Genomic DNA, 115,343 nt, shown 5'->3' with positions numbered 1-115,343 from the left:
AGTACGATGGACACCTTGACGACAGGCGCTGCTGGCACAGTGCAGGAAGTAATTGATCTCACAATTTAAGTCACGTCCACGTAAGAAACGGTCGACTTCATTGGGAATCATTTCGCGGAGCAAACGATCATCGTCATTGATACCCGCCTCTTCACCTAACAGAATGAGTTTATCCGCGCCGAGTGCAATTGCAGCACTAAGCGCCACGTCTTCGGCTAGTAAGTTAAAAACCTCACCAGTTGCTGAGTAGCCCATTGAACCTAAGATAACAATATGATTGTGCAATAAGTTATTTTTGATAGCATCAACATCGATAGACCGAACGTCACCAGTCATCTGATAATCGACACCATCACGGATACCGTAGGGGCGTGCGGTGACAAAGTTGCCCGAGACCGCATCAATACGTGAACCGTACATTGGTGAGTTGGCCAAACCCATTGATAGTTGAGCTTCGAGCTGTAAACGTATGGCACCAACCGCTTGTAAAATAGAGGGCATGGCTTCACGCGGGGTGACGCGAATATCTTGGTGAAGTGGCGAAGTAATACCCGCTTCTTTTAGGTTCTTCTCAATTTGTGGACGTGCACCGTGTACTAACACCAGCTTAATACCCAAGCTGTGCAATAGGGCAAAGTCATGGATAAGCGTACTAAAATTAGGATGCTTAACCGCCTCGCCACCAAACATAATCACGAAAGTCTTACCGCGATGGGTGTTGATATAAGGGGCAGAGTTACGGAACCAATGAACGTATTCAGGGTTAATTTGGGGCATGGCGCTAGTAGTCATAATGGGAACAGTAGTAGTCGGAATAAGAAAGGGGGCGAGACAAAAATGTCTGTCGCTAAAGATTTACCATAGCAAAAAACACCGTTATGAGCTATCTTTTTATTTTAGTTAAATTAATGCAAATTTATAGTAATTTGACTATATACACAACCGCAACACGGGGTTAGTGTACGAATAAACACTTTTTGCTATGCTAAGCGCTACTGCCTAAAAGTTGATTAATAAAGATAATAGATATTATGTTATATAACGGTATATAGAGATGGTTTGTCCATACTATTTATCTACATGAGTTATTTATATGAGAGTCCGTCTATAGTCTAGCTGCTAATCTAGCACTTATCTAAACAGATATTGTTCTAATACAGTGATGTTCTGCCAAATTTGTTTTACCGATACATTAACTAGGAATAATGAAAATCATGAAAAAAAGTAACCAGTTTGCTAATCCGTTCACCGCATGGAGCGGACATCGCTTGTTTCACGTTGTTGCTGGCACGTTGGTTGGTGTAATGGCAGTCACACAAGCCTCAGCCATGTTACCGACTCCAGAGCCTGCGCTCGATAGCTCATCCACCATGCAGTCGAGTATCAATAACAGTCGCTCAAGTGTGCAAGCGGTCAATAGTAAAATTACTGCTTCGCTTATTAGTGTGGATACAAGTGGTCAAGAGCGGCTAGTACCGGTCGATGCCAATACGCGTTTACAGACTGGTAATGTTCTAGAATATCAAGGCTATTTTACGAACACGAACGTTGATCGGGTTCGTAAAATGACGGTCACTATGAGTATTCCTGACCAAGTTGAATTACTTGGTGATGTCGCTCCTGAATTCCCGTACGGTAGTGCTGACGGCAATACTTTTGCCCGTATGCCATTACGTGGCAAGATTAATAATCAACTTCAAGATATCCCTTTAAAATATTATCAAGCGGTCCGCTGGGATATTGAAGGGGTTGGTCTCAATGATACCGTTATGGTTAAATATCGTGCGCGCGTTAAATAGAACTGCTCTCGTGATTTTTTAGTATATAAAAAGACACCGCAACTTCTAATTGCGGTGTTTTTTTAATAGTAAGTGCCCAGTTGTAAAAATTCATTATAGGAAGCTGGCATCACCAGATATTTCCTAAAGCCCGTTAACAATTACAGTAAGGTGAGAATCACGACAAGTGAATAAAAAGCTATGTGTTAAACCCTGTCTTTCTCACACTGCATTTATGGTGCTTAAAAATAATGACCATAGCTTACTAGAGAATAGCGTATTTGCTGTTAGACTCTTCTTTAACAAGTTGTTTGATAGCATTTATTTGAGGAGCAGTTGCTTGTACCCCAGCATTAATTAAGGCGCGACGCTGACTGGTGTCTAATGAGCTGATATGACTGACGTTCGGAGTAATAAGAATATCAGCTCGCTGACGTTCATTACGCGCTGACGAGCTGCTGCTGTTAGTAAGGTTGTTACTGATGTTAGTCATTAAGTTATACTCAAGTAAGCCCCAAAAGCTACTCAATGAGCTGATAGTGGGCAGTTTACTACTAGTTGCGAATGATGTATTCGTGCTAGTAACGTCAACAGCGATCACAATGTCAGCACCCAAAGCACGGGCACTATCAACAGGCACTAAACTGACTACGCCACCGTCAACGTATTTTTTACCCCCTTTTTCAGGAATGCGCGGGGCAATGAATATATTCGGGACACTACAAGATGCTTGGACCGCCAGACCCGCATTGCCTTTGGTAAAGACTGCTTTTTTTAAAGTATTTTTTTCAGCAGCAATAGCCGCAAAGGCGATAGGAAAAGCTTCTATCGGTCGTCCACCGATATGAGTGTTAATGAAGTTTTTAAGTTTAATGCCTTCAATAAAGCCTTGATTGGACAAGGCGAAATCCGTCAATGCACTGTCGGGCGTGGTTAGTGCTAATTGTTCTAACTGCGCTGGCGTATAACCACTGGCATACAAGCTACCGACTAAGCTACCGACACTCGTACCAACCACCAGTGTTGGGGTAATACCATTTTCTTCTAAAGCTTTAATGACGCCAACATGTGCAAAGCCCTTGGCACCGCCACCTCCTAAGACTAGAGCGACAACAGGAGTATTAGGCATTGGCTTTATGGGCGTAATCTTTGGCGTAATGCTATTACAGGCGCTCACAAATACACTTAACGTGGCCAAAAAGCTGACACGACTGATGGCTATCAATGAAAATCCTAGTTGTGATGTCAAGGTAGGGTTGGCTTGATGCTTATTAGAGTTAGCGAACATAAACAGACCTTATAAGAAAAAAATATAAATCTACCAACGTAACCAAGCCCATATAAATATGCTACATCGCTAACGTATTTTGTTAAATAAATTATTAGTTAATGATCGGTATTCTGGCATAAAAACTCTCTAAAATTGTCTGATATGCAGCGCATACAGTACTGGTAAATCGCTTGGCATAATAAAGACTTTTCTCAGTTATAATGAGTATAGAAGCTTGTTGATAGCTTATTGGTTATTATGATTTTATAGAATAACTCATACCAGAATTTTTTTATTTGAAAATGAATTTAATGAAGTGCGTCTCGTTAGCCAAAACTTACAAGATGTTCAATCTAAAGCTATGTTGTTAGGATGTATCAATGCCAACACCGGTTATTAGTCAGTCATCAGCCCGCCCTATCAATAACGAGCCTGTCTCAGCGCTTGATATGCCTGTGACGGCGCTGGCAGGTGTGGGGCCAAAAGTCGCAGAACAGCTTATGCAATTGGGTATTGCGCGGGTTTTTGATTTGCTGTTACATTTGCCGCGTGCTTATGAAGATCGTAGCCGTTTGGTGTCGATAGGAGAGCTAGCCCATGGTCAGGCAGCGCTAATTACTGGGCGCGTTATGCATGTCGATAATAAGCGCAGCGGTATGACAGTCATAGTAGAGGATGATACTGGCAGCGTATCGTTGCGGTTTTTTAAGGTGTATCCTGGCTTGGCGCAAACCATGGGCTTGGGAACACAGCTACAACTGTTTGGTGAGGTCAAAGTTGGCCGTTATGGTAAGCAGATACATCATCCTGAATATCAAATGCTCACCGATAGCGCAGCGGTTACTAATACAGGCTTACAACCGATTTACCCCTCTGTAAAAGGCTTGCACCAAAACAAGCTACGTACCTTGATAAAAATGGCGCTACAGACTGTGCGTAGTCAGGGCTTACCGATGACCCTGTTTACGATGGATGATTTTGCCACCGTTGCTGACCTACCACTAGTGCCTTTTGAGGCGCCAAAACTGTCAGTCGTGGAGGCTGTAGAGTCTGATGATATTTTTTCAATGCTCGCGCGTAGTGTGCCGGACAATGTGCCAAGTAGTTTATCGAGCAACAGTGATAACCCTCTAAACAAAAAAAGCGAACTAAACAGTATCCAAGTTAATCTACCCGATAGTCCGTTTTCAAACAACTCATCTTCTAACCATCAGCTTTATGACGATAAAGCGAAGGTCAATACAGCGGTTGCCAACTATTCTATCGCAGCTCATAACGTTTATAACTTGACGATATTTGAGGCACTAGTATTATTACATACGCCGCCCACTTATACCGATGCGGGTCAACAATATAAAATGTTAACCCAACTGAGTGCGCGCAGCCACGCTGCTTGTCAGCGCTTGATTATTGAAGAGCTCACTGCGCATCAACTCAGCCTATTATATCGTCGGCAGCAGCTACATCAGCATAAAGCACCAAAATGCGCTATCCACAGTCCGCTTGCTGATCAGTTATTTGCTAACCTGCCGTTTAACTTAACCAAAGCTCAGATAAGAGTCATGAAAGATATCACTGCTGATATGGCAACCTCGATCCCCATGCTTAGATTGGTGCAAGGGGATGTGGGCGCCGGCAAAACTTTGGTCGCAGCGGGCGCGTCTGGTTACGCGCTCGATAGTGGCTGGCAGGTAGCAGTTATGGCACCCACAGAAATTCTAGCGGAACAACACTTATTAAACTTTAAACAGTGGTTTGAGCCGTTAGGCGTTGGCGTGGGCTGGCTTGCTGGTAAGCAAACTGCTAAACAGCGCCGTGAAGCACTAGAAGCTGTTGCCGAAAATACCGTACAAATAGTGGTTGGCACCCACGCGCTATTTCAAGAGCAAGTGCAGTTTGCCAAACTGGGACTGGTTATTATTGATGAGCAGCATCGTTTTGGGGTCGAGCAGCGTATGGCGTTGACCAACAAAGGAGTGGCTGGTAGTACACCACATCAGCTGGTTATGACTGCAACTCCCATTCCACGCACGCTGGCGATGAGTGTTTATGGCGATATGGACAACTCGATCATTGATGAGCTGCCACCGGGGCGTACACCGATTACCACAGTAACTATTGACCGTAATCGCCGTGACGAGGTGATTGAGCGAATTGCAATTAACTGCGAGGCGGGTAGGCAGGCTTATTGGGTCTGCTCATTAGTGGAAGAGTCTAGTGTGCTTGATGCTCAAGCAGCCGAAGCCACTTATGAAGATTTAAATGAACGTTTGGATATTCGTATTGGGTTAGTACATGGCAAAATGAAAGGTATCGATAAGCAGCAAGTGATGCAAGATTTTAAGGCAGGATTGTTGGATTTGCTGATTGCCACGACCGTCATTGAGGTTGGTGTTGACGTGCCCAATGCCTCGTTAATGGTGATTGAAAACGCAGAACGTTTGGGTCTCTCGCAGCTACATCAATTGCGTGGACGAGTAGGGCGTGGTTCAACTAAGAGCTACTGCGTACTACTGTATCAAACTCCATTATCTGAAACGGGCACTGAACGTTTAAATGTACTGCGTGAGAGTACCGATGGTTTTGTCATTGCCCAAAAGGACTTAGAGCTGCGTGGCCCTGGCGAATTATTGGGTAAACGTCAAACGGGTAATGCTGGCTATTATTTGGCAGACCTTATTCGTGATGAGCAGCTATTCGCTATTGCTCAAGGTCTGGCGAAACATTTAATTCAAGATTCTACGCGTAAGGCAGATGTAAGTCAGCTTATCCATCGTTGGATGCCTGAAGCCAGCCGCTATACCAATGCATGACAGACAGCCTCGTTATATTTAATGCTAATAGATAATTATTTTACGCTATTTATTACAGCTGAATATTTATCTGATTTTCTATCTAATCTTTACTGTAGTAGGGCTTGGCGATTGCTTTTATCTTAATGTCACTCAGTAAATATCATTCATCTTAACACCACGCAACTCAATGCCACGCAACTCAATACCTCTTTGAAACCCGGTTATTCAAAATCTTTTTCTCACCATTTATATCCATCATACCCCGCCAAACAGATGCTGCTGCTTGCACAGCTAGCCGTTATTTCTATTGCTTGAGCTGGTTTAAGTTTGAACTCCTCTATCTTATAAACACTGTCAGTGTCCCTTTTATTACTCCTACGTTAGGTTGGTACTTTTGCAAGTAATAATACAGTAAATATAAAATAGACTTTAGTCGTCTAATTATTATTTTAAATGGTTATTAAATCAAATGGTTATACTTAGATATTTAGGAAATGAATCAAGTCACTTACTTCATGAATTGATTGAATTTTTGATAGATTATAATATATGGTAATTCACTTAGATATTAAGTCTCTTTCATTCAGAGCTAATGTTTCCGGCGATAGTAAATGGAGTTGCTATTATATCTTCACAATGGGCTTTGCCTGGCGTCTGTATGCTGATTTGAAAATCAAAGGCACTTTCGATTTTAGGACTAAAATTCAACAATTAATGTCAGCTTAATATTTTAGCTTAATATTAATACTAGGTATTTTACATGGGCTACAGCGTACGGCTTGGATGGGGTAAGGATGTCCAAGGTAAAATAACACTGAGCAATCGAACCACGTTTTTGATAGTTTTTATATAAAAGAGTAGATACTACCAGTTATTTTTATAAGTGACTTGCAGTAATAATTTAGCTTATGATACCGTCATCACACCCTATAGTTAATGACAAAAAGCATGAAGTTTAAAGACAAGATGAGGGCTGAATATATGCTATCCTCAACTGCTTTATATTTTATTATGATAATAAACAGTGCGTTAGAGAGTGGTCAATAGGCACAAAATTTTATAATAAAAACTATCTACTGTTATTGTCTTGTTATTGTCAATAACAACCTTGATGCACAGTGACTGCTAACTGCCTGTTATTTGAACGACCTATAATTTTGCTATTCAATGTTATTTAATCGATATTGTGGTTGCTAAATGAGTTTCAATATACCGTTATTACTGTCACCCACTTTCTAAAATCGTTATCTTAAGCCTTTCACTTTTTAGTATTGTGCCTATCTATAGAGACTGACCATGAGCGACTTCCGAGATCCTAATGCTAAGCAAGAGTCCAATGCTAAATTGCCGCCTGAAGCTGAGCTACCACCCTATCGTCAACCCGATACATCGACTAATAAATCATCGTCGAAGCTTCCTATGTGGCTATTGCCAGTCTTAGTGGCCGTGTTAGTTGTTGGTGTGCTGCTCGGTAAATATTGGGGTGGTAATAATGATTCTAAAGATGAGCAAGCGGTCGCTTCAAGTGTACAGAGTAGCGGTAGTAGTACTGCTGTTGATACAGAACAGGCGGTATTGTCAGTGGAAACGGTGATGCCAAGTCAAGGTAATATCGGTAATACGTTGAGTGCCGACGGTACAATTAGTGCTAAAGATATCGCTAATGTTGGCGCTAAAGTTAATGGCGTGACGATTGAGCGTATATTGGTCGAAGAAGGCCAGCGTGTCAAAGCGGGTCAAGTACTGGCGATATTCGACACTGACGCTATGCAGCAGCAAGTCTTGCAAGCGCAAGCGGATGTGGCAGAAGCGGAAGCGACTCTTGCCAATGCCAGCGCTGATGCTGCCCGTGTGCTACCTTTACTAGATATTGATGCGATCAGTAAACAAGAAGCTGACCGCTATCGCACTTCAGAATTACGTGCCGCGGCTTCATTACAGGCATCCAAAGCGCGACTTAATACTCAGCGCTTAATGGTGGAAAATGCCAAATTGGTCGCTCCAGTTAGTGGCATCATTAGCGAAAAATTAGCTGAGGTTGGGATGGTTGCGGGTAGTGATCCTTTATTTACCATTGTTAAGGGCGGTATCTTAGAATGGCAAGCAGACATTGATCCCAAACTTATCGGTGAAGTACAAGTGGGTACACCTGTTAAGGTCAGCCTACCAAGAAATCAATCAGTCATGGGAGTGGTGCGACGAATCGCGCCAACCGCGGATAACAATCGCCAAATCACTATCCATGCCAGTCTAGCAGCCAATTCAGGTGCGCGTGCAGGCATGTATCAAGCAGGCGAATTCCTATTAGGCAGTGCCAGTACCCAAACCGTACCTAATAGCGCCATTGTTAGTAATGACGGTTATGATTATGTGATGCTTGTGACTGATATTAGTACTCAAAATGGTAAGGCTATCGGTCGTATTCAACGGCAGCGAGTGACCCTTGGCGACCGTTATGGTAACGGCGTGGCAGTCACAGAACCCATACCTGCGGACAGTCGACTGGTTAAACAAGGCGGTAGCTTTTTGAATGATGGTGATTTGGTACGGGTCGTTGATATAGTGCAATCAGCAAACACAACGTCAAATTCAGCAGCACAATCAAAAGCAAATGGCGCTGGTGCACAATCGCAGGGACAGCCATGAATATAAATGTATCAGCCTATTCAATTAGAAATCCGTTAGTTGCCATTTTATTATTTGTCTTATTAACACTCGGTGGCGTGTTTGGTTTTCGGCAAATGAAAGTTCAGCAATTCCCTGATATTGACTTGCCAGCGGTGGTGGTCACGGTAACGTTACCGGGTGCTGCCCCCGCTCAGCTTGAAAATGACGTGGCAAAAAAGATTGAAAACCGGCTGACCAGTATTAATGGCATCAAGCATATTCGCAGTACGCTACAAACGGGTGCGGCTACTATTGTCACTGAGTTTGTCTTAGACAAAGATATTCAAGAAGCAGTCGATGATGTGCGCTCTGCAGTGGGAGAAGTGCGTGGTGATCTACCGGCTGCTGCTAATGACCCTATTATTACCAAAGTCTCAACCTCAGGCTTCCCAGTCGTTACTTATTCTGTGAGCGCTGACAATATGAGTGTTGAAGACTTATCCTGGTTTGTCGACGACACCATCACCAAGCGTTTATCAGATATCCAAGGGGTAGGATCGGTCAGTCGAATTGGTGGTCTTGAGCGTCAGATTACTATTGCTGCTGACCCTATTACGCTAAGCGGTTTACAGTTTTCTATCGCTCAGTTATCACAGCAGGTTGCTGGTATTCAGCAAGACAGCTCCGGCGGTGAAGCTGAAGTGGGTAATACCACTCAGACCATTCGCGTATTAGGAGCAGTCGAACGTGCTCGTGAGCTGAATGATTTACAAATTGCGGTTCCTACTGGCGGCACGCAAGCGCTTGGGCGTATGGCACAAGTAACGGATGGCGCCGCTGATCCGAATTCTATCGCCAAACTGAATGAGCAAACGGTAGTCGCCTTTAATATTACACGCTCGCGCGGTGCTAGTGAAGTTGAAGTCACCAAGCGGGTTGATGCTGCGCTTGAAGAGTTAAGCGTAGATATGAGTAATATTTCCGTTGAAAAAGTCTATGACCGAGCAACACCAGTAGCCGAAGATTATGAAGCATCGATAAAGATGCTGATTGAAGGTGGTATCTTAGCCGTGATTGTCGTGTTCTTATTCCTACGTAATATTCGCGCGACCATTGTCACCGCCGTTGCGTTGCCCCTATCGATTATCCCTACCTTTTTAGGCATGTATTTATTTGATTTTAGTCTCAATATTATTTCGCTACTGGCATTATCGCTGGTTGTGGGTGTGCTGGTTGATGACGCCATTGTTGAAGTCGAAAATATCATGCGCCATCTGCGGATGGGCAAAACGCCTTATCAAGCAGCGATGGAAGCCGCTGATGAAATTGGGCTAGCCGTTATCGCGACTACCTTTACCTTGATTGCGGTATTTTTGCCTACTGCCTTTATGGGTGGTATCGTTGGTCAGTTCTTTCGACAATTTGGTTGGACGGCGGCGCTGGCAATTTTTGCCTCTTTGCTAGTCGCTCGTCTCATTACCCCCATGATGGCGGCCTATATTCTGCGCCCTGAAAAGCACTATGTTGAAAAACAAGGTGCGCTGATGACCTGGTATCTGAAGGTAGTGTCGTGGACGCTGCATCATCGTTGGTTGACGATGGGCGCTACCTTGATATTGTTTGTGGCGTCATTGTCACTAGTCAAACTGCTACCAACCGCATTTATTCCAGATAATGATATTGACCAAACCCGGGTAGCGATTGAGCTGACCCCTGATGTTGAGTTGGCGGACACAGAACGAGTCACGGCGTTGGCAAGCGAGCGTATTTTAGCCTTACCTGATGTGATAAATATTTTTAGTGCCGTTGGTCAAGCGCAAACGTCCACGGGCCCTAATGCCAGCTCCGGAGGTGGTACAGCAAAAAATACTGCCAGTCTCGACATTGTGTTGGCGCCGAGAGCGGAGCGCAGTTCTAAGCAAGACATTGAACGAAAAATCAGTGCCATACTAGCAGGGGTACCCAGCGCCCGCTTTACTGTCGGGCTATCAAGCGGTGGCGAAACCGGCTATAACTTCTCTTTGACCAGTACCAGCCCAGACACACTTGAACAAACTGCCCAACAAATTATGGCGGACATTCGCGCGCTACCAATGGCCGGCGATGTGACTAGTGATCGTAGCTTACCGCGCCAAGAGCTGACCGTAACTCCTGATAGACTGGCGATGGCGGATAAAGGGGTGACCACTCAAGATATTGCCACCACTTTAAGAATTGCAACGGTCGGCGACTATGAGCAACGCCTATCTAAGCTTAATCTTGACACTCGGCAAATACCAATTGTGGTACGACTGCCTGATGTGGCCAAACAAAGTGTGAATCAGTTAGAGGGCCTATATGTTCCTAGTGCGCGACCGGCAGGACAAGGGGTTCGAGTAGGTGAGGTGGCGACTCTAGAGTTCGGTACTGGACCTGCGCGAATAAGCAGACTAGATCGTGAGCGCTCTATTAGCATTACCGTGCAGCCTGCGAACGGCGAGCTTGGCGAGCTGGTAAAGGCGGTCGAAAACTCTCCTACTATGCAGAACCTTCCCGCTTCGATTACGGTGATAAATCAAGGTCAAGCAGAGAATATGTCTGAGCTATTCAGTGGCTTTGTCATCGCCATGTCAGTAGGTGTGATCTGTATTTTAGGGGTGTTGATTCTACTTTTTGGACGACTATTACAGCCTTTCACCATTCTTATGGCTTTACCGTTGTCGATAGGTGGGGCGTTTGCTGGCTTGGTGATCACTAATAGTAGCTTGTCTATGCCATCGATGATTGGTTTTATTATGCTGATGGGTATCGCTACCAAAAATTCTATCTTGCTGGTGGATTATGCGCTGATCGCTCAACGTCGTGGAATGGAAAGATTTGAAGCCATTGTTGATTCGTGCCGTAAACGTGCTCGTCCTATTATTATGACCACTATTGCAATGGGCGCTGGCATGTTACCGCTAGTATTTGGCTGGGGTGACGTTGATCCTACGTTCAGGCGGCCGATGGCAGCAGCGGTGTTGGGCGGTTTGGTGACGTCAACCTTGTTAAGTTTAGTCGTGATACCAGTGGTTTATACCTTGATGGATGATGTCTCGTCATGGTTTGCTAAATGGCTTATTCCGCATGGTAAGGACCATGATGAAGATCGTCCAGTGGCTGATGAGTTACAAAATTAAAAGGCCAGTTGCTGACATAGTTTGGTCGGACTTTTTTTAGCTGGTTTTACCGATTGGTTTTATCAGCTAGGCCAGTTATGGTTAAGACTATAACTGGCCGTTACTTGAATCTTAGATTAACAAATGAAGTGCACAGAGTGAGATCTGTCACTCCGTTCTTAAAGCTCATTTTTTAATACAGACTCAGGTAGGTTTTGTACCGCCAAGCTTGCCGCCTCGATAGCACCAGCAGTATAACCAGAAAACGATTCAGACCATTCGCTAGCTGTGCCAGTCAGGCAATCTTTCCATACGCCTGATAGCGCTTTGGCAATGGGTGCTGACCCATGCTGACCTTCACCATTAGCATCAGCAGCTGTTGCTGTAAATGAATCTCGTGACCAATCTTTGAAATACTCCATTTTAGGTGATTCTGCTTCTGGTCCGAATAAACGGACTAATTGCGCACGACAATGTGCTTTTAACAGGTCTTCAGAAACACTTTGACGAACCTGAGAGGGAACGCCTAAGAAACCAAACAGTGCACCACTGCTATTTGTTATGGAAGCATCATGGATTTCAGTAAGTGGCCCTTGTGAACTTCGAGCTGCTCCCGATAGCCCTTGTTGTCGCCAAAAAGGTGTGTCGTAAATTGCAAAGTACTTAGCATGTGGCGCCATCCAGGTCGGCGTCTCGCGCCATTGTTTGCTTAAGGCTGCTGGCAAAGCAGGCACAAACTCTATACTTTCTTCTGCCAAACGCGGCGGTAACGCGAGTAACACGTGCTTAACTTGCCGAGTCGTCACTTGCCCAGACGAGTCTTCGCTTGCTAACTCAATATAGTCACCAGTGTTATTCAGCCGACGTACTATCTGGCTGGTGAGAACGCGGGTGGCATCTAGGCGACAATACAGGGCATCAATTAATGCTGCCATGCCACCTGTGAGACGCATTGAGGGTGGTGAGCTTTTGTATCCTTGTGTGCGAATAGGAGGTGCATTTGGCGAGCGCTCAACCATCATGTCTCCTTGTTCAAACTGGGCAAAACTTTCCAACTTTAAATCATTGATCAGGCGGCCTAATTGCTGTTGATAATCAGGCCAAAACCAAGAGGGGCCCAAATCGAAACTGTTTGTTACTGCCACTGTTGCGGGGTCAGAAGCAGAATTTGCCGAACGCATATTTTCAACAACATGATGCTCTTGAGATCTGGCCGCGACAATACGACCGCCTAACGTATCGCGCGCTTCTAACAGTATATAATCAATACCTTTTTGCTCTAACAATAACGCTGCATATAAACCACTTAAACCGCCACCCACAATTGCAACCGGTATATTTTTCATATTAATTTTCCACTATAGTTAAAATACCTTAAAAACGCGACGGTACTGTTGGTATAAGCTTCTTGCAGCCTCTTCTGTCTGCGTAGGCACAGCAAGTAAGAAAAACGTATGCCAGCAGTAGGTTATGTATCGATATTACTTTTCATTGACTATAATTAACGGATAGAATATTTTTTAGTACGACTATGCAAATAAACTTAAAGACTAGTAAAATCGATGCTCTCTATTTGAGCAAGATGTCCGGTCTTAAGGTAAACCGTGACGCCTTCTGCGCCTGCGTTTATCTTTGGAAGCTCACCTGTGGGTAGGCGTATCCAGCCACCGCGCTTATAGATTTGACCGGCGTCTATCAACTCACCGGCTATTACTAGCAGTTCTGCACCACCTACTATGTCAGTAGTGAATAGTGCTTCGCCTGCATTTAGTCGCTGCAAGCTAACCTGTTCGTTGTCGTTTGAGAATAAATGACAGACTTGACGTTCTTTCTGCTGTTGCCAATTCTTTGTATCTTGGGTATCGATAGCCACTTGGCGGTCTTCATCTGCCGACATCTGCCAGAGTTTGACGAAGATAATAGCCCCTTCGCGACTATAAGGCTTATGGCCTGACTTTGGCGGACTACGTAGATACCAACCTGCTGGATAATCCTGATCGTCGGCAGAAAAGGTGCCAGACAATACTAAAATCTCTTCGCCACCTGGATGTAAGTGGTGTGGAAAATAAGAATCAGGGGCATAGCGTACAATACTAGTGGCACGAGCCTTTTCTTCGCCCACGCGATCAAGCATTACCCGTTCAACACCATTTTGTGGCGAGTTAACCCATTGGTAATCTTCAGGTGCCAATGCTGCGCTAAGTGAAAAATCTGCATTAAGTAACATAGAGTGTCTTCCAACAATGATGATAGAGTATCTGGCTGACTTTATGTGATCTGACCCATATCAGTTGGTCTGATATCAGCTGCCAGTTCTTTTAGTAGCGTTCAATTATCAACTGATTTACTTCTTTTGACAAACGAGATAATATTCATTACTTTAAAAGAAAATGTTTATCGCTATGAAAAAACCCGTTCATTTAAATGCTTTACGTGCTTTAGAGGCCAGTGCTCGTCATCAAAGCTTTTCAGCCGCCGCGCAAGAACTGAATGTGACGCCAGCTGCCGTTGGCCAACTTGTACGTACGCTGGAGGACTGGGTAGGAACGCCCTTATTTTATAGAAAAACCAGCGGAAAATCTCGTTTGATTGCTACTAAAACAGTTGAATTGGCATTACCTGATATACGAGTTGGCTTGAACAGATTGATGCTTGGGTTAGAACAGTTGCAACAGGAGTCAAATAATGGGGGACTCACCGTAACTGTCAGTCCGGCCTTCGCTGCCAAATGGTTGTTGCCACGTATTGATAGATTCCAAAGTATCTGGTCGGACATTGACGTGCGCCTCGATATTAGCACTAAGTCAGTAGATTTTGCGGTGCAAGACGTTGATATAGGAGTACGCTACGGCTCTGGTAATTGGCCGGGGTTGGTGGTGGAAAAGTTAATGGAAGAAGAGGTTTACCCCGTCTGTTCTCCGCAGCTGTTACAGGATCAGCCGCGGCTAGATTTAACCCGTGAAACGCTTATTCATGACCATTCAATGGATGATTATAGCGGTCTACCATCGTGGGGAACCTGGCTAAAAAAAGCAGGTTTAACAGAGACAGATCTAAGAGAGATCGATACTTCGCGCGGTATGCAAATAAATAATTCTGCCGCAGTACTGCAAGCAGTTATCAATGGGCATGGCGTCGCGCTGGCTCGTAGTGTTATGGCTCGTGATGATTTGGCGGCCGGACGTTTGGTTCGGCTGTTCCCTGAGATTAAGTTCGTTTCTACGCTTGCCTATTATGTCGTCTATCGACCTGAATGTGCCAGCATGTCAAAACTAAAGGCATTTCGTGATTGGTTGTTTGAACAGGCTGCAGCAGATGAGAGTTTTTTTAATTAACCATAGACCTAGGTCTTATACCTCTATGCCTTATACATCTATGCCTTATACCTCCCTATGTCTGGCTCTTTACGAGCCGTAAGCATTATATTCAACCCACTTTATAATGACTAACACTATAATATTTGCGGTTTATTTCAATGTTCAGACGCTTACAGTGTTCAGAAAAAACTTTATTCATTAAATTAGGTCTACGATTCCTTCAGCATATTTCACAATAGTTATTAATTTTTAGGTTTATCCCAATAGGGTTCTTCGCCAAAGCGTTCAGCAATAAAATCAATCAACAATCGGCAGCGCTGAGATAAAAACCTATTTTTTGGGTAGACGGCATAAGCATTCAATGTGGGTAACTGATAGTGCTGAAGCAGTGGTACCAGCTCACCGCGTGCCACTGTTTGGTAAGTGATAAAGGTAGGCAAAAACGCAATGCCGTGACCCTTCACCGCCATATCAAGCAAAAAGTCACCATTGTTGGCTTTGATCTTTGAGTTCATCGATATGTTGTGCTTTTGTCCCTGTTCATCTGTTAACGCCAAGTTGTTGTGACTACCAAGACCGTATTGTAAAAACATATGTTGCGCGAGCTCCCCTAAATTTTTGGGGGTACCCATTTTACTCAGATAGGCAGGACTGGCGCAGAGCGCATAACTAATTTTGGTTAGGCGTTTGGCTTGATAACTGGAATCTTGCAATTTACCGATACGAATTGCCAACTCGTACCCTCCTGCAACCAAATCAACCTGCCGGTCAGAGAAGTCCAGTTCAAAGGTTAAATTAGCATGTTCGTTAGCATAGTCATGAATTACCTCACTGAGATGCATCAAACCGAACGATAGCGGTGCGGTCATTTTTAGCGTGCCTTCAATATGAGATTTTACCCCACTGGTTTGTTCATTTAGGGCATCAACTTCACCTAGAATATTGTTAGCCCGTTGATAATAATGTTCACCAGCTTCTGTTAAGTTGGACCTACGTGTGGTTCGATTCAGCAGCTGGCCGCCCAATCGAGTTTCTAAATCTTTTAAGCGACGGCTTACTGCTGACTTTGCTATATCAAGCTGCTCTGCTGCTTTAGTGATACTACCGGCGTCGACAATGCGCACGAACATCGCCATATCTTCTAGCTGTCCCATTATTGTTCTCCAAATAAGAACTTATATTTGTAATTATTGCTGTTTATCTAGGTCTCGTCAATAATTAAGATGTCACTATCATTAAGATCTGAACTCACAAAGTAACCAAAAATACCTATGAGTAAACCATAACGTTTTAGTACTCTTACCGGCCGGTTCTTTTTAATGACTTTCTTTACACTATCCCGCTCAAATAAAATTGCTGATTGGGTGAGTACTCAAAAAATAAGAAAAATGTGAGGTGCCTGAGGGAATGTTACCATTAGTCATTATTCTCGAAGTGCTCAGAGGAACAGTTATCGTCGTTGGTTTCAAAGCTCAATAGCGCCAGGCAGGAGTATTAATATGAATGTTAGCACGAGTATGAACACCGAAAAAAATAGTAGCGAATCATTATACAGCCGCACTGTGGCACAACAGTTTTCTGGCATCGAAACCGCTGACGGTGATGGTGTGAAACTAACCCGCATCATTGGCTCACCGTATCTCAATATGCTAGATCCTTTTTTACTGCTTGACTGTTTTGAAAGTGATAACGCCGATGATTATATGGGTGGTTTCCCGACTCACCCACACCGAGGCTTTGAGACCGTCACTTATTTACTCAATGGTCGTATGCGTCATAAGGATAATACAGGCCATGAGGGCGTGATTGAACCGGGCGGTGTGCAATGGATGACCGCAGCCAAAGGTATTCTTCATTCTGAGATGCCAGAACAAGAAGATGGCCTATTGAAGGGTTTTCAGCTTTGGGTCAACCTACCGGCTTCAGCAAAAATGAGCGAACCGGCTTATCAAGAATACCCACCAGAGTCGACACCGCTTGAGCGCCGTGATAATGGTACTGAGGTTCGAGTCATCGCAGGGCAAACCAATCAGGGCACTACAGGGCCAGTGGTGAATAATTATACCAATCCAACGTATTTAGATGTTAGCCTGCCGGCCAATACTACTTTTGAGCAGACACTACCAGCGCAACACAATGCCTTTATTTATGTCATAGAAGGTAATGTAAGTATTCTGCATACCGAGGATGACGCAGCTGAAAGACAGACCAATACACTAACCGCAAAAAACCTTGGGGTATTGACTAAGGGCGACCAAATTCTGCTGCATAGTGGCGATAATGGCGCGCGCTTACTACTGATTGCCGGACAACCTCTACATGAACCCGTCGCCCGTGGTGGCCCCTTTGTAATGAATACTAGAGCTGAGGTCTTACAGGCCTTTGAAGATTTTAATGATGGCAGTTTTTAGACTAAAACAGTAATCAAAACTAAAATAAATAGGAGATAAATATGGGCTTATTAGTTGAAGGCCAATGGCAAAATAAATGGTACGACACAAAATCTAGTGGTGGCCGTTTTGAGCGTAAAGACTCCAGTTTCAGAAATTGGATAACCACAGATGGTAGCGCTGGTCCATCGGGCATTAGCGGCTTCAAAGCCGAGCCTAATCGTTACCATTTATATGTCTCTTTGGCGTGTCCTTGGGCACACCGCACCATTATTTATCGCAAATTAAAAGGCTTGGAAGACATGATTACCATGTCTGTGGTCAATGCTTTTATGGGCGATGAAGGCTGGACATTCAATCCTGGCGCTGGTGTTATAGCGGATCCAATTTTCAACGCGACTCACTTGTATAATATTTATACCGCAGCCCAAGCGGATTATACTGGCCGAGTCACTGTACCTATTTTATGGGACAAAACCACCAATACCATTGTCAGTAACGAGTCGTCTGAGATCATTCGCATGTTTAATACGGCATTTGATGAGGTTGGTGCATTAGCAGGTGACTTTTCGCCGTCAGAGCGGTTAGAAGAAATCGATGCGTTAAACGAATTTATTTATCCTGTGGTTAATAACGGGGTGTATCGCGCAGGTTTTGCCACCACACAAGACGCTTATGATGACGCGGTAAGTGAGGTGTTTAATGGGCTAGATACCTTAGAGATACGCTTAAAAAACAGTCGTTATTTAACAGGGAGCACCATAACCGAAGCCGACTGGCGACTATTTACCACGCTAGTGCGCTTTGATTCTGTTTATGTCGGTCATTTTAAATGCAATCTGCATCGTATTGTCGACTACCCCAATCTTTGGGGTTATTTACGAGACTTGTATCAGGTGCCAGGTATTGCAGAGACGGTGAATATGGAGCAGATTAAAACGCATTACTATGCCAGCCACGAAACTATCAATCCAACACGCATCATACCCATGGGTCCTAAAATTGATTTTAATTCGCCGCATAAACGCGACCTAGTATCGGCAAGGGATGAATAAAAAGAATTGTAATTGGGATTAAGATGGCCATAACTGGCTATAAAAAATGACTGTTACAAAGAATGACTGTCACAAAAATTAGAATAAAAATGCCTGCTATTGCAGGCATTTTTGTCTGTAGCAGATGTTGAATCATCGGAGAATGGGTACTTCCACTGTACCTTTAATATTGACCCCCGACACTGATAAGTCGCGCGACAAGCTAGTGAGATATTGCAGGTTGTAACCATAGACCATTAAACCGAGTTGCTCACCGTCAGCTAGCTTTTCAGTAACACCTACCATCGATACCTTATGTTTGCCTAAGCCACGTAACGGCTGCATTTGTTCGTCGAGCTCGCCAATACCAGCCAAAGTAAGTGGACTAATCAGCTCAGGGAGCGGTATAAAGGTTGGTGCCAGTGGGCTAGTTAGTGCTGGAGCTGAGTTCGGTACAGGAATCCTGCTAGTTGGGATTTCAACATTCAAGCCTTTAGTGGTAATCCCATGGTATCAGATTGATTTTCGAGCACTCGACCCAACGACTTTTTTTGATCTAAATCCATTTGTCATAACGTCTGTTATGGGAACACGTTCGGTGCGCTATACAAGTTTCGAAATATCGGCTAATAGAGGTTGAAAACTGGAGGCGTTCGACCATCTATTGTCTGCGATGCTCAAAGCTTTGCCCGCTGAAATTATCTTCGCCGCATAAAAAAGTACGACGTACACAACGGGACATACCATGACAAATTTTTAAGAAATAGATTTGAACAGCTTCAGCTGGCTTCGAAGAAGTGAATAACAGGGATGTTATTCATAAAGTAAGGCGTATCAACCAGGGAAACTCGTGTTGCACAAGATTGCGTTATAATGCGTTCCTAATCATTCAAAATAGTGCCTGAATAAAATAGAGAAACGAATTAATATTGAGTTAATTAGCTGGGTGTCCGGCTATTTTTTGTCCAGCTATTTCCATGATAAATGTATAGTATTTATATTTTAATAAGGTTGGTGGCAATAAACATGTAATATTGTTATTCAGTTTTCATAAAGCAGGATTTCAGGATGAAAAGCAGTATTACCGCCATTGGAACCGCAGTCCCGCAGCATAAATTCACGCAAAGCGAAGCCGCAGTGCTCATTGCAGAACGGTTGCAATTGATTCCCGCAAAAAAAAGACTACTTAGATTTATTTATAATGCGACGGGTATTGAATCGCGGCATAGTGTGCTCAGCGATATGGGGCATCTCTCAAATTCCAGAAGTGACATATCATTACCTGATTTAACCACAGCAGGCCGGATGGTACTTTATAAAGAGCATGCGCTGCCGTTAGCCGTTTCTGCTATCAAGCAATGTATGGAGCAGTCCGATGCCACATTTGCCGATATCACACATGTTATTACAGTCAGTTGTACAGGCATGTATGCGCCCGGCTTAGATATTGAAATTGTGCAGCAATTAAAGTTACGCACCGGTGCCAAACGCACGGCAATCAATTTTATGGGATGTTACGGTGCCTTTAACGCGTTGAAGGTGGCAGATGATGCCTGTCGCGCGAATAAAGACGCTGTTGTTTTAGTTGTGAGTGTTGAACTTTGCAGTCTGCATTTTCAAAATGATGATGATTTGGATCATCTAGTTTCAAATGCAATTTTTGCAGACGGTGCAGCAGCGGCACTGATTCAGCCTATGGCTGAGAACCGGAAGAGCCTATCGATCGAGGCCTTTAATTGTGATTTATTACCACAGACCAGCGAAGATATGGCATGGCATATAAGAGATTCAGGGTTTGATATTGTTTTAAAATCCTATGTTCCAGAAGTGATTGAGTCAGGGATTGCGGAGTTTATGGAGAAACTATTGAGACAGGAAGCGATCACCGATGTCAATCACTATGCAATTCATCCAGGCGGTATGAAAATACTGCAAGCCTGTGAAACAGCGTTGAATATTACAAAAGACGAAAACAAGCATGCTTATCATGTGATGCGTGAGTATGGAAATATGTCATCAGCCACCATCTTGTTTGTTTTGAAAGAATTGATGGCTAATTTGACAGTTAAGAATCATCAAGAAACTATTTTTAGTTGCGCTTTTGGACCTGGATTAACCTTAGAATCAATGTTACTTAAGATAAACCAGCCGAATTAAACATAATCAAGCTTTTTGAGTACAAGGTTTACTAGCTTAGGCGATTGTTTCATTAGAGGAAGAGCCGATTGACCCACCCTTGGTTGCAGTAATGCGGCGTTAAGTACGTTCCCTAATAGTACTTTTGTTTTAATCGACTTCGAATAGTTGATACGATAGAGCTTAGGTTGTTGTTTTAAGTAAAACTGTACAGCCTGAATAGCACTATCAACACTATGCGCAAATCCAGAGCCAATCGCAGGGTAAAGCGACGCTATTGCATCCCCTATCCAGTAGCTGTTAGGCCAGTTAGGCGGGTTTTTTTGAGTAAATGCAGGCGCGCGACCTGACATAATGTCGATAGCACTAAGATCAAGTGGGGTGAATAGCTTTTTAAGCACAGGATGAGATTGTGTCAGATGCTGAAAGTATTCATTCGGCGAAGTTGCAGCATCAACCGCTTCTCGTTTTGCCAAACAGGAACAGTTACTTATTGTCTCGCTGATTGGAACAATTCCTAAATAAGCTTTATCCAGACTGAACATCTTAAGACTATGATCATTTTCGGTATGGGAAAAATGCAATTTGAAACCAAAATAAGGCAGAGCGATTTTTTTATTGTCTGTGTTGTTGCCAAGTTTACCCGTTGCAAAAAAAGCACTTTTAGCCTCAATGATTTCACCCGTGGATAATTTGAAGTAAAATGGCGTTCTCTCAGTGGCAGGTGTTGTGTACTCTAGATAGGTGTTTTCACGTATGCGCCCACCCAGTCTGCGTGCTCGTGCAGCTAACTTTAGCTCAACGTCACTTCTTGATATGCCAGCAGAGGGCTTAGTGAAGTGAATATCTAATTGTTTGCTTCCAGCATAAAATGTGGCATGAGGAATGGGGATAAAAGGATCAATATCCCAAAACTGTAGTTGCTGCGTCGCAATCGGTGCTAAGAATTCGCCACACATTTTAGGTGTGCCGATGGTTGAGCCTTCGATTAAAAGCGCTGCTATACCTTGATCCAGCAATGCATTTAGGCACGATAGTCCCGCAACGCCACCACCGATAATGACTACTTCTTCCAAATGATAATCCTCCAACGAAATGGGAAACACCATTTAACTTGGTAGTGTTTCATTCCTGCTTGTTCTAACAGGGTAATTAATTCTTGACGGATAAAGCCGCGTTTGATAGAGATAAGACCATCATAGGTGATGAGCCTATTGCGAAATAAGATTGGGCTGAAAAGGTAGTAAAACCAATAGGCAATGGGGTTGCGGTGCAAATCATTGATGATGACTTTGTCTTTTGTGGTGCGTAATGCTTGTTTGAAAAAAGCAATAATTTCTTCGTTGCTCATATGGTGGCAAACCATTGTTGCCAAAATGATATCAACACTATTTTCATCAAATGTTAATTCAGGTTCAGCCATTTTCTCAAATTTCACATTTGAGGTATCCGATGTAAATACGGACTTCTCATGATTAGCCATATCAATTGCTTCAGATGAGATATCAATGCCATGGAATGTCATCTTTGGAAAATGACGACTGAGATTAAGAATAAATAAGCCTGCGCCACAACCAACGTCCATCACATGCGCTTTTTTCCCACTTTTCTTTAAAACATTCACTGTCCCGTGAAAGGTTCCAAGAATTTGGTTGATACGAAATAGCATTTTTTGACAATGAGTAAATTCTTCCGCGGTGTAGTTGCCCGGACCTAAATCGAGAATTTCTTTTTCATTTGAGCGATGTGATAGCATAGTTTTTTTCCAGGAATTCATTTAATGCCGCAAATAACAACACATTCACTATAAATACAGAGAGACTAGGGTCTGTTGAACATTCATAATTTCAACCAGATATAAGCGCAAGCGAGAGCGACTGTATTCTCGTAACGTTTCAGAATCATAGCCTTTATCGGCGCATAGAATGTCTGTATCGCTTAAATCTATCTTATCAATTAAGTTTGGTGCAACTTTAACATCGTGGGTTGTACCATTCGATAGAATAGAGGTGATTACCATGAGCATCCACCGCTAAGTGAATCTTAGTAGCACGACCTGCCACACTTTTACTGATAGCTTGTGCCTTTTCATTACCACCACTACTGTGCTGATAAGCTTTGTAGACCGTATTAGGCTTGCCAAAGTAAGCGGGCAAATCACGCCAAGGACAGCCAACACGCATACGATACAGCACACCTTCAACCGTATTCCTAAGATTTCCTTTGTCATAGATATTAAGTTCTAGTAATATAGGTCTTAGTCTTGTCCAATGTTCATCTTTGAGCATTGTGCGAGGCATAGCAAACGAAGTCTTTTTTGTGTGAGAACTTAAAGATTACTCGTTTGCTATTTTTTTTGCCACTAATTTATTACTGTTATTTCACCAATGTTCAACAGACCCTACATGTTTGGGATAGAGGATTGTGGTTTTCACTACACTCTCGATGAGCTGTTCAATCCTTATAGAGCGCAGCAGGCTTTTGAGAAAATGAGCTATTCAACTCTAGGGAGTGCGCAAAATACTAATTATTCAATTACAGTCAGTGATTTGAAAATATTGTAGATAGCATTAACTCCCAAAAGGGGCCACTCGTCTGGATTTGGAGTCTACGGTTTTTATTTTTTCGTGGGAGTTGTGCTAAGCATTAGCGCCTTGTGTGGCTCATTCTTGGCAGGCTGAAGCAGGTATGTAAAGAACACAAATGATTATATGGCAAGGATTCATGAGTTGGTCTAATAAAAATCTTCCCAGAAGAGCTGTAGGCGTGCGTATCCCTGATTCTCGGAATTATTTGGATGGTGCGTCGTTGTAGTGTGGAAGGCTTCAATACGGTCGTTGCCTAAAAGGAAATAATCGTAGGCTATAATCCAGTTTAAACCGATAGAAATTATCGATACTATTACTGCGCGCCCGTAGCGACTATAGGTGGTCATTCTAAAAAAACTTATTACTGAAAGGCTTGGCAAGGTTAACTTAGTGGGGTTTGGAACGTTCGGAACTACAAACAAGCGACAAGGGCGGCGTGTATCCTGAATCTTTCGGAGTAAAAATTCTTGCGCAATCTATGATAACCGTCAAATTCCTTTGTCCAAAACTGGTCGTCCCTTACAATGCAATCCATCTCTTGATGGTGTACGGTCCGCATAAATTGGTACATGTATATTTTATGCGTGTCTATTTTCCCATTTTGTAGCCTTAAAAAGACCTTCATGAGAGTCATGCCCACCTAAGAGTAGGGGTTTAGCCTAAAAACCTGAATTTGGGGGCAAGTTTATCTAATGTAGATACTTACATGTTCCGTTGTCTGTTATAGTATTGATTAAAAAATTGGCTTATCACTATGATCCTAAAGCCTGATAATGATGGCGCCTTTACCATTTCCTTTCTGCTTTTACCTGAATACGCAATGGTCGCCCTGCTGTCTGCCATTGAGCCGATGCGAGTAGCCAACCGCTTTGCCGGCCGTGAGATTTTTCGTTGGCAATTGCTCTCCGAGGACGGCCCACCGGTGGTAGCGAGCAACCTACTGGCATTGCAACAAACGGTTGCTATCTGTGATGCCGCAGTCCCCCTTAATATTTTTGTCTGCTCCAGCTTTAATCCGAAAGACTATATCCGGGATGACACCATTGCTTGGCTTAAAAAACTCAACCGGGGAGGCTCTTTAATAGGTGCCATGGACACCGGCTGCTATCTTCTGGCTGCAGCCGGGCTTCTGAGAAAGCACAAAATAGCCCTGCACTGGGAAGCAGCACCTTCTTTTCAGGAAGATTACCCCGAACTGGAACTCACCAACGAGCTGTTTGAAGTAGATCACAATCTGATCACCTGTGCCGGCGGAACCTCGGCCATCGATCTGATGCTTTATATCATTCAGGCAGAGCTCGGCCACGGTCTCGCAATCAAGGTTTGTGAACAGTTTATAAAAAGTGGCATCCGTCAGAAATCGGACAAGCAACGCATTGACTTATCCGCACGTCTCAAAATATACCATCCACGACTTCTGCGCGTGCTCGAGAAGATGGAAGCAAATCTGGAGTCGCCCTTGTCCACCGAAGAGCTGGCAAAATACGCACACATTTCCGTTCGTCAGATGGAACGCCTGTTTCGCAGTTTTCTGAACGATTCACCTTCTGGCTATTACATGAAGTTGCGGCTGGAACGATCTCGACAGTTGCTGAAAGAGTCCAGCTTGAGCATTTCTGAAATCAGAATCATCTGCGGATTCAATTCAGCTCCCCATTTCACGCGAAGCTACCGCAAACATTTCGCTCGCAGCCCGAGTGAAGACCGTTAGCCTGTATAAAGAAATCTTGAATGCGCCGCATTCGTTCTGACTTACACCTTGGGTTGTACGACAGTCACTCCTTTGAGTCTGGGACGATCCGCTTCCATCTCCAGCAGCGGCGAAATCACGTTCATGCTCGCAGCCGAGCGCCAAGCTAGCGTCTGATATTCTTGGGTATTGAGGCCTTTCCAGTGCAAATCCTGTTCGCTAACCTCACGAATCACTTTGGCAGGCGAACCTACCAACAACTGGCGGGGCGCCCCCTTAAAGCCGGCCTTAACAAAACTGCCAGCGGCAACGATGCTGTCCTCACCAATAATGGCACCGTCCATCACTACCGCATTCATGCCTACCAGTGCATTACGCTTAACCACACAGCCATGAAGAATTGCGCCGTGCCCAATATGACCGTTAGCCTCAACAATGGTGTCGGTGTCGCAATATCCATGCATCACACAACTGTCCTGAAGATTGGAACCATCCTCTAAGATTAAGCGGCCGTAGTCTCCACGCAGAGATGCTAACGGAGCAATGTAAACATTGGGGCCAACAATCACATCACCGATCAGCACTGCTGTGGGGTGAACATAAGCACTGGGATGCACCACCGGAATCAAACCTTCAAACTCATAACAGGGCATAGAATTCATCCTTTGATTAGCGTTGCGGAGACGCGCCTGTCAAGTGTTCACCACCATCCAGGGCGAGACATGTGCCGGTGATAAAACTAGCAGCAGGTGATGCCAAATAAGCTACTGATTGAGCAACTTCTTCGGGTAAGCCCATGCGCTTTATCAGTAGCTTATTGATGCCATCCTGCAGCGCAACTGGGTCATACTGATCCAATGCTTCAGTCTTAATAGTGCCCGGTGCCACGGCATTTACTCGAATACCAAGATTTGACCACTCCCAAGCTAAAGTTCGGGTTAAGTTGACGACACCTTCTCTGGCAGCACCCGCGTGCGCCATACCGGGCAGCCCGTTGGCCTGGCACAAAACAATATTAATGATACATCCGGGTAGTTTGCGGTTCATACAGTGCCGGGCAAAAGCCTGACACATAAGAAAAGTGCCGGTGAGGTTAAGGTCAACAACCGACCGAAAGCCATTGGCAGAGAGCTCTAGGGCAGGCGCAGCAAATTGTCCACCAGCGTTATTAACCAATACATCAATACCAATTCCCTGTAGCTCCAGCTGTTCTATTAGACCTGCCACAGAGTCGCTATCGCGGATATTGACTGCCAGTTCGATCGCATCGACACCAGCCTCACGCAGGCTCTGTTCCGCTTCAATCAATCGCTCCTGGTCTCGAGCCGCAATCACCACCCGAGCCCCCAAAGTGCCGAAATTACGAGCTATTGCCAAGCCAATGCCGCTCCCGCCACCGGTTATCAAAACCGTTTTACCGGCAAACAAATCAGTTCTAAATATATTTTCCATAACCTATCTCCTTTTAACGCCCTTTCCAGATTGGGGGGCGGCCTTCCGCAAAAGCATTGCTGCCTTCTTCGGCATCCTGTGATTGAAGCATGCGTCTGTAAGCCGGCAGCGATCCACTACGCTGAAGTTCAAACGCTTGCTGCACGGAAATTGATTCTCCGGCGGAGACTAGTTCCATGATTGCCTGTTGAGCTAAGGGAGCACTTGCAGCGACTCGTCCGGCCAGCGCCAGTGCCGTCGCTATCAATTCGTCCGGGGCAACAACAGCGTTCACTAGTCCCCACCGCAGAGCCTCCTCTGCACTCAGGCGACTACCCGTTAGTAGCATCTCCATAGCAACTGCTCGAGGCAACCGCTTGGGCAGACGAAACACGCCACCTGAATCGGGAACAATACCAATCTGAGCTTCGGGTAGGAAGAACTGAGCATGGTCAGCTGCCACGATTAAATCGCAGGCCAAAACCAGTTCAAAACCACCACCAACTGCCATGCCGTTAACGGCGGCAATAACAGGCTTGGTCAGACTGAAAAGCTCGGTCAGCCCGGCAAAACCACCAGGGCCGTGGTGAGCATCTACCGCTTCCCCCGCGGCGGCTCCTTTAAGATCCCAGCCCGCTGAAAAGAAGCGTTGGCCAGCTCCAGTAATAATCGCAACCTGAAGAGAAGGGTTCTGCTCAAATTCAGCCAAGGCCTCGTAAAGCTCAAAACTTGTGGCGCAGTCTATCGCATTAGCTTTGGGGCGATTCAAGGTGATTAATAACGCTGAGCCCCTGTGTTCGGTATGTACAGACACTGACATATTGTTCAATCCATCTTTTGTTTTTGTATTGGTGTTCCATTGCCACCACCTTAGCGCAAAGCTCGATATACCCATTGCACAAAATCGTCATAAAAATGCACCAAAACGACAGAACAGATTTTACGCCACAAAACGACACCGCTCATTGTCGTATTTCACGATAAATACGTCGTTTTTAATCAACCAAACCCTTGCACTCCTGCGTAGAGTAAATAATAGTTTAGGCCCGTAAACAAACGGCACGTAATCAGCAACACTAACATTCCCTGGAGACTTTACAATGGATTTTAATCTTTCTAAAGAGCATCTTGAACTGCAGGCAAAAGCCAAAGAGTTTACCGAAACCGTTCTCTTCCCCCATGAAATGGAGTGTGAAGAAAATGACGGCATCAGCCGTGAAACCCACCAAAAGATTATCGATGCCACATTGGCGTGGGGCTTTAACGCACCAAATCATAGCAAGGAAGATGGCGGCCAAGGCTTTAGTATCTTTGAACAGACCATTCTCAACGAGCAACTAGGCAAAGCCACTGGCGCCATCTGGGACGCGCTGTGGTATCCCTCTTATCCCATGCGCTTCGCTACTCAGGCTCAAAAAGAAGAATATTTAATCCCGACTTGTCAGGGCAAACGTCGGGACGCCTACGCCATTACTGAAGCTGATGCAGGCTCTGACCCGACTCAGTGCATGACCCGTGCAGACAAGGTCGAGGGTGGCTGGAAAATCAACGGTGAGAAGTGGTTCGTAACCATCGGAGACATTGCCGATTATATTCTAGTACACGCTCACGTAGATGGCGATTCAACCAAACCCACCGTATTTTTTGTTGAAAAGAACTTGCCTGGTGTAGAGCTCAAACGCACACCGCTTTATACCCACCATTTTGCTTTCAAGCACCCTGAGTACATCTTCAACGACGTGATTGTTGGAGAAGACAAAGTTCTGGGCGAAATCGGCCAAGGCTACGATATGACCAAGGATTGGTTTGTTGAAGCGCGCCTAGGAATAGCAGCCCGTTGTGTTGGTGGCGCCATTCGAGCCGCTGAAGAAGCAAACAAGTTTGCCGCCGAACGTATCCAATTTGGCCAACCGATTCGTGACTTTCAAGCGATTGAATTCATGCTGGCTGATATGGGCGTCGAAATAATGGCCGCCAAGTCTATGCTCTACCGACTGAGCTGGGAAATCGACCAGACCAGCGACCGCAAGCTTAATCACGCCAAAGCGGCAGCATTGAAGCTGTATTGTTCCGAAATGGTGGGCCGAGTTTGCGACAAGGCTGTGCAAATTCTGGGTGGTCGCGGTTACATGCGTGAACAAGCGGTTGAGCGTTTGTGGCGTGACACCCGAGTCGACCGAATCTGGGAAGGCACTTCAGAAATCCAACGTGTCATTATCAGTGGTCAAATTAAGAAGCGTGGCCTCGATATTTACACTGGTTGGTAAGTCCCCTAGGGCCCGCGCGAGCGCGCCCTAACTCTTTTTTTGGGCTTATAAGGTTTTTGATCATGACAAAACAAGAAAATATTCAACGACTGCTTTCACCGCGCAGTATTGTATTGATTGGTGGTTCCAACCTGGCACTCCCTATCCAAAACACTCGAGACATCGGCTTTGATGGTGAAATATGGGTGGTTAATCCCAAGTACGACGAAATCGCTGGTATACCCTGTTTCGCTAGCATTGCTGATTTACCGGGTGCTCCTGACGCGGCGTTCGTATCCATCAATGCTAAGCTAACGGTTCAAGCCGTCGCCGACCTGAACAAAAGGGGATGCGGCGGCGTGGTTTGTTACGCCGCTGGCTTTGCTGAGGTAGGTAACAATGGCGATAAACTGCAAGACTCACTGATAGAAGCGGCCGGAGATATGGCGTTAGTGGGCCCCAACTGCTATGGCTTGCTAAATTTTACCAACGGCGTCGCGTTATGGCCAGACCGCCTTTGTGGTGAGCGTACCGATAAAGGCGTCGCTATCATCAGCCAAAGCGGTAACGTAGCGCTGAATCTGACCATGCACGACCGCTCACTTTCAATCACTCATGTAATCAGCGTTGGCAATCAGGCGGTGTTAGGCGCAGGCGACTATATCGAACCACTGCTCGAAGACGATCGTGTAACTGCCATCGGTTTTTATATCGAGGGGCTAAAAGATATTGAAACGTTCAGCCGCGCTGCCCTGAAGGCTTTGGAGAAAGGCATTCCTTTGGTAGTGCTCAAGGCAGGCACTTCAGAGATCGGCATTCAGCTGACCATGAGTCACACCAGCTCCTTAGCAGGCTCTGATGATATGTATCAGGCGATGTTCGATAGGCTGGGCATCCTTCGTGTGCACTCTTTGTCTGAGCTGCTTGAAACCCTGAAGATTGCCTCTCTGTGCGAAATTCCCAAAGGGGATCGTATCAGTGTGCTGACCTGCTCCGGCGGTGATAGCGCCATGCTAGCCGATAGTCTAGATCACTATAAGCTTCAGCTGCCAAGCTTATCCAAGGTACAGGAACAAAAACTAGGTGAATGGTTGCCCGATTTCGCCAGTCTTTCCAACCCCTTAGACTACAACACCTCGATTTGGGGCAATCTTGAAGCCTGTACCGAGGTATTTGGCATTATGATGGAGGGCGACTGCGACGCTACCGTATTAGCGTTAGACTTCCCCAAACAGGGTATTGGTAACGATCACGAATGGCAAGTGGCGGTTAATTCTTTAATTGCCGCTCACGCCAACCACCCCAAGACCTGCGCCGTGATCTCTAACCTCAGCGAGCTAATGCCAGAGAACGCCCGCCAGCGGTTAGCGAAAGCTGGTATTGCACCATTGCAAAGCCTGAAAGACGGTGTTGCAGCGTTGGCACGGCTTGTGCGTTATGGCGAGCGCCGCCGTCAAGTGGCCGCAATGGATGAACCTGAGCAATTACTTCTACGCGGGCCTTTATTGGTGGAAGGCGAGAGCAAGATGCTAGATGAGTGGGCCTCTAAGCAACTGGTTGGCCGCTATGGCCTGCAACTACCTGGTGGTCGCTGTGTAAACAAAGCAGATGTGGTAGAAGCAGCGGACGAAGTTGGCTACCCGGTGGTGATGAAAGGGGTCAGCGACAGGCTGGCTCACAAGACCGAGGCCGGGGCCGTCATGCTCAATCTTAAAGATGGCAGCGCCGTGGCCAGCGCCGTTGAGGTAATGGCGGGCCGCCTAGCCGAACAGGGGCTCGCCGATGCCCGCTTTCTGATCGAACCTATGATTTCAGACTTTGTTGGTGAGCTGATCATTGGCCTCAAACGAGATGAACAGTTCGGACTGGCACTGATTGTTGGTACCGGCGGCATTCTGGTCAACCTGCTCAACGACAGTGCAATTATGCTGCTGCCAATCACCCGCGAAGCCGCTGGTGCGGCTGTCTTATCGCTGAAGGGAAGCGAGCTGCTGCAAGGTTTTCGGGGCCGTCCGGAGGGCGATTTCGAAGCCGTGGTGGATGCAATCATGGCTGTGGCTGATTTTGCTATGGATCACTGGGATAGTGTTACCGAACTGGATATCAATCCCTTGATGGTGCGTCCTAAAGGTAAAGGTGTAGTCGCTGCCGATGCCTTGGTTCGATTACAACAGTAGCTTTTTTCTACCGGTTCACAGACATTTTTAGTGAACTGATTTTTTGAACATTAGAAGAATACAAGGCATTAATAATTGACAGTGCCGGTAATAATCACCTCAAGCAATAACTAATAAAACTTGAGGTACCCCTCCCTAAAGGACTACGTGCGAGGTAAAGGTAATGGATACCATTCAAAGAAATAATAAATTAACGATCGACCCAGTAATTTTCTGGACTGCACTAATTGCTATTTTGGCTGCAAGTATTCCTCTTGTTTTATATCCGGAGGCGGGAAAAGCCGCTGTTGATGGACTGTTAAGTTCGTTCACCGGCACCTTCGGCTGGCTCTATCTGCTAACCGGAATCGGCAGTTTCCTTTTCATGGTCTGGCTTGCATACGGCCCTCTGGGGCGCATCAAAATGGGCGCACCCGACGAGCAGCCCGAGTTCAAGACCGTTCCCTGGATTTCCATGCTGTTCTGTGCAGGCATCGGCATCTCAATCTGTAACTGGGCCTTTGTAGAACCGCTCTACTTCCTATCAGGCCCACCTTTAGGCATTGAGGCAGGCACCACCGAGGCAACTGAATGGGCCGCCATGTATCCGATGTTTCATTGGGGTGTGGTGCCTTGGGCGCTGTACTTGATGCCTGCCCTGCCTATGGCGTATGTTCTGTACGTACGCAAGGTCAATGTATTACGCCTCAGTGAAGCCTGCCGCGGCATCCTCGGCAAAGCGGTGGACGGCCCTATCGGTAAGCTGATCGACGTCATTGTGATCTTCTCAATTGTCGGTGGTGTAGGAACCTCTCTGGGACTTTCCGTACCGTTGGTTTCCGCTCTTTTTCAGGAGATGTTCGGACTGGCAGATTCGTTTGGATTGCAGATGGGGATTCTGGCCGCCTGGACCGCGATGATAGCCTGGAGTGTTTATAACGGTCTGAACAAGGGAATTCAGACGCTATCAAATATCAATGCGGTGCTAGGTTTTCTGCTGCTGTTTTTCGTCTTGATTGTGGGGCCAACTATCTTTCTGTTGAACCTCTGGACTAACAGTGTAGGATTATTCTTAGATAATTTTTTCCGCATTAATTTCTGGACCGATCCGGTGACAAAGGGTGGCTTCCCCGAGAGCTGGACCATCTTCTACTGGGCCTGGTGGATCGCTTACGCGCCTATGATGGGATTGTTTGTAGCCCGTATCTCGCGCGGTCGAACCATTAAGGAAATCATCGTCAACGGTGTAGTCTGGGGCACCATCGGCTGCTGGGCCTTCTTCGCAATCTGGGGCGGTTATGCTATTGACCTGCAGCTTAGTGGTGCAGTCGATCTGCAGGCGATTCTGAACAGCGATGGCATACCGGCAACAGTCGTAGCGATCTTGAAAACCTTGCCGGTAGCCTGGCTGGTCATCCCGTTGTTCACATTGCTGTGCTTTGTGTTTCTAGCTACAACCGTAGATTCTTCTGCCTACATGCTGGCATCGATCTGCACCAAGGAAATCACCGGTTATCAGGAGCCTGCTAGATGGAATCGTATCTTGTGGACCCTTATACTTGCCTTGGTTGGTATAGGCCTGCTATCCGTTGGCGGCCTCAAAGCGGTTCAGAGCTCTACTATCCTGGTAGCGCTACCGATGATACCAGTGCTCATTATCATGTCTGCATCCTTGATTCGCTCGGCCTACCGTGACTTTGGCGCCGAACTCTCTCCACGCGCTCTCGCCAAAGAAGTAGTGGTACACCAATACGACGACGGCAAAGAATAGGTATTCAACTCCAATCCGGATTACCTCGCCAACGCCGAGCCAGAGCTGAAGCCTTAAACTCAGTGCAACAAGGCTGACAGTTCAGACGGCCTTTTAAATCCTTACTGAGTTCAGATACCCCCAACCGGAGCCTCTGAATTCTTTGCGCCCGATTTTTATGAGGGTCTTCTGAGCGCAATAAATAGGAATGCGTTATGAGCATTATCAACATCGGCGTGATCGGCGCCGGACAAATAAGCCTTGGCATTGCCCAGGCCTTCGCTACTTCCGGTTTTCAGGTCATTTTGAACGAGATCGACGCTTTGACTCTTGATCGGGGTCTGCAAAGCATCTCTTCCAGTTCGGCCCGACTTAACACCAAAGGCAGCCTGACCAGTAATCCCACCTAAAAACCAGAGTGGCATTCCAGTGATGGCGGCCTTCGCCGTAAGCATCGCGCTCAATCATGGTGGTCTTGGCGTTGTCGAACAGAGAAATGGACCCTGGAAACCGGACAGGTTGCTAAGTGTCTTCCACGGTTAAACAGCCAGTTTGTCCGCGTATGAATAATGAACATCATCAGGCGTTCTGTCATCCAGAGCCTGATGCTTTCGCTCTGTGTTGTAGAACGTGAAATAACGACCTAGTGTCCCGTTTGGTTAATTAGCTTATTTATTATCAATAACACTAAGCTTTGCCCGCGTCACCAATGTCATAATGGATAGCGTATGAGCTTGGGGTTGTGACCTCATACAGTATACCTAGGGTAAGTAACGATAATCCGTTTGCAGAGTCGTTGTTTAAAACCTGTAAGTATCGCCCTAGTTGGCCCACTGAAGGTTTTAAAAGCTTAGAGGAAGCAAGAGTATGGGTACTGAGCTTCACGCGCTGGTACAATTATGAGCATAAGCATAGCCGACTTAACTTTGTGACGCCCCATCAACGCCATACGGGTGAGGATAGACAAGTACTGGCAAAGCGTAAACAGACGATGCAACAAGCTAAAGAGGCAAACCCGATACGTTGGGGGTGTCAAGATATTAGAAACTGTGAGCCTGTAGGACCGACGACACTCAACCCTGTAAAAGTGCCACAAGAGACGAGATTACAAGTGGCTTAATTGGGCTTGACGGTGAAAACCACCTTGACAGACTCCGATTATTACTATTATCAATATCGATATATTTAGAAAGGACTGGATAAGCAGAAAAAGGTATCATTCGATTTATATTAAGCACGTAAAATCAGTCAGCTAGAGACCATCCCAGATTCTGTGTAACTGTTATTGAGCTTATACTGACACTTACACAGAATTTAGGAAAGGCTCAGCTTTTCTATAGTTCGAATGTCATCTAAATCTTTTGAGTATTTAGCTTGTAATGCGAACTGACTATAATTTTTATTAGAACTAACTACATAGAAGTCTGAGGTCATTATGTGGATATCACCTCTAACGCTCGGATGCTTAATTTGCTTATCTTCTGCAATTATAAGAGTATTGTCGTAATTAAGAGGAAACTGCTCTCTAATATCAAGAACTGTAGAGCTCCATTCGAGAACCAAAAATGTAGCTAACTCTAAATCTGAGAGTAGATGATGAGTTCGTCTTGTTTTATGTCCGAAAACTCTATGAGAACGACCTGATGAAGATATATCAGAGATTTTTATCCAAGGCTTATAATCGGCGAGCTCACCTTGACCTCTGCCTTCTTTAAGCCACTTTTCTTGTTTTTTTGAGAGCATAAAAAACCCCTGCTAATATTGAACTAACAATAGCAGGGGTAAACGTCATAATCAATAGTATGATACTTTATTACTCAGTATGATACTTTATTACTTAGTATGATACTTTATTACTTGCGTACATAAATATATATTTTCTACTTGTTAATTATTCAACCGTCACTGATTTGGCCAAGTTACGTGGCTGATCGACGTCAGTACCGCGCATAACCGCCACATGATATGACAATAGCTGAACCGGCACGCTGTAAACGATGGGCGCTAGGGTCTCGCAGACATCAGGCACATAAACCACATGCATACGTTCCTCAGCGAGCATCTTGCTAGATTCACTAGCAAAAATGAATAGTTCACCATGACGCGCATGTACCTCTTGCATATTGGCTTTGAGCTTGTCAAACATGCTGTCTTTAGGTGCCAGAACCACGATAGGCATGTCCTTATCAACCAACGCTAATGGCCCGTGCTTAAGCTCGCCAGCAGCGTAACCTTCGGCATGGATATAAGAGATTTCTTTAAGTTTTAACGCCCCTTCTAAGGCAATCGGGAACTGTAAACCACGTCCCAAAAATAGGCAGCTTTTCTTATCTTCAAAATGCTGACTCATCTCTTTAATACGGGCATCAAGGTTTAAGCTAGCATGAAGCTGACCGGGTAGCTTCTGTAGTTCATCCAGCAGGGCGGCCAAGCGCTCGGCAGTCATGCGCTGCTGAACGATACCCACCTTTAATATTAATAGCATGAGAGCTGCAAGCTGAGTGGTAAAGGCTTTGGTTGACGCCACACCAATCTCAGGACCCGCGAGTGTTGGTAAGAAGATATCGGTTTCGCGCACTAAAGAGGAGGTCGGTACATTACATAATGCCAAGCTGACTAGGCCTGCTGGCATATGTTTTTGGGTGTCACGTAGTGCCGATAAGGTATCTGCCGTTTCACCAGATTGAGAGATACAAATCACTAGTGAGTTATCGACTACCACAGGATTACGATAGCGGAACTCACTGGCCACTTCAACTGAACAAGGCATGCGTGTGAGACTCTCAAACCAGTATTTAGCGACCATACCGGCGTGATAACTGGTACCACAAGCAATTATTTGTACATTACGAATGCCTGCCAACTGGGTTTCATGACGCTCTAAAAAGTCTTTACGCAGAGTAGAGGTGTCACTACTATCAATGGCCATCTCTAGCGTTCGCGCGACTGCGTCGGGCTGCTCGTAGATTTCTTTGAGCATATAGTGCTTAAACTCGCCTTTGTCGGCGTTGTGTTGTTTGGCATCGATTTCATGAATTTGGCGGCTGACTTCAACGCCCTCAGCATAGACCGTGATGCTATTGCGAGTAAGCTTGGCAACATCGCCTTCTTCGAGGTACATAAAACGGTTAGTGACTGGCAGCAGTGCCAACTGATCTGAGGCAATAAAGTTCTCACCAATACCCACACCAATCACTAATGGTGAACCTAGACGTACCGTAATTAATTCTTCTGGGCTATCGACATGGATAATGCCTAGCGCAAACGCCCCATGTAGCAGTGGAATGACCGCCCGAACGGCTTCTAATAGGTCAGGAGTCTGTTGATAAAGGTCGTTAATCAGATGCGCCACTACTTCAGTGTCGGTTTCCGAGGTGAATTTGTAGCCCTTTGTCATTAATTCTTGCTTGAGCTCGGCGTAGTTTTCGACGATACCGTTGTGTACCACGGCAATTTTGCCGGAAACGTGCGGATGAGCATTACGTTGGGCTGGCTCGCCATGAGTGGCCCAGCGCGTATGGGCAATGCCAATATGACCGTCAAAAAATTCTGGGTTTACGGCGACTGCATCAACCAATTCTTTTACCTTGCCTACTTGGCGTTCGCGATGTAACTCACCATCACGAATAACGGTCAGACCAGCGGAATCGTAGCCTCGGTATTCTAAGCGCTTTAAGCCTTCAAGTAAGATATTGGCGATATTACGCTCAGCAACTGCACCTACAATTCCGCACATGGCTATTCCTTAAATTAAATATATAGTTAAAATACCTTAAAAACGCTACGGTACTGCTGGTATAAGCTTTTTGCAGCCTCTGTCTGCATAGGCACAGCAAGCAAGAAAAACGTATACCAGCAGTAGGTTATGTATCGATATTACTTTTCATTGACTATAGTTATAAAAATGGTCATCAAGTAATGTTTTTATGAACAGAGGGAGTAGGGTAATGGCTACCCAATATACTACTAAGCAGCACCACAAGTTAATTGCCGCACTGCTTAAGGTTATTTAAACAATTTTAACTTTGTTTTATTATTTAGATTTTTTGGTCGGACGTTTGAAGTTTTCCTTTTGCACTTGTCGAGCGCGCCCAAGTGCTAAGGCATTAGCGTCAACATCTTTAGTAATCACCGATCCTGCACCTACTATTGCAGTTTTTCCAATCGTAACTGGAGCAACTAGGCTGCTATTCGAGCCAATAAAGGCCTGATCTTCAATGATAGTTTGCGATTTATTGACCCCGTCATAATTACAAGTAATCACGCCAGCACCGACATTGACACCAGTGCCAATGGTGGCGTCACCGATATAACTCAAGTGATTGACCTTGCTACCATTACCGATAGTGGATTTTTTAATCTCAACAAAATTACCAACGCGACTGCTATCCTTTAAAACGGTACCAGGACGCAGATGAGCAAAAGGACCAATATCAACGCCTGCACCGATTTGGGCTTGATCGATAACACAATAAGGTTTGATGTGACAGGCGTTACCGATTTGCGTGTTTTTGATAACACAGCCTGCTTCGATATAGACGTTATCACCCAAGGTACAGTCACCTTCGAACACTACACCGACGTCTACAAACACATCTTGCCCAGCCGTTAAACTACCACGAATATCGACTCGAGTAGGATCAGCAAACTGTACGCCCGCTACTTGTAGGTCATAGACCAACTTCCCTTGCCATGACCGTTCTAAGCTCGCCAGCTGCTGGCGGTTATTGACGCCTTCAATCTCAAAGGTATGCTCAGGCTCAATAGCGGCAATACTAATACCATCAGCCACCGCCATCTTGACGATATCGGTCAGATAGTATTCTTGCTGAGCATTATCATTAGACAGTTCTGGCAAATATTGATGTAGCAACGCATTATCAACGCAGTAAATGCCACTATTAATCTCTTGGATTTGTTGTTCGGCAGCACTAGCGTCTTTTTGCTCGACAATCGCTTCGATATTACCAGCTTGATCGCGTTTAATGCGCCCAAGACCAAAGGGGCTGTCTACTGTCAGCGTTAACATCGACATGCCATCAATATTGGCGGCTTGTAATTTTGTTAAAGTATATGAGCTGACCAGCGGTACATCACCGTATAAAATTAAACTTTGACCTTCTTTTGGTAATTGGGTTAGCGCCACTTTTACCGCATGACCGGTGCCTAGCTGTTCAGTCTGAGCGACCCAGGTAATTGATACCTGCGCATATTGATCTGTCATCGCTGTCTGAACTTGCTCACCGCCAAATCCATGTACCACAATGGTTTCATCTACTGTGAGCTGCTGGCAGGTGTCTAAGACATGACCAAGTAATGACTTACCCGCTAGGGTCTGCAGCACTTTTGGCTTAGCCGATTGCATACGCGTGCCTTTGCCGGCCGCCAGAATAATTACAGAAAGAGAAGATGTCATGGCATTCCTAAAAGAGCACTTTATAGATGTAACAAAATATAATTTTGGATTATAACGTAAATATTGGTTTAAAAAAATGTTAAGTCGTGCAGGGTTTGTAACCTATAGTTAAAGTACCTTAAAAACGCGACGGTACTGCTGGTATAAGCTTTTTGCAGCCTCTGTCTGCGTAGGCACAGCAAGCAAGAAAAACGTATGCCAGCAGTAGGTTGTGTATCGATATTACTGTTCATTGACTATATCTTCTAAGCTTAACTATGCAATAAGATGCCTTGAGCTAGGAAACTAACCTAAAAAGCCAACCTAACATTAAGGCGTTCACAGCAGCATAGCCAACATAACCACTATCCATACTACAGCTGCCATCATACCGGCGATAATATCGTCAAGCATGATACCTAGACCGCCAGCGACCTTCTTATCCGCCCAGCTAATCGGTGGGGGCTTAATAATATCAAAGAAGCGGAACAGTACAAAAGCAATAACGATCGCAATAATAGATAAGCTTTGTGACACATCGTGCCAAAAGTTGGCCACCGATACGCCCATATAAGAAAACGGCAATAGGGTAATCCATATACCCGCCCACTCATCCCAAACGATATGTGGATTATCATGACCGCCCATCAGCTTGGAGGTGCGACCACATATCCAAATGCCAATCACACAAGATAAGAGAGTAATGATTAAAAACGGCACAAAGCCCAAGCTCATCAGCGGTATAGCGATTATAAGCCCACCAACCGTACCCCAAGTGCCTGGCGCACGGCGTGGTAGGCCGCTACCCAGCCCAAGACCTAGCCAATAGACAATACGATCAAGGCCACTGGCATGAGCTGGTAGCGGTGGACAGTCGTTGGCTTGACTAATATCGGGCTTAGATAGATTGTCAGTCATGGGTTAACCTGCAAAATGTTGGTAACCAGTCAGAGTCGGCCACGTGGTAAAGGGCGAGGGTTGGGTTGGTGTTACTGCTTGACCTTGATAAAACAACACTGGATGCGGCGATACTATATTTTTTGTAGAGTCTGTAACTTCAGAGCCAGCAACTTTAAAACCAGTAGCTTTAGAATCTTTAACTTCAGAGTCAGTAGCGGTAAAATCAGTAGTTGTAATATCAACCTGATTCGCTACCGCAATAACCTCACCGATACAGCTTATGGAGGTGTTGTTAAGAGGTGGGGCGACATCGGCAGGCAGAGTAAATGCCAATTCATAATCATCACCACCGGTTAGCTGGCACAGTAAGCGTTCAGTTAGGCTAATGGTTGATAATGGCGTGCTGGTTGGCAGTTGCTCGATATTGAGACGCATACTGACCTTACTCTGCTGACAGATATGACTTAGATCTTGGTACAGACCATCAGAGATATCAATCATCGCTGTCGCGCCAATTTGCGCCAAAGCGATACCGAGCTGAATACGTGGTGTCGGCATATGTAGTCGATGCGCAAGCTCAATACCAACACCATTATCAGGATGCTGTAAAGCATAAGCGGCATCACCAAGTGACCCTGAAACGTAGACCTTGTCACCAACCTTGGCCCCTGAGCGATAGACCGCTGGCGTGTCAGCGGGCAGTAATCCTTGCGCACTGATGCTCAGTATTAGGCTGTCATTACGGGTAGTATCACCACCAATCAGGGTGACACCGAATAACTGACAGGCATGAAATAAGCCTTTGGCAAACTCGGTCAACCATGCTTGGTTCGCAAGGCGCTCAGGTAATGCTAATGCCAGCAAGATACTGTGCGGCGTCGCACCCATAGCAGCAAGGTCTGAGACGTTGACCGCTACTGCTTTATAACCAATAGCAAATGCTAACTGCTGCACTTGTTGCCAATCAGCGTTAAAGTGCCGACCTTGCACTAAAGTGTCAACACAGCTAACCAAGCGTGACCCAGCCGGTAACGACATTACTGCCGCATCATCACCGATACCCTTTTCAATATCAGTAGGTAGTGGCTGATCGGCTTGTAACTGGAGGAATATTTGCTCAATCAGCTCAAACTCGTTCATAGTTAGTCGTTACTTTTTTCATCAGTGCTATTCATATCAGTGCTGTTCAAATCGCTGCTATCTAACTCTGTATCGGTCAACCTATTGGCATTTTCTTTAGTGTCGTCTGATTTAACGCTGTCTGAATCTATGCTGTCTGAATCTATGCTATCTGCATCGCTATCAGCTGACTCAGTGATAACTGTTTCAGAGTTATCAGCTTCAACGTGCACTGAATCGGGATGGCTTGATTCAACACTGGATTCAACACTATCTGTCACGTCATTTTCTGAAATTTTACTTTCTAAAACGTCACTCTTTGCAATGCTGCTTTCTGAATCGGCCAAAGTATTAGCGTTATCGATAATAGGGTCAGTGCTGACTACCGTATCATTGACTACCGCATCATCTGTATTTTCAGCAATGAGTGGTTCAGTGCTGACTGCTTTGACACGGTCTTTAATCGCTGCTTTAGCGTTAGTCATGCCGGCATTGGCCTTATTAGGACGGTTACGTTTAACGTTAGTATTATTGGCGCTGATACGTGGTTTCGTTGAAGCGGTTGGCGTGGCTTCAGTTCCAGCTACATCTTCAGTGGTGTTCACTTGAGACCCATCACTTCCTACCTTTGTCTGCTTAATAGAGGCTTTTTGTGAGGTACGTAGATTGGCTTTGATATCGGCCTGTACTTCCGCAGCACGCAGTTCTACTGCCATTCTATCCAATACCGCATTAATCAGCTTATGGGCATCAGTTGCCCCAAAATGATTATTGAGCTTCATCGCCTCGTCAAGGACCACTTTATAAGGAATTTCTAAGCGGTTTTGCAGCTCATAAGCACCAATAAGTAAAATAGCATGCTCAACGGTATCTAGCTTATCGATTTCACGGTCTAGATGCTGGGTGATAAGTGCATTTAGCGATTCAATCTGCTCTGGAATGTCATGCATCATTTCATGATAATAACCCAGGTGTACTGTATGCATAGCATTGGTTGCGCGTGTACGTGCTGCGATATCATTCGGTGCATTGGCCTTCCAACCGAGCTTGCCGTTGTTATCAAAGCGGTGGTCAGTGATCAGCCATTCATATAAGCCTTGCATGGCAAAGCGCCGCGCCTTACGGATAGCGGTGTGACTGGTCTTATAAGAAGACTCACTCATATCGAAGTTTTGGTCACCCGCACTACTGCTTGCTACACTAATAGCTTCAGCCTGTTCAGAATCGGTTTGTGCAGTTTTCGCAGCGCTAATGGCGCGCTTGAGTTGGTCAGTCATAGGGGGTCAATACCTAAGTTTTGAAATAAAAATTTTTAAAATAAAAAGTTTTAAAATAAAAAATGTGTCGAAAGGGTATAGATAATCAGCTGGCAGTTTACAACCGCTAAATAGTAAAGCTCATATGCTGACTTTATTCCTAGGTACAGCACTTCTAGGCATATTCCTAAAGTCAGCATATGATGAGACCTCTAATAAAACCTTTATTATTAAAAGTCTCAATCCAACAGCCTCGATCTGATTTAGCTTTTTAAAAAAACTAAGCGTCATCACTACTATCATCAATATCTAATTGTGATAAGACCGCAATCATTTCAAGTACAACCATTGCTGCTTCAGAGCCTTTATTACCCGCTTTGGTGCCCGCACGTTCAATCGCTTGTTCAATGCTGTCAGTCGTCAAGACGCCATTAGCAACGGGAATATTATAGTCGGTAGCGACATTGCTTAAGCCTTTTGCTGACTCGTTGGCGACAAAATCAAAATGCGGGGTGCTACCACGAATAATGGCACCTAAAGCAATGATCGCATCGAAACGATCAGATTCAGCAGCACGCTGGGCAACTAGTGGCAATTCAAAAGCACCAGGTACGCGAATGACGGTAATATTACTGCCTAAAACACCGTGACGTAGTAGTGCATCAATGGCGCCATCAACCAATGACTCTACAACAAAACCATTAAAACGGGTGACGACGATACCAATACGGGCGTCGGTATTTTGGTGTAAATTGCCGTCAATATGAGTGACGGCATCGCGTTGCTGTTGTAAATTTGACATGGGAGTATCCTTGATTCTAGATAGAAGTATTTGTTAAGTTAAGTGATTCATTTTATTGATTATCGAAGGGCTAGATAAATGAAAATAAGTGGTTAACGCTATAATAGCATTTTTTTACAAGCGCATCTGTATCCCTTGGCTTGCCATGTAGTGCTTCGCTTCAGAAATAGTATGTTCACCGAAGTGAAAAATACTGGCTGCAAGCACTGCATCAACGCCACCTTTGAGAACACCGTCAGCTAAATGTTGCAGGTTGCCCACGCCACCTGAGGCAATCACGGGTATATTTACTTGCTCAGTAATTTGCTTCATAAGCTCTAAGTCATAGCCCTTTTTGGTACCATCGCCATCCATCGAGGTGACCAACAGCTCACCGGCGCCCAGATCAGCCATTTTTAGCGCCCACGCAACGGCATCAATACCCGTTGGTTTGCGTCCACCATGGGTGAAAATTTCCCAACGCGGGATTATAATACCATTGACGTTAATATCAGCAACGCGCTTGGCATCGATAGCGACCACAATACATTGGTTGCCAAATTTTTGTGACGCCTCACCAACGAACTCAGGAGTAAATACTGCTGCTGAATTAATGGCCACTTTATCCGCGCCTGCATTCAACAGATTGCGAATATCGGCGATTTTACGCACGCCGCCGCCAACTGTTAGCGGGACAAACACGGTCTCTGCCATACGCTCAACGGTATGATAAGTCGTGTCTCGCTCATCATTGGTTGCCGTAATATCTAAAAAGGTAATTTCATCGGCACCTTGTTCGTTGTAGCGTTTTGCCACTTCGACAGGATCACCGGCATCCTTAATATCAACAAACTGCACGCCTTTAACCACGCGGCCATTATCGACATCCAAGCAAGGAATGATACGCTTTGCTAACATAGGGGCTTTCACCTTATAATCAATTCATTCGTAGGCGCTAGTCTAGCAAAATCGCCGCTATATCAGGCATATTTTCGCCAAATTAATGCCTTTTTTGCTAAAGTTTATTAATACATAGCATGATTGTCGCCATTACCTGCTGAAATTGCCCTATTTAACTTTCTATCTAATTGTCCTAAGTGAGATGTCATGTCTGTTTATACCCAGTTAACCGATGATCAATTTGCCGCATTCTGTCAAAGCTTTGGCGTCCAATTCGTTCGTGCGATTCCTATTACCCAAGGGATAAAAAACTCCAACTGGTTTATTCAGACAACAACCGATGCTGAGGGTGATTACTCTTATGTATTCACTCTATTTGAAGAGCGGCCACCCAGTGATATTGAAAAGATGGCGGTTATTTTAAACCAGCTAAATGGTAAATTAGCGGTTGCCGCACCCTTGCCTATTGTCGAGTCAAGCTTTGATATTAATAATGATGGTCTGAATGATAAAAGTAATGCAAGTGACAACAAACGCTATGTGATGCATTACGAAGATAAAGCAATTACGGTAGTGCCCTGTCTAGCAGGCACACATCCTGAGCAAACCACCCAAAGCATGTGTCATGAAATAGGCGCATCGTTAGCGGTATTGCACGAAACGCTACAAGAGTTACAGCCTGCCGAAGATTATGGCGTGGCGCTGTATCCTTGGGCTGAAGTGCGTGATCGCGAAATGCAGTTTATGCCGAGCGACGAGGCCAAGTTGATGAGCGATATTTGGCAGTCTTATACTGATTTGCCATTGGCGATATTGCCAAAAGGGCTGTGTCATTTAGATATGTTTGCGGATAATACCTTGTGGGACTTACCATTAAATAAAGGTCAAAAAGGCCACGAGCGCCTTACAGGTCTGTTAGACTTTACTGAGGTTAGCGTTGATCATTATGTGATGGATATTGCCATTGCGATCAACGATTTTTGTACCACTTGGGGTGGCGCTGAGCAAGGTGAGTCGGTAGCGTTTGATCGCCAAAAAATGCGGGCTTTTCTTCAAGGCTATGAGTCTAAAAGAACGCTTGGCGCCGATGAGCAGCGTGCATTACCAGTGATGCTGGCCAAAGCAGCCGTCATCTTTTGGCTACTGCGTCTCAACGTCATTCATTACAACCGTACTGAAGGGCGCACTGGTGACAATATCATGGTCAAAAATCCTGACCTGATGAAACGACTGGCTGCTTATCATTGGGCACACGTTGAAAAGGCGCAAGGTAGTGTATTTGTGCTGCTAAATACTGAGCAAGCTAATGATCAAATACAAGGTATTTTTAGTACCAGCAAGCAAGCACAGCAAGCGCTGGAACGCTTACAAACTGACCAAAGCAAGCAAACTGACCACAGCAAGCTGATTATTCAAGAATGTACCCTGGATCAGCTATTATAAATATTATTGCCATATTACTAAACTTATTTGTCATAAAACCATACATTCTTAACCTTCAAAGGCGACCTAATGACCAACCAAGTCGATAACTGGCACAAACTGGCACGCTACGATACCAATATGCAAGGTGAGCTGCATGCCACTCTGCTCAGAAATAATAATATAACGGTATCACTACAGGCTTTGAGTGGCATACCCGGCATGAATTCAGGGGCAGTCTTGTGGGTACAAGATACTGATCTGGCACAGGCTCAGCGTATCTTGGGTAGCATCGAGACAGATGGTGCCGCACTGCTAGATGAGATGTTTGATGAATCGCAAGACAACATGACAACCAATCCAATGGATGACAATAACGGTGGTAATGCATAAATGTGTCAACTATTAGGAATGAACTGTAATACCCCGACCGATATCGGTTTTAGCTTTTCAGGATTTCGCCGTCGTGGTGGTATGACCGATAGCCATGAAGATGGTTTTGGCATTGCGTTTTTTGAGCGTAGTGTCTGTGATACAGATAATGTTGCAGCCGGACTGCGGCTATTTCATGATAACCATCCCAGTCACCTGTCACCAGTTGCAGACCTGGTTAATAATTATCCGATCAAAGCTATGAATGTCATTGCTCATATTCGAAAGGCCACCCAAGGTCAAAACTGCTTGGCCAACACCCATCCTTTCGTCCGTGAAGTATGGGGCGAACAATGGGTATTTGCCCATAATGGCCAGATGAACAGTGAATTCATTAAACGCTGCCAGCGCTTGCAAGATAATGGTAATGCTTCACATTGCCAACCGGTGGGATCAACTGACTCTGAGATGGCATTCTGTTATTTAGTTAACAGACTAAAAAGTAGCTTTAAATCCCGTCCTGATGACCAAACGCTTTTTAGTTTTTTGACTACCCAATGTCGTTATTTATCGGCGAATGGATTATTCAATTGCTTGATATCGAATGGTAATTGGCAATTGGCCTATGCCGGTAGTTTGCTATTTTATTTGACCCGTCAAGCACCGTTTGGCGAAGCAAAGTTAGCTGATGATGATTTGGCGATTAATTTTGGTGATTTGACCACCGATAAAGATAAAGTGACCATATTAGTAACCGTACCACTGACTGAAAATGAAAAGTGGCAACAGCTGGCCGTCAATGAATGCCTAATATTTCAAGATGGCGATATAGTATATAAAGACAGCCCAAGCCAGCGTAAGTTCTTGACTATTGAGGAAGGGGTCGCGATTGCAAGGTCGGTTGGGGCGAGTATTTAGGGATATTTAATTAGCCAAACAAACCCCACAACAGCGCTTAAACTTCTCTCCAGACCCACAAATACACGGCTGCTTTTGGCCCACTGACATCGAGACAGTTGGGTCAAGAAAGTACCAGCGTTCTTTATCTCCAGAAGCAGACTTATCTGTCACTTTTACTCGGTCTGTCACTTTTACAAAGCTAGATAACTCATGATGCGCCTGTAATCCATCTTCAGTATTATAATAAGCTTTAAACTCAACCTGAGCATGACGTTTGCCAAGTTTTGGTGTGTGCTGTACGATTTCCAGTCCTGCCCAATCCGTTTCTTTTGCCCATATCTTAATATCATTGATATCAAGCAATGCTTGCTGGGCAGGCACGGTGGTCTTGACAATATAATCCGCCTTTACTAATGCGAACGCGCTATAACGAGTGCGCATCAGCCGTTCAGCGCTCTCAGCTTGAGCGCCAGCGCTGTTATCAGTACCGTCTTCATCAAGGCTATCATGATAAGGCTGACAGCAGTCTTTATAGGCTAATGCGTTGCTAGAAATGGCTAACGACGGATTGATTTGGCAAGGGCAATTCTTTATAGAAAGCGGCATAGCATGCTCTAATAATTGAGGAATACGTTCTTAATAAATTTTAAGATAATACGTTCTTTATAAAGGTAGGTAGCATGCCGACTTTGAGCTTTGCCCAAGGGGCAGGATCGCGCAGCTGTTCCCAAAACGGTGCAAAAGGTGGGGCTGCGAATACTAGTAATGCCAGTAGTGCATATAATATTAGATACCACCAGCGGTCTTTGTGTTGATAAAACTTCATCGCCGTGCCGGACGAGCGCTTCATGGTCATCCCTGATAGATTCACGCTGTACATCTCATCCAGTAGTAAATGTACCATCGCGCCACCGAATAAGAATAGACCGTAAAACCAGCTGGCCGTCAGCGGATTGTGCACCGCATAATAGCTCAGATACGTCAGTCCAAGCCCCAATATCGCCATGTAAGGCACCGAATGAATGACGCCACGATGCACAGTCATGCTAGTAAATATCTGAAAGACCACATAACGCATAAAACCGTAACCCGCCAGCCAGAGTGCTATTAAGGCCAGTAAGCTTAGCTCACTGCGCCAATGCATCACCAGCCCAAAGGCAAAGATAAAGGACGCAATATTAAAGCCCAATTTAATTGGGGTCGAGTTATCAGAGTCTAGATCAGGCAGCAGCCCGCCTATCGTGCCGAGCGCCACGCATATTAAAAACCCTGAGTCATTCAACAGACCGGCTTTATAAACGGTTAAACCTAGCATACCGCTTACTGCAAATGCGCCATTTAAGTGGGTATTAAAATTCGCCATAAAACTTTACCATAAAATTTCGCCATCGATAGGCGTTCGTCTAGCTGTAAAAAAGCGCCTTATGATACCATGAGCCATTACGCCAAACTCATATAGTCAGTCCACTATATTTGTGACTTATTATCTAGAGAGCTTGGTGCAACTGTCTTAATAAACGAGATATAGCCTGCACACGAGTTCCTTATACCACCGTTATATTGAATTGCTTATAGCTACTGAACAGTAAAAGCCATAGGTAAGATAGAGAGTTCATCATGACTGTTACTGCTGTACCATCCTTGTCATCAACTACTGTTAAATCAAATATTATGAATGCCTCTTTAGATGTAAAATTAGATGCAAGCCTTGCTACTATTGATTGGCAAGCACCGTGGTTAAGTCATCTTAGCCAACTGAGTTATCTCAGCCAAACGGTAGCAAGTTTAAGTAAGCAAATGAGCGGCTCTAATATAGTAGATATGAATCCAAAAGCCGCTTCTACTCATATGCATAATCAGGTGCCTAGCCATGTAGTGAATCAGATCTCCAACTACAGCACCACCGTGATAGCCAACTTATTAAATATCGCGTTGGCTCAGCAAGCTGACAGTTTTAAACAGCCGCTACCACAAACTAAGCCCACTCAAAACAACCAAGCGCAGGCACTACAGTTTATGTCACAAGATGCGCTGCCAGAAGGCGAAGGTTACGAAAGCTTTATTGCAACCACTGGCCATATTCCCACTCGCGATAATTTGCATGATTTATTTAACGGCAGTATTTGGCTGACCTTTCCTAAAACTAAGGCGCTACTCAACTACTATCATATGTGTGAGATCGCCAAGCAAATGAATGGAAAAGGTAGTGGTCGTGGACGAGTGCGCGATACCATTACCGTATTTGATGAAAATGGTGCGATACTGGTAACCGCTGATCCAAGTATTGGTGAGGCACTGATTAACTTTGACTGGCAAGGTAGTTTAGTAAAACCGCGAGACAGTTGGGATAACCTCCAACTACTAAGTAGCCATGCTCAGGCCGCTGTTTATATCTTTGGTCACGCGCTACTTGAGCAATTAATACAACCGCGTAAATCCCTGTGTGCACACAGCATAGTAATCAATGTCTCGCCAGATTTTTTTACCTTATCAAACTTTGAGCGACTAGCGTATATAGATGACCAGCTGGCTCATCACATGCAGCAAATGTTATCACAAACTGAGGTGACGCCACGCAACCTTGCGCCCTTACCTGTTTTAGGGGTGCCACACTTTTGGCCTGACAATGCGGATGTTCATTTTTACGACGATCATCAGGTCTTTCGTAGTGGCCGTCGCAAAAAGCGTCATTAATATAGTTCATTAAATCACTGTTTCGTTTACCATTTTGCCACCATTCATCAACCAGTTAGGGTTAACAAGTATAGACTTATTTGTTATGGTAAAAGTAGGCTATTACCAATTGCTAAGGTTCCATTTATAAACTTTATTAATAAACCTATTAATCAGCCATTTCAAATAAATTGACCTATCCACATGTAATAAAAGCCACATGTAATAAAAGCCACCTGTTATAACAATAAATTCATAACAATCTATAACATAGATAAGGAAGCTACCATGAGCGATATTTTTAGCGTAAAAAACATCCTCTCAGTCGATGGCAAGGATCATGCCTATTACAGTCTGCCTGAGCTAACAAAAACTTATAAAAACATTGATACCTTGCCATTTTGTATGAAGATCGTGCTTGAGAACTTACTACGAAAAGAAGATGGTGGCCAATCAGTCGGTAAGAACCATATAGAAGCAGTCGCTAACTGGGACGCTGGTGCTGAGCCCGCTCAAGAGATTGCTTTTATGCCCGCTCGTGTGGTACTGCAAGATTTTACGGGTGTGCCCTCAGTCGTAGATTTGGCGGCAATGCGTGATGCAGTAGTCAAGCTCGGCGGTAAAGCGGAACAAATCAACCCGTTTATCCCTAGTGAGTTAGTCGTTGACCACTCGGTGCAAGTCGATGTCTATGGTCGCGAAGATGCCCTCGATTTAAACAAGAAAATTGAATTTGAACGTAATAACGAACGTTATGAGTTTTTACACTGGGGTAGGCAGGCGTTTGAAAACTTTGTCGTGGTACCGCCCGCTACTGGTATCGTGCATCAAGTCAACTTAGAGTATTTAGCGCGAGTAGTTATGACCGCTGAAGTGGATGGTGAGCTCACTGCTTATCCGGATACGGTTTTTGGTACCGACAGCCACACAACGATGATTAATGGTATTGGCGTTCTCGGTTGGGGCGTGGGTGGTATCGAAGCCGAAGCCGCAATGTTGGGACAACCTTCGTCGATGCTGATTCCCCAAGTCGTTGGTTTTGAGATGACCGGCAAGCTGACTGAAGGTGTCACCGCAACTGACTTGGTACTACGCGTGGTTGAGATGCTACGGGCTCACGGGGTGGTTGGCAAGTTCGTAGAATTCTACGGCGAAGGTCTGCACAACATGCCGCTTGCTGATCGAGCAACCATTGCCAACATGTCGCCAGAATACGGCGCAACCTGCGGTATCTTCCCTATTGACCAAATATCAATTGATTATTTACGTCTATCAGGACGTGATGAAGCACAAATTGAACTGGTGGAAAAATACGCTAGAGCACAAGGTTTATGGCATGATGAGTACACGCCAAACGCGACTTATTCGAGCAACTTACATCTTGACTTAGCCACCGTTGAACCATCGCTTGCCGGTCCAAAATTGCCGCATCAGCGCATTTCTCTATCAGGTATGTATGATAGCTTTGGCAAGACCTTGCATACGATGACTAAAGATCGTAAAGCAGAAATCAAGGGTAAAGACCGCTTTGCTCAAGAGGGTGGTGAGCAAAAGCAAGCTGATAAACTAGCGGCCAAACCTAATTCGGCACAGGATGCGCAGTTTGATGTCAGTGACGTCAGACATGATGCTAACACTGTTTTCTCTAACGTTAAGATAGAGGACAACGAGCATAAATTACGTGACGGTGCGGTAGTCATTGCAGCGATTACCTCCTGTACCAATACCTCAAACCCTGCAGTAATGATTGGGGCAGGATTGGTCGCCAGAAACGCAGCGGCAAAAGGGCTGACTGCTAAACCATGGGTAAAAACCTCCTTTGCGCCTGGCTCGAAAGTCGTGACCGATTATCTTGACAAAACGGAACTGATGCCTGAGCTTGAGAAGATTGGCTTCTATCTGGTCGGTTATGGCTGTACTACTTGTATCGGCAACTCAGGGCCTTTACTTGAGAGCATAGAAAAAGGCATTGAAGACAATGATTTGGTCGCCGCCGCTGTACTATCAGGTAATCGTAACTTCGAAGGTCGTATTCACTCGCATGTGAAAGCTAACTATTTGGCCTCGCCGCCACTAGTGGTTGCCTATGCGCTGGCAGGTACAGTCGATATTGATATGACTACCCATCCGCTTGGACAAGACCAAGAGGGCAATGATGTATTCTTAAAAGACATCTGGCCGACCTCTCAAGAGATTGAAGAGCTGATTGCTAATAATATTAGCGCTGAAATGTTCCATAAAAACTACGGCGAAGTGTTCGACGGTAGCGATGAATGGAATTCTATTTCGTCTTCAGACAGCCAGCTATATCCATGGAGTGAGGAGTCAACTTACATCAAGAATCCACCGTTCTTTGATGATATGACCATGGAACCACAGGGTATTCCTGACATTGAGAATGCACGCATATTGGGTTTGTTTGGTGATTCTATTACTACCGATCATATCTCACCGGCGGGCAACATTGATGCCGATTCACCCGCTGGTAAGTATTTGAAAGGTCGTGGAGTGATGGAAGCCGACTTTAACAGCTATGGCTCGCGCCGTGGTAATGATGCGGTCATGACCCGTGGTACCTTTGCCAATATTCGTATCAAAAACTTGATGATGGATGGTAAAGAGGGCGGTTACACTTATTATCTCAAAGGCGATAAAGCGACCCTACAAGATGGCGAGCAGATGCCTATCTATGATGCCGCCATGAAGTATAAAGAAGAAGGCCGTACGCTGGTCGTTCTCGGTGGTGAAGAATATGGTTCTGGCTCTAGCCGTGATTGGGCTGCCAAAGGTACGATTTTGCTAGGGGTAAAAGCGGTACTTACCGGCTCGTTTGAGCGTATTCATCGCTCTAACCTCGTCGGTATGGGTGTCTTGCCATTGACCTTTAAAGATGGCGAGAGTGCGCAATCTCACAACCTTGATGGCTCAGAAGTACTAAGTATCACCGGGCTTAACAATGGTGAGAGTGAGACTGCTACCGTTAGTGCAACACGCGTTGATGGCTCAACTGAGACCTTTGATGTCCACGTCGTGCTACAGACGCCAAAAGAGCGCGAATATGTTCGTCATGGTGGTGTATTGCACTATGTACTGCGTCAACTGGCCAGTGAGAACAAAGACGCTGCTTAAGTAATCCGTTATTTGAGCCCAATAAAAAACCCAACGCTGTGTTGGGTTTTTTATTGGGTGAGGAAGGATAACGCAAATAGTAGGTTACGTTCCATCATGATTCTATTCGAGCGTTTTTAAAAACAACTGACTCTAGGTTTAATAGCTTAACAAAACTCAATGCACAATGAGTGCAAACCCCTCAAAGCCTGACTAAAAACACATAAAAACCCCACCTAAACTGCAGTTAAAGCGTTATCATCACGATATTTTAATGACTTAGCTAAAACAGTCCAAACATCAAAATCGAGTTAACAAATGACCAGACGCGATCTTATTATATTTATCACGCTGTCCTTCATGTGGTCGCTATCTTTTATATTTTATCGAGTAGGTGTCCCTGAGTTTGGCTCGTTAGCATTTGCTAGCCTGCGGGTGGTATTTGCAGGGCTAACCATGCTGGTTTTTGTGGTGTTATATCCGAAAAGTCGAGAAGGTATTCGTGAAAACTACAAAGTTTTGGCAGTGGTCGGCTTATTCTCCGCGGCCATTCCCTTTGTGTTATTTTCTTTTTCAGCGCAGTCAGTAAACGCGGGAGTATTGGCTGTTCTTAATGCCTCGGTGCCCATGATGAGTGGGTTTATCGCCAGTAAGTTTTTCAACGATAAACTCGCTAAGAGGCAAACGATAGGATTGGTTATCGGTGTGGTCGGCGTCGGTATTTTAATGAGTGAGCGCTTGTTTGATGAGCAAGGACAGGTTTTAGACTTAGGGTCAGGGTTGCTGCCAATGGGCTACGCCTTATTAGCCTGTGTGGGTTATGCAACAGGGGCCAACGTCACCAGAAACTATTTAGAAGACCTCTCGCCGCTTGCGATCACGGCAGGCTCGCTAATCATTGCCAGCTTGGTCATGCTACCCATTGCCGTCTATGAATTTCCGTATGGCAAGAGTATTAGTCTTAAGGCTTGGCTGTCTGTGATCTGCATTGGGATATTTTCAACGGCAATCGCCCTAATTTTTATGAATCGTCTTATCAAAAGTATTGGTCCCATGCGTGCGACCAGCATTACTTTAGTTATTCCTATTTTTGCGATATTCTTTGGTTATGTGTTACTTGGTGAAGCATTGGATATCGGTGCTATTATTGGCTCAGTCGTGATATTGTTCGGTACCTACTTGTCTTTAAATTTATCCTTAAAGAAGTTGGCCCACTCATAAGGCCCTTTTTATAAAATAGCGTTTTTAAGGTATTTTAACTATAGAATGCCTTTGCTTTGCAATAAAATACGGACATAAAAAAAGCCCAGTCACAATGTATTGTGACTGGGCTTTTTGATGGTACGCTTACTAGTCTGATCTTATGTAACTTCACAAAAGTGCTAATAAGTGGCGCCGAATAGTGGCGTCCCCAGGGGGGTTCGAACCCCCGTTACCGCCGTGAAAGGGCGGTGTCCTAGGCCTCTAGACGATGGGGACGCATAGAGTTGTCATAGATGCTAAGGTTAATAGCGCTATAACGGTAATCAACAACATCAGATTGCTTAAAAAATAAGCGGTGCCTAGGTGATGCTGTACTATTAGCAAGTCATTTACCATAAAGCCTGATAGTGCTGCACTTTATCGTAAATAGCGTGGTGGAGCTAAACGGAGTCGAACCGTTGACCCCTTGCATGCCATGCAAGTGCTCTACCAACTGAGCTATAGCCCCTCGCTAAGAGTGTGCGTATTTTAGGTAAGTGATGAGGAATTGTCAACTGCTATTTCAATAAAGTAGTAATAAATCTGTCAAAAAATGAGTTTGTAGTCAATTAATAAGAAATATTAACTATTTTTTTGAAGAAATTGACTAATATCGTTCATTGTTCTGGCGCCCCTCTCTAACCATTCAGGTCTCCATTCTGTCAGCCTCTCCCCTTTATTATGAATATAAATACCTCTTGATGGCTGGTCGATCCACTCAAGCTGCCTGACCAATGCGATTGGCCTTTCTGCATTTTGAGTGTTATCGGCGAATTCTAGTGCTTCTTGATAGGTCGCAAAGCAATGACAATTATCGCTTTCACCATCGTTATGGTCTATATTCTTAACCTTATGTTCAGGATAACACCAAACACGATACTCCAGTACTTCATCAAAAAAATAACCGCCTCCTGCATAAACCATCGCAGGGTATTCTCCTACTTTATCGGGGTCTATAGCTGTTGGATATGGCATAAATTACCTTTTGAAGTTTGAGTAGATTAAGTTAGTAATAGTGCGACTGGCCTTTCTTGTTGATTCGTGATGATTAATTCTGAATACTTTATAGGAAACCCTTTTTACAAGAGTTTCCTTTATGATTTGAAAATTAAAGTAGTTTTTTCAAGAACAAAATTTTTAACGGTTATCACCATCACCAGCCAAAAAATCTGGTAATTCAGCCGCTTGCTTCTCTAGTTTTTTAAGCTTCTTTTTGCCCAAACCACCAAGTACGTCAACGGCGTGGCGTAAGCGCGTGAGCGTCATATCAGCGCCAATAATCGCCATAGAGTTCATGACTGGTGTTGATGAAGAGCTACCAGCAATGGCAATAAAGAATGGGGCGATAAAGTCGCGCATCTTGATATCAAGCGCAGCAGCCATACCTTTTATAGTGGCGTAGATATCTTCCTCGTTCCAAGTCGGTAACGCCTCAAGCTGCCAAATAGTAAGCTGCAGCATATCCATGATCTGTTCAGGAGTGAGCGACTTATGAGTAAAGCTTGCAGCGTTGATATCGGGTAGGTTTTGGAAATAAAAGGCCCCCCAATTGACTGCATCAGAGAGCAGTTCAATACGCGGCTGAATAGCGGCAGCCATAGCAGTGAGTTTATCGCTATTATTTGCCCAATCGAGAATCTTGTTTTTAAGTTCTTCTGGGGTTAGCGCTCGTAACCATTCAGCATTGAGCCAATTTAATTTTTCGATATCAAAAATAGGACCACCAAGCGACACCCGCTGAATATCAAAGCTGGCGATCATGTCTTCTAAAGTGAACTGTTCCGCTTCATCAGGCATGGAGTAACCCATACGCCCTAGATAGTTAAGTAGAGCCTCAGGCAATACGCCTGCATCACGATAGTAAGTGATGGAGGTTGGGTTTTTACGTTTAGATAATTTAGATTTATCAGGGTTACGTAATAATGGCATGTGGCAAAGTACTGGCATTTCCCAACCGAAATACTCATACAGTAATTGGTGTTTAGGGGCGGAATTCAGCCATTCTTCACCGCGCAATACATGGCTGATATCCATCAAGTGGTCATCGACAACATTGGCCAGATGATAAGTTGGCAAGCCATCGGTTTTTAATAGCACTTGCATATCGACTTGCGACCATGGAATCTCAACGGTTCCACGTAGCATGTCCTCAACGCGGCAAACGCCTTCAGTGGGCACACGCATACGAATTACAAAAGGTTTGCCATCCGCGACCATTTTATCTGACTCTACCCGTGCTAAGTTAGCATAGCGGCCATCATAACGTGGGCTCTCACCATTGGCCATTTGCTCAGCGCGCATGATGTCAAGCTCTTCGGAGGTGCAGAAACAGCGAAACGCATGATCGCTATCTAATAGCTGCTGCGCGTGTTTTTTATAGATGTCAGCGCGTTCACTTTGACGATAGGGTGCATGTGGACCGCCGATGTCAGGACCTTCGGCCCAATCAAGCCCTACCCAGTGTAACGCGTCTAAAATCATCTGTTCAGACTGTTCGGTTGAGCGTACCTGATCGGTATCTTCAATACGCAAGATAAATTCACCGCCATGTGCTTTAGCAAAAGCTAGATTAAATAAAGCGATATAAGCGGTGCCGACATGAGGGAAGCCAGTAGGCGAGGGTGCGATTCGGGTACGGACAGGACGGGTGCTGTTCATGTTATTATCAGCAGAAACTGTAGTTTGGGTCATAATAGTCTCAAGTAATGGTTGTTAATTAAAAAGGGATAAGCAAAAAATATGAGGAAAAGAGGCCGTTATAGGGTCATATAGCGTAAAATATAGCGTTATTATAACAGGGATAGGCAATATTTTTGCTGAAAAGGCTAGATGGCGCTTGACTACAGATGTATCCTTGCGATAATAATGCTAGCTGAGTCCTAACTTGTTTATTTTTATCTGATTTTTTACTATTAATGGCCTCATTGGTCGTCATTTATTGAGTTGTTTGTGTCCCTATCGAAATCTAAGCCAAAGTCTAAACCTAATTCTAAAGCCCGTTCTTTATCTGCTACCGATTCTTCCGCTACGTCGGCAGCACTGTTGGCTATAGATGATCGGTCCGTTGCAACTGCACCAGATCCGGCAGTCTCTGATAAAACTGTTTCTGATAAAGTAGAGCTTGATCAACCAAGCTTTGCCCATGAAGCGGTGTTATTGCATGAAGCAGTCGCGGCAGTGCTGGGTGTCAAATCGTTGCCCATGCAGGAGAATGACTCAGATAGTGAAAATAGCTTGCAGGCTACTGGTGTCTACGTCGATGCTACCTTTGGGCGCGGCGGTCATAGTCGATTACTATTATCGCAACTGGCTGATGATGCGCAGCTGATTGTTATCGATAAAGACCCAACTGCCATCGCAGTCGCCCGTGAACTGGCGGCTGAAGACAGTCGCGTACAGGTCATTCATGACAGCTTTGCCAGTTTAACTGCTGGCTTAGCCGCGATGGGTATCGACCAGGTTGATGGCTTGATGGCAGATTTGGGCGTATCCTCGCCGCAAATCGATGACGGCAGTCGCGGTTTTAGCTTTATGCGTGATGGTGCGATAGACATGCGCATGGACACCACTCGCGGTCAGTCTGTTGCTGAATGGCTTGAGCAGGTCGATGATGAAACCTTAGCCAACGTATTATACGAGTTTGGTGAGGAGCGCCACAGTCGCCGAATTGCGCGTGCGATTAAAGAGATGAGCCGTTATACCTCTACATTAGAGCTGGCAGAAGTTATTAAGGTGGCACATCCTAATTGGCAAAGAGGCAAGCATCCGGCCACTCAAAGCTTTCAGGCCATGCGTATCTTCATTAATAATGAGCTTGGCGATGTGGATAGCTTTTTAGAACAAAGTATTCCTATTGTTAAAGCGGGTGGGCAGCTGGCGGTGATTAGCTTTCATTCGCTTGAGGATCGGCGCATCAAGCAATTTTTGCAACGCCATAGCAAAGGGCAGTATCCTGAAGATGAGCAATCACCGATGCCACCAAACCGCCCGCGTTACTTTAGTAAGCCTAAACGTATTGGGCCCAGTAAAGCTGAGGTAGCTGGTAACCCGCGCTCGCGCAGTGCATGGTTACGGACTGCAACTCGTACGGACACAGCATATCAGCCAGAATCACACTGAAAACAGCGGCTAGTTGAAAAAATCACCTAGTTGAAAATGATAGATAGCTGAAAACGTCTGCTCCACCGTGAACAGTCAGTACGGTGCAAATATCAACAGTTATTAGCAGGCATTTTGCATACTGAATTGATGCTAATGTAGTAATAACTACGCAACTGTTAAAAAGCTGTAAATATTGTCTGCTAGGCTCAGCAGTTGCATTTTTGGTGCTTGCACTAATAGCAAGCCTTTGCGGCTGTCATGCACTATAGCTAAGCTGCTTTAAAGTAGGTACAGGATAGCTGGAAGAAATTTTCGAAGGCTCGAAAAGTGATGCAGTCACACAGCAAGCTAGAAAAATTTTTGCCAGTTATCCAAAACCATATGTGTATCCGTTTTATTTAGTTCTGACTATAGTGAGTGTTTTTTATTGATGGTACTGATAGTAAATAGGTCGTTTATAACTCGTTATCCTAAATCCTCTTTTATATTTAAGTTCATTTTTTGAGATCGTCATGGCAATATCTGACCAACCTACCAACCGTCGCAACACTGCATCTACTAATAACACTGATGTTGGAGAGCTATTCGCACAGCGCTTTGGCGTAGTGAGTATTTATGTGGTGGTACTACTGCTATTAGCGGCCGCTATTGTATGGAGTGGTATTAGAACTGCCGAAAGCGTTCAGCAATATCACCAGGATTATAAAACCTTGCAAGATATGAAAAAACAAGAACGCAAGCTGCAAGTCGAGCATCAGCGCTTATTGATTGAGCAGCAAACTTTCAGTGCTACCCCGCAGATTGCCAGTCGTGCCGTTGCTGAGCTGAGCATGTATTCGCCGACCCTTAAAGACAAGCTGATTATTCAGCCCAGCGCGCCTGTGACTCCTGCAGCAGTGGGCAAAACAACTGCTAATCCAAATCTCAATCAGAGCCAAAACGCTAATACGGTTTCTGATACAGATCCTGCCGGTCTCGCAGCAACGGAGGTAGGACAATGAGTGATAAAGATTCAAACTCTACCAATGCTAAAGGCTCAGAAAAAAGTACCAGTAAGAAACCGGCCAGCGGCAAGGTGATCAAGCCTTTACGCCGCGTTAGTGCTGCCAAATCTGCTCTGACCAATAGCAAGTCTTCTACTGCTAATAACTCAAAAGCGACTTCCTCAAACGACAAACCAAAAAATCGTTCCACTAAGCTGTTTGGTCGCCTAAAAAACAATGAAACCCAAGGGGCCTATACCAGTATTAAAAATCGCAAAAGCAAAAGAACCTTTTTGAGTAAAGCATCTGGTGCCTCATCGCGTGGCGGCTTTGAAAATGATAAGAACCGCTTTCGTACTGTATGGGTAGTTGCTTTAATTATACTGGGGCTACTGGTATCACGCGCCTATTACTTACAAGTAGCCAATGCTCAGTTTTATCAAGATAAGGGTAACGAGCTGATCACCAGCGTGCGCACGCAAAAGTCCTACCGCGGTATGATTACCGATCGCAATAAGCTGCCATTGGCGGTCAGTGCGCCGTTAGCTACCGTGTCTTTTAGTCCGCATGATTATGCGCGCGAATATTACGAGCTTAAACGGGTCAAGCTTACCAATCCTGACAGTCCGCAGCTACAAGCGCGTATGCAAAAGCGTCTTGATAATATGGATTTAACCACGCTTGCGGCAGCTGCCAATATAGCGGTAACTGAATTACAGAAAGCCACTGCCATCGATGACAGCATCGATGTTACCGACGAAGCAGCGGTAAAAGCGGCATTGCCATCAGGTGCAGGCTCGCATTATTTACCACTATTGAATAAGGTGACCCCTGAGATTGCTCAAAGTGTCAGCTCGCTAGACTTCCCAGGTGTGAATGAGAAAAACTTCTTTCAGCGCTACTATCCACAGCCGCAGCCTAACTCGCAACTTTTAGGCTTCATGGGGCAAAGTGCTAATGATCCTGAAGGTGGCTACGAGGGGCGTGCTGGTATTGAGCGCCAATATGAAACGATGCTGGCAGGTGACGACGGCAAAGTCTTAGTCCTAAAAGATGCGAAGCAAAATAGCCTAAAAGAGATCAAACAGATTGAGCCAGAAGTAGCAGGTCAAAATGTGGCGCTGACTATTGATTCGCGCTTACAGTATTTACTGTATAAAGAGTTAGAAAAAGTGGGTCGCTTGCAACAAGCACGTTGGTCAACCGGTATGGTGGTTGATGTACAGACTGGCGAAGTATTGGCATTGTCTACTTGGCCGTCTTTTAACTCTAATAATCTCAATGAAATGACAGGTGAAAACCAGCGTAATCGTGCGTTACTTGATGTCTTTGAGCCTGGGTCAGTGATGAAGCCCTTTACCGTTGCCGCCGCCCTAGATTCAGGTAAATATACCTCAAATTCTTTGATTAATACCAACCCTGGCTCTATTCGAGTCAGAGGCTATACCATTCGTGACCATGACAATCTGGGGACGATTAATCTGGCGACCCTGTTACAGAAATCAAGTAACGTCGCCTCTACTAAGATTGCTTTATCCTTACCGCCTGCTGCGATTACCAATATGCAAAAGCAATTTGGCTTTGGCTCAAAGACGCCGCTACAGTTCCCTGGTGAGGGCAGTGGCCTAGTCGTCACGCCTAAAGAGAAAGAGACGGCCCGTCGGGCTACCGTCAGCTATGGTTATGGTTTACAAGTGACGCTAGCACAGGTAGCACAGGCCTATGCGGCACTAGCGTCAGGTGGCGTCATGCATCCTTTAAGCTTGATCAAAAATAACAAAGTGCCACCAAGTAAACGAATTATGGCGCGAGAACAAGCGATGTCGATTGTAAAAATGATGGAAGGGGTGACTGAAGACGGTGGTACGGCTAAAGCGGCAGCTATTGATGGCTACCGAGTAGCGGGTAAAACAGGGACGTCACGCCGAATTGATCCTGATGGGGGCTATCATACCGATCAGTATCGTAACGTCTTTGCTGGGATGGTACCAGCCTCTAATCCAAAGCTGGTTGGTGTGATCTTAATTGAAGATCCACGTGGGCAGATTTATGCGGGGCTTACCGCAGCGCCAGTATTCCATAATGTTATGAAAGAGGCACTACGCTTGTACAATGTACCTTTAGATAAGCCACTACAGACGGAGTAGTTTAGAATAGCAGCAGCGCTGTTGATACCTTAAAACCACTGAAATTTTTCTGGTGGCTGATATCTTCATAATATTATTTTCATTCATTCTTTTTAATTGTTTAGGATTTGCTCATGCCCTTATCATCGCCACGTGCTGTTACTTTACAGCAGCTTATTGAGGACTATGCCAGCAGCGCTAAGCTACAGCAGCGATTGGCAGCGATGATATATGAAGTAGGCGATGCAGTAGACAATACCAGTTCAGTCGCCAAAATTCCCTTTCAAAAATTTCACCTAGACAGCCGCCAAGTGGCTGTCAATGATGTGTTTATTTTATTAAAAAGTCAGACCCCAAACTGTCAAAAAAGCCATGATTACCTGTCACAGGCTGCTCAGAATGCTGCGTTTATCTTATCAGAGGTCGATCCAGTCGCTTTGTTTACGCCGGCTAATGCGCCACCAAATGCCAATATTCAGCTCGAAAATACACAGCCTGCAATTAACAAGCAGTCTTCAGCGCAGCAGCAACCCGCAGCGCTACCTTGTCCGGTATTATATGTGCCCAATATCCGGGACTTTTTAGGAGACCTGATCCAAGCCTATATGCAATATCAACAACCCACTACGTTGCCAACTGTGATAGCAGTTACTGGTACTAACGGCAAAACGACTATCAGTCAGCTGGTCGCGCAATTGGCCCAATTAGCGGGAATGAGTAGCGCAGTCATGGGAACAGCAGGTAATGGTAAGCTAGGCGCGTTAATACAAGCCAGTCATACCACTGGCGATGCTTTGGCTGTTCAGCAGTTTTTATACCAAATGGGTGAACAGGGTGCAGATTTATTAGCGCTTGAAGCCAGCTCGCATGGACTGGATCAGCAACGCTTGCAAGGGATGCCCGTAACCGTCGCTATTTACACCAATCTAAGCCGGGATCACCTAGATTATCATGCTGATATGGCCGAATATGTCGCCGCCAAAGCCAAGCTGTTTGATCGAGCGCATTTCCCAAGCTTAACCCACGCTGTTATCAACAGTGACGATGAGTATGCTCGGACAATGCTGGATACCGCGCATGCCAGCAACTTAATCGTATGGACTTATAGTTTACAGGCGTCACAAACAGCGACCTTCGTGGCCTCCAGTATCATACCGAGTCTACAAGGTGTTGAGATTGCCTTGCATAGCGATTTTGGTACTATTAATATTGTGAGCCCACTCCTTGGTCGCTTCAATGTCGCAAATCTGCTGGCAGCGATCGCAACTGCGGTGGCGCTTGGCATAAGTCTTGAACGTATTGCCGCAGTAGTGCCACAGCTACAGGGTGCCGTTGGGCGTATGCAACGAGTACCCTCAGCAGAAGGCTGCTTTATCGTAGATTATGCTCATACGCCTGATGCCTTGGTTCAAGTGCTTGATAGTCTCAAAACCCACTGCCGTGGTAAATTGTGGGCAGTCTTTGGTTGTGGCGGTGATCGCGACGCGGGTAAACGTCCATTAATGGCACAGGCCGGATTATCAGGCGCGGATCAAGTCATATTAACCGCTGATAACCCGCGCACAGAAGATCCCAATATGATCTTGCAAGATATGCAACTAGGTATGAGCACAGAGCAATACCAGCGCACTCATATTGAGCCTTCGCGTCAGCAGGCCATTGAATATGCGGTCGCTCACGCTAGCCCTGATGATATTGTGGTTATCGCTGGCAAGGGGCATGAAACTTATCAAGAGATTCAAGGTGTCCGTCATGATTTTGATGACAGTGTTATCCTTCTACAGGCGCTACAACAAGCCGGACGCCGCTAACGAATTTACTTTTTTAAACGCTTATATACAGTCAGTGAAAAGTAATATTGACACATAACCTACTGCTAGTATAAGTTTTTCTTGCTTGCTGTGCCTATGCAGACAGAGGCTGCAAAAAGCTTATACCAGCAGTACCGTTGCGTTTTTTAAGGTATTTTAACTACAGTTGACTGAAAAACTAGTATTTATATCAACATAAAACTATAAAATAAAGTAGCCACCATACAAGGTAGCCATCATACAAGGTAATTACTATGACAGCTGACAACAATAACACCATTCAATCGCAAGGGCTGTACGTTTGGCAAGCTGACAATTTGCTGGCGGCAACCATCAGACTTGATGGCCATTGGCAGCTACCTGAGCATGAGCAACAGACAGAAGGTCCGAATGCAGATACTGCGCAGGCAGATGCGTATAGTGGCGTTAGCAGCATTCGTATTGCCACCGATACTCGTACGATTAAAACTGGCGACATATTTTTAGCACTGAGCGGTGATAACTTTGATGGACACCATTATATTGATACCGCTATGGCGCAAGGGGCAGTTGCTGCCATCGTATCGTGTCCGACTGCGGCCAATATTCCGCAGTTGGTTGTTAGTGACACTCGCTTGGCGTTAGGGCAGTTGGCTGCTTATCGCCGCCAGCAGCATCAAGACTTGACTGTGATCGCTATCACTGGCTCTAGCGGCAAAACCACCTGTAAAGAGATGCTTGGCAGTATCTTTGGTCGTCTAGCGCCCACTCTCATCACTCGTGGTAACCTAAACAATGATTTAGGCGTGCCTATGATGCTTCTTGAGCTATCCGATCATCATCGTTATGCCATATTAGAGTTGGGTGCCAACCATATCGGTGAGATTGCCTATACCACTGACATTGTCCGTCCTGATGTCGCCTGTATTTTAAACATCGGTACGGCACATTTAGGCGAATTCGGTAGCCGCGAGGGTATTTGTCAGACTAAGGCGGAAATTTACCACACCTTAAGTGATAGCCAATTTGCGATTGTTCCTGATGACGACGACTTTACCAATCAGTTGCGCCGGATTGCTGAGACCCATACATCACATGTAATTGGTTTTGGTAATACCGATGTCAGTGCCAGCCATCTCGATGTTGAGCCTGAGCGCAGTGAATTTAAGTTACATATTGGCTCTCAGGTCCATAATATTAATTTACCGCTGGCGGGTGAGCATAATGTAAATAATGCTCTTGCCGCTGCTGCCTGTGCTTATGCATTGGATATTAATATTGAAGACATTGTCATGGGTCTTGAAAATGCACGTCCGGCGAAAGGCCGCTTAAACAGCCAAATGCTAGGGTTGCATCGTCTGATCGATGACACCTATAATGCCAATCCGCACGCAGTGAGAGCAGCCACGAAAGTATTGGCGGCGCAAACGGGCATGCAAGTGATGGTATTAGGCGACATCGCTGAGTTGGGCGATGCCGCTGTGAGCGAACATCAAAGTTTAGGTCGCACTATTGCTGCCAGCGGTATCGATGTACTGCTTTGTGTTGGCGAGTATGCTACCTATAGCGTTACTGGCGCGCAAGAGATTGGCGGCATTACTGCCCAGGCTTTTGATGATAAAGCCAGTTTGTTACAGTATTTACAGCCGTATTTACAGGCGCAGCAAGCACAGCCTTGTACCGTGTTGTTCAAAGGCTCTCGTTCCATGGAAATGGAAACACTTATTGATGCGTTAGTAAAGGAGTAGGCGGTGTTAGTTTGGTTGTTTGAATGGTTGGGTCAGTACTATACCCCATTTTCTGCGGTTTCTTCGTTGACTCTGCGGGCTTTATTGGCAGTCGTTACCGCGCTTGGTTTCTGTATGTTTTTAGGTGGACGGGTCATTAGGCATCTGCGTGCACTCAAGTACGGTCAAGCGATTCGTAATGATGGGCCACAATCGCATTTAGTCAAAACTGGCACGCCTACCATGGGTGGGGTGTTAATTTTAAGTGCCATCGGTGTGTCGACCTTACTGTGGGCGCGACTGAATAATCCTTACGTTTGGATTTTGCTCATTGTGATGATTATCTTTGGCGCGGTAGGCTGGGCAGATGATTGGTTAAAAATTAAATACAAAGACCCCAAAGGATTGAGTGCTCGCAAAAAATATTTCTGGCTGTCAATGGGCGCGTTATTCGTGGGAATTTCCCTTTATTATATTGCTACGTTACAGCCTGACATAGTGACCACACGCGAGATGCAGGATTTATTGTTACCCATCTTTAAAGACTGGGCCATCCCATTCTCAGCGGTACCCTATGGTATTGGTTTTATTATCTTTACTTATTTTGTGATTAATGGTGCCTCAAATTCGGTTAACTTGACTGATGGCTTAGATGGCCTCGCTATTTTACCTGTAGTCTTGGTTGCAGCAGGTTTGGGTGCGATGGCTTATGTATCAGGTGATGTCAGGTTCTCTGAATATTTGCATGTACCTTATATCGCCTATAACTCTGAGGTAATTATTGTTTGTGGCGCTATGATTGGCGCAGGTCTTGGTTTCTTGTGGTTCAATGCTCATCCCGCGCAAGTATTTATGGGCGATGTTGGGGCATTAGCGTTGGGTGCGATGCTCGGTACCATTGCGGTAATGACCCGGCAAGAGATTGCTTTTGCGATTATGGGTGGGCTGTTTGTCGCAGAAGCGGTGTCAGTCATGCTACAAGTTGGCTCGTATAAGCTGCGCAAAAAACGCGTCTTTCGTATGGCACCGCTACATCATCACTTTGAAGAGATTGGTTGGAAAGAAACTCAAGTGGTCGTACGGTTTTGGATTATTGCCATCATACTAGTGATAATGGGACTGATGACGTTAAAACTGCGTTAAGACCAAACTCCGTTCATTATAGTTGTTATTAAAAAAGCCATCTAGGTCATTACTGAGATGGCTTTTTTTGCGTCTTTTGTCACTTGCTGAGCGCAAATTTTGCTAAAATGTTAACTATATTTGTATAATTTTGAGATGCTTGTGTCCTTATTTATTTGTCCTATTTGTCAGTCGCCATTACAGCCTGCAGCCGATACTTGGCGCTGTGATGGCAGCTTGCACCCCAAACAAACCTGCCATCCGTTTGATGTGGCGCGGCAAGGCTACGTCAATCTGCTGCCTGTACAACAAAAGAAATCTAAAAACCCCGGCGACAGTCAAGACTCTATCGAAGCGCGGCAGCGTTTTTTGGCTGCGGGATATTATCAACCATTACAAAATCTGGTTTGTCAGCAAATGGCACAACTATTGGCGCAAGGTAAAACAGCAACTAATAATGACGAACATGGTAAAAACGATACACCCGAAACATGCTGGCTAGATATTGGTTGCGGAGAAGGGTATTACACCCAAGCAATGGCGCAAATTGGCTCAGAAGTAAGCGTGGGTATTGATGAATTAATAGCGGCTGATATTAGTAAGTCGGCGCTGATCGAGCTGGCTAGAGCCAGTAAGGCGACAAATCGTCTGTGGTATCAAAGAGAAAATGAACAAGCAATAGGACTGTCTAAAACGGCTGCCATTTACCCATTAGTGACCAGTGCGGCGCATTTACCCTTACGCGCGCATAGCATGACCGGCATTAGTAGTATTTTTAGCCCAATTTTACCCGAAGCATTTGCTGAGGTCTTACAAGAGGGTGGCTATTTAGTGATTGCTAAGCCGGACATGGGTCATTTAGCGACCTTGCGTGAGGTACTATTTGATAGCGTGCGTGAACATGATTCTGAGAAATTTTTACCTAGTTTGGCACCGTATTTCATGCTTGTAGATACGCAACATGTTAGTACACCGTTGCGCTTATCGGTCAGTGCATTAGCTGATTTATTAACCATGACGCCCTATGCTTATCGCGCTCGTGCGGAAAATCGACAAGCACTATTGGCAAGTGCTGAGGCTCAGCCATTTGAGACCGAGGCACGATTTGTGGTGTATGTTTTGCAAAAAACAGCTGATAAATAAATTAGGCTAGTCTTTTTAATGGCCTATATATAAACGCTATAGTATTGGCCCCATGGTGGTAATAATATGGTTCCAAATTCTATAGGGTAGCGGCCAACTTTCTATAGTCAATGAAAAGTAATATCGATATATAACCTACTGCTGGCATAAGTTTTTCTTGCTTGCTGTGCCTACGCAGACAGAGGCTACAAAAAGCTTATACCAGCAGTACCCTAGCGTTTTAAGGTATTTTAACTATACCTGCTCGCGCTGTACTTCATTGGAGTCAGTAATATATTGATATTGCCGCTCCATGATGTCAGTAGTCAGCATTTTATCGCTTATTACTACATTATTTTCATAGTTCAAATCAAATCAAATCAAATCAAATCAAATCAAATCAAAGCTACGCAAGTCTAAGTTAGTCGAGCCAATTAGGCTGAGCTCACCATCAACAGTCAAGGTTTTGGCATGTAGCAAACCTGGTTTATACTCATAAATCTTGACCCCCGCTTCAAGCAATTGCCAGTAATAGCTTCGACTAGTCGCCGCCACTACGAATGAGTCATTATGCTTGGGAAAGATCATCGCGACTGCCACACCACGATAAGCAGTCGCGCATAAAATATTAATCAGTGAATAGTCCGGTATAAAGTATGGTGTTGAAATAATCAACGTATGCTGAGCTTGACTGATGAGCGCCCCTAGAAACTGCGGAGTTGCGCCGCGTCGCTGGGTGGGTCCATCTGCGAAGACTTGCGCCGCAAACCCATCTGGCTGTGGCTTCGTATTATAATAAAAGCTTTCTGGAGAGGTGTCGGGGTTTTCAGTTAACCAATCACTAGCAAACAGCATTTGATTTTGTGCCACTACTGGTCCTTCAACCCGCAGCATAATACCTACCTAAGGCGCATATTTAGGCTTTACTCGAAACTCAGGATCCGCGCAGTTACGACTATCGCAATAGCCAAGCCAACCGTGCTGATGAGGTTAGGTCGTGACGCGCCAGTACTCGCAAGGATATCAGCAGCAGTAAGACAAAATGCACGGTTAGGAAAATATTTACTGCCATAGGGAGGTCCTACTATTATTAGTGCTTTTACTTAAAAGTATCTTTATACCGTTATCGATAGCATTAACTGATTATAACGTATTCTGAACCTTGGGTGCCTACCTAGGAATGGTGATATTAACTTGCACAATGTCAATTGCCAGTCTTATAAAATAAGAGCACTCTAGGTGTTTTTCTATAAAACCTCGTCATGAAGCGCTTCATAACTGGTTACGATTCTCTAAAACCAATCTTAGTAGATGGCTAAAAAAAGGAGTATAAGTGACAGTGTCATTGACGTAGGCAGGGCGACTCTAAACGTTCTATCCTAAAAAGTTATATTATCTCAAAAGTCTAGTTGGAACTAACTATCCCTTTAATGGACTCAGGCTATGCACCCAGCCCTACCGTATCGATTGTTGAATAAGTTTACTATTGTCGCCAGCATTATTGGGGTAGCAGTCGCTTTAGTCGACAGTGGTTTTACACTATCAACGTGGCTACAGCACCTCTTTCATATTTTCTATTTAGCGATTATTTTACTGGGGTTTATCGCCACGATAGGGCGCTATACTCGCCGAAAATTGCCGTTGATCGTGAACAAGGTAGCAATTTTTGATTTGCTGACCGGTATAGCGATTGTCATGCTACTGGTGGTTCATTTCACGGCTTTGTGGCAATCAGGGCTATCGACGCCGGTAGATGGCTTTATCGCGATTAAGGTTGCTGTATTTGTCACCTTTGTCCGTGAAATATCTGATAATAATTTTAGTCTTAATCGTGCGTTTTTAAATCCAGCGCAGTTTTTTATCTTAAGTTTTTTATCAGTAGTATTGGTCGGGGCCTTGCTACTGATGATGCCCAACGCTACCAACGAGCCTATCTCATTTGTTGATGCGCTATTTACTGCTACCAGTGCCGTCTGCGTGACCGGATTGATTGTGGTAGATACCGCCACCCGTTTTACCACCTTTGGGCAAATGATTATCATAGGTCTTATTCAAATTGGTGGCCTTGGTATCCTGACCTTTGTGACTTATTTTAGCTACTTTTTTAAAGGTGGTATCAGCTATGAGACTCAGCTAAGTATCAGTGAGATGAACTACTCACCGCGTATGGGTGATATGGTCACCACTCTAAAATCTATTTTATACGTGACTTTTGGTGTCGAGGCGCTGGCTGCTATTTTGATTTATATCAGCATTTATGATCTACCAGGATTGAATCTCTCTGAGCGGTTATTCTTTTCGGTTTTTCATGCCGTATCTGCATTTTGTAATGCGGGATTTTCTACCTTCAGCGCAGGTTTATACGATGAGGCGTTACGCTTTAACTATCCTTTACAGCTGATTATTGGTGCCACTTTCTTATTTGGTGGCATGGGCTTTGTGATTGTGGTTAATCTGCTGCGCTATCTGCGGCACTGTACCCAAAGAGCGCTTTACCATAATGATCCGCGCTATACCTATCAGCCGTGGCTACTTAGTATTAACAGTCGCATCACTTTAATCACCTCTGGCGCGTTATTATCAATAGGGCTAATTGGGGTGATGCTATTTGAATACCACGGCATACTTGCTGAGCATAGTAGTTGGTATGGCAAATTAATAGCGGGGTTATTTACGGCGGCTACGCCGCGAACTGCAGGCTTTAATATTGCCGATATGGATGCGCTGGCGTTCCCGACTGTGATGCTAACGATTTTTTTGATGTGGGTTGGTGCGTCTCCCAATTCAACGGGTGGCGGTATCAAGACTAGCACCTTTGCTATTGCGGTGTTAAATACTTTTAGCCTCGCGCGTGGTCAGACCAAGGTGGAAGTATTCAAACGCGAAATAGCTGATATTTCTATTCGTCGGGCATTTTCGATCATGTGGCTGTCGCTATTGGTGATTGGTACGGGCGTGACTCTGATCAGTTATGATCAGCCTGAGCTTGATTTGATTAAAGTGATTTTTGAATGTTTTTCTGCCTATAGCACAGTGGGGTTGAGTTTGAACCTAACGGCTGATCTATCAACTTTTAGTAAGCTGGTGGTCACAGCCATCATGTTCGTTGGGCGGGTGGGTATGCTAACCATCTTTATCGCACTACTTAAAAATATGCGCCAACGTAACTATCGTTACCCGACTGAAGAGATTACTATTAACTAGGGTGTATTGAGTTATTATTCGATCGTCAAAGCAAGATTATAAGGGCTTAGTATTAAAACAAGACGCTTAAGAGAAGATAAGGAAGGTTATGAAATATATCATCGTAGGTTTAGGAAGTTTTGGCTCATCACTCGGTATAGCGCTCACTAGCCAAGGCCATGAGGTGGTCGCTATTGATAGCAGTATGCGAAAAGTTGAGAGCTATAAAGAAGTCATCTCGCATACCATCTGTATGGACGCAACCGATGAGTATACGGTCAATGGCCTACCGATTATTGATACGGATATAGTGATAGTGGCGATTGGGGAAGACCAAGGCGCTAACGTCATGGCGACCGCCTTATTTAAAACCCTAAAAGCAAAGCGTTTAATCAGCCGGAGTATCAACCCGCTGCACGAAAAAGTGCTACAAGCGATTGGGGTCGATGATATTTTTCATCCTGAACAAGAATCGGCAAAGCGCTGGGCAAAACGGCTGTCACTACGTTATTTCGTCGACTCTTTTTCCTTGACTGATAGCTTTAGTATTGTGGAGATTAGTATTCCAGACGCTTTGATCGGTAAAACAGTAGCTGCCTTACAGCTGGAAGATAAGTTCAATATCAAACTACTGAGCACTATGCGTTATGAGCATTACAAAGACAGCTTTGGGCGCGCTCAAAGTAGGCCTAGTATTCAAGGCTTAGCTGAACCTGAACAAGTCCTGCAAGATAGTGATGTGCTGGTAGTCTACGGCGCTAATAAACACATTAATCAGTTCTTACGTAGTGTTGGGGTTAAAGTACAGTAGCGGGCCGAAAAGTTAACCGTCAGCTATTTGAAATAGTAGATACATGAAATGATGAAGGGGAAAGTTATGAACAAGTACCGCATATCCGTCCTATGTATTGCCGGGTTGGTGTTATTCTCAGGCTGTGATCAGTCAATACAAGACCCAAACACCATGTTCTCAGAGAAACATAAAGATCCGATTACAGAGCTTGAGATAAAATCAGCGGTCGATCGTAGCCAATTTCTCTATAAGCAAACTTTTTATGTGCCGATTTACTCAGACATCTATACCGACAGAGACAACCGTCAAGTTCTGTTATCAGCCACCTTGAGTGTCCGTAACACCACTTTAAAAAAATCTTTATACATTAACAAAATAGACTATTACGATACCGATGGTGCTTTTGTCAAAGCGTACTTAAAAAGCCCGATTGAGCTACCAGCCATGGCCACACTTAATTATATTGTCGAAAAAGAAGAAGACAAAGGTGGGTCTGGCGCAAATTTCATCATCGAAGTGGAAGGCGTAGATGACACGGTAAAACCCATTATCGAAGCAGTTATGGTCGGTAATTTTAGTAATAAAGCCTTCGCATTTAGCACAGAGGGGACGCCAGTTGTGCACTAATGCAAATAAATGCCGTAATCTATCGGTTTATCAATTTGCTATCAAGTAGCAAGCCTTAACCCAGTTCATTGTGCCAAGATGCGCTATGACGATAGGTACTCTGGCAACAATGGGCTCAAAAGGTGGCCGTGGTACCAGTTGAGGTAGGGTTTTAAATAAATTATGATCTTACTCTTTGAAAGTAGGTATCCTCGTCATGCTTTTGCCGTCCATTCTGAACCTACAGTTAATTCAATTGAGAAACAGCACAGTGCTATTGGGATGAGTTTTTTACCGCCTCCCTCACACTTGCGAACAGCACGCCAGAAAAATTTACACCAGTGGCACCTTGCTGCCAGTGACCGTCTTCTATATTGAATCGACTATAGAGCAATCTTCTTGCTTTCTATCCAGCTATCAAGTCCCTGTATCCAATAGACATTCAATCAAATAAAAACACTTCAAGATCCGCATAAAAATAGCGGTATCACTAGATTACTAGTGATACCGCTAAATGATGGGATAAGTCGGAATGGTGCTAAAAATCACTCAAGATTCAAGAGTAATGCTGGTTATTTATCTTATCAAACCAAGCGTCACTAAATTCATCTCTCATAGCATTAAAACGAACATATATGCCTTCATTATTCATAGTGGCATACCAATGGTCATTATTAGAGCCTGTCATTAGTTCAAAATATCTTCCATTCACGAACTTACCTACAATGTAGGTTTCGCCTTCTAGGTAACAGTTATTACCAATTCTACACAGAAGTTTATCACCAGTATTTATCATATTTTTGTCTTCGATTTTTTTAGCCAATAGGTAGATCATTTCATGTCGTCATTAGAAACTTTTTAAGTATAGTTTCCTCAGACACAGTAGAAATAGACTAGTTATTTCTTAGCCCTCATCTTGAGTGCACTTATTGCAAAGTTCTTAAAATACAGTAATGTTTAATACAGTAATGTTTATATCGATTTTTAAGTTTTAGATAAAGTATTTAGCAAACAATTATCTGTTTTATTATATTTATAATTTAGAATATAACATCTTATTAGACAACATCACAGTAAATTTTAGTGTCAATTATTACTAAAGTGATACAGGAAATTTTTTAGCCAAGCTTAACGTTAGAAGCATGACAAAAAACGTTATACTAGCTATGGAATTCTCCATGAAGATCAATGCGTGAGGTTTTTAAAACTTATAGTCGCGGGCTTAACACTATTAGTTGTGGGCTTAACACTATGATTAAAGTTATCTCATTACCACAAATTATCGTGATCTAGAAGATAACAGCAACGACCAACGCCCTAGATTGATAATAAATAATTGATAATAAAAAATATTAAAACAACCAAAATGGCAGCGTTCAGTGATATAGAATAAACCAGTTGCTTATAGAAATAAATCGAGAAGGAGTTGAACGGTCGAAGATTTGTGCTTAGCGGTACTTGGAAGAAAAATACTGTAATTAAATAGAGTAAAAAAATTATGTTTTACCTAAGCGCTACGGCAGTGTAGTTGATTCAATGTACAAGACAGTCGCTAGTAGCAAGGTGCCACTGGTATAAATTTTTCTGGCGTGCTGTCCGCAAGCATGACGGCGCCGGCAAAAATTCATCCCAATAGCCCTTGGTTTTTCTTAAATTGGATTAATTATAGTGAAACGCACTTTTATTTAGGTTGTCGTTATGTGTTAAAGATATGTCTTGATCCCGAGCAAGCGGCTGATACGAAAATCAACGTTGTGAAGCTGACTTGCGATAAGCTGAACCTTGTCTTTGTGGTGTGACCCCAGTGAGCAGGCATCTGATGAACGCATCTTCAAAGTTAAATGATTAAAGATCCATAATCTCAGCAATGAACAGCTGATTGAGAGGTTGCTCGCTTAAAAGTAGCTTGATAACCAACTTCCGCTTGGTCAAAGCCGAAAAACAACGCATCGGTTATATTGCATGTTAGGAACTCTTCCTCACGGAAAGACATGTAAGTCAGGCTAGATCTGACAGTAGAGCTATATTTGAAGGAGTAAAGGCAAATGAAAGAGCATAAGGACCTATAAAACCAAACACTTTATAAACATAAGTCGATATAATGATAAGTAAGCTGTACTTAAAAAATTATACAAGACAAAAAAGGTTTAGATATGAGTAATGAATTAACAGGCAGTAATCTAACTCGTGCCATGTTGGACCGTGGCGATAAGCAGGTGTGGTGCGCTACAAGCAATGATAGCGATGAGGATGCTATGGCTACTATCAATAGTGCGGACTATAGTTTTCTAAGGCATATTATTTCTTTTGACAATAACTGCTTCTTTTGTAAGGAAGGACACTCATGGCAACATGCGGTACCTGTTAAAAAAATCGCACTGACTCAAGATGAACTAGGGCTGTGAGGGATGCTTTTTCATTGGCTGACTCTTAAAATCTTTATACTGTCTTTACCGTTTAAACTAAAAAAAGTGCTGTTCATCTTATAGTTAATGAAAACTGTAGTAAATACATTATAAGTTATAGCTTCAAGAATATCTGACGTAACGTTTTGATTACGCTACCATAAACGACAGTATTTCAGGTATGGTTAAGGGATTACTTCTACAGAAAATATTACGGTAGAAGATCTTTTTAGTTCAAAAACCATAGTGAGCGGTTAGGAGGTGTCAGAATGGATAAAAAGTTGACAGGTAGTGATTTAACTCGCGCAATGCTGAAGCGCGGTGATCAACAAATATGGTGTGCTGTAGAGGACAGCAATGATGAAGAAGCCATGGCAGATCAAATGAATAACAACTTTACGGCTCGTATTGTGTCTTTTAATGACAATAGCTTTTTTTGTACTGGTGGGGTCGCATGGTCGTTTGCTGTGCCGATTAAGATAAGCGCAATGACCCAGGATGATGTAAAATTTTAGACAGTCCATGTAGGAAAATTACAATAAGTACGGTATCACTGCCTAATGCATGAATACTGCGAACCTTTAGGTTGCATACTGTTATCTATGGTACGTAAGAATCTAAAAATTCCTTTAACTTAAATGAGGGTACAGAAATTTGGTACAAAGCTATCTATGATAGCCACACTTAAAAGCCCTGATCAACATCCTTGCTGATTCAATATTGGCCACAGCCATCTTGATGGCTGTTATCGCACGCTTTACCAAATCCTTCTTTAGCTCATGTCTTAAGCTCATGTCTTACTTTGGTGTGTTCCACATCCATTCTTATCATTCAGTCCAAAATCAAATTGGGACTCAATATGCGCTTCATAAGCATATTTATGCCGTTTCTAAGCGTTACGAATCAATAGAAAATGGCAAAGTAGCTCCCCATCCTCATGCTTTTACTTCAACATCCGCACATTGCTAAGTAAATACTTAAATTAAGGCTTTTATTACCAATAAAAGCCTTAATTTTACACATGTGGCTATAGAAATCATTTATTTAATGTATTGTAGGTAGTGTAAAGCCACACTAACAAATAATAGCCTAAAATACTGACTGATTAGACTGCCACTATAGCTATCTGAAGTGTTAATATTTTCGTCTTATCGTTAGCGCTAAGTATCTTCTTCAACATCAAGGTTGTTCTTATTACATCACCGTATCTAAATGAACGGTTGCCTTCTAATGCCAAACCAATCACATCGACGCCAGCGTAAAAGTTGGTTTGACCCAATTTGTGATAGAGCTATTGGCTTTGAAATTATTAGAACTACAGCCTTTTTAAAAAATATAACCATGCTTGAATATCTTCAAGGGAGAAATTAAATGTTAGTCAAAGAAGCACTATTAGATGAAGTCAAACAATGGCGCAAACAAATTCATAGCCAGCCTGAGCTGGGTTTTAAAGAATTCAAAACTGCGTCATTTATTGCCGATAAACTACAGTCTTTTGGCATTGAAGTGCATCAAGGGTTGGGAGGTACTGGGGTTGTAGGTACACTTAAGAATGGCTCAGGTCCTACGATCGGACTACGTGCTGATATGGATGCACTACCTATAAAAGAGCAAAACGATGTTGATCATAAGTCCACTCATGACAATTGTATGCACGCCTGTGGTCATGATGGTCATACCTCAGTTCTACTAGGTACAGCCAAACATCTAAGCCAACATAAGAATTTTAGTGGAACGATTCACTTTATATTTCAACCTGCTGAAGAAGTCCTAGGCGGTGCAAAAGCCATGATTGATGATGGCTTGTTTGACAAGTTTCCTATGGACGCGGTTTATGGACTGCATAACTGGCCAGGACTGCCTGTGGGAGAGATTGCGGTTAATAATGGCCCCATGATGGCGTCCTTTGATACTTTTGAGATCACTCTAACGGGTAAAGGCACGCATGCCGCTATGCCACATCTAGGGGCTGATCCGATTGCAGCAGGTGCGGCACTAATTACTAATATTCAATCTATTATTTCTCGTCGCGTATCGCCACTGCAGTCTGGTGTGATCAGCGTGACCCAGATGAACAGCGGTGATACCACCAATGTCATTCCTGATTATGCCATTTTAAAAGGGACCGTGCGTAGCTTTGATATGGACGTACGCCAATCCATGCAGGACCTGCTCACAGAGATGGTGACAGCCTTGCCACCTCTATATGGGGTTACAGGCAAAATTGATTATCACATTCGTTATCCAGTCACCACCAATGACAGTCAGGCTTATCTTGAAATCAAAGCGGCTGCAACCAAGGTGCTGGGCGCTGATAAAGTAAAAACTGATGTAGAACCATCAATGGCTTCTGAAGACTTTTCATTCATGAGTCAGGTGGTTAAAGGCGCTTATTTTTGGTTGGGTGTCGACGGTAGCAATCCTTCTAAACCACTGCATAACGCATTGTATGATTTTAATGATGATGCTATTGAGACTGGTATCAAGGTATGGGTTTCTCTAACTGAATCTGAACTACCAAAAAAATCTTAAAAAGTTCTGAACTACCAAAAATGCCCTAATAAATTGAATGATTAAGACGTGTAGGAATAATGAAATACAAAGGGAATTGCTATGAATAATAATAGCGTGCTGTCACCGAACATGACCAAGCACCTACTTGATTGGAAGCTACATTTACTGGTGATTGGGGCATCGCTACTGGCAGAATGGATAGGCATCATTAAGATTCCTATCGGCATTGGTATCTTAGTATTACTGCCTTTACTATATGCCTTTATTTTTGCAATATTATTGAATCCTAATGTTGTTCCTTCGATGAAAGCCGTCATAACCAAGAAACGAGCAAAATTTGCCAGTTATGCCATTCTTTTAAGCATCATGCCTTTTATTGCCAAGTTTGGCGTGGGTGTTGGTCCCAATATCGAAGAAATCATAGCTGCAGGTCCAGCACTACTGCTACAAGAATTAGGTAACGTAGCTACTGTACTGATTGCTCTGCCTGTTGCCGTACTGGTCTTTGGCATGGGGCGAGAAGCCATTGGTGCGACTCACTCAATTGCTCGCGAACCCAACGTGGCTCTAATCGCTGACAAATACGGGCTTCAAAGTCCCGAAGGTATCGGGGTGATGGGTGTTTATGTCATGGGCACCTTATTTGGGGCTATTTATTTTTCATTAATGGCAGGCGTCATTGCCTCTATGGAACTTATTGATGTTCGTGCGTTGGCGATGGCTTGTGGTATCGGTAGTGGCAGTATGATGGGGGCGTGTTCGGCTGCACTTGCAGAGACTGTGCCTGCTCAAAAAGAAACCATTACGGCTTTTGCAGCCACGTCTAACCTATTGACGTATGCCACAGGATTATTCGTTAGTTTATTTGTGGCGCTACCTTTAACAGAATTTTTATACAAGCTTGTCAGCAAGTTTAAAAAGAGTGATGGTGTAGACGCTACTACCGGAACAGATTTCGGTGCCGTTATGGAAGAACCGGCTAGCCTATCGACTGTACAGTCTTTTATTTTATTAGCCGTTATATGTGTCGTACTGCTATTGAGTAACTGGGTAGGACAAGGCGTCAACCCAATTACCGCTTTGCCTGCTATGATGATTCTGTTTGCCTGCTGTATTGTTGGGATATTATTAAAACAATTAATCCCAGTCAATGTCCCAGCTATTGCTTGGATATCCATTGTGGCTATTTTAATATCATTGCCACAGTTCCCATTCAATGCTTACGTTTTGGCAGAGACAGAGAAACTGGGTGTGTTGCAATTACTGACACCAGTGCTTGCCTATGCAGGGTTTGCCATCTCGCAAATGGAAGTGGATTTATTCAAAAAATCAGGATTTAAAATTGCGATCGTTGCCATACTTACTTTTACAGGCACCTTCTTAGGGTCGGCTATGATTGCACAAGCCATGCTATAAAAGCTTCTGGTGGACTGTCATAGTGAATCAAATTTAGATCTAGTATCTACCATAAAGATAACGAGCCTAGAGGCACGCTCACAGCCTCTAAGGCTATAAAAACTAACCATACTGTGTTGATCCGGATGAGAAGGGGTACATTTTTTGCTAGGTTTGAGAATGCGGATTTTACTATCACTTGACAGGTTATTATTTTCCTATATCTGCAAGCTATACGCTTAAAGCGTTAAGACGATTATGTTGGTCTAGGCCATATAAATTTAGATCGAATGTTGGTCTAATTGAGGTGTATATGAATAATAGACCAACGAATAGACCAACACAACACGTGGGATACATAGGGTTGAATAGGAATGATTCGGACAGCAGTAGATAATAAGTATAGACTGTAAGTCTTACCTGTAAAGGGTTTAAGGAGTATTTTGGAGGGGTTCGGACAGATTGGGAAAATAGGGGATAACTAAGATTGGCGGTGAAGGAGGGATTCGAACCCTCGATACGCTATTAACGCATACACACTTTCCAGGCGTGCGGTTTCAGCCACTCACCCACTTCACCGTTTTTGACGTTCAATAGCCAGCTTTGGTACCATATTACTCGAAGATGAGACGTAACAACTGGTAGCCTAACTATTTCAGACGGCCTAGTATAGCGGATACGATTTAAAATGTCACTGGTAAAAACTCTTTGTCTCATGCAGAAGGTTTGACAGGGTAATAGCTTATCTTTCTTTATCTGTAAACGCCTGCTAGGATAGCAAATATTAAAGCAAAGACTGTCAGGTATTGAGGGTAAAAAAACAATGATAAGCGTCGATAGGCCCAAAAGTGGTAGTGATATAACGAATATACTCTATGCTATATCTAGCGTTGTATCAAGCCGTCTCAGCGTTATGGTATCGACGCTGGTCAGCATGATGATAGTCTTTATAATCGCTATAGCACCGGCACATGCTGATGACCTGACTCAGTGTAGCGAGTCTTTTTATGGCGGTACTTATCCTGAATTTACGAATACTAAGCTTAGTGAAAAGACCCAGATGCTATGTATGGATGGCTTTGCTGTTATGTATTCTGGGGTCTCACGCACACCGCTGTGGGTCGCAGAGTATCTAACACGTAAGCGCTTACAACAGGCCAAACAAATCGATCGCGAAGATAGCTTTCACGAAGAAAGCCGGCTACCCCAGTCATTCCGTGCCGAGCTCTCTGACTATTCGGGCTCTGGCTATGATCGTGGACATTTAGCGCCTAATGGAGATATGGCCAACCGCAGTCAGCAATATGATAGCTTTAGCCTTGCCAATATCGCGCCGCAGTCACCCCGTAATAACCGCTATATTTGGCGTAATATTGAGTCAGCAACTCGTTATTTGACCCAGCAATATGGTGAAGTCTATACGGTTACTGGCGTAGCCTTTACTAATAAAAAAACCAAACGACTTGCCGGACGAGTATTGGTGCCGAGCCACTTTTTTAAAGCAGTCTATATTCCAGCCATTAATCAAGCAGGCGTTTATTATGCGCCCAATGACGAGTCAGAGCGCATAGAAGTCATCAGTGTAGATGAGTTAGTAGTGCAAACGGGTATTGATGTGCTGCCAGCACTTGACCGTCAACGCAAAGAACAGGCACTGGTATTGCCATTAAAAGCAGGCAAGGAGTTAGAGACATCAGAAGAGCCCAGTGAAGAGCCGACTTGGATGCTATTTGTATGGGCAATTATTGATTGGCTAATGATGCAGCTACAGGCTTAAATAGTATGAAGTGAGTATACGTTAGCAATAGTTAGTTAAAAAACAACCTATTATTAAAAAATAACACACTGCATCGTTAATAATCAGGAGACGGCAATGATTAAACCTTTTGCTAATGACCATCAAAGTATGCAAATTGGTGAGCTAGTTATCGAGAACCAAAAAGATAAAATCATTATCTATGGTGATATTGATCTACACTTTGATGTGTCGGGACATAAGCAAGCTCAACAGCTACATGAATTAACCGGTAAAATTTTACAGGCTTTTGAAAATTCTGCTGGTTATATTAATAATGAGCCTGAGTCAAAAGCAAAAAATGACCAATCAGATGAAAATATAGACAATCCTTTTATGTAACTATTTGATATAGTTCTGGTTTTATAGCAATAAGAAACTATAAAAAAACTACTAGGCAAAGTTCTAATTTTGCTTATAATAGGTTGAGACATCGCTTATGTTGCTAAAGTACTCGTTTTCCAACTGTATACCGTATCATTTATAGCAAAGAAAACTTTTAGCAAAGGATAAGCGTAATAACATAACGTTTTGAGTAATCATCGTACGAAGGGAGTCGATTTATGAAATTATTTACAAAAACTACGTTAGCAATCGCTGGTATCAGTATGGCTACAATGGCATTTGCTGCAGATCCATTAGCAAATACTACTTGGCAAACTTTTGACGAAGGCAAGCCAAAAGGTTTGGTGAAAATCACTGAAGCGAACGGTGTCTTGACTGGCAAGCTGGTTGCCGCTATGACAGAAAAAGGCAAACAATATGTTGGTATGACTATTATTTCTGGTCTTAAGTCCGACGGCAATGGCAAATATAGTGGTGGCACGATTACAGATCCTGCAAAAGACAAAACCTATCGCATGACTGCAAATTTAAGTGGTAATACACTGGATCTAAAAGGTTATATCGGTCCATTCTCACGTAGCCAAACGTGGAAAAAGAAATAAGCCAATATTTTGAATATTAAGAGCCTATTCCTTAAGAGTCTATTGTTTATGGAGAGGTTTTAATAGCAAATGATTAAAAAAATCCCGCATTACCTAAAGGTTCTGCGGGATTTTTTATATCGTCGATTTATTAAATGGCTCAAATCAGCTATTTTGTAAACTCAGGGTAAGCTTCCATACCACATTCTGCTATATCTCCACCTTCGTATTCATCTTCTTCAGAAATACGCAGACCAATGACTACTTTAATAATTGACCACACTATTAAACTGGCAATAAATACCCAAGCAAAAATTGTGGCAGCACCAGCAATCTGACCGATAAAGGTAGATGCCGGATTGGTAATCGGGACAATCAGTAGACCAAATAGACCCACCACGCCATGAACTGAAATCGCACCAACTGGATCATCAATTTTCATTCTATCTAAGGCGAGGATTGATAACACTACAATCATGCCTGCTATCATACCGAAAATAGTGGCTTGTAGAGCGGAGGGGGTTGAGGGTTCTGCAGTAATCGCAACTAGACCTGCTAATGCACCATTTAAGAGCATCGTTAAGTCAGCTTTTCCGAAAATGAGACGCGCGAGTAACAAGGCCCCAATAGCACCGCCTGCTGCTGCAGCATTGGTATTCAAAAACACTATGGCAACGGCGTTGGCACTGGCAATGTCACCCAGTTTAAGAACGGACCCGCCATTAAAGCCGAACCAACCCATCCATAAGATTAGGGTACCAAGCGCTGCCAGCGGCAGATTAGCACCAGGAATCGCCCGTATCTCACCGTTAGGACCATACTTACCTTGACGTGCCCCTAGTAGCAATACACCTGCTAGTGCAGCAGCGGCACCTGCCATATGTACGATACCAGAGCCAGCAAAATCAGAGAAGCCCAAGTCACCTAAGTTAAATAACCCAAAAACATCGTTGCCACCCCAGGTCCAACTGCCCTCTAGTGGATAGATGACACCAGTCATAACCACTGTAAAGAGTAAAAAAGACCACAGCTTCATACGTTCAGCTACGGCACCTGAGACGATTGACATACAGGTTGCCACAAAGACTACTTGAAAGAAAAAGTCGGACGCTGCAGAGTAGACGGAGTCGCCACCGAAACCATTTTCAGCCGAGGCTGCTAAGGCGTCATCTACTAGTGTCTCACCGCCTGCAATCCCGCTCAAAAATAGATCGCCACCATACATAATGGCATAGCCGCATATCATGTACATGATACTGGCGGTTGCAAACAGGGCGATGTTTTTAGTCAAGATTTCGACCGTATTTTTTGATCGAACCAATCCGGCCTCTAACATAGTGAAGCCGGCTGCCATCCACATGACCAGCGCCCCACATATCAAAAAATAAAACGTATCGAGTGCGTATTGAAGCTCAAAGATTTGGTTTTGCATCTTAATTCCCCCTTGAATTGATAATGCAGATCTCGTTATAACTGAGTTATAGGCGTGCGGTACGAGCTTGTAGCTTTAAACCTATACTTATAAAACTATGCTTATAAGCTTGTCTTCAACTTTAGATAGCGTCAGGACCCGTTTCACCCGTACGAATACGAATGACTTGTTCCAAGGTAGTAACAAATATTTTGCCATCACCAATTTTACCGGTGCTGGCGATACGGGTAATAGCCTCGATTGCAGGCTCAACCATCTCATCAATAACGGCCACTTCAACTTTCACTTTAGGTAAAAAGTCCACCACGTATTCTGCACCGCGATAAAGCTCGGTATGGCCTTTTTGGCGACCGAAGCCTTTTACCTCAGTGACGGTGACACCTTTAACACCGATATCAGAAAGTGCTTCTCGTACATCATCGAGCTTGAACGGTTTTAAAATCGCAGTGATTAACTTCATAAAAATTTCCTTATATGAGTGATGCCGAAGGTTGATATGTGCATTTTGGAGTATCGTACCGCTACCATGCTTACAGTAAGTCATTCAAGAACTGTGCCAAACCTACTCAAGGGGGTAGGTAAGTTTGGGCTTATTGGCTCGTAAACAACTGCCATAATGACAGAGTACAATGCTTATATTGTCATGATAAATGTTGCGGTTGGCAATATAAGCTGAGTGAATCAACCTTTGACGTTAGACTTAAGAGGACTTTATTATAACCAACTTTTAAGCTGCCAGGGCAGGCTATGCTGTGATGATTTAATAAAATATTATTGGGGGGCAAGGGTAGGAACAAGCGAGCAGAGATTGACGCTTTGAGTGTCGTTTAAATCCTAAATTTAAACTTTGGGGAATAGCAGGTACGGGGTCTTAGTACTGCAAAGTAGCTTTTCGGTATCGCTACCTTGGAGCAGCTCACGAAGACGTGATTGCCCAAAAGCACCCGTCATTAATAGACCAATATCATGCTTGCTTTGATAATAGTTTAAGGCTGCACTGACATCGCGGCAATCTAGCAACGCTTTTTTAGTGTTAATACCGGCTTGCTTAAGACGGGCATAAGCTTCACGTAGCGCATCACAGTTTTCAGAATTGTCTTTACCGACCATGACAATATGTACAGTTAGCGCGCGCACCATAGGCGTTTTACAAAGCCAATTAAGTAATTTATGCGCAGTCGCACGGTTATCGAAGGCAAATAAAGCCGTTGTTGGGGGCAAAAATGGTGCATGAGTCACCAAAATAGGGCAGTGACTTAAGCGTATGAGCTGGCTCAGAGTGGATTTACAGGTAACATGATGGCCAATAATAATAAGTTGCGCCTGATCATCAACATAATCAATGCTTTCGTTAAGGTTTTCGTGTCGGTGTAGCGTATACATCTTACGCTTAGGTTGATGCTGTTCGCAATAAACTGCGGCTTGATGCAGCAGGAGTTTGCCTTGAGCTTTTAGCTCAGAGTCACTTAAATGTTCTTTGCTGGTAAATTGATCAAGCAAGGTGCTCTCATCACCGATATTCAGGCAGCCTGAATAATTGACAGCTGCCTTTTTCTGGACGCTTGGCACCGCATGGAGCATACCAATAGGGGCTTGCAGACGTGCCGATGCCCACATACTGGCATCCAACACTGCTTGGACGTGATTAGGACAGTCTAAACAAGCAATGATACTATCTGGCTTTAAATTACTCATAAGGCAGTTACATCATATTGATAATGAAAGTATAGTCAGGCTCAATAACGAAATTGGTAACAGGCACGATTGTGTTAACCTAATAACGCAAACGAGTCATTAGATTTAATCCAACAGGTCAATATCGCGCTGATCATAGATAGAGAAACGGTCAATTAGTGTACGACTCTCACTACTGAGTCCTAACACTTTGACATCAATCCCTTCACGTTGCAAGCATATGACTAGCTTGTCTAAAGTATCAACGGCACTGATATCCCAGAAGTGGGCTTGACTGAGATCAATATGCACGGTGTTCAGCGGCTGTCATAACACATACGGTCAATCCAACGCGCTCTGTCATAGGATTAAGCTCGGGTATCTGAGCGGCAAATAGGACGTAAATGTGTGCTCAAACAAGAAGGGCGAAAATAAAGGGTGAAAATATAATTAAGCCGATGCTTACCCTACTATAATAATGCCCATCTTCGCTGAAGATGCGTGACAATAGCGTGATACAGGTCACAACATGCTAAACTAAAACGCTAAGTCAGCCTAACCAAGCATAGAAGGAATAGATATGACCATTCTCGCCGCAACAGAAACCTTACTTCATAAAGGCAGTGGTCTACAAGTAGTGGTCGGCTTAGGACAATCCGGATTATCAGTGGCAAAGTATCTTGCCGATCAAGGTTACCAGGTGGCAGTCACAGACAATCAGTCAGCACCTGCATTGGCTCAGGAGTTACCGGCAGCAGTTACTATTCGGCAATTTGGCGCGATTGATGCCGATCTATTACAACGAGCAGCACGCATTATCATAAGCCCTGGTATCTCCCTTAACATCGAGGCGGTGTCTGCTGCTAGACAGGCGAAGATCCCGGTAGTTAGTGATATTCAGCTGTTTTGTGACGCCTGTGAGGTACCAATAGTAGCAATCACTGGCTCGAATGCCAAAAGTACGGTGACCACCTTGGTTGGACAAATGGCTGCTGATGCTGGCGTTGATGTTGGCGTTGGCGGCAATATTGGCGTGCCAGCATTGAGCTTACTTGCTAATGCCAACATGCAGTTAGCGGTGCTTGAGCTGTCTAGCTTTCAGTTGGAGACAGTGACTCATTTAGGCGCGCAGGTCGCCACTGTACTCAATATGTCGCCTGATCATTTAGATCGTCATGGCGATATGCTCGGCTACCATCAAGCTAAGCATCGCATCTTTCAAGGCGCAAAGTCAGTGGTTATTAGTCGTGAAGACGCATTGACTCGACCTCTAGTAGCAGATAACTTACCACGGTTGAGTACGGGTATCCATGCCCCTGATAAAGGTCACTATGGTCTAATTACTGATCCTAACGGACAAATTCACCTGGCACGAGGTACTGACCGACTATTATCGGCGGACAAACTGATTATTAAAGGTCGCCATAACCTGCTCAATGCACAGGCTGCTCTAGCACTAGGTGAGCTTGCTGGTTTACCGCTTGATAGTATGCTGATCACGCTACAGCGATTCACCGGACTTGAGCATCGTTGCCAATATGTCGCAACTGCCGCTGATATTGACTATTTTAATGATTCCAAAGGCACTAATATCGGCTCAACGATGGCTGCTATCGAAGGGCTAGGTGCAGTATATGCCCCCAAAGATGGCAAGCTGTTATTAATCTTAGGCGGACAAGGCAAAGGCCAAAAATTTGGCGAATTAACCCCTTTTATCAACCAGTATGTCAGTCAAGTACTGTGTATTGGTGAGGACAGCCAGCAGATTGAGCAGCATCTACGCGCTGCCGCATTAAGTGATGAGGTGATGTTACATCAATGCCAGACACTGGAGGGTGCTTTTGCGACCATTCAACAAGTGACCGCAAGTAGTCTGTCACAAGTACAAGCGGTGTTATTGTCACCGGCCTGTGCCAGCTTTGATCAGTTTAGTGGTTATGCGGCTCGCGGTGAATATTTTAGTCAGTTAGTCGCACAGTTAGAGGCGTTTACGGCCAGCTAGCTAGGGCGTGTCATCAATTGATAATCAGGCAGCAGTATTTAATAAAGGGTAATTTGTGCTTAATACATTATGTTTGCTTGATAAAGTATTGTTTTGCTTATAGATTACTGCTACTGTCAATGATAATCGATCAAGCAACAGACCAGCCAAATCAATAGCCGGCTGACCTCGCCTTGTGACATAACAATGAGTAACAAGACGTGCTGCACTGACATTATTTGTTGCAACGCCTAATAGTTTATTAGGCTGCGCAGTTTAATGTTGTATCATGTTGCCTGACATCGCCTATCTAGTCGTATTTGTCTTGTATTCGCTATTGGTTACTGTCTATTTTGTTTTATCTCTTTTATATTTTTTAAACGGTGGCGTTTAATAGACGCCGTGTTTTTTGTTTGTTAGTGTACTTAAAAATTATGGCGCTCTCTTTCTTCTCTCGTTCATCTCGTCAATCGCAGTCAGCTACTGGCTCAGATGGTATCCTGTCCATGCCATCAGCACGTGCCATCTTATTAGCAAGTGTTGGCTGTATGCTGGTACTCAGTTTATTAATGGTGGCCTCTGCCTCTATTCCCTTTGCGCTCAGTCGCGGAATGACAGAGCTATACTTTTTTGAGCATCAGCTGATGTATATGGGTATTGGCATCTGTGTGGCGGCAGTGCCCTATTATTTCCTACCGCTACGAACCCTGTATAAAACTGAAATGCAATTTTTGCTGCTGGCCATTACCGGCGGATTGCTGTTTCTAACTTTACTTGGTACCCCTATTAATGGCTCTAAACGCTGGTTAGAGCTAGGCTTTCTTAACTTCCAAGTAGCGGAGCTGGCGAAATTAGTGATGATTGTGTTCGTTGCTGACTTTGTGGTGCGGCGCTCTTTTGAGGTACGTAATGGCTGGGATGGTTTTTTACGGATCTTTTTAGTCGTTGGTATGATAACGATGTTGCTGTTATTACAGCCAGATTTTGGCTCGCTAGTGGTTATTGTAGGGACTGTGTTTGCTATATTTTATATCGCTGGTGCCCCTTATAAGCAATTTCTAGCATTGGGCGTATTAGTCGTGGGCTTAGCGGTGCTAGCAGTGACCTTGGTACAGTATCGCCTGACACGCGCCTTATCATTTATAGATCCTTTTGATGATGTTCAGGACACCGATTATCAGCTGGCACGCAGCTTAATTGCTTTTGGTCGCGGAGAGTTTACAGGGGTTGGTTATGGTGAAAGTGTGCAAAAGCTATCGCACTTACCAGAGGCTCATACGGATTTTCTATTAGCGATTACGGGTGAAGAACTGGGCTTTGTAGGCGTCACTATGGTGCTGCTGCTTGAAGCGCTGATCATTGGTAGCGCTATGCGTATCAGCTACAATGCGCTTAAGCGTCGGCAGATGCGCATGAGCTATACCGCATTTGGGATCGGAATCGTCTTTATTGCGCAGACTATTATTAATGCGGCGATGAATATGGGCGCCATTCCAACCAAAGGTCTGACCATGCCATTCTTTAGTTATGGCGGCTCATCGATGCTAATCAGCTTAGTTATGGTCGCGCTGTTGTTGAAAATTTATAAAGAAAGTCCTGAGATAGAAAAAAGCCAGGGTCGCTATTACTAAGACCTTGTTAAGGTGTTATTAAGGCATTTTTTATTCTTTATGTTCCTGAAACTCACTGAACATATCCAGATGACTTATGCCTTGCAAAGGCGCGTTATCCCATTGGGCGATCGCTTGCTCCAGCATGCGCGCTGGCGTGTCATTATCGACAGATGGCTGTTGTAGCAGCTGTAAAGCGTTGGCAATTAGCGTGCTAGGCTTGCGAGTATCGATAGGCTGAGCGAGATTTTGCTTGGAGAGCTTTTGGCCGTCAGTATGACATATCAGCGGTAGATGATACCAACGGTCAATAGCGGTCAGGTTAGCGGCCTGCATGATGCTAATCTGAGCCGTGGTCAGCGGTAAGATATCTAAGCCGCGCATGATATGGGTAATCTGTTGCAGACCATCATCAATACTGGCCGCCAAAATATAATTAATCATGCCATCTTGACGCCGCACCACCATATCCCCCAAAGTTTGCTGGGGATTACTCCATTGCATGCCTTGAATCCCATCCATAAAACCAATCATATGATCGGGTAGCTGTATACGCAGCTTATGCTGCTGCTGATCAAGATTGGCATTTATACAACAGCGTGGATACCGTTGATTACGGCTTAGGGCGTCAGTGACGCTTTTGGGGACTGTGTTGTTTGGTGGCGCATTTTTTTGCTCTAAAGATTGTTGCTTCCTAGCTTGTTGTTGCCAATATTGCGTTAGACTTTTACGGGAACATAGGCAGCCGTAGAGTCGCGGATGCAGTACAGTGGACAAGTAGTCGTTGTAGATATCAACACGCTCAGACTGATAAATGACATCACCGTCCCAGTGCAGGCCCAATACTTCTAAATCTATCAGTATCTGCTCGCTAAACTGGTTATCACAGCGCGCGGTATCAGTGTCTTCGATACGTAGTAACCATTTGCCACCTAATGACTTAATATGGCAATAACTTGCTAGCGCAGTGGTCAATGAGCCAAGGTGTAGCTCACCAGTCGGCGAGGGTGCAAAACGGCCAATAGGCTGTGCTGGCGGCGCCCGAGTTGGAGTAAGACTATGATCATTAATGAGTGTCAAAATAGGCAGCTGTTGAAAGTAGGAGAATATAGATAGGATAAAGAAGGCGACTATAAAAAGATATTTATTAAATGCAACGAGCGACCAGTAATATGGTCGCTCGTTGTTATACGTACTTTAGTTAACTTTAATTTAAAGGCCTTTTTAAGCACCTTGGTTTTGGCGTTCTTTAATTTCAGATAAAGTCTTACAGTCGATGCACTGAGTCGCGGTTGGGCGTGCTTCTAAGCGACGTAAACCGATTTCTACTCCGCAAGTTTCACAGAATCCATAGTCGTCATTTTCAATTTCACCCATGGACTTATCGATTTTGCGGATAAGCTTACGTTCACGGTCACGCGTACGCAGGGTTAATGCAAACTCTTCTTCTTGAGTGGCACGGTCGTTGATGTCAGGCATGGCGCTTGATTCATCTTGGATATAAGTCTTTGTGCGGTCAGCTTCGCCGATCAGTTGATGCTTCCAATCCAACAAAATAGCCTTGAAATGCTCTAACTGAGCATCAGACATATACTCTTCGTCTTTGGCAGGCACATAAGGGGTGAACTTAACATCACTCGGATTCGTGGTCAGGGTGCTCATATGGGTATCCTAATTTTTCAAATTAATTCAACAAAACGACGTTTTAAAAGACAAGACGTTGTAAATTTGCTAAACGTTATAACTTGTCCTTTTACAGAACGTTTCACCACTTGGTAACGCAAGTAACACAGCTAATCTCATAGTAAGTTCATAATGATACGTTTATACCGGTATGCTTATATCGCTACTAAAGTTATTGTTTATAAAATCTTTATCTACAAAATTGTTATGTATATTGTCATGCATATTTTTATTCAAATGCTACTGCTCAAACAATGCTACAAATTACTGGTTGCGCAAGCTTAGTAGGTGGTTGGTTTAGCTATCCTAGCTACTATAATTTTTCTTAACATCCGGCCTTAGACGATACTATTTTTTAGCACATTTTACTAGTGCCGCTGCCTTTTTACTGATTATTAACTGCTAATGTACTTTGGCATCTATTTATATTAGATGACACTATTTGTTTAGTAGTTAGTCTCTGTCAGCTATAGGTAATACCGGTGCTAGGCAGGCCAACTCGTTCATTAGCTCAATAAATATTTTGGCCTAATAAAACTGGCCGTCAAGTATCCAGTCTTTTGACCCAGCTTGCAACCTGCCCATTGTTGGCCAATTGCAACCAGCGATAACCGGGGTTTGCATTATGATCGTAGGTAAAGTCATTTTTGTAGGGCTCGAACTGGTAGCAGGTAGAGGGCGTGCTATAAACAGTAACGCCTTGGCGATAGCGGACTTGTTCTTGATGAGTATGGCCGCTAATGATAACGCGCAGATGATCAAAGGGCATCATACGTTGCCAAAAGCTCTCTGTATTCTCTGCAATATGGGCGTCTATCCAGTCAGATCTCATCGGTAGTACGTGATGATGGATAGCGATTAGGGCTGGCTTATCGTCAGCTGTCAGTTGCTCACACAACCAATCAATATCGGTATCAGTGACTTCCCCTGCGACTTTACCTGGGATAGCAGAGTCTAATAATAACAACTGCCAGTAGTCAGTATCAATGACATGACGACTGAGCAAACGCTCGTCAGCCGCTTGAGCAATGGTTTCTCGCTGAAAAAAAGGCACCTCTGTCACTATTTCATCAGTCACGTCATGGTTGCCAGCGATACAGGCAAAAGGGATATTAGTCGCCTTTAGTATCTTAAAAATATGATCATAAATAGCAGGTTCAACCTGACTAACCAAGTCGCCAGTGACCAAAATCAAGTCACAGCGAATATCTTCGTTCAAAGCCTGTCGAAGGCTGGCTTCAAAATTTTCCTGACAAATAGAGTCAGTGAGGTCATCGTTTTGAGCAATAGTGCTGCTCGTTATGGGATAGTGGGCTGATAAATGTAGGTCAGTGATCTGCAAGACGTTTACGTGCTCATCTGGCGTGTAAATCCTACGGGCAGGGTAGCTTAGCATGGTCAGTCCTTTATCAGACTAAAACGAATGAGGCTGTCAGAAAACGAATAAGTAAGTCTTGGTTTTTTACTTTTCAGCGTTGATGTTATCTAGGGTATTCCAGCAACTTTATAACCCATCTGATATTACAATTAAATAATTGCCACCACTATTTGGTGTGGCAGTTGGTTAATTAAATAGGGTACTGATAATATTTAGGAAAATTTATAGCACAAAACCTAATAAATCTCTAGCTATATCTGTGAAATAAAGTTGAATAAAACTTTCACAAGGGCTCATTCGATGACAATATAGTCCCTTTAACGATGTGCCGTCATAGTCTCTTTAACGGCGTGCCGTCCAAAATTTTGAAGGCATTAATTTTGAGGTCGTTAATTTAGAGACAATCAGCGCGGCGAAAAATAGAATGGCCAAGACCAGTACAATGGTCAGTCCGGTCTGTATATCAAGCCAGATACTGCCCCAAACGCCTAAAGTGACGCCCAGTTGAGCAACGATCAGTGCGATAATCACCATCTGCTTAGGTGACGCTGAATATAGGCGCGCCGTGAGTGCTGGTAGTACTAGCAAGCCACTGATTAATAAGCTACCAACTGCTTGCAAGGCAATCGCACAGAATCCAGCCAATACCCCCATAAAAAACAGCCGCTGCCGCGTGGGGTTAATGCCTTGAATACGGGCTAACGCTTCATGAGTCGACAGTTTAATTTGTGCTGGCCAAATATAAGCTAATAATCCGAGTCCAATCAGTACACTCGTAGCAAGTAACGGCAGATCTGCCCAGTCAAGCTCCAGTAAATTACCAAATAAAAACCCCAATACATTGGCTTGTTGATCAGTAAGCTGGGTCAAGGCCAATAGTCCCAAACACAGTAGTGAGACCGCGACCACTGCGAGTACTGCATCGACTGGTAGTCGCTCATCATCGATCAACACCAGTCCTACGACCACCATGACGCTAACCATAGCGATACCAATACCCATCGGCAACTGCCACCACACCGCTAGCGCAACGCCGAGAAGGGTTCCATGCGCTAAGGCATCTGCAAAAAAGGCCATGCGTCGCCACAATACCAGACATCCAAGGGGCGCTGATAGCAGGGCTAAAATACTGCCGGCAATCCAAGCAGGGGCAATGATAGCTAACCAAGCGGTCATAATAAGTGTCCGTTAGACTTTATTTATAAAATTTAATAAAGAACTTAATAGTGAATAAGTAAGGTAACACAACCAGTTTAGTAGCTGGCAAGCTGGTATGGATGCAGCTACAACAGCTCACTTGGCGCTTGGTGTTCACAAGCGTGCGGCTGATGTACATAAGGTTGCTCATAATGATGACCAAACAATTTTTGAAACTCAGCACTGATAGCGAGGTCGCTGGGTTGGCCCTCACAGCAGATGTGTTTATTGAGACAAATCACTCGTCGGCTGCCTTTCATTACCCAATGCAAATCGTGTGACACGACTAGCATGGCGCAACGTAAAAACTCTGGCAGCTCATCAATGAACTGATATAGCCACACTTCCGTATCAGGATCCAGTCCCTGCATGGGCTCATCTAAAATCAGTAAATTAGGCTTGTCTAACAAGGCGCGTGCTAATAGTACCCGCTGAGTCTCCCCACCAGATAAGTGCAACATCTGCCGTGATAGTAGATGCGTTAATGACAAATTATCAAAAATGAATTGCCGCTGGCTATCAGTCAAGCGTCGCTTATCTGCTTGCGCCAATAAGTCCTGGACTCGCAGTGGCAAGATCGGCGGTACGGCAAAACGTTGCGGTACATAACCAAGCTGCAACGGTTGATGCGCAATAATTTGCCCTTCAGAGGGCATGATTAGTCCCAAAACAAGCTTCACCAACGTTGACTTGCCAGCACCATTAGGCCCAATAAGACTAACGGTTTCATTGACCGCAATATCAATATTGATATGTGACACCAAGCGCTGTTGCCCGATATGATAACTGACATCAGTTAAAGTAAGAAGCGGAACGTCACGCTTAGAGAACGAATCAAGCTGTTGAGTAGAGGGTGGTTGTGTAGATGAAGATACAGGATGATTCATGAGTCGGCAGCTAATAGTTTAAAAATTGATGAATGAATAAAAAAGATATTTTGCATGACGTTCTTTGTATGGCTTTAGTGGCAGGCCTGGCAAATGCCGCTAAGCTCAATGACGCTACGGGCAACGGTAAAGCCAACATCTTGCTCAGCGAAGCTCATCATTTCTTGTACTGGTAAGCTGCTACATTCTTGCACTCGCTGGCATTGGTCACAGATTAAGAAGGCTGCCGTATGTTGTGCCCGTGGATGACAACAGGGGACATAAGCATTAATCGAAGTCAGTTGATGAATCAAGCCCTCACTTAACAAAAACTCTAAGCTGCGATAAACCGTCGGTGGTGCGACATTTTTTGAGGTGGTATTTTTTGTTTCATGGACATTATTATCGGTGTCTAATAGCCGTACACGCTGCAGTTGAGTAATGAGATCATAAGCGCCAACTGGTTTATTGGCCTGCAATACCAGTTCATAGATCTGCTGACGTAAAGGCGTAAAGCGTACGCCACGCGTCCGGCACTGCTCTTTTGCTGCTGCGAGTCGCTCAACTACATCGCGCGGCGTAAAGTCTTGCACATCATGCAGATGGTTGTCGTGTACGTGATTGTCACATACATCGCCATTGGTAGATGACTCACAGCCAGATGAAGTAATAGACACTATTCAAGCTCCAAAAAATAAGTTAGCACTTTTAATTGTTATAGTATAACATAATGGAAATTAGAAAAACATAACTCTTATTATTCCTATCTATTTAACAGGACTACTTACGCATGACTTTTCATCGTCAAAATAACGATAATATTATAAATAATTTTCTTGACCCTAAGTCCTTTCTTACCAATTCATTTTTCAATAAATTTTTATGCTCAATTATACTGTCTAAACGTTTGCTGATCACAGCAATAATAATGCTAGGCTCTTTAACCTTAAATGCTCAAGCAGCAACGGTCAGTGTCAGTAACTATCCACTGTTTTTATTGAGCCAAGCAGTGACTGAAGGTTCGCCGGCAGCGAAACAATTATTACAAGCGGGGGAGGTGGGGCACCATGGCAGCATTAGCCCTGGTGATATCAAAGCCATTCAAGACAGCAAGTTTGTGGTGTGGTTTGGTGCTTCTTTAGAGAATAATTTGGCATCAAGCCTAGAGTCAGCACCTAATGCTATTGCATTATTTGACTTCAATGCTTTTAGTCGTCATCCGTTACGTGATGTCAAAGGTGTCCCTATTGCCGGCACGCTAGACCCGCACATGTGGCTCGATCCTGAGAACGCTAAAGCCATTACTCGTGCCCTCGCCGTTATCCATAGTCATGCTAACCCGCAATATAAAAAACTCTATCACGCTAATGCACAGAAATTTGCTCAGCGAATGGACAGTGCGGTGGCCAATGAGATACAGAAAGTTCAGCAGGAAAAAGGTCAAAAAGCGTATCCTTATTGGGCCTATCATGATGCTTATCAATATATAGAAGCCTCTCTACAACTACAGTTTATCGGTAGTCTGAGTGCCGATGACCATATAGCACCTAAGGCCAGTCAACTGCGCTGGCTTAACGAGCAAAGACCTGCTAAGCAAATGTGTTTGGTATCCCCAAGCAGCCCTGCTAAAGGATTACTTGCCAAGCTACAACCGGTGAATACTACAGTACAAGCCGAAGACATGAGTATGAGTAAAGACTTTGTGGCTGGCTGGAGTATTATGGCGCAGCAGATTCGTCGTTGTATTTCTTAAGAGTCGCTGTAGATCTCAAAAATAATATAAAGAGCCTATTATAAAGAGCCTATAAAGTATCGCGCTTGCTGGCTTTTAAGGTGACTGGCAATGGCCCCTAAAGTGATTATAAAAAATTATGTGGGTCGTGACTTTATTGATAAATGAGTCGTTGGTATACTCTCAACTGTAGGGTTGATAAGTGTCATACTGCACTTGCTTGACGGAAGTGTGGGTTCTAAAGTGTGCGTTCTAAAGTTATCGGCGTTTTATTTTTGGACAACAGTCGACACTAGTAGAATGCCCCATTTACGGATAAACTTGTCGCAACTATGCTACCTTATCAAAACGCGGTGGTTGCTGTATCAATGCTAGAGGATAGCCAATGACCAAACCTGCCAAACGCACGCAAAAAGATAAAATTGGTATCTATCTCAAGCGCCAAGCATGGATACTGTTCATCCTAATTATTATTGCTTCGATGTTAGATATTTTTTGGCTACACAGTGCGTTGGTTGTCGCAAAAAGCAGTGCAATCGGTGCACTACTAAGCTTTGCGACCCAAGCAGTATTTGCCGGCTTCATCTTTTGGCATAGTGGGTATCGTGCGCGCCGACATATTGTCAGCCAGTTGTATCGAGGACAAATGGTCAAGTGGCTACTAACCGTGTTGGGTTTCGCATTGATCTTTATTACCATACAGCCTTTGTCCGCGCCTGCGTTATTTGTTGGTTTTATAGTCATGCAGTTTAGTCATACTGTGATGTTATTGTACGTACGCTGACGGCAATAGACGTTACACAGTTAAATTATAAGGCCGTTGATAGTGCTAATCAGACTGCCTTATCTGCCCGCTCTTTATTTGTATCCCTTTATAATTAAGCCAAAAAGTAATAAATAATATGTCTTATAAAACCGTATTAATCACTGCGAAAACAGCAGTATAAGCCATTAAAATGAGTATTAAGCAGAGGAAGTTGATGACCGTTTGGAGAGTAAAGGTCACTTGTAAATAAAATCTTACAATTTAATTGTTCACGCAAACCTATATTAATAAACGCTATTAGCGACACCTCGTCCATATAGCGCTTAAAAAACACATAATTGACTTTACATGAATACAACGTTGCATTAATATAGGCCGCTAATTAACCTGCTTATCTACGCTGTATTGAGCGTGTGTCGTCACAAAACGATATGAGCAAACACAAATATGAATGCTTTACGCACAAGTACCAAGGGCTAGTAATGAATAATCACAAGCCCTTTTTTGATAGCTAAATTTTATAAAAAGCTAATAAAATCAGATACTTGCATTAGGTTTATGGGTTGGATGTTGTTGATTATAGGATAGTTTAGTACGATAAATTTGCACAGAACATCAGCGCTAAAAATTTATTGTGCCAAAGCTATTCATCAGATGACAACCGTATTTTTTGGTAGTTGATTAAATCGTTGATTAATAAGAAGCTTACATTATGGCAGCCGAGCAACAAACATCATCAGAATATATCTCTCACCACTTAACGAACTGGACGTATGGCTATTTGCCGGGCGAAGGTTGGAAAGTCGCATATACTGCTGAAGAAGCAGGACAAATGGGCTTTAAAGCTATTCATCTCGACTCTATGCTGTGGTCAATTGGTCTAGGCATTCTATTTTGTGTCGTCTTTTGGATGGTTGCTAGAAAGGTGACCTCGGGTGTACCGGGTAAACTACAGGCCGCCGTAGAGATTATCATTGAGTTTGTCGACAACAACGTCCGTGATTCGTATAGCGGTACCTCAAAGTTGGTGGCGCCATTAGCGTTAACTATCTTTGTGTGGATTTTCTTGATGAACTTAATGGATTTGATTCCTGTTGACTTTATCCCAAGTATTGCTGGACAAATTGGTGCAGCGATGGGCTATGATCCTCATCATGTATTCTTTAAAATCGTCCCAACCACTGATCCTAACGTCACGTTGGGCATGTCATTCTCTGTCTTTGCGTTGATTATCTTTTATAGCATTAAAGAAAAGGGCCTGGGTGGTTTCGTTGGCGAGTTGACGTTACATCCGTTTAACGCCAAAAACCCTATCGTACAAACTATTTTAATCCCTATTAACTTTATCTTAGAATTTGTTACCTTGATTGCTAAACCTATCTCATTAGGTCTGCGACTATTCGGTAACATGTATGCTGGGGAACTGATTTTCGTATTGATAGCCCTAATGCCGTTTTGGATTCAATGGGCGTTATCGGTACCGTGGGCTATTTTCCACATTTTGATTATTACACTTCAAGCGTTCGTATTTATGATGTTGACGATAGTTTATATGTCGCTAGCATCATCAACTGAACATTAATTAGACATTCAATAGGTAAATGAGGATACATCCATGGATCCAGTAGTATTAGCGCAAGCAACCTTAGATGGTTACACAGTTATCGCCGTGGCTTTGCTTATCGGTTTAGGCGCACTTGGTACCGGTATTGGTTTTGCTATCTTAGGTGGCAAATTCTTAGAAGGCGTTGCCCGTCAGCCAGAACTTGGTTCACAGTTGCAAACTCGTATGTTCATCGTGGCCGGCCTACTTGATGCCGTACCGATGATTGGTGTTGGTATTGCTATGTTATTGTTATTTGCAAACCCTCTAGGCGCTTAGTCTGAAATCTCAGTTGTAACTGCTTGACTGTCGAGCACGGTCAACGAAACTGACTTTTCATTAACAAAGAGGTGATCACGTGAATATCAATTCTACCCTCATCGGTCAAGCCATTGCTTTTGCAATATTTGTGGTTTTTTGCATGAAGTTCGTGTGGCCACCACTTATCGGCGCTATTAATGAGCGTCAGCGTAAAATCGCTGATGGTCTAAATGCGGCGGAAAAAGCAAAAGCAGATTTGGCCTCCGCGGAGCAAGATGTACAGCAGGAGCTTAATGTCGCTAAGACTAAAGCTGCTGCGTTGATTGAGCAGGCGAATAAAAGTGCCAATCAGCTGGTTGAAGATGCCAAATCACAAGCCCAAGTGGAAGGTGAACGTATCCGTCAACAAGCACAGGCGTCTATCGATCAAGAGATCAATCAAGCACGTGAGTTATTACGTGCCCAAGTCGCAGAACTTGCGGTACTTGGTGCTGAGAAGATTTTGCAAGAGCAAGTCGATATGCAAAAACATGCCAGCATGTTAGACCAACTGGCGGCGAAGCTGTAATAGTGAGGATATAATGGCTGACTTATCAACCTTAGCACGACCCTACGCTAAAGCTGCGTTTGACTATGCCAATGAACATGGGGTGGTAAAGGAGTGGGAAGATTTCTTGTTTATTGCCAGTACGATTGTCAGTGACAAGTCGTTCCACACATTGCTAGACAATCCAGCCGTTTCTGCTGAGCATAAGTCAGCCGTTTTGGTCGATCTGTATGATACACAAGTAACTGACGCTACTGACTCTGCCTTTAAGGTGTTACTGAATAATACCCAAGGGCATCGTCAAGACAGCACTACCAGCTATCCTAAAGTATCAACAGCGCTTAGCAACTTCGTTCATCAGCTGTCAGAGCAAGAGCGCCTGGCGCTGCTTCCTGAAGTTTATGAGCATTATCGTCGTCATAAGGCGTTAAGCTTAAAGCAGCTCAATGCTTATGTGACTTCTGCCTATCCATTGACCGACGCGCAGCGTGAGCTGTTCGAAACCCGTCTTGCCGCCTCGCTAAATGCCAGTGTGGTAATTCACGAAACGGTTGATCCTAGTCTTTTGGCAGGCGCTACTATCAAAATCGGTGACAAAATCATCGACGATTCTATGCGCGGCAAATTACAACAGTTAAAAACACAGCTAACGGCCTAATGTTATTTATCTTCTCATCAACGTTTACCAGTTAAGTCAGGTCGGCGTGACAATATTTTGCTAGTTTGAGTGATAAGTAGAGCGTTTAAGTCAGTGGGCGGGTTATCATAAATTAAAGGAAACCAGGCAATGCAACAATTGAATCCAGCGGAAATCAGTAATCTGATTAAGCAGCGAATTCAAGACCTTGATGCGGGTGCAACTGCAAAGAATGAAGGCACGATTGTCAAAGTATCTGACGGTATCGTGCAGATTCATGGTCTTGAAGATGCCATGTATGGCGAAATGATTGAGTTTGAAGGCGAAATCTACGGAATGGCGCTTAACTTAGAGCGTGATTCTGTCGGTGCGGTCGTACTAGGCGATTATTTAAAACTACAAGAAGGCCAAAAAGCCTATTGTACTGGTCGTATTCTTGAAGTACCCGTAGGTCCTGAGCTGCTAGGCCGTGTTGTTGATGCCTTAGGTAATCCTATTGATGGCAAAGGTCCTATTAATGCTAAAATGACTGACAAAGTCGAAAAAATCGCCCCAGGGGTTATTGAACGTCAGTCAGTAGATCAGCCAGTAATGACCGGTTATAAAGCCGTTGATACTATGATTCCGATTGGCCGTGGCCAGCGTGAGCTGATCATTGGTGACCGTCAGACGGGTAAAACAGCCATGGCTATCGATGCGATCATCGCGCAGAAAACCTCTGGCATTAAATGCGTATATGTGGCCATTGGTCAAAAGCGCTCTACCATTGCTAACGTGGTGCGTAAGCTTGAACAAACCGGCGCACTTGAATACACCACTGTAGTGGTTGCTTCAGCTTCAGAGCCTGCAGCACTCCAGTATATTGCCCCGTACTCAGGTTGTACGATGGGCGAATACTTCCGTGACCGCGGTGAAGATGCCTTGATTGTATTTGATGACTTATCAAAACAAGCGGTTGCTTATCGCCAAATTTCATTACTACTACGTCGCCCGCCAGGTCGTGAAGCCTATCCTGGTGATGTATTTTATCTTCATTCACGTCTGCTTGAGCGTGCTTCACGCGTCAACGCTGAATATGTAGAAAAATTCACCAATGGTGAAGTGGTTGGTAAAACCGGTTCTTTAACCGCGCTACCGATCATCGAAACCCAAGCGGGTGACGTATCAGCATTCGTACCAACCAACGTGATTTCAATCACTGATGGTCAGATTTTCTTAGAATCAAGCCTATTTAACTCAGGTATCCGTCCAGCTGTGAACGCGGGTATTTCGGTATCGCGGGTTGGTGGTGCGGCGCAGACTAAGATTATCAAAAAGCTATCTGGTGGTATTCGTACCGCGCTAGCGCAGTATCGTGAATTGGCAGCGTTCGCGCAGTTTGCCTCGGATCTTGATGATGCGACTCGCGCCCAGCTTGATCATGGTGAGCGCGTGACTGAACTGATGAAGCAAAAACAGTATCAGCCGATGTCTATCTCTGAGCAAGCGGCAGTGATTTACGCGTCAAACGAAGGTTTCTTATCAGACGTTCCCATTAATAAAATCGGTTCTTTTGAAGAAAGCTACTTACGTTATATGCATGACGAGCAAAGCGATTTGATGAAAGAGATTGATGACACTGCAAATTATAATGATGATATTGCAGGTCGTTTAAAGTCAGCGATTGAGACTTTTAAACAAAACCACAGTTATTAATTTAACGGGTTAAGCCGGTTTGGTTGGTTACTGCTAAAGTGGCGCGCTGTCTTTAAGAAGAATAACAGTTGTGCTGCTTTAGCCATAATCAACGGCATGTGACCGCGTAGTGCTACAAGAAATTAGTACAGTGCTTTATATTAAATATTGTTGCATTCGCCAATGCTTTTTTAACCCTCTTATATTGGAATCATTATGGCAAGCTTAAAAGAAATACGTGCCAAAGTCACCAGTATTAAAAGCACCCAGAAAATTACCCGCGCCATGCAAATGGTGGCCGCGAGTAAAATGCGCCGTGCCCAAGAGCGCATGGTCGTGGGTCGCCCGTATGCTGATAGTATGCGCCGGGTTATTTCACATTTGGTGCATGCTTCATCAGACTATAAACACCCGTATATGGTATCGCGCCCGGTCAATAAAGTAGGTTATATTGTCATCACCTCCGACCGTGGTCTGGCGGGTGGTTTGAATATTAATTTATTCAAAGCTTTAAGCAAAAGCATCAAAGACTATCAAGACCAGTCTGTACAAGCTGAATTTGCAGTTATTGGCGCTAAAGGTGTTAGTTTCTTCAAGAGTTTTGGTGGTAAAGTCACCTCAGCCGTGACTAACTATGGTGATAAGCCGACCTTTGAGCAGCTAAATGCACCGGTTCAAGCCATGCTTGACGATTATGAGAACGGTAAAATAGACCGTATCTATGTGGTGTATAACCAGTTCGTTAATGCGATGACCCAAAAGCCAACCGTCAGTCAACTGGTACCTTTACCAGAGCAATCGTTTGCTGATGAAGACAGTGGCATGCAGACTGAACTAAGCTGGGATTACATCTATGAGCCTGATATCGAAACGTTGATCGATAGTCTGCTAGGGCGCTATATTGAGTCGATTGTCTATCAAGCGGTAATGGAAAACATTGCCTCTGAGCAGTCGTCGCGTATGGTCGCTATGAAAGCGGCAACAGATAATGCTGGTGACCTAATTAACGATTTACAGTTGGTTTACAACAAGCTGCGTCAAGCGGCGATTACTCGAGAAATCTCAGAAATCGTTGGCGGCGCTGCTGCTGTTTCATAATTGACACCACCTATATATAGAAGTTCAAGGAGAACGCAATGAGTAGCGGTCGTATTGTACAGATTATTGGCGCGGTTCTTGACGTTGAGTTCAGCCGTGACGAAGTACCTCAAATTTATGATGCTTTGCAAGTAGATGGTACCGAAACCACCCTAGAAGTACAGCAACAAATAGGGGATGGTATCGTGCGTACTATCGCCATGGGCTCAACGGAAGGCCTAAAACGTAACCTAACCGTTACCAATACTGGTGCCCCTATTTCTGTGCCGGTAGGTATTGGTACGCTGGGTCGTATTATGGATGTTTTGGGTCGTCCTATCGATGAAGAAGGTCCCGTAATCGCCGATACCAAATGGTCGATTCACCGTGAAGCGCCAAGCTATGCCGACCAATCTAACAGCACCGAGCTATTAGAGACTGGTATTAAAGTCATTGATCTACTTTGCCCGTTCGCCAAAGGTGGTAAAGTGGGTCTGTTTGGTGGTGCTGGGGTTGGCAAAACCGTCAACATTATGGAATTGATCAATAACATCGCTCTTAAACACGAAGGCCTGTCAGTATTTGCGGGTGTTGGTGAACGTACGCGTGAAGGCAATGACTTCTATCACGAAATGCAAGAAGCGGGCGTTGTAAATACCGAAGACTTCACCAAGTCTAAAGTGGCGATGATTTATGGTCAGATGAATGAGCCACCGGGTAACCGTTTACGTGTTGCGCTGTCTGGTCTCACCATGGCTGAGTATTTCCGTGATACCAAAGATCCTGAAACTGGCAAAGGTCGTGACGTTCTGTTCTTTGTTGATAACATCTATCGTTATACGCTTGCCGGTACTGAAGTATCCGCCTTGCTAGGCCGTATGCCATCAGCGGTTGGTTATCAGCCAACACTTGCTGAAGAGATGGGTATGCTACAAGAGCGTATTACTTCAACGCAATCAGGTTCAATCACGTCAATACAAGCCGTATATGTACCAGCGGATGACTTGACTGATCCATCACCTGCCACTACCTTTGCTCACTTGGATGCGACGGTCGTACTAAACCGTGATATCGCCTCACAAGGTATCTATCCGGCGGTTGATCCACTGGATTCAACCTCACGTCAGCTAGATCCACAGGTCATCAGCGAAGAGCATTATAATGTGGCTCGTGGCGTGCAAGAAGTATTGCAGAGCTATAAAGAATTAAAAGACATCATTGCCATTTTGGGTATGGATGAGCTATCAGAAGAAGACAAACTAACCGTTTATCGTGCGCGTAAAATCCAGCGCTTCTTATCACAGCCTTTCCATGTGGCCGAAGTCTTTACGGGTGCCCCTGGTAAATACGTGGCACTACGCGACACTATTGCTGGCTTCAAAGCAATTATCGCTGGTGAATATGATGATCTACCAGAACAAGCATTCTATATGGCCGGCGGAATCGACGAAGTGGTCGCTAAAGCTGAAAAAATGAAATCTGCTTCAAAGTAAGTGTTCTATAACTTCAAGTTGTCTGGCAAATAGGCTATAAACAGTTTGTTTGCTAACAGCAGCGCCCAGTAGTTTTTATAGCAGTTTTTATAGTAAGGAGATAGGGATGGCAACGTTACAATGTCGCGTCGTAAGCGCTCGTGAAGAGTTGTACTCAGGCGAGATCAGCATGTTGATCGCTACTGGTAGCGAGGGCGAAATTGGGGTGCTACCCGGCCACACTCCGCTCATTACTTTGCTAAAACCTGGCCCAATGCGGGTGCAAAAACCAGATGGCGAAGAAGTCGTTATCTATGTCTCAGGCGGCGTGCTAGAAGTACAACCAAAAATGGTCACCGTACTAGCAGATACCGGCATGCGCGCGCATAATCTTGACGAAAGTAAAATTGTCGAGGCCCGCAGAAAAGCAGAGCAAATGTTGGTCAACCAGTCTGATACCTTACAAACTAACGCCGCTTTAGTGTCACTGATTGAGTCAGCTGCACAGTTACATACTATTCGTAAGTACCAAAACCGTGCTTAAGAATATTCACCTCAGAGTTTCTTTGAGCAATATACAGTAGCTATAATAAAAACAGTCCATTATGGGCTGTTTTTTTATTGCTGTTTTTTACTTGCTGTTCGTAAGTGTGACAGAGGCTGCAAAAAATATATACCAGCAGTGCCTTGTCCTTTTTAAATTGGATCGACTGTATGGTGATACTTGGTTATATTGAGGATAACAATAGCGCTTTAATAAAATGTTTGAGTGCTTATTTAAGGAATTTGTAATTAATAACTAAACCTGACTATCATATATTGTTCGTTAGGTGAAAAACACACAGTTTTTGGACGCAAACGAAAGCTTTATTAGAGATTGTTTATAGATTTTGTTAACGATGATAGGCTATAGTATGGGATGCTACACGTTTGATAGTATAATGCGCTACCGATTTTGCACCATCACGACGGACATAAATTGTTCCCTTTTATAGTGCTACTACCTTCCCTGCTATTAATTTTTCTACATTAGAGGATATAAAAATGACAATGAACGAAGACGACAACACGCCACGAATCCTGATTGTTGAGGATGATGAGCGTCTGGCTATGTTGACTCAAGACTATTTAGTCAAAAATGGCTTGGAAGTAGCGATTGAAACTGACGGTAATCGTGCTATCCGCCGTATCGTTAATGAGCAGCCAGATTTGGTCGTGCTTGATGTCATGCTTCCTGGTAGTGATGGTCTGACGGTGTGCCGCGAAGTACGCCCTCATTATCAAAACCCTATTTTGATGCTTACTGCTCGTACTGAAGATATGGATCAGGTACTTGGTTTAGAGATGGGTGCTGACGATTACGTCGCTAAGCCTGCTCAGCCACGCGTACTACTCGCGCGTATTCGTGCCTTACTACGTCGTTCGGAAAATGCCCCATCAGAAGATGTACCACAGCGCTTAGAATTTGGTGACTTAGTTATCGATAATGGCGGTCGTTCAGTAATGCTTGGTGAAGAGTTAGTCGACTTTACTAGTGCGGAATATGACTTATTGTGGTTGCTCGCCTCTAACGCGGGTCGTATCTTGTCACGCGAAGATATCTTCGAGCGTCTACGTGGTATTGAGTACGACGGTCAAGATCGTTCTATTGACGTGCGTATTTCACGTATTCGTCCTAAGATTGGTGATGATCCAGAAAACCCAAAACGTATCAAAACTGTCCGTAGTAAAGGTTATTTGTTCGTAAAAGAAGGTAATTAGTTTTACCCCACGACCCTTAACTGACTGTTCTTCTTCAATAGACTAAAAAACCAGTATCATGCTGGTTTTTTTGTGGACAGTGTTTAAGTCTCTAACGCTATATACCAGGTTATGTGGTTTAATTAAGCGATAATTATGGGCGCTAATGATATAAATAATCTATACTTATATCAGGCAGTAGGGACAAGCGCTCTCCATTGCTCAGCCTTCTTTACATAACTTATTGGCCTTAATGAGTAACCCTTAATAGGTGAACTTTAATAGGCAATCCTTGATAGGTAATTCTTAATAGATAATTTTTTAAACTTGAGCTATGGTTTCTCATACTAAAAGGCGAGCAATGCTTTTTCTGGTATTGGTTATCTTAATGATGCTAAGTGTTATGTAAAAGCGTAATAATAAATAGACATTGTTCTTAATTAATAATGACCGACACTGTCTACAGTACAGATGGCTTCGGCAAATTACTACTCAATAGATTTGGTCACGGCACGTATGTCATTAGTCTCTTCTTTAAAACACAGTATTTTTGTTCGTATTTATGCTGGACTATTAATAGTCTGCCTGTGTGTCGCATTGTTTGCGCAGTTATTGATGGACACTATCAATAAGGAGCGTGTGCAGTCGTATCGCGAAAACATGGCAACCGGTGCTTTTTATTTGGTCAGTGAAGGGGTCACTAACCAAGACAGTGAGACCCAGCGTGACTATTGGTTGTCTGATGCCAGTAGCCTATTCGGCTCGACTTTCCGTATTGTGCCCATCAATGAGGTGGACTTTAACGCCAGTGAGCTACGCCGGTTTGACAAGGGTGGCACGGTCGTGCGTTATTTCAACCAACCCACCTATGCCGATGTCTATCATCGTCTGCCAGATGGCAACAGTGTCTTAACGGCTAGGATTTCACAAGTTTCAGAGCAACAAGTGCGTGCTATGGCAGTGTTCTTGTTGGACGACTTGTCTTATTACCCCACGCTATCGGCTAAGCGTGAGCGCCTAGCTGAGTTAGAAAAGACGTTTTCTTTTCCTTTGAGCTTTAAAGGGGTCAATACACTCAATTTAGATAACGATCAAATGGCGCGCTTGCGTCGTGATGAGGTGGTTATCTTATTGCAGGATACCAACACCAGCCAGGGTAATTCATCGATCAAAATCGTTGTGCCATCCGAGATTAATGACATGGCAATCTTGATGGGACCTGTGCCATTATTCAACTGGTTTCCCCTTAATTTGATTATTAGCATGGTACTGATCAGTATGTTTTTGATCAGTCTAGGTGTTTATGCGCTGATTTTTCCGCTGGAGCGTAAGTTACAGTTGATTCAGGTGGGGGTTAATGAAGTTAGTAAAGGCAATCTTGATAGTGAGGTACAGGTGATCGGGCAAGATGAAATTGCTCGTCTGTCAGCAACCTTTAATGCCATGACTGCACATATTAAGCGCCTCATTGAGTCGCAACGTGAACTAACCCGCGCAGTTTCGCATGAGCTACGTACGCCAGTGGCACGTATTCGCTTTGCGGTAGATATGTTGGCAGATACGGAGGATGAGGACTCAAGATTCACTCAGCGTGACTTTATCGATGAGGATATTGAGTCGCTTAATGGGCTCATTGATGAGATGTTAACCTATGCGAAGCTTGAAGAGGGCTCGCCGAAATTAGACTTAGAGCCAGTAAATCTTAAAGAGCTGGTTGAGCAGATTGAGCGCGAAACCAATGCACTAGGTAAGTCTATAACAATCGTTGCTAACCCACCCACTGTCAAAGTAACGGCAGTAGCAGACAGGCGCTATTTGCATCGCGTTATCCAAAACCTTGCCGGTAATGCGTTACGCTATGCAGAGACCACTATTATTATTAGCGCTGGGGTCAAAAAGGGCAATGCCTTTGTTAGTGTCGAGGATGACGGACAGGGTATTGCCGAGTCTGATCGTGAAAAGGTCTTTATCCCATTTTCACGTCTAGATGATAGCCGAACGCGTGCATCGGGTGGTTATGGCTTGGGGCTGTCTATCGTGTCACGTATTGCGTTCTGGTTTAATGGTAGTATGAATGTTGATGAAAGTCCGGAGCTTGGCGGTGCGCGTTTTGTAATGACTTGGCCTATCAAGCCGTTAACTCAAACCATCGTTGCCGATGAGTTAACGCAGGAAAAAAGTGACCGCGACTTTGATGCTTAATTTAAGCTGATACAGGTATAGCTAGTTCAAAATAAAATAGATACATTTGTATCAGCGTGCTACTGGTATAAATTTTTCTTGCTTGCTGTTCGCACGCGTGACAGAGGCTGCTAAAAATTCATAACAGCAGCACTTTATCGTTTTTAAACTGGATTGACTATAACATCAGGCATGACAATTATTAATAACTATTTTAAATGACTAGCACTGATCATTGTTCGACTTGCCCCAATTACTTGAGCGAAGGCTTACTGATCATAGCTGATATAAATAGTATCTGAATACTGGGCAATGGGTTGAACAGCAATGAATTAAAGCATTAACTTTTACGATAAGCTAAAAGTATAAGAGGGCAAAGAATGCCGTATTTATTTGGTGGCTTGGTGCTATTGAACGCCTTAACACTGGGCTATTATTTGTTTATCGAGCAACCCACCACCACTCAGAGCTTACAGACTGCACAGGCTGAAATAACTCGCCCATTATCTTTTATCAACAGTGCTGAGCATATTCCGGCCCCTATCGGCAGTAAAGACTGATACTGACTAATCTCTAATCTCTAGTCCCTAAACTCATATTCCAGTTGCTATTATTTGAGAGTAAATCACTCATAGTTTTATTCTAAAAGCTGCTTTTAATAGCTAGTGCTTAATAGCCTATGTTCAAGAATCTTCATCATCTATTGTATTCTTAGCAATAGATAGGTCTTTGGCCTCAGCGCTTAACGTCTCAGTCTCAGAAACTTTAGAAATTAAAGGAATCCGCACACAAACTTGTAATCCACCATCCGGATGATTGATCGCTTCAACGGTGCCGTGATGCAAGCGTGCAATACGGCTTACGATCGCCAGACCCAGTCCACTACCCTGGGTAGTACGTGCGGTCTCACCACGCTCAAACGGCTGCATGATACGCTCTAGTTGGTCTTCTGCGACCCCATCACCACAGTCACGCACGCATATCATCAATTGTTCTTGCGCTTCTTTATTAACCTCATTTTCAGTGACCACATCGCTATCTTCTGGCTCAGCTGTCTCTATGAAGGTCGGTATTACAGTCGCCGATAAGTAAATTGGTGGCTTGCCATAACGATTGGCATTATTGACTAGGTTAATAACCAAACGTTTGATTGATAACGGTCGTACTGGTACTGCTTCATTATGCTCTGACTGATAAATAAACTTCATTGGCGCAAACTGCACCATAATTTCATTAAATATCACATCTAAGTCGGTTAGGCGTACTGGCTCATCGGAGCCATCTTTCATAAATGAAATAAACTGCTCTAAAATGGCGTCCATGTCCTCAATGTCATAGATTAAACCCTCACGAAAAAAATCATCTGGTAGCATCTCAGCCGTTAAGCGCATCCGGGTAAGTGGGGTGCGCAAATCATGAGAAATACCTGCGAGCATAATCGTCCGCTCTTTTTGGGCTTGATTGAGAGTGGTGAACAAATGATTAAAGGCCATATTCACTTGGCGGATTTCAGTAGGGCCTTCGCGCGTAGGCAGGGTAGTAGCATGGCCAAGACGGATATAATTAGTGGCAGCACGCTGTAGATAGCGCAGCGGGCGGTTTAATTGCCGTGCTAACAATATAATAGTTAGCAGCGTTAATATCGGGAGCCCGATCAAAAATAATATTAATAGGGTCGGGCTATATTGCGAATAATAAACCACTGGTTCGCGAATCCAAAAACTGCTATCACGGCTGTCTTGTACCCACAGCTGCGGGGTAGGTTTGAACTTGAAATAAACCTCGACCGGACGTCCTAACTGCGCGCCGATTTCGTGTTGCAAGACATCGGTAAAAATTCCTACAAAAGCCTTGTCTGCAACCAGCGGAAAGTCACCTGGGTTTTCGACCACGACCACATGTGAATGCTGATAAACCCATTGCCGTATTTCTGGATTATCTCGCCAATCTTTTTTGACACTGTTGATTAACTCAAGCTCACTGGTCAGGTAGCGTGCATGCGTTTTTAATTCCGGTAAATACAGACTACGCCAAAAAAACCAAATCGATAAACTAACACTGATGATCACAATAAAAGCGACCGTTAAAGTGGTGAGCCAGCTACTAGAGTAGGAACGTGAAAGCCAGGCTTTACGTGGTGTGGGCAGGCTTGGAGTCGTCATGAGTAGGGGCTGTTTTTACAAAGTTCTCACAAAGTATAATTGAATAGCTACTTATTCGCTATGGTGACCCTGTGGTTTCATAGGTTATAAGTGTTATTTTATATACTTTTACGAAAATAGGGTCATGAAGGGAGCGTATTGCAAAGAGTATCTCGACCATAATTCGAACCGATAAGGAGTAATCGCTATGGACCTCATTTGGTAGACGAAGGCATTTAAGCTATTGTTATAATTTAATTAAATAAACACAGTTTATGTTTTCAATAAAATAATACTATGATATAATTATGCCCTTTTTGGTATACCTGCGAAAGAGAGAATTCACATGGTTGTTATTCGTTTAGCACGGGGCGGTGCCAAGAAACGCCCATTTTATCAAGTTGTTGTTGCTGATCAACGCCGCGCGCGTGACGGTCGCTACATTGAAAACATCGGCTTTTTTAATCCGCTAGCTAAAGAGTCAGAAGAAGCGGTACGTGTAAATATGGACGCGTACAATGCGTGGCTCGAAAAAGGTGCACAACCTTCAGACCGCGTTGCTTCATTAGTAAAAGCTTATAACAAAGCTGCGGCTAGCACTGAAGCTACTGCTTAATTGCCAGTTGCCAAGTGTAGTCGTTGAGCATTGATAGCGTGATGGTTGCGTTGCATGCTTGGCTTTAGAACACATAGCGTAGCTGGTTGAGCCAGTGTACGCCATTAACTGTTTATCGCTGTTTTAATTGATTGTTTACGTTCTGACAGTCGCTATTTATCCACTGCTATTTATATCATGTTAGGTTAGCCGTTATGTCATCTGTACCAGACGCCAGCACCCTTATGAAAATCGGTCAGCTCAAAAAGCCTTACGGCATAAAAGGTTGGCTTTGGGTGTTCAGCGATACCGATGAACACGCGGAAATATTTGACATCAAGCAGTGGTGGATGAAAACGGCTACTGGTATGAAGCCGCTAACTGTTAAAGCGTGGCGTGAGCAAGGTACAGGACTTGTGGCTCAGTTTGAGCAAGTTCCTGACCGTAATGTCGCTGAAACCATGAACGGTGCCACTATCTGGGTCGCGCAAGATGTCTTACCAGAAACAGCCGAAGATGAATATTATTGGTCGGATTTGGTTGGTCTTCGAGTCATGAATGAACAGGAGCAGTATCTTGGTGATATTACTGAGATGTTTGAGACTGGTGCCCATGATTTGATGCGTGTTGCCACAACTGCTGATAGTTTAGATGCTGAAGAACGCTTGATACCCTGGCACAAGCAAACCGTGATGCAGGTCGATATGGCCAGTAAAACGGTGCTTGTAGCTTGGCCAAGCGACTACTAGTCTAACTTTAGTCGTTATTTAGACGCGTTTATGTGGGATTTAAATGTATTTTGCCGTGATTAGTATTTTTCCTGAGATGTTTGCAGCGATTCGTGAGTTTGGTATCACGGGACGTGCGGTCACTCAGACGCAAATCACGATCGAATGTATTAACCCGCGTGATTACACCACTGACAACTATCGCCGTATTGATGAACGTCCGTATGGTGGCGGTCCTGGCATGGTGATGATGGCTGAGCCATTATCACAAGCCATCGAGGATGCCCGCCTACGCGCCAGTCAGCATGGTTGCCGTATTGATAGTGAGTACTGCCCGGTGATTTATATGTCGCCACAAGGGCAGACACTCAGCGAAAGTAACGTGGTCAACATGACTGAGTATGACGGCATGATTATATTATGTGGTCGTTACGAAGGTATTGATGAACGCCTATTATCGCAGCATGTCGATATGGAAGTGTCGGTTGGAGATTATGTGCTGACTGGTGGCGAGCTGCCAGCGATGGTGCTAATGGATAGTGTGATACGTCGTCTACCTAATATAATGGGTGATGACCAATCAGCAGAACAAGACTCGTTTGTCGATGGCTTGCTCGATTGCCCACACTATACTAAGCCACATAATTTTGCTGGTATGGCAGTGCCTGAAGTACTAGTGTCAGGCCACCATGCCAACATTGCCAAATGGCGCTTTAGTCAGCAAGTTGAACGCACGCAAACGCGGCGTCCAGATTTATGGCAGGCTTTTAGGCCAACGACGCAGCAAGCTAAATGGTTAAAAGCATTGGCAAAAATAGATAAAAAGTAGTTTTGGCAAGATAAAAAACTGCTTTGATAAACAGTTAATAAATAGAATTTTGAGCAAGATTAAACAGGTCATACGATAATGGCCGTTTGCCAACCCAATTTATGTTGTGTCTATTTAATACATACTATTAATAATAGGCATGATTACTTATTACAAACAGGTGATATGCGTAAAGCCTCTATTGTCTAATGTGAGGAGATAACTCTCATGAGCAACAAGCACCCTTTGGTTCAGATCATTGAAAACGCTCAATTGCTTGAGCGCCCAAGCTTTGCCCCCGGCGATACCGTCGTGGTTCAAGTAAAAGTACGTGAAGGTGAGCGTGAGCGTCTACAGGCTTTTGAAGGCGTCGTTATTGCTAAGCGTAACCGCGGTTTAAACTCAGCGTTTACCGTCCGTAAAACTTCAAGTGGGGTCGGTGTTGAGCGTGCATTCCAATTGCATTCACCAATTATCGATAGCATTGTAGTGAAACGTCGCGGCGCTGTTCGCCGTGCGAAACTGTACTACTTACGTGAGCGTTCTGGTAAATCAGCACGTATCCGCGAAAAGCTTGGCGTCCGCCCATCAAAATCAGCAGCTCAGAAAAAAACTGATGCTGGTGTACCTGATGCGGTTAAGACTGCACCTGGCGTTTAAGCTTGCCGTTTGCCTTAGCGCCTATTAAGACGCTAAGGTGACTAGGTAGAAGTAGATACAAGCCCTTATTCATAGGTTTATCATATAAATAAGTGGGCGTACCAAAAAAGACAAAACCCCAATCTGCGCGTATGCCAGATTGGGGTTTTTGTATGTATAAGGTCTGAGTTTTTATGATTCTAGACTGTCTATACGGCTGCTTTGGTCTTTAGACTTACTGTGTTTACGTAGACGGATGTAAATGGTTTTTTTGACGGTTGCAACGACTTTTTGCTGATCGTTAACGATGTCTGTCGTGTATTCACGAAAAACCGCCTCACCCTCTTTTGCTAGATCCTGAATAGTTGCAATTTCTGTACTGGGAATTTTCATCCGGGTCCAGACTTTACTGTTGCCAGGTGCAATAAACTCAATCTGTGAGCTCTTGTCCCAAACCACATAGCTGCCACCCAACTGGTGCATAAGCATCAGCATATAAAATGGATCGACCATTGAGTATAAACTACCGCCGAACTGTGTCCCCACGATGTTTTTGTTCAGTGCGTTAAGTCCCATACTAACGACGCATAGGCCTTGATCCAAATCGATATGCTCTACCTTGATTCCAGCGCCGACATAAGGTGCATAAGTGTTAATACGTAGTTTGAGCAGGTGCGGAGTCAGTAGCGGCATAATGCCTTTTTTGGTCTTACGCTTTAGGGTCTCAAAGTTTTTGGGTAGTAAACTCATAAATCTGTCCTTTTGCCTATTGGCAATTCTGTCAGTCGTGCCTGCTTGGCTGTTGTTGGGTCTTAGTGAGCAGAAAAGCGAAAATGAATAGCAGGCAGCGCCGTCAGTGATAGGTAGGGCAATCAGCACAGAATAACGTTTTTAACCGTGATCGTTATTATTAACCGTTGCTACTAAGTAGGGTCTGAACAAAAAGTATCTATGATAATTAAAAATAATAGACCTCGCCAGTCTTAAAGCGTAACTAAAATAATGATGTATTATTGATAACTAATATTTATAACGATCCAGTATTGATCACCAATACAAAACAGGAGGCCTTGCTGTCATGTCACGTATTTGTCAAAAAGATAACTACAATATCGATAACAGAGTAGATGAGCAAGGACTATGTGAGCTTTGTGGGCGTAATGAGCTGCTATTGACTCGCCATCACCTTATTCCTCGGTCTCGGCACAATAAGCGCCGCACTCAACGCAACTTTAGTCGTGACGCTATGAAAGCGGATATCGCTATGCTATGTCGGCCATGCCACAGTCAAGTCCACTGTATTTTTGCTAATCATGAGCTCGCGAGCTATTACCATACGATTGAGCGTTTAAAAGAACATAGCGAGGTACAAACGTTTATCAACTGGGTTAAGAAACGACCTGCAGGGCTCAAAATATCAGTCAGACATTGAGAACTCTATAATACTTTATTCCACAACACTCGCATTCTAAGTTTTGATGGCATACAATGACCGCAATTTTGTGCCCGCTGGCTTATCTCACGTACAATTTTGGTTGGATAAGTCATCACGTACAGGGTAAATACCAGCCCCAGTCAATACATGGAGATGTGATGAGTAATACCCAGATTCCCCCATCAGGGTCTAGCCCGCAGCTACCGAATCCATCCGATGACCACCACGAGTTGCAAGAAGGCAGCTATGCCGAGTTGCATAAGCCAAACTCTAGTTTCAAAAACCGTGACGCTTATCTTAATCATGAACTACAAATCATGCAGCCTAAGCGCTGGCGTGCCAATTTGCCGTTCCGTGATTATCGTTTTGAGTATGAAGATACTATTCCAGCAATGGCGGCAACGATTGGCAAAGTAGTGATGGTGGGCGCCATCGCTGCGACCTTCGCAGGGCCGCTAGGGCTGGGCGAAGCATTTGTGCTAGAAAACGTACGCTATGAGCTATTAATCGTCTCTGTTTTTATTATTTTATTCTCAGGGTTCTTCTTACCAACCGCTAACCTTGCTGGTACCCACGGCCCGCTGATTCCTTTGATACCTATTGTGGTTGCTGCCGGTGGGCATCCAATGGCCTTTGGTTTGCTTATTGGTGCTTTTGGTCTCTTGCTAGCGGTTAGTAAGGGGGGGAGTTTGCTGGCAAACTTGACCAGTAAAGGCGTGTGCGGTGGTTTGTTACTGTACTTGGGCTTTATTGGTACCACCTCGCAAGTCAAAAATTTATTCGCCTGGGCAGAAGGTATTGGCATGTCGCATATTGCCTTCATTGTGATTTTGCTCACCATCGTGCTGTATGCTGTTTTAGAGAATTTTAATAAGCGTTGGCTTGCGGTACCACTTAGCTGTTTATTAGGCGGCGGGGTTGCCTTCGCATTAGGCGCACCATTTGAGTTTCAGACCGGACCTGGTTTGCCGCATATGAGCCCAGCATATTGGTGGGGCGAAAATACCGGTTGGATGCTTGGTCTGCCTACCGTCGAGAGCTTTGTCGTAGTGCTCCCATTTGCAGTGTTGGCAGTAGCGATGTGGTCACCTGATTTTTTGGGTCACCAAGTGTTTCAAAAAATCAGCTACCCTAAGCGTACCGAAAAAGTATTGATGGATATTGATGACACTATGGTCAGTGCATCCGTTCGACAGGTTGCAGGCTCGGTACTGGGCGGTGCAAACTTTGCCTCATCGTGGGGCACCTACATTGTCCCTGCAGCGATTGCCAAGCGTCCTATTCCAGCTGGTGCGGTATTAACCGCATTATTCTGTGTAGTAGCAGGACTTTGGGGCTATCCGATGGATTTGGCGATTTGGGAACCGGTGATGTGCGTGGCCTTGATTGTAGGGGTTTTTATTCCGTTACTAGAAGCGGGCATGGAAATGACGCGTGAAGGTAAAACCACCCAGTCTGCTGCGATTGTGGTCTTTGCTTCAGCTCTGGTCAACCCAGCCTTTGGTTGGTCAATTACCTTACTACTCGACAACTTAGGCTTGATTGGTTCAAAAAAGCGTAGTGCTAGCTTGAGTAAAATGAGCCGCTGGATCATTCCCACGGTCATGTTTGTGGTACTTACTGGGGTGATGGCTGTGGTTGGTATGTTACCGGGCATTCCAGCCTTGCTACCGAATTTCCGTCCTTAAGTTCGTCTTTTAAGTTCGTTGCTCAAGTGTCATTGTTTAAGCTTTTATTTGAACGCTAAAAAGTCAGCTTTACGCTGGCTTTTTTTGTGATCTAATATTAACAGCAACTGACTTACAACGGCACGGGAGTACGCTTGCAAAATTGCTGTTATCCCCCATAATTGACTGTACTACAGCATTTATTACCGCTATTACAGTACTTTTTTAAGAGCACTAGATTTATGGTTACTGTCTCAGCATCGAGTACCGTCGATGACAAGCAAGCCCGTCTTAAACATTTAATTAAGCGCCTGCCAAATTTGCCAGGGGTGTATAAAATGTTGGGTAAAAATGGCGATATTCTATATGTTGGTAAGGCCAAGTCGCTTAAAAGCCGGGTAAATAGCTATTTCGCTAAGACTATTGATCACCCGAAGACTCGAGCATTGGTCGCGCGTATTCATAACATCGAAACCATTATTACTCGTGGTGAGACCGAAGCGTTACTGCTTGAGCAAAATTTAATCAAGGAATATCGTCCCCCTTATAACGTGCTACTGCGTGACGATAAGTCCTATCTATATGTGTTTATATCAGCAGACAAGTCCTATCCACGCTTGGCTTATGGACGCGGCAAAGGCAATCATCAAAAAGGTCGTTTTTTTGGGCCTTTCCCTTCAGCGCATGCGGCCAAAGAAACTTTAGTATTGATGCAAAAAATGTTTCAGATGCGCCAGTGCACCAATACCTTTTTTCGTCAGCGTAAACGCCCTTGTTTAGAGTATCAAATCAAACGCTGCCGCGCGCCCTGCGTGGGTCTGGTGACGCCGGAAGATTATGCTGAAGATGTGACTAATACTATTCGCTTTTTAAAGGGCGATTCTAGTGATATCCATAATGCATTGATCGAAAAGATGGAAGCTTCTGCTGAAGAACTGGATTTTGAAAAGGCCGTATTTTATCGCGATCAGCTGTCTATGCTGCGCGAGGTACAAGCGCGGCAAGCGGTTTATACGGTAGAAGGTGAGGCTGATGTGATAGCGATTACCAGTCAAGCAGGAATAACGGCTGTTAATGTATTGACGGTGCGAGGTGGTCGTGTGCTGGGCGGCAAGAACTATTTTCCTGATGTCGATAGCAGTGAATCGCTAGCAGATAACTTGTCAGCCTTTATTATGTCGTTTTATTTTCAAGTGACTGATGACTTGCCTGCCGAGATTATCTTGAGCCATGAACTACCGGATCAAAGCGCGGTTAGTGAAGCCTTAGCGACTCATTTTGGCAGTAAAGTCACGATAAAAACCAGCGTACGCGAACACCGTGCAGAATGGTTAGACCTGGCAACTCTTAACGCTAATAATGCGTTAAAAACCAAGCTTGGCGATTATCTAGAGCTGCATGCGCGTTTTGGTGCGCTAAAAGACGTATTAGCGTCAGTGACAGATCGAGTGATTGATCGTATTGAGTGCTTTGATATCTCGCATACTATGGGCGAAGCAACCATTGGCAGCTGCGTGGTCTTTGACCAAGGTGGTTCGCGTCGGCGGGATTATCGCCAATATGCTATTCATGATATTACAGGCGGTGACGATTATGCCGCGATGAAACAAGTGCTCACCCGCCGCTATAAAAAGCAGCCATTACCTGACTTATTATTGATAGATGGTGGCAAGGGTCAACTGAGTATGGCAAAAGAAGTGTTGGTTGAGCTGGGAATACTGGGTGATACCTTGCTGATTGGGGTTGCCAAAGGTGAAGGTCGTAAGGCCGGCTTAGAAGTACTGCATTTCTTAGACCACGATCCACTGGATTTGCCGATGGACAGTAAAGCACTACATTTGCTAATGCATATTCGCGATGAGGCGCATCGGTTTGCGATTACTGCCCATCGTAAAAAACGTGATAAGCGCCGTTCATCATCCGTGTTAGAAGTGATTCCAGGACTGGGTGAAAAGCGCCGCCGCGATATACTCAATCATTTTGGCGGTATGCAGCAGTTATTGGGGGCTTCGCAGCAAGAGTTGGGCGGAGTGCCAGGTATTGGCCCTGTGTTGGCTAAGACCGTTTATAAAGTCTTGCATGAGTAAAGTACGGCACCCTATATAGGGTGCTGCTACACGTATAAAGCTTAATTAACCGTGCAGATACAACAGTTCAATATACCCAATAAATACCCAATAAATACCCAATAAAATTGCCGCTAGGGTTTAACGCTTAGTGGCTTTTTCTTTGATAAGTCACAAATTTAAAGTCTAAATTGCTCTTTTCATCGTGCATTTGCTCAGATTCCTGTGCAACATCAAATTCACTTGGCAGCTCTGGGTAAAAAGCATCACCGTCATCAATCATAGTGTTCACATGAGTCAGCTCAATGCGGTCAGTATATATTAAGGCCTCGCCAAATACTTGCTCACCACCAATCACCCAAATGGTATCAAGCTGTAAGTCATGCGCTAAGCTTGCGGCTTGGATAAGCGCATCCTCTAAATTATGTACCACATAAACGTTAGCGCGTCCTACCAGACCCTTTTGCTCGGCATAGTCCATTTGCGTGGTAATAATAAAGCTAATACGTTTGGGTAATGGTCTACTGCCCATCGACTCAAAAGTTTTGCGGCCCATGATGACAATGCCTTGTAAAAGGCTGGCATTAGTAGCGCCATCAGGCTGGTCAACGGGTATATCACGTGTGGTCATTTTTTTAAAGTGCTGCAAATCTGCTGAGATATGCCAAGGCAGATCGTTACCTTTGCCGATACAGCGATTATTACTGATAGCCGCAATTTGGGCGACTTGGATATTAGCATAGCTCATAGACGATCCTTTAGATTAATACGA

General features: G+C 44.2%; 96 protein-coding genes, 3 tRNA genes and 2 pseudogenes (1 of these 101 only partly in view). 59 read left to right on the top strand and 42 right to left on the bottom strand.

Translation table 11 applies throughout. The features are described from left to right. Positions 1 to 792: the 5' portion of an amino-acid N-acetyltransferase gene (gene argA / locus RCH20_RS08900; protein ID WP_327193335.1), read on the bottom strand. It extends 531 nt beyond the left edge of the window; only the first 792 of its 1,323 coding nucleotides appear in the window; its start codon is at positions 790 to 792; its stop codon lies beyond the left edge, outside the window. A 422-nt stretch (positions 793 to 1,214) separates the two neighbouring features. Between argA and RCH20_RS08895 the strand changes: the two genes are divergently transcribed. Further along, a complete protein-coding gene (locus RCH20_RS08895) occupies positions 1,215 to 1,799 on the top strand; it encodes a hypothetical protein (RefSeq protein WP_327193334.1) in 585 nt (194 codons plus the stop codon). A 244-nt stretch (positions 1,800 to 2,043) separates the two neighbouring features. Here RCH20_RS08895 and RCH20_RS08890 read toward each other — a convergent pair whose 3' ends face one another. Next, positions 2,044 to 3,066: a patatin-like phospholipase family protein gene (locus tag RCH20_RS08890; protein WP_327193333.1), complete on the bottom strand. Its 1,023-nt coding sequence runs from the start codon at positions 3,064 to 3,066 to the stop codon at positions 2,044 to 2,046. A gap of 362 nt (positions 3,067 to 3,428) precedes the next feature. Here RCH20_RS08890 and recG point away from each other — a divergent pair, with 362 nt between their 5' ends. From recG to RCH20_RS08875, 3 genes are all read left to right on the top strand, one after another. Further along, positions 3,429 to 5,861, top strand: coding sequence for an ATP-dependent DNA helicase RecG (gene recG / locus RCH20_RS08885; RefSeq protein ID WP_327193332.1), 2,433 nt, complete (start codon positions 3,429 to 3,431; stop codon positions 5,859 to 5,861). A gap of 1,278 nt (positions 5,862 to 7,139) precedes the next feature. After that, a complete protein-coding gene (locus RCH20_RS08880; protein ID WP_327193331.1) occupies positions 7,140 to 8,489 on the top strand; it encodes an efflux RND transporter periplasmic adaptor subunit in 1,350 nt (449 codons plus the stop codon). After that, complete coding sequence (locus RCH20_RS08875; protein WP_327193330.1) at positions 8,486 to 11,608, top strand: efflux RND transporter permease subunit; 3,123 nt, start codon at positions 8,486 to 8,488, stop codon at positions 11,606 to 11,608. Before RCH20_RS08880 ends, RCH20_RS08875 begins: the two co-directional genes overlap by 4 nt. A gap of 158 nt (positions 11,609 to 11,766) precedes the next feature. On the opposite strand, the gene RCH20_RS08870 is transcribed toward RCH20_RS08875, so the two are convergent. After that, on the bottom strand, positions 11,767 to 12,933 hold the full coding sequence (locus RCH20_RS08870) for a flavin monoamine oxidase family protein (RefSeq protein WP_327193329.1): 1,167 nt from the start codon (positions 12,931 to 12,933) through the stop codon (positions 11,767 to 11,769). A 197-nt stretch (positions 12,934 to 13,130) separates the two neighbouring features. Beyond that, positions 13,131 to 13,814, bottom strand: a complete 684-nt coding sequence (locus RCH20_RS08865; RefSeq protein ID WP_327193328.1) for a cupin domain-containing protein — start codon at positions 13,812 to 13,814, stop codon at positions 13,131 to 13,133. Positions 13,815 to 13,989: 175 nt separating this feature from the next. Between RCH20_RS08865 and RCH20_RS08860 the strand changes: the two genes are divergently transcribed. Next, complete coding sequence (locus RCH20_RS08860; RefSeq protein ID WP_327193327.1) at positions 13,990 to 14,922, top strand: LysR substrate-binding domain-containing protein; 933 nt, start codon at positions 13,990 to 13,992, stop codon at positions 14,920 to 14,922. 224 nt (positions 14,923 to 15,146) lie between these two features. Here the strand turns inward: RCH20_RS08860 and RCH20_RS08855 are convergent, their stop codons facing one another. Continuing rightward, the gene (locus RCH20_RS08855) at positions 15,147 to 16,058 is read right to left on the bottom strand and encodes a LysR family transcriptional regulator (protein WP_327193326.1); all 912 of its coding nucleotides are present in this window, start codon (positions 16,056 to 16,058) and stop codon (positions 15,147 to 15,149) included. A gap of 345 nt (positions 16,059 to 16,403) precedes the next feature. On the opposite strand from RCH20_RS08855, the gene RCH20_RS08850 reads away from it, so the two are divergent. Together RCH20_RS08850 and RCH20_RS08845 are read left to right on the top strand one after the other, a co-directional pair. Further along, a complete protein-coding gene (locus RCH20_RS08850; protein ID WP_327193325.1) occupies positions 16,404 to 17,315 on the top strand; it encodes a pirin family protein in 912 nt (303 codons plus the stop codon). A gap of 41 nt (positions 17,316 to 17,356) precedes the next feature. Beyond that, positions 17,357 to 18,349, top strand: a complete 993-nt coding sequence (locus RCH20_RS08845; RefSeq protein WP_209956154.1) for a glutathione S-transferase family protein — start codon at positions 17,357 to 17,359, stop codon at positions 18,347 to 18,349. A 132-nt stretch (positions 18,350 to 18,481) separates the two neighbouring features. Here RCH20_RS08845 and RCH20_RS08840 read toward each other — a convergent pair whose 3' ends face one another. Continuing rightward, positions 18,482 to 18,817, bottom strand: coding sequence for a hypothetical protein (locus tag RCH20_RS08840; protein ID WP_327193324.1), 336 nt, complete (start codon positions 18,815 to 18,817; stop codon positions 18,482 to 18,484). Between the two features lie 579 nt (positions 18,818 to 19,396). Here RCH20_RS08840 and RCH20_RS08835 point away from each other — a divergent pair. After that, on the top strand, positions 19,397 to 20,485 hold the full coding sequence (locus RCH20_RS08835) for a type III polyketide synthase (protein WP_327193323.1): 1,089 nt from the start codon (positions 19,397 to 19,399) through the stop codon (positions 20,483 to 20,485). On the opposite strand, the gene RCH20_RS08830 is transcribed toward RCH20_RS08835, so the two are convergent. From RCH20_RS08830 to RCH20_RS08820, 3 genes and pseudogenes are all read right to left on the bottom strand, one after another. Then, the gene (locus RCH20_RS08830) at positions 20,482 to 21,540 is read right to left on the bottom strand and encodes an NAD(P)/FAD-dependent oxidoreductase (protein ID WP_327193322.1); all 1,059 of its coding nucleotides are present in this window, start codon (positions 21,538 to 21,540) and stop codon (positions 20,482 to 20,484) included. The genes RCH20_RS08835 and RCH20_RS08830 overlap by 4 nt on opposite strands. Continuing rightward, positions 21,528 to 22,220 carry a methyltransferase domain-containing protein gene (locus tag RCH20_RS08825; RefSeq protein WP_209956158.1) on the bottom strand — a complete coding sequence of 231 codons (693 nt, stop codon included), beginning with the start codon at positions 22,218 to 22,220 and terminating at the stop codon, positions 21,528 to 21,530. Before RCH20_RS08825 ends, RCH20_RS08830 begins: the two co-directional genes overlap by 13 nt. 126 nt (positions 22,221 to 22,346) lie before the next feature. Beyond that, positions 22,347 to 22,764: pseudogene (locus tag RCH20_RS08820) on the bottom strand (transposase); the annotation flags it as partial. Between the two features lie 1,042 nt (positions 22,765 to 23,806). Between RCH20_RS08820 and RCH20_RS08815 the strand changes: the two are divergent. Further along, positions 23,807 to 24,763, top strand: coding sequence for a GlxA family transcriptional regulator (locus RCH20_RS08815; RefSeq protein WP_327193321.1), 957 nt, complete (start codon positions 23,807 to 23,809; stop codon positions 24,761 to 24,763). Between the two features lie 41 nt (positions 24,764 to 24,804). Here the strand turns inward: RCH20_RS08815 and caiE are convergent, their stop codons facing one another. From caiE to RCH20_RS08800, 3 genes are read right to left on the bottom strand one after another with little or no spacing between them, the layout of a single operon-like run. After that, complete coding sequence (gene caiE, locus RCH20_RS08810; RefSeq protein ID WP_327193320.1) at positions 24,805 to 25,395, bottom strand: carnitine operon protein CaiE; 591 nt, start codon at positions 25,393 to 25,395, stop codon at positions 24,805 to 24,807. A 16-nt stretch (positions 25,396 to 25,411) separates the two neighbouring features. Next, complete coding sequence (locus tag RCH20_RS08805) at positions 25,412 to 26,194, bottom strand: SDR family oxidoreductase (protein ID WP_327193319.1); 783 nt, start codon at positions 26,192 to 26,194, stop codon at positions 25,412 to 25,414. 13 nt (positions 26,195 to 26,207) lie between these two features. Continuing rightward, positions 26,208 to 27,068 (bottom strand): enoyl-CoA hydratase-related protein, encoded by an 861-nt coding sequence (locus RCH20_RS08800; RefSeq protein ID WP_327193318.1) that lies wholly within the window; start codon positions 27,066 to 27,068, stop codon positions 26,208 to 26,210. Between the two features lie 205 nt (positions 27,069 to 27,273). Between RCH20_RS08800 and RCH20_RS08795 the strand changes: the two genes are divergently transcribed. The 5 genes and pseudogenes from RCH20_RS08795 to RCH20_RS08775 all read left to right on the top strand — a co-directional run. Then, positions 27,274 to 28,440, top strand: a complete 1,167-nt coding sequence (locus RCH20_RS08795; RefSeq protein ID WP_327193317.1) for an acyl-CoA dehydrogenase family protein — start codon at positions 27,274 to 27,276, stop codon at positions 28,438 to 28,440. A gap of 62 nt (positions 28,441 to 28,502) precedes the next feature. Beyond that, entirely contained in the window at positions 28,503 to 30,596 is a 2,094-nt protein-coding gene (locus tag RCH20_RS08790; RefSeq protein ID WP_327193316.1) for an acetate--CoA ligase family protein, read from the top strand. Between the two features lie 163 nt (positions 30,597 to 30,759). Further along, positions 30,760 to 32,346, top strand: coding sequence for a BCCT family transporter (locus RCH20_RS08785; protein WP_327193315.1), 1,587 nt, complete (start codon positions 30,760 to 30,762; stop codon positions 32,344 to 32,346). 194 nt (positions 32,347 to 32,540) lie between these two features. Beyond that, complete coding sequence (locus RCH20_RS08780; RefSeq protein WP_327193314.1) at positions 32,541 to 32,735, top strand: 3-hydroxyacyl-CoA dehydrogenase NAD-binding domain-containing protein; 195 nt, start codon at positions 32,541 to 32,543, stop codon at positions 32,733 to 32,735. 320 nt (positions 32,736 to 33,055) lie between these two features. Further along, a pseudogene (locus tag RCH20_RS08775) lies at positions 33,056 to 33,445 on the top strand (integrase core domain-containing protein); the annotation flags it as partial. 194 nt (positions 33,446 to 33,639) lie between these two features. Here the strand turns inward: RCH20_RS08775 and RCH20_RS08770 are convergent. The 8 genes from RCH20_RS08770 to hisF all read right to left on the bottom strand — a co-directional run bounded on the left by RCH20_RS08770 (position 33,640) and on the right by hisF (position 42,694). Next, complete coding sequence (locus tag RCH20_RS08770) at positions 33,640 to 34,068, bottom strand: TnsA endonuclease N-terminal domain-containing protein (RefSeq protein WP_327193313.1); 429 nt, start codon at positions 34,066 to 34,068, stop codon at positions 33,640 to 33,642. A 148-nt stretch (positions 34,069 to 34,216) separates the two neighbouring features. Next, the gene (gene glmS, locus RCH20_RS08765) at positions 34,217 to 36,061 is read right to left on the bottom strand and encodes a glutamine--fructose-6-phosphate transaminase (isomerizing) (protein WP_327193312.1); all 1,845 of its coding nucleotides are present in this window, start codon (positions 36,059 to 36,061) and stop codon (positions 34,217 to 34,219) included. Between the two features lie 297 nt (positions 36,062 to 36,358). After that, positions 36,359 to 37,741, bottom strand: coding sequence for a bifunctional UDP-N-acetylglucosamine diphosphorylase/glucosamine-1-phosphate N-acetyltransferase GlmU (gene glmU / locus RCH20_RS08760; RefSeq protein ID WP_327193311.1), 1,383 nt, complete (start codon positions 37,739 to 37,741; stop codon positions 36,359 to 36,361). A 318-nt stretch (positions 37,742 to 38,059) separates the two neighbouring features. Continuing rightward, the gene (locus RCH20_RS08755) at positions 38,060 to 38,638 is read right to left on the bottom strand and encodes a phosphatidylglycerophosphatase A family protein (protein ID WP_327193310.1); all 579 of its coding nucleotides are present in this window, start codon (positions 38,636 to 38,638) and stop codon (positions 38,060 to 38,062) included. Between the two features lie 3 nt (positions 38,639 to 38,641). After that, a complete protein-coding gene (gene thiL / locus RCH20_RS08750; protein WP_327193309.1) occupies positions 38,642 to 39,760 on the bottom strand; it encodes a thiamine-phosphate kinase in 1,119 nt (372 codons plus the stop codon). Positions 39,761 to 39,762: 2 nt separating this feature from the next. Then, entirely contained in the window at positions 39,763 to 41,016 is a 1,254-nt protein-coding gene (gene nusB / locus RCH20_RS08745) for a transcription antitermination factor NusB (RefSeq protein ID WP_327193308.1), read from the bottom strand. Positions 41,017 to 41,275: 259 nt separating this feature from the next. Beyond that, the gene (gene ribH / locus RCH20_RS08740; protein ID WP_327193307.1) at positions 41,276 to 41,797 is read right to left on the bottom strand and encodes a 6,7-dimethyl-8-ribityllumazine synthase; all 522 of its coding nucleotides are present in this window, start codon (positions 41,795 to 41,797) and stop codon (positions 41,276 to 41,278) included. A gap of 114 nt (positions 41,798 to 41,911) precedes the next feature. Beyond that, positions 41,912 to 42,694, bottom strand: coding sequence for an imidazole glycerol phosphate synthase subunit HisF (gene hisF / locus RCH20_RS08735; RefSeq protein WP_327193306.1), 783 nt, complete (start codon positions 42,692 to 42,694; stop codon positions 41,912 to 41,914). Between the two features lie 189 nt (positions 42,695 to 42,883). On the opposite strand from hisF, the gene RCH20_RS08730 reads away from it, so the two are divergent. The 3 genes from RCH20_RS08730 (at position 42,884) to RCH20_RS08720 (ending at position 45,388) form a co-directional block, all read left to right on the top strand. Then, a complete protein-coding gene (locus tag RCH20_RS08730) occupies positions 42,884 to 44,119 on the top strand; it encodes a homoserine kinase (RefSeq protein WP_327193305.1) in 1,236 nt (411 codons plus the stop codon). A gap of 69 nt (positions 44,120 to 44,188) precedes the next feature. Then, complete coding sequence (locus RCH20_RS08725) at positions 44,189 to 44,491, top strand: hypothetical protein (protein ID WP_327193303.1); 303 nt, start codon at positions 44,189 to 44,191, stop codon at positions 44,489 to 44,491. Then, on the top strand, positions 44,492 to 45,388 hold the full coding sequence (locus RCH20_RS08720) for a class II glutamine amidotransferase (protein WP_327193302.1): 897 nt from the start codon (positions 44,492 to 44,494) through the stop codon (positions 45,386 to 45,388). A 6-nt stretch (positions 45,389 to 45,394) separates the two neighbouring features. Here the strand turns inward: RCH20_RS08720 and RCH20_RS08715 are convergent, their stop codons facing one another. Together RCH20_RS08715 and RCH20_RS08710 are read right to left on the bottom strand one after the other, a co-directional pair. After that, positions 45,395 to 45,976, bottom strand: coding sequence for a YchJ family protein (locus tag RCH20_RS08715; RefSeq protein WP_327193301.1), 582 nt, complete (start codon positions 45,974 to 45,976; stop codon positions 45,395 to 45,397). 40 nt (positions 45,977 to 46,016) lie between these two features. Beyond that, positions 46,017 to 46,733 (bottom strand): metal-dependent hydrolase, encoded by a 717-nt coding sequence (locus RCH20_RS08710; RefSeq protein ID WP_327193300.1) that lies wholly within the window; start codon positions 46,731 to 46,733, stop codon positions 46,017 to 46,019. Between the two features lie 254 nt (positions 46,734 to 46,987). Between RCH20_RS08710 and RCH20_RS08705 the strand changes: the two genes are divergently transcribed. From RCH20_RS08705 to RCH20_RS08695, 3 genes are all read left to right on the top strand, one after another. Continuing rightward, a complete protein-coding gene (locus RCH20_RS08705) occupies positions 46,988 to 48,064 on the top strand; it encodes a DUF3025 domain-containing protein (protein ID WP_327193299.1) in 1,077 nt (358 codons plus the stop codon). 267 nt (positions 48,065 to 48,331) lie between these two features. Next, the gene (acnA, locus tag RCH20_RS08700) at positions 48,332 to 51,172 is read left to right on the top strand and encodes an aconitate hydratase AcnA (RefSeq protein ID WP_327193298.1); all 2,841 of its coding nucleotides are present in this window, start codon (positions 48,332 to 48,334) and stop codon (positions 51,170 to 51,172) included. 297 nt (positions 51,173 to 51,469) lie between these two features. Further along, positions 51,470 to 52,372, top strand: a complete 903-nt coding sequence (locus RCH20_RS08695) for a DMT family transporter (protein ID WP_209956173.1) — start codon at positions 51,470 to 51,472, stop codon at positions 52,370 to 52,372. 182 nt (positions 52,373 to 52,554) lie between these two features. Here the strand turns inward: RCH20_RS08695 and RCH20_RS08690 are convergent. The 4 genes from RCH20_RS08690 to gltX all read right to left on the bottom strand — a co-directional run bounded on the left by RCH20_RS08690 (position 52,555) and on the right by gltX (position 55,084). Beyond that, a tRNA-Glu gene (locus tag RCH20_RS08690) sits at positions 52,555 to 52,630 on the bottom strand. A gap of 156 nt (positions 52,631 to 52,786) precedes the next feature. After that, positions 52,787 to 52,862, bottom strand: a tRNA-Ala gene (locus RCH20_RS08685). Positions 52,863 to 52,975: 113 nt separating this feature from the next. After that, a complete protein-coding gene (locus RCH20_RS08680; RefSeq protein ID WP_327193297.1) occupies positions 52,976 to 53,368 on the bottom strand; it encodes a hypothetical protein in 393 nt (130 codons plus the stop codon). Between the two features lie 162 nt (positions 53,369 to 53,530). After that, positions 53,531 to 55,084: a glutamate--tRNA ligase gene (gltX, locus tag RCH20_RS08675; protein ID WP_442793121.1), complete on the bottom strand. Its 1,554-nt coding sequence runs from the start codon at positions 55,082 to 55,084 to the stop codon at positions 53,531 to 53,533. A 258-nt stretch (positions 55,085 to 55,342) separates the two neighbouring features. Here gltX and rsmH point away from each other — a divergent pair, with 258 nt between their 5' ends. The 7 genes from rsmH to RCH20_RS08640 all read left to right on the top strand — a co-directional run bounded on the left by rsmH (position 55,343) and on the right by RCH20_RS08640 (position 65,385). After that, positions 55,343 to 56,512, top strand: a complete 1,170-nt coding sequence (gene rsmH / locus RCH20_RS08670; RefSeq protein WP_327193296.1) for a 16S rRNA (cytosine(1402)-N(4))-methyltransferase RsmH — start codon at positions 55,343 to 55,345, stop codon at positions 56,510 to 56,512. Between the two features lie 494 nt (positions 56,513 to 57,006). Continuing rightward, positions 57,007 to 57,495: a cell division protein FtsL gene (ftsL, locus tag RCH20_RS08665; RefSeq protein ID WP_327193295.1), complete on the top strand. Its 489-nt coding sequence runs from the start codon at positions 57,007 to 57,009 to the stop codon at positions 57,493 to 57,495. Further along, the gene (locus RCH20_RS08660) at positions 57,492 to 59,624 is read left to right on the top strand and encodes a peptidoglycan D,D-transpeptidase FtsI family protein (RefSeq protein ID WP_327193294.1); all 2,133 of its coding nucleotides are present in this window, start codon (positions 57,492 to 57,494) and stop codon (positions 59,622 to 59,624) included. Before ftsL ends, RCH20_RS08660 begins: the two co-directional genes overlap by 4 nt. A gap of 203 nt (positions 59,625 to 59,827) precedes the next feature. Continuing rightward, entirely contained in the window at positions 59,828 to 61,414 is a 1,587-nt protein-coding gene (locus RCH20_RS08655) for a UDP-N-acetylmuramoyl-L-alanyl-D-glutamate--2,6-diaminopimelate ligase (RefSeq protein WP_442793124.1), read from the top strand. Between the two features lie 254 nt (positions 61,415 to 61,668). Continuing rightward, entirely contained in the window at positions 61,669 to 63,141 is a 1,473-nt protein-coding gene (locus tag RCH20_RS08650; protein WP_327193292.1) for a UDP-N-acetylmuramoyl-tripeptide--D-alanyl-D-alanine ligase, read from the top strand. Between the two features lie 3 nt (positions 63,142 to 63,144). Further along, the gene (mraY, locus tag RCH20_RS08645) at positions 63,145 to 64,263 is read left to right on the top strand and encodes a phospho-N-acetylmuramoyl-pentapeptide-transferase (protein ID WP_327193291.1); all 1,119 of its coding nucleotides are present in this window, start codon (positions 63,145 to 63,147) and stop codon (positions 64,261 to 64,263) included. A gap of 135 nt (positions 64,264 to 64,398) precedes the next feature. Next, positions 64,399 to 65,385 (top strand): putative RNA methyltransferase, encoded by a 987-nt coding sequence (locus RCH20_RS08640; RefSeq protein WP_327193289.1) that lies wholly within the window; start codon positions 64,399 to 64,401, stop codon positions 65,383 to 65,385. A 369-nt stretch (positions 65,386 to 65,754) separates the two neighbouring features. Here RCH20_RS08640 and RCH20_RS08635 read toward each other — a convergent pair whose 3' ends face one another. Further along, the gene (locus tag RCH20_RS08635; protein WP_327193287.1) at positions 65,755 to 66,258 is read right to left on the bottom strand and encodes a phospholipase D-like domain-containing protein; all 504 of its coding nucleotides are present in this window, start codon (positions 66,256 to 66,258) and stop codon (positions 65,755 to 65,757) included. A 549-nt stretch (positions 66,259 to 66,807) separates the two neighbouring features. Between RCH20_RS08635 and RCH20_RS08630 the strand changes: the two genes are divergently transcribed. From RCH20_RS08630 to RCH20_RS08620, 3 genes are all read left to right on the top strand, one after another. After that, on the top strand, positions 66,808 to 68,568 hold the full coding sequence (locus RCH20_RS08630) for a TrkH family potassium uptake protein (RefSeq protein WP_327193286.1): 1,761 nt from the start codon (positions 66,808 to 66,810) through the stop codon (positions 68,566 to 68,568). 88 nt (positions 68,569 to 68,656) lie between these two features. After that, positions 68,657 to 69,358, top strand: coding sequence for a potassium channel family protein (locus RCH20_RS08625; protein ID WP_327193285.1), 702 nt, complete (start codon positions 68,657 to 68,659; stop codon positions 69,356 to 69,358). A 66-nt stretch (positions 69,359 to 69,424) separates the two neighbouring features. Then, positions 69,425 to 69,967, top strand: a complete 543-nt coding sequence (locus tag RCH20_RS08620) for a DUF3124 domain-containing protein (protein ID WP_209956183.1) — start codon at positions 69,425 to 69,427, stop codon at positions 69,965 to 69,967. A gap of 535 nt (positions 69,968 to 70,502) precedes the next feature. Here the strand turns inward: RCH20_RS08620 and RCH20_RS08615 are convergent. Beyond that, complete coding sequence (locus tag RCH20_RS08615; RefSeq protein WP_327193284.1) at positions 70,503 to 70,769, bottom strand: hypothetical protein; 267 nt, start codon at positions 70,767 to 70,769, stop codon at positions 70,503 to 70,505. A 1,330-nt stretch (positions 70,770 to 72,099) separates the two neighbouring features. Between RCH20_RS08615 and RCH20_RS08610 the strand changes: the two genes are divergently transcribed. The 4 genes from RCH20_RS08610 to RCH20_RS08595 all read left to right on the top strand — a co-directional run bounded on the left by RCH20_RS08610 (position 72,100) and on the right by RCH20_RS08595 (position 76,281). After that, positions 72,100 to 72,351 (top strand): hypothetical protein, encoded by a 252-nt coding sequence (locus RCH20_RS08610; RefSeq protein ID WP_327193283.1) that lies wholly within the window; start codon positions 72,100 to 72,102, stop codon positions 72,349 to 72,351. Between the two features lie 269 nt (positions 72,352 to 72,620). After that, positions 72,621 to 72,866 (top strand): hypothetical protein, encoded by a 246-nt coding sequence (locus RCH20_RS08605; RefSeq protein ID WP_327193282.1) that lies wholly within the window; start codon positions 72,621 to 72,623, stop codon positions 72,864 to 72,866. An 856-nt stretch (positions 72,867 to 73,722) separates the two neighbouring features. Continuing rightward, complete coding sequence (locus RCH20_RS08600) at positions 73,723 to 74,883, top strand: M20 aminoacylase family protein (protein WP_327193281.1); 1,161 nt, start codon at positions 73,723 to 73,725, stop codon at positions 74,881 to 74,883. A gap of 81 nt (positions 74,884 to 74,964) precedes the next feature. Then, entirely contained in the window at positions 74,965 to 76,281 is a 1,317-nt protein-coding gene (locus RCH20_RS08595) for a DUF3100 domain-containing protein (RefSeq protein WP_327193280.1), read from the top strand. Between the two features lie 467 nt (positions 76,282 to 76,748). Here RCH20_RS08595 and RCH20_RS08590 read toward each other — a convergent pair. After that, positions 76,749 to 76,839: transfer RNA gene (locus RCH20_RS08590), tRNA-Ser, on the bottom strand. 355 nt (positions 76,840 to 77,194) lie between these two features. Between RCH20_RS08590 and RCH20_RS08585 the strand changes: the two genes are divergently transcribed. The 3 genes from RCH20_RS08585 (at position 77,195) to RCH20_RS08575 (ending at position 79,002) form a co-directional block, all read left to right on the top strand. After that, complete coding sequence (locus tag RCH20_RS08585) at positions 77,195 to 78,037, top strand: DNA/RNA non-specific endonuclease (RefSeq protein WP_327193279.1); 843 nt, start codon at positions 77,195 to 77,197, stop codon at positions 78,035 to 78,037. 96 nt (positions 78,038 to 78,133) lie between these two features. Next, the gene (locus tag RCH20_RS08580) at positions 78,134 to 78,397 is read left to right on the top strand and encodes a hypothetical protein (RefSeq protein ID WP_327193278.1); all 264 of its coding nucleotides are present in this window, start codon (positions 78,134 to 78,136) and stop codon (positions 78,395 to 78,397) included. A gap of 221 nt (positions 78,398 to 78,618) precedes the next feature. Beyond that, positions 78,619 to 79,002, top strand: coding sequence for a DUF2147 domain-containing protein (locus RCH20_RS08575; RefSeq protein WP_209956190.1), 384 nt, complete (start codon positions 78,619 to 78,621; stop codon positions 79,000 to 79,002). 148 nt (positions 79,003 to 79,150) lie between these two features. Here RCH20_RS08575 and RCH20_RS08570 read toward each other — a convergent pair whose 3' ends face one another. From RCH20_RS08570 to RCH20_RS08555, 4 genes are all read right to left on the bottom strand, one after another. Beyond that, positions 79,151 to 80,413, bottom strand: coding sequence for an ammonium transporter (locus tag RCH20_RS08570; RefSeq protein WP_327193277.1), 1,263 nt, complete (start codon positions 80,411 to 80,413; stop codon positions 79,151 to 79,153). Positions 80,414 to 80,534: 121 nt separating this feature from the next. Next, the gene (locus RCH20_RS08565) at positions 80,535 to 80,873 is read right to left on the bottom strand and encodes a P-II family nitrogen regulator (RefSeq protein ID WP_209956192.1); all 339 of its coding nucleotides are present in this window, start codon (positions 80,871 to 80,873) and stop codon (positions 80,535 to 80,537) included. Positions 80,874 to 81,253: 380 nt separating this feature from the next. After that, entirely contained in the window at positions 81,254 to 82,108 is an 855-nt protein-coding gene (locus RCH20_RS08560) for a universal stress protein (protein ID WP_209956193.1), read from the bottom strand. Between the two features lie 105 nt (positions 82,109 to 82,213). Next, positions 82,214 to 82,399 carry an STAS domain-containing protein gene (locus RCH20_RS08555; protein WP_327193276.1) on the bottom strand — a complete coding sequence of 62 codons (186 nt, stop codon included), beginning with the start codon at positions 82,397 to 82,399 and terminating at the stop codon, positions 82,214 to 82,216. A 268-nt stretch (positions 82,400 to 82,667) separates the two neighbouring features. On the opposite strand from RCH20_RS08555, the gene murD reads away from it, so the two are divergent. Together murD and ftsW are read left to right on the top strand one after the other, a co-directional pair. Next, positions 82,668 to 84,089, top strand: coding sequence for a UDP-N-acetylmuramoyl-L-alanine--D-glutamate ligase (gene murD / locus RCH20_RS08550; protein WP_327193275.1), 1,422 nt, complete (start codon positions 82,668 to 82,670; stop codon positions 84,087 to 84,089). Positions 84,090 to 84,502: 413 nt separating this feature from the next. Then, the gene (gene ftsW / locus RCH20_RS08545) at positions 84,503 to 85,699 is read left to right on the top strand and encodes a putative lipid II flippase FtsW (RefSeq protein WP_209956195.1); all 1,197 of its coding nucleotides are present in this window, start codon (positions 84,503 to 84,505) and stop codon (positions 85,697 to 85,699) included. Positions 85,700 to 85,729: 30 nt separating this feature from the next. Here ftsW and gluQRS read toward each other — a convergent pair whose 3' ends face one another. The 6 genes from gluQRS to RCH20_RS08515 form a co-directional block, all read right to left on the bottom strand. Then, positions 85,730 to 86,758, bottom strand: a complete 1,029-nt coding sequence (gene gluQRS / locus RCH20_RS08540; RefSeq protein ID WP_442793120.1) for a tRNA glutamyl-Q(34) synthetase GluQRS — start codon at positions 86,756 to 86,758, stop codon at positions 85,730 to 85,732. 144 nt (positions 86,759 to 86,902) lie between these two features. Next, positions 86,903 to 87,340: an RNA polymerase-binding protein DksA gene (gene dksA / locus RCH20_RS08535; protein WP_209956196.1), complete on the bottom strand. Its 438-nt coding sequence runs from the start codon at positions 87,338 to 87,340 to the stop codon at positions 86,903 to 86,905. A gap of 565 nt (positions 87,341 to 87,905) precedes the next feature. Then, entirely contained in the window at positions 87,906 to 88,757 is an 852-nt protein-coding gene (locus RCH20_RS08530; protein ID WP_327193274.1) for a metallophosphoesterase, read from the bottom strand. 324 nt (positions 88,758 to 89,081) lie between these two features. Further along, positions 89,082 to 89,915, bottom strand: a complete 834-nt coding sequence (locus RCH20_RS08525) for a metal ABC transporter permease (protein WP_327193273.1) — start codon at positions 89,913 to 89,915, stop codon at positions 89,082 to 89,084. Positions 89,916 to 90,022: 107 nt separating this feature from the next. Continuing rightward, positions 90,023 to 90,823, bottom strand: coding sequence for a metal ABC transporter ATP-binding protein (locus RCH20_RS08520; protein WP_327193272.1), 801 nt, complete (start codon positions 90,821 to 90,823; stop codon positions 90,023 to 90,025). A gap of 74 nt (positions 90,824 to 90,897) precedes the next feature. Beyond that, complete coding sequence (locus RCH20_RS08515) at positions 90,898 to 91,479, bottom strand: transcriptional repressor (protein ID WP_209956200.1); 582 nt, start codon at positions 91,477 to 91,479, stop codon at positions 90,898 to 90,900. Positions 91,480 to 91,730: 251 nt separating this feature from the next. Between RCH20_RS08515 and RCH20_RS08510 the strand changes: the two genes are divergently transcribed. From RCH20_RS08510 to RCH20_RS08450, 13 genes are all read left to right on the top strand, one after another. Continuing rightward, entirely contained in the window at positions 91,731 to 92,555 is an 825-nt protein-coding gene (locus RCH20_RS08510; RefSeq protein ID WP_327193271.1) for a metal ABC transporter solute-binding protein, Zn/Mn family, read from the top strand. Positions 92,556 to 92,919: 364 nt separating this feature from the next. Continuing rightward, positions 92,920 to 93,318: an ATP synthase subunit I gene (locus RCH20_RS08505; protein ID WP_327193270.1), complete on the top strand. Its 399-nt coding sequence runs from the start codon at positions 92,920 to 92,922 to the stop codon at positions 93,316 to 93,318. A gap of 694 nt (positions 93,319 to 94,012) precedes the next feature. Further along, positions 94,013 to 94,882 (top strand): F0F1 ATP synthase subunit A, encoded by an 870-nt coding sequence (atpB, locus tag RCH20_RS08500; RefSeq protein ID WP_209956203.1) that lies wholly within the window; start codon positions 94,013 to 94,015, stop codon positions 94,880 to 94,882. A 33-nt stretch (positions 94,883 to 94,915) separates the two neighbouring features. Next, positions 94,916 to 95,182 (top strand): F0F1 ATP synthase subunit C, encoded by a 267-nt coding sequence (gene atpE / locus RCH20_RS08495; RefSeq protein ID WP_201555703.1) that lies wholly within the window; start codon positions 94,916 to 94,918, stop codon positions 95,180 to 95,182. Between the two features lie 79 nt (positions 95,183 to 95,261). Further along, positions 95,262 to 95,732, top strand: a complete 471-nt coding sequence (locus RCH20_RS08490; RefSeq protein WP_209956204.1) for a F0F1 ATP synthase subunit B — start codon at positions 95,262 to 95,264, stop codon at positions 95,730 to 95,732. 13 nt (positions 95,733 to 95,745) lie between these two features. Beyond that, entirely contained in the window at positions 95,746 to 96,369 is a 624-nt protein-coding gene (locus tag RCH20_RS08485; RefSeq protein ID WP_209956205.1) for a F0F1 ATP synthase subunit delta, read from the top strand. Between the two features lie 129 nt (positions 96,370 to 96,498). Continuing rightward, a complete protein-coding gene (gene atpA / locus RCH20_RS08480; RefSeq protein ID WP_209956206.1) occupies positions 96,499 to 98,043 on the top strand; it encodes a F0F1 ATP synthase subunit alpha in 1,545 nt (514 codons plus the stop codon). A 195-nt stretch (positions 98,044 to 98,238) separates the two neighbouring features. Continuing rightward, entirely contained in the window at positions 98,239 to 99,120 is an 882-nt protein-coding gene (atpG, locus tag RCH20_RS08475; RefSeq protein ID WP_209956207.1) for a F0F1 ATP synthase subunit gamma, read from the top strand. Positions 99,121 to 99,158: 38 nt separating this feature from the next. Next, complete coding sequence (gene atpD, locus RCH20_RS08470; protein ID WP_209956208.1) at positions 99,159 to 100,592, top strand: F0F1 ATP synthase subunit beta; 1,434 nt, start codon at positions 99,159 to 99,161, stop codon at positions 100,590 to 100,592. Between the two features lie 106 nt (positions 100,593 to 100,698). Further along, complete coding sequence (locus RCH20_RS08465) at positions 100,699 to 101,115, top strand: F0F1 ATP synthase subunit epsilon (RefSeq protein WP_209956209.1); 417 nt, start codon at positions 100,699 to 100,701, stop codon at positions 101,113 to 101,115. 506 nt (positions 101,116 to 101,621) lie between these two features. Then, a complete protein-coding gene (locus tag RCH20_RS08460) occupies positions 101,622 to 102,332 on the top strand; it encodes a response regulator (protein ID WP_209958858.1) in 711 nt (236 codons plus the stop codon). Between the two features lie 495 nt (positions 102,333 to 102,827). Then, complete coding sequence (locus RCH20_RS08455) at positions 102,828 to 104,513, top strand: ATP-binding protein (protein ID WP_209956210.1); 1,686 nt, start codon at positions 102,828 to 102,830, stop codon at positions 104,511 to 104,513. Positions 104,514 to 104,872: 359 nt separating this feature from the next. Beyond that, positions 104,873 to 105,052 carry a hypothetical protein gene (locus tag RCH20_RS08450; RefSeq protein ID WP_209956211.1) on the top strand — a complete coding sequence of 60 codons (180 nt, stop codon included), beginning with the start codon at positions 104,873 to 104,875 and terminating at the stop codon, positions 105,050 to 105,052. A gap of 123 nt (positions 105,053 to 105,175) precedes the next feature. Here RCH20_RS08450 and RCH20_RS08445 read toward each other — a convergent pair whose 3' ends face one another. Continuing rightward, positions 105,176 to 106,654: an ATP-binding protein gene (locus RCH20_RS08445; RefSeq protein WP_209956212.1), complete on the bottom strand. Its 1,479-nt coding sequence runs from the start codon at positions 106,652 to 106,654 to the stop codon at positions 105,176 to 105,178. Between the two features lie 325 nt (positions 106,655 to 106,979). Here RCH20_RS08445 and rpsP point away from each other — a divergent pair, with 325 nt between their 5' ends. The 4 genes from rpsP (at position 106,980) to rplS (ending at position 109,424) form a co-directional block, all read left to right on the top strand. Continuing rightward, a complete protein-coding gene (gene rpsP / locus RCH20_RS08440; RefSeq protein ID WP_209956213.1) occupies positions 106,980 to 107,249 on the top strand; it encodes a 30S ribosomal protein S16 in 270 nt (89 codons plus the stop codon). A 194-nt stretch (positions 107,250 to 107,443) separates the two neighbouring features. Beyond that, entirely contained in the window at positions 107,444 to 107,977 is a 534-nt protein-coding gene (gene rimM / locus RCH20_RS08435; RefSeq protein WP_209956214.1) for a ribosome maturation factor RimM, read from the top strand. Positions 107,978 to 108,020: 43 nt separating this feature from the next. Then, positions 108,021 to 108,785, top strand: a complete 765-nt coding sequence (trmD, locus tag RCH20_RS08430) for a tRNA (guanosine(37)-N1)-methyltransferase TrmD (RefSeq protein WP_209956215.1) — start codon at positions 108,021 to 108,023, stop codon at positions 108,783 to 108,785. A gap of 207 nt (positions 108,786 to 108,992) precedes the next feature. After that, positions 108,993 to 109,424, top strand: coding sequence for a 50S ribosomal protein L19 (gene rplS / locus RCH20_RS08425; RefSeq protein ID WP_209956216.1), 432 nt, complete (start codon positions 108,993 to 108,995; stop codon positions 109,422 to 109,424). A 171-nt stretch (positions 109,425 to 109,595) separates the two neighbouring features. Here rplS and RCH20_RS08420 read toward each other — a convergent pair whose 3' ends face one another. Beyond that, on the bottom strand, positions 109,596 to 110,153 hold the full coding sequence (locus RCH20_RS08420) for a DUF4442 domain-containing protein (protein WP_327193269.1): 558 nt from the start codon (positions 110,151 to 110,153) through the stop codon (positions 109,596 to 109,598). Positions 110,154 to 110,481: 328 nt separating this feature from the next. On the opposite strand from RCH20_RS08420, the gene RCH20_RS08415 reads away from it, so the two are divergent. The 3 genes from RCH20_RS08415 (at position 110,482) to uvrC (ending at position 114,592) form a co-directional block, all read left to right on the top strand. Next, positions 110,482 to 110,835 carry an HNH endonuclease gene (locus RCH20_RS08415; RefSeq protein ID WP_327193268.1) on the top strand — a complete coding sequence of 118 codons (354 nt, stop codon included), beginning with the start codon at positions 110,482 to 110,484 and terminating at the stop codon, positions 110,833 to 110,835. Between the two features lie 161 nt (positions 110,836 to 110,996). Next, positions 110,997 to 112,526: a DUF3360 family protein gene (locus tag RCH20_RS08410; RefSeq protein ID WP_209956219.1), complete on the top strand. Its 1,530-nt coding sequence runs from the start codon at positions 110,997 to 110,999 to the stop codon at positions 112,524 to 112,526. 221 nt (positions 112,527 to 112,747) lie between these two features. Then, positions 112,748 to 114,592 (top strand): excinuclease ABC subunit UvrC, encoded by a 1,845-nt coding sequence (gene uvrC, locus RCH20_RS08405; RefSeq protein WP_209956220.1) that lies wholly within the window; start codon positions 112,748 to 112,750, stop codon positions 114,590 to 114,592. A 127-nt stretch (positions 114,593 to 114,719) separates the two neighbouring features. Here the strand turns inward: uvrC and RCH20_RS08400 are convergent, their stop codons facing one another. Then, positions 114,720 to 115,319 carry a dihydrofolate reductase gene (locus tag RCH20_RS08400; protein ID WP_327193267.1) on the bottom strand — a complete coding sequence of 200 codons (600 nt, stop codon included), beginning with the start codon at positions 115,317 to 115,319 and terminating at the stop codon, positions 114,720 to 114,722. Positions 115,320 to 115,343 lie beyond the last annotated feature (24 nt).

This window comes from Psychrobacter sp. PL15, from assembly GCF_035984995.1.
Lineage (GTDB): Bacteria > Pseudomonadota > Gammaproteobacteria > Pseudomonadales > Moraxellaceae > Psychrobacter.
This window is presented reverse-complemented; position numbering and strand designations above follow the sequence as displayed.

What these genes read in the sequence shown, in the direction of transcription:
- RCH20_RS08895 (WP_327193334.1), top strand. Translation starts at nt 1,215, where the DNA reads ATGAAAAAAAGTAACCAGTTTGCTAATCCGTTCACCGCATGGAGCGGA.
- RCH20_RS08890 (WP_327193333.1), bottom strand. Translation starts at nt 3,066, where the DNA reads ATGTTCGCTAACTCTAATAAGCATCAAGCCAACCCTACCTTGACATCA.
- recG (WP_327193332.1), top strand. Translation starts at nt 3,429, where the DNA reads ATGCCAACACCGGTTATTAGTCAGTCATCAGCCCGCCCTATCAATAAC.
- RCH20_RS08880 (WP_327193331.1), top strand. Translation starts at nt 7,140, where the DNA reads ATGAGCGACTTCCGAGATCCTAATGCTAAGCAAGAGTCCAATGCTAAA.
- RCH20_RS08875 (WP_327193330.1), top strand. Translation starts at nt 8,486, where the DNA reads ATGAATATAAATGTATCAGCCTATTCAATTAGAAATCCGTTAGTTGCC.
- RCH20_RS08870 (WP_327193329.1), bottom strand. Translation starts at nt 12,933, where the DNA reads ATGAAAAATATACCGGTTGCAATTGTGGGTGGCGGTTTAAGTGGTTTA.
- RCH20_RS08865 (WP_327193328.1), bottom strand. Translation starts at nt 13,814, where the DNA reads ATGTTACTTAATGCAGATTTTTCACTTAGCGCAGCATTGGCACCTGAA.
- RCH20_RS08860 (WP_327193327.1), top strand. Translation starts at nt 13,990, where the DNA reads ATGAAAAAACCCGTTCATTTAAATGCTTTACGTGCTTTAGAGGCCAGT.
- RCH20_RS08855 (WP_327193326.1), bottom strand. Translation starts at nt 16,058, where the DNA reads ATGGGACAGCTAGAAGATATGGCGATGTTCGTGCGCATTGTCGACGCC.
- RCH20_RS08850 (WP_327193325.1), top strand. Translation starts at nt 16,404, where the DNA reads ATGAATGTTAGCACGAGTATGAACACCGAAAAAAATAGTAGCGAATCA.
- RCH20_RS08845 (WP_209956154.1), top strand. Translation starts at nt 17,357, where the DNA reads ATGGGCTTATTAGTTGAAGGCCAATGGCAAAATAAATGGTACGACACA.
- RCH20_RS08835 (WP_327193323.1), top strand. Translation starts at nt 19,397, where the DNA reads ATGAAAAGCAGTATTACCGCCATTGGAACCGCAGTCCCGCAGCATAAA.
- RCH20_RS08825 (WP_209956158.1), bottom strand. Translation starts at nt 22,220, where the DNA reads ATGCTATCACATCGCTCAAATGAAAAAGAAATTCTCGATTTAGGTCCG.
- RCH20_RS08815 (WP_327193321.1), top strand. Translation starts at nt 23,807, where the DNA reads ATGATCCTAAAGCCTGATAATGATGGCGCCTTTACCATTTCCTTTCTG.
- caiE (WP_327193320.1), bottom strand. Translation starts at nt 25,395, where the DNA reads ATGCCCTGTTATGAGTTTGAAGGTTTGATTCCGGTGGTGCATCCCAGT.
- RCH20_RS08805 (WP_327193319.1), bottom strand. Translation starts at nt 26,194, where the DNA reads ATGGAAAATATATTTAGAACTGATTTGTTTGCCGGTAAAACGGTTTTG.
- RCH20_RS08800 (WP_327193318.1), bottom strand. Translation starts at nt 27,068, where the DNA reads ATGGGTATATCGAGCTTTGCGCTAAGGTGGTGGCAATGGAACACCAAT.
- RCH20_RS08795 (WP_327193317.1), top strand. Translation starts at nt 27,274, where the DNA reads ATGGATTTTAATCTTTCTAAAGAGCATCTTGAACTGCAGGCAAAAGCC.
- RCH20_RS08790 (WP_327193316.1), top strand. Translation starts at nt 28,503, where the DNA reads ATGACAAAACAAGAAAATATTCAACGACTGCTTTCACCGCGCAGTATT.
- RCH20_RS08785 (WP_327193315.1), top strand. Translation starts at nt 30,760, where the DNA reads ATGGATACCATTCAAAGAAATAATAAATTAACGATCGACCCAGTAATT.
- RCH20_RS08780 (WP_327193314.1), top strand. Translation starts at nt 32,541, where the DNA reads ATGAGCATTATCAACATCGGCGTGATCGGCGCCGGACAAATAAGCCTT.
- RCH20_RS08770 (WP_327193313.1), bottom strand. Translation starts at nt 34,068, where the DNA reads ATGCTCTCAAAAAAACAAGAAAAGTGGCTTAAAGAAGGCAGAGGTCAA.
- glmS (WP_327193312.1), bottom strand. Translation starts at nt 36,061, where the DNA reads ATGTGCGGAATTGTAGGTGCAGTTGCTGAGCGTAATATCGCCAATATC.
- glmU (WP_327193311.1), bottom strand. Translation starts at nt 37,741, where the DNA reads ATGACATCTTCTCTTTCTGTAATTATTCTGGCGGCCGGCAAAGGCACG.
- RCH20_RS08755 (WP_327193310.1), bottom strand. Translation starts at nt 38,638, where the DNA reads ATGACTGACAATCTATCTAAGCCCGATATTAGTCAAGCCAACGACTGT.
- thiL (WP_327193309.1), bottom strand. Translation starts at nt 39,760, where the DNA reads ATGAACGAGTTTGAGCTGATTGAGCAAATATTCCTCCAGTTACAAGCC.
- nusB (WP_327193308.1), bottom strand. Translation starts at nt 41,016, where the DNA reads ATGACTGACCAACTCAAGCGCGCCATTAGCGCTGCGAAAACTGCACAA.
- ribH (WP_327193307.1), bottom strand. Translation starts at nt 41,797, where the DNA reads ATGTCAAATTTACAACAGCAACGCGATGCCGTCACTCATATTGACGGC.
- hisF (WP_327193306.1), bottom strand. Translation starts at nt 42,694, where the DNA reads ATGTTAGCAAAGCGTATCATTCCTTGCTTGGATGTCGATAATGGCCGC.
- RCH20_RS08730 (WP_327193305.1), top strand. Translation starts at nt 42,884, where the DNA reads ATGTCTGTTTATACCCAGTTAACCGATGATCAATTTGCCGCATTCTGT.
- RCH20_RS08725 (WP_327193303.1), top strand. Translation starts at nt 44,189, where the DNA reads ATGACCAACCAAGTCGATAACTGGCACAAACTGGCACGCTACGATACC.
- RCH20_RS08720 (WP_327193302.1), top strand. Translation starts at nt 44,492, where the DNA reads ATGTGTCAACTATTAGGAATGAACTGTAATACCCCGACCGATATCGGT.
- RCH20_RS08715 (WP_327193301.1), bottom strand. Translation starts at nt 45,976, where the DNA reads ATGCCGCTTTCTATAAAGAATTGCCCTTGCCAAATCAATCCGTCGTTA.
- RCH20_RS08710 (WP_327193300.1), bottom strand. Translation starts at nt 46,733, where the DNA reads ATGGCGAATTTTAATACCCACTTAAATGGCGCATTTGCAGTAAGCGGT.
- RCH20_RS08705 (WP_327193299.1), top strand. Translation starts at nt 46,988, where the DNA reads ATGACTGTTACTGCTGTACCATCCTTGTCATCAACTACTGTTAAATCA.
- acnA (WP_327193298.1), top strand. Translation starts at nt 48,332, where the DNA reads ATGAGCGATATTTTTAGCGTAAAAAACATCCTCTCAGTCGATGGCAAG.
- RCH20_RS08695 (WP_209956173.1), top strand. Translation starts at nt 51,470, where the DNA reads ATGACCAGACGCGATCTTATTATATTTATCACGCTGTCCTTCATGTGG.
- RCH20_RS08680 (WP_327193297.1), bottom strand. Translation starts at nt 53,368, where the DNA reads ATGCCATATCCAACAGCTATAGACCCCGATAAAGTAGGAGAATACCCT.
- gltX (WP_442793121.1), bottom strand. Translation starts at nt 55,084, where the DNA reads ATGACCCAAACTACAGTTTCTGCTGATAATAACATGAACAGCACCCGT.
- ftsL (WP_327193295.1), top strand. Translation starts at nt 57,007, where the DNA reads ATGGCAATATCTGACCAACCTACCAACCGTCGCAACACTGCATCTACT.
- RCH20_RS08660 (WP_327193294.1), top strand. Translation starts at nt 57,492, where the DNA reads ATGAGTGATAAAGATTCAAACTCTACCAATGCTAAAGGCTCAGAAAAA.
- RCH20_RS08655 (WP_442793124.1), top strand. Translation starts at nt 59,828, where the DNA reads ATGATATATGAAGTAGGCGATGCAGTAGACAATACCAGTTCAGTCGCC.
- RCH20_RS08650 (WP_327193292.1), top strand. Translation starts at nt 61,669, where the DNA reads ATGACAGCTGACAACAATAACACCATTCAATCGCAAGGGCTGTACGTT.
- RCH20_RS08640 (WP_327193289.1), top strand. Translation starts at nt 64,399, where the DNA reads ATGCTTGTGTCCTTATTTATTTGTCCTATTTGTCAGTCGCCATTACAG.
- RCH20_RS08635 (WP_327193287.1), bottom strand. Translation starts at nt 66,258, where the DNA reads ATGCTGCGGGTTGAAGGACCAGTAGTGGCACAAAATCAAATGCTGTTT.
- RCH20_RS08630 (WP_327193286.1), top strand. Translation starts at nt 66,808, where the DNA reads ATGCACCCAGCCCTACCGTATCGATTGTTGAATAAGTTTACTATTGTC.
- RCH20_RS08625 (WP_327193285.1), top strand. Translation starts at nt 68,657, where the DNA reads ATGAAATATATCATCGTAGGTTTAGGAAGTTTTGGCTCATCACTCGGT.
- RCH20_RS08620 (WP_209956183.1), top strand. Translation starts at nt 69,425, where the DNA reads ATGAACAAGTACCGCATATCCGTCCTATGTATTGCCGGGTTGGTGTTA.
- RCH20_RS08610 (WP_327193283.1), top strand. Translation starts at nt 72,100, where the DNA reads ATGAGTAATGAATTAACAGGCAGTAATCTAACTCGTGCCATGTTGGAC.
- RCH20_RS08605 (WP_327193282.1), top strand. Translation starts at nt 72,621, where the DNA reads ATGGATAAAAAGTTGACAGGTAGTGATTTAACTCGCGCAATGCTGAAG.
- RCH20_RS08600 (WP_327193281.1), top strand. Translation starts at nt 73,723, where the DNA reads ATGTTAGTCAAAGAAGCACTATTAGATGAAGTCAAACAATGGCGCAAA.
- RCH20_RS08595 (WP_327193280.1), top strand. Translation starts at nt 74,965, where the DNA reads ATGAATAATAATAGCGTGCTGTCACCGAACATGACCAAGCACCTACTT.
- RCH20_RS08585 (WP_327193279.1), top strand. Translation starts at nt 77,195, where the DNA reads ATGATGATAGTCTTTATAATCGCTATAGCACCGGCACATGCTGATGAC.
- RCH20_RS08580 (WP_327193278.1), top strand. Translation starts at nt 78,134, where the DNA reads ATGATTAAACCTTTTGCTAATGACCATCAAAGTATGCAAATTGGTGAG.
- RCH20_RS08575 (WP_209956190.1), top strand. Translation starts at nt 78,619, where the DNA reads ATGAAATTATTTACAAAAACTACGTTAGCAATCGCTGGTATCAGTATG.
- RCH20_RS08570 (WP_327193277.1), bottom strand. Translation starts at nt 80,413, where the DNA reads ATGCAAAACCAAATCTTTGAGCTTCAATACGCACTCGATACGTTTTAT.
- RCH20_RS08565 (WP_209956192.1), bottom strand. Translation starts at nt 80,873, where the DNA reads ATGAAGTTAATCACTGCGATTTTAAAACCGTTCAAGCTCGATGATGTA.
- RCH20_RS08560 (WP_209956193.1), bottom strand. Translation starts at nt 82,108, where the DNA reads ATGAGTAATTTAAAGCCAGATAGTATCATTGCTTGTTTAGACTGTCCT.
- murD (WP_327193275.1), top strand. Translation starts at nt 82,668, where the DNA reads ATGACCATTCTCGCCGCAACAGAAACCTTACTTCATAAAGGCAGTGGT.
- ftsW (WP_209956195.1), top strand. Translation starts at nt 84,503, where the DNA reads ATGGCGCTCTCTTTCTTCTCTCGTTCATCTCGTCAATCGCAGTCAGCT.
- dksA (WP_209956196.1), bottom strand. Translation starts at nt 87,340, where the DNA reads ATGAGCACCCTGACCACGAATCCGAGTGATGTTAAGTTCACCCCTTAT.
- RCH20_RS08530 (WP_327193274.1), bottom strand. Translation starts at nt 88,757, where the DNA reads ATGCTAAGCTACCCTGCCCGTAGGATTTACACGCCAGATGAGCACGTA.
- RCH20_RS08525 (WP_327193273.1), bottom strand. Translation starts at nt 89,915, where the DNA reads ATGACCGCTTGGTTAGCTATCATTGCCCCTGCTTGGATTGCCGGCAGT.
- RCH20_RS08520 (WP_327193272.1), bottom strand. Translation starts at nt 90,823, where the DNA reads ATGAATCATCCTGTATCTTCATCTACACAACCACCCTCTACTCAACAG.
- RCH20_RS08510 (WP_327193271.1), top strand. Translation starts at nt 91,731, where the DNA reads ATGCTAGGCTCTTTAACCTTAAATGCTCAAGCAGCAACGGTCAGTGTC.
- RCH20_RS08505 (WP_327193270.1), top strand. Translation starts at nt 92,920, where the DNA reads ATGACCAAACCTGCCAAACGCACGCAAAAAGATAAAATTGGTATCTAT.
- atpB (WP_209956203.1), top strand. Translation starts at nt 94,013, where the DNA reads ATGGCAGCCGAGCAACAAACATCATCAGAATATATCTCTCACCACTTA.
- atpE (WP_201555703.1), top strand. Translation starts at nt 94,916, where the DNA reads ATGGATCCAGTAGTATTAGCGCAAGCAACCTTAGATGGTTACACAGTT.
- RCH20_RS08485 (WP_209956205.1), top strand. Translation starts at nt 95,746, where the DNA reads ATGGCTGACTTATCAACCTTAGCACGACCCTACGCTAAAGCTGCGTTT.
- atpA (WP_209956206.1), top strand. Translation starts at nt 96,499, where the DNA reads ATGCAACAATTGAATCCAGCGGAAATCAGTAATCTGATTAAGCAGCGA.
- atpG (WP_209956207.1), top strand. Translation starts at nt 98,239, where the DNA reads ATGGCAAGCTTAAAAGAAATACGTGCCAAAGTCACCAGTATTAAAAGC.
- atpD (WP_209956208.1), top strand. Translation starts at nt 99,159, where the DNA reads ATGAGTAGCGGTCGTATTGTACAGATTATTGGCGCGGTTCTTGACGTT.
- RCH20_RS08465 (WP_209956209.1), top strand. Translation starts at nt 100,699, where the DNA reads ATGGCAACGTTACAATGTCGCGTCGTAAGCGCTCGTGAAGAGTTGTAC.
- RCH20_RS08460 (WP_209958858.1), top strand. Translation starts at nt 101,622, where the DNA reads ATGAACGAAGACGACAACACGCCACGAATCCTGATTGTTGAGGATGAT.
- RCH20_RS08455 (WP_209956210.1), top strand. Translation starts at nt 102,828, where the DNA reads ATGTCATTAGTCTCTTCTTTAAAACACAGTATTTTTGTTCGTATTTAT.
- RCH20_RS08450 (WP_209956211.1), top strand. Translation starts at nt 104,873, where the DNA reads ATGCCGTATTTATTTGGTGGCTTGGTGCTATTGAACGCCTTAACACTG.
- RCH20_RS08445 (WP_209956212.1), bottom strand. Translation starts at nt 106,654, where the DNA reads ATGACGACTCCAAGCCTGCCCACACCACGTAAAGCCTGGCTTTCACGT.
- rpsP (WP_209956213.1), top strand. Translation starts at nt 106,980, where the DNA reads ATGGTTGTTATTCGTTTAGCACGGGGCGGTGCCAAGAAACGCCCATTT.
- rimM (WP_209956214.1), top strand. Translation starts at nt 107,444, where the DNA reads ATGTCATCTGTACCAGACGCCAGCACCCTTATGAAAATCGGTCAGCTC.
- trmD (WP_209956215.1), top strand. Translation starts at nt 108,021, where the DNA reads ATGTATTTTGCCGTGATTAGTATTTTTCCTGAGATGTTTGCAGCGATT.
- rplS (WP_209956216.1), top strand. Translation starts at nt 108,993, where the DNA reads ATGAGCAACAAGCACCCTTTGGTTCAGATCATTGAAAACGCTCAATTG.
- RCH20_RS08420 (WP_327193269.1), bottom strand. Translation starts at nt 110,153, where the DNA reads ATGAGTTTACTACCCAAAAACTTTGAGACCCTAAAGCGTAAGACCAAA.
- RCH20_RS08415 (WP_327193268.1), top strand. Translation starts at nt 110,482, where the DNA reads ATGTCACGTATTTGTCAAAAAGATAACTACAATATCGATAACAGAGTA.
- RCH20_RS08410 (WP_209956219.1), top strand. Translation starts at nt 110,997, where the DNA reads ATGAGTAATACCCAGATTCCCCCATCAGGGTCTAGCCCGCAGCTACCG.
- uvrC (WP_209956220.1), top strand. Translation starts at nt 112,748, where the DNA reads ATGGTTACTGTCTCAGCATCGAGTACCGTCGATGACAAGCAAGCCCGT.
- RCH20_RS08400 (WP_327193267.1), bottom strand. Translation starts at nt 115,319, where the DNA reads ATGAGCTATGCTAATATCCAAGTCGCCCAAATTGCGGCTATCAGTAAT.